Genomic DNA, 114,725 nt, shown 5'->3' on the forward strand with positions numbered 1-114,725 from the left:
ACCGGCCTCGCCGCCACCCCGGCGGCGGCCGCGCCGGCCCGCAACGTCTTCGTCGACTGCCAGGCCCCCGACGGCGGCTCGGGCGGGGACGCCGCCTCCGCGATCAACAACCTGGCCGCGATCAACGCGATGGAGCTCGGCCCCAAGACCACGATCAAATTCAGGGCCGGAACCGTATGCGTGGGCCGCCTGGAGCCGAAGGGCTCGGGAAGCGCCGCCCACCCGATCCTGTTCACCTCTTACGGCGAGGGCCCCAAGCCGATCATCCAGGGCGACGGCGGGGAGTGGGCCGTCCACCTGGTCGACAACAGCCACGTCACCATCGAGAAGCTGCACGTCACCAACCCCGCGCCCGTCACCGCCAAGCGGACCGGCATCCAGTACAACTCGACGACCCCCGAGCCCAAGGCCGGGCTCGTCCTGCGCGACCTGGAGATCTCCGACGTCGCGGGCTGGGGAAACAAGACGGGCGCCAACTCCGGCTGGTTCGCCTACTCCGCGGGCATCAGCGTCCAGGCGCTGCCCGAGGGTCAGGTCGGCTACCTCGACGGCATCACCGTCACCGGCAACTACATCCACGACACCGGTGGCGGCGGCATCAAGATCAGTCGCAAGGGCACGGACTACCACAAGAACGTCTACCTCGCCCGCAACACCATCCGCGCGGTCGGCGGCGACGGCATCGTCGTGCACGCCTCGGACCGGCCGCTGATCGAGCACAACCTGTTCGACGAGGGCGGCGCCGGCAAGTACCCCTACGTCGACGGCAACTTCGCCGGCATGTGGCCGATCAACTCGGTCGACCCCGTCTTCCAGTACAACGAGGTCACCAGGCAGCGCCCGACGATCTTCGACTCCACGGCTTGGGACTGCGACGGCGGCATCAAGGGCTCCTGCGTCTACCAGTACAACTACTCCCACGACAACGCGGGCGGGTTCTACCTGGGCTGCCAGAGCTGCACCGAGTTCCCCAACTACCGGGCGACCGCCATCCTGCGTTTCAACATCGCCCAGGACGACTGCAGGATCGCGGGCAACGCGGCGGGGGACAACGCCAGCCCGCTGTGGATCTACAACAACACCTTCTTCTGCGCCTCGCAGAAGGTGGACTGGGCGGTGCCGACCGGCAACTCCAGGATCGCCAACAACATCATCCACGCCCCCTCCGGCACCCTGCCGACGGCCGCGGGCATCACTTACGACGCCAACGTCTACCACGGAGGCGTGAGCGCGCCCGCCTCCGACGCCAGGGCGATCACCGCCGACCCGGGGCTCGCCGCTCCCGGCACCGCCACCGGCTACGGCGACGTGGACGGCTACAAGCTGCTCGCGGGCTCGCCCGCCCTCGGCTCGGGCTCCCTCGTCGAGGGAGTGGGCGGGCGCGACTACTTCGGCAACCCGATCGAGGGCGCCGTCTCGCGCGGCGCCTACAACGGTGCAGGCGTGCCGCCCGTGGTCCACGAGTCGATCGAGAGGGCCTACAACAACGTCGCCGTCAGCTCCGACCTCAACCCCAACACCGGCGGCTTCTCCACCAGCGGGCGCAGCTACTCGGGGCAGGGCCTGGAGAAGGCGGGGCTGGTCCCCGGCAGGACGGTCACCGTCCTCGGCGCGGACTTCGTCTGGCACCCCCGCCCGTACGGCTGGACCGACAACGTGAAGGCGGCGGGGCAGACGATCGCGCTCCACGGCCAGGGCGCCAGGCTCGTGCTCCTCGGGGCCGGGGCGTTCAAGGTGCGCGAGGGCGTCTTCAAGGTCGCCTACACCGACGGGACGGTGGAGGAGAAGACGGTGAGATTCGGCGACCAGTGGGACGCGACCGCGCCTGAGGGAGGCGTCGTCGTGGCCCGCGCGAGCTACCACAACAGGACCCAGACCAGCTACAAGAACCCGGCGACGGGACAGACCACCGAGTCGGGGGTGTCGGTGTTCGGCTACGCCGTGCCGCTCGACCCGGCCAGGACCGTCGCCACCGTGACGTTGCCCGCGGGCAGCCCGCTGGCCGACGCGGGCTTCCACGTCTTCGACATGAAGATCGCGAGCTGACGCCATGAGGAGCACCACGACAAGGGCCGCGCTCGTCCTGGCGGTCGCCGGTGTCGCCGCCCTGGTCGTGGTGCTCACCCGCGCCTGGTCCGCGGACGCCGCTCCGCCAGGCCCGCCCGCCTTCGCCGGGGTGTCCACTCCGCCGGGCCTGCCCGCCTCCGCCGGCGTTTCCGAGGTGCTCGGGATCCGGCCCGCGGACAGGGTCACGCTCGTCGAGGGCGAGCCGGTGGTGGGGGCCGAGGTGCTGAGGGCGGCCGACACCGTTCGCGCCGAGGTGATCTCCGAGTTCACGCGGCACGGCCTGGCGCTCGGCCCCGGCTTCTGGGAACGGCCGCACGAGGGGGTCACGCCGCGTCGGGCGCTCAGGGAGAGGGCGGTGCGCGCCGCCGTGCTCGACAAGGTCAGGCGGGTATGGGCACGAGAGGCGGGCCTGCTCGGCGACGTCAGCGAGGAGGGCTTCCAACGCGAGCTGGCCGCCGAGAACCGGCGGCGCGCCCAGGCCGCTCGCGAGGGACGGCCGCTGCCCGGCGTGCCCTCCTACGACCAGTACACCTACGCGGGCGTGCGCGCGGCCGAGCTCGACTCCGCGCTCAGCAAGATCCACGCCGCCGGGCTCGACCTGTCGGACCGGCGGCTGCGCGAGCAGTACGGGCGGATGGCGGGCAAGGACGCGCCGCCGTTCGAGCGGGCCCGCGAAAACGTCCGCCGCGCCGTGGTCGTTCAGGAGTATCTCAAGGCGCTGCGGGCCCGCGCTGGGTAGCCTGATTTACAGGTACATGGGGGACTGGGTCAGGGAACGGATCGTCGACACAGGACGGCTGCCGCTGTTCTGTTTCTTCGTCGCGCTCATCGTCACCTTCGTCGCCACCCGCATCAACGTCAGGCTGATCCGGGCCAAGATCGGCTGGTTCCGCAACATCAGCGTCGGCGAGATGCACATCCACCACGTCGTGTTCGGCGTGGTGCTCATGCTGATCGGCGGGGTCAGCGGGCTCGTCACCGCGGCCTCCGCGGTGGCGGCCGCGGTCTTCGGCATCGGCGCGGCGCTCGTGCTCGACGAGTTCGCACTCATCCTCCACCTGCACGACGTCTACTGGGAGGAGGAGGGGCGCGCCTCCGTCGACGCCGTCTTCGTCGCCATCGCGGTCACCGGGCTGCTGCTGATCGGGCTGCGCCCGCTGACCTGGGAATACGGCGGCGTCGCGCCCTGGTGGCTCCTGCTCGGCAACCTGGTGCTCGCGGTCATCACGCTGCTCAAGGGCAAGATCTGGACAGGGCTGGTGGGTCTGTTCGTGCCCCCGCTGCTGGTGGTCGGCGCGATACGGCTGGCCCGCCCCGCCTCGCCGTGGGCGCACTGGTTCTTCGCGGTCAAGTCGCCTCGCAAGATGGCCACGGCGATGCGCCGCGAGCAGCGCTGGCGCAGACCGGCGATCCAAGCCAAGATCGCGGTCCAGGAGTTCGTCTCGGGACGGCACGATCTTCCCTCGACCAGGAAGCGGCGTGGGCATAATTGAGGGCATGAGGTCCAGGTGAGACTTCCCGCCTTCCACGCGCGGCTGCTCGAGGCCACGCTGGACGCCCGCGAAGGCCACGGCCTGCTGCTGGCCGGCGGTCACGCGATGAACGCCCACGGGCTCACCGACCGGCCGAGCGACGACCTCGTACTGGTGACCGGCCACGGGGCCCCGGTGTCCGCGGTCGCCGAGGACCTGGCGGCCGAGCTGCGACGGCACGGTTTCTCCCTGACGGCCTTCGACGTGTCCGAGCGCGTGGCCCGGATGGTCGTGCGCGACGAGGTCAGTGGCGAGAGGTGCGCGGTCAGCCTGCTCAAGGAGGCGCTCAGGGACCGGCCGCTGACGCTGGAGCCGTACCGCCTGGTGGGGCAGGACGACGCCGTCGCGCTCAAGGTGCGGGCGCTGCACGGGCGGGGGCTGCCCAGGGACTTCATCGACGTCGCGGCGGCGGCCGAGCGCTACTCCTTCCGCGAGCTCGAACGCCTCGGCGCGGCGTACGAGGAGGACTGGCTGCTCGACGACCTGATCCAGCGGCTTGAGAGCGTCGACCTGCTGGCCGACGAGGCGTTCACCGCCTACGGCGTCGACGAGGAGCGGCTGCACGAGATCAGGCGGTTCGCCTACGCCTGGGCCGAGGAGATCAAGCTGCGCCGCGCCGACGACGGCGACGCCGAACACGACGTCCCTGACGTCCCCGAGGTCGACTGAGCCGAGCGTCAACTGTAGTTGACATACTGTGGTCGTCAATCTAAGTTGACGGGTGCGGAATCCATGCGCTCGCGCGTTGCACCCACCAGAGGCGCCAATCAGGGGAATGTGGGTGATTTCCCTGAGCGTGCGCCCAGGCGCGGCGACGCAGGATGTCAGTGGACTTGTCTGATCGGGACGGAGTGACGGTGAGCGGCGACAACCGCGAGACAGGGCAGGGCGCCGATGGGGAGAAGTCACCCGTCAGGCTCCTGCTGGCCTATATCAGGCCGCACAGGAAGATCTTATTCGCAGGCGGGTTGCTCGGCCTGGTGGGCTCGGCCGCGGGACTGGCGATGCCACTGCTGGCCAAGTACGTCGTCGACGCCTTCGGCGCGGAGCGGTCGATGGCGGGCCCGCTGGTCGCGCTGACGATCGCCGTCGTCGTCGGCGCGGTCGTCTCCGCCGGCGGCACGTACCTGATGGAGCGCACGGGCGAGGGCATCGTGCTGAGCGCCAGGCGCAGGCTCGTCGCCAGGATGCTGCGGCTGAAGGTCGCCGACGTCGACCGGCTCAAGCCCGGCGACCTGCTGTCCAGGGTCACCGGCGACACCACTCTGCTGCGTTCGGTGCTCACCAACGGCATCGTCGACTCGATCGGCGCGGTCTTCATGCTGGTCGGCGCGATCGTCATGATGGCGCTGATGGACGGCGTGCTCCTGCTGGTCACGCTGCTGGTCGTGGTCGTGATCGGCGGCATGACCGGGCTGATCATGCCGCGCATCCAGAAGGCGCAGCACCAGGCCCAGGAGGCCGTCGGCGAGATGGGCGCGGTGCTCGACAGGGCGCTGCAGGCCTATCGCACGGTCAAGGCGAGCGGCGCCGAGGAGCGTGAGGTCGAGGTCGTCGGCGCGGCGGCCGTGCAGGCGAGGGACCGAGGGCTGCAGGTCGCCGGATGGACCTCGCTGGCCGGGGTCTCGACGTGGATGGCGGTGCAGATCGCCTTCCTGTGCGTGCTGGCCGTGGGCGGCGCTCGGGTCGCCTCGGGCGCGCTGGAGGTCTCGGCGCTGATCGCCTTCCTGCTCTACCTGTTCTACCTCGTCGCTCCGATCGGCCAGCTGGTCGAGGGCGCGGTGCAGCTGCAGAACGGCCTGGCCGCGCTCAAGCGCATCCGCGAGATCGAGGACCTGCCGGGCGAGCCGGACGGCCAGGCCGTGGCGGTGGGGCAGGCCGGGGGCGACCCCGTGGGCCTGCGGTTCGAGGACGTGGTGTTCAGATACGGCGAGGATCGCGCTGCCGTCCACGACGGGGTGAGCTTCGAGGTGCCCCCGGGAGGGCTGACCGCGCTGGTCGGACCGTCGGGCGCGGGCAAGTCCACGGTGTTCGCGCTCATCGAGCGCTTCTACGAGCACCAGGAGGGCCTGATCACGGTAGGCGGCGTGGACATCCGCGACTGGCGGCTGGCCGACCTGCGGGCCGCGCTCGGCTACGTCGAGCAGGACGCGCCGGTGCTGGCGGGGACGCTGAGGGAGAACCTGCTGTTCGCCGCGCCCGAGGCCACCGAGGAGGACCTGCGGGGCGCGCTGACCCGCACCCGCCTCGACGATCTGGTGGCCAGGTTGCCCGAGGGGCTCGAGACGCCGGTGGGACACCGCGGCGTGCTGCTGTCCGGCGGCGAACGCCAGCGCGTGGCCATCGCGAGGGCGCTGCTGCGCAAGCCGCGGCTGCTGCTCCTGGACGAGGCCACCTCGCAGCTCGACGCGGTCAACGAGCTGCGGCTGCGCGAGGTGATCGCCGAGGTGGCGACGGAGACGACGGTGCTGGTGATCGCGCACCGGCTGTCCACCGTGACCAACGCCGACCGGATCGTGGTGATGGAGTCGGGCGGCGTGCGAGCCGTCGGCACGCATGCCGAGCTGGTCGGAAGCGACGACCTGTACCGCGAGCTCGCGGCCACCCAGTTCCTCGTTTCATGATCGTTGATCGTTAACGATCTGGACGGGTTCCGGACATCCGGAACCCGTCTCCTGTTATGGAGGGAAACCGACGGTCGGGTCGGGCCCCGTCACGGTGTCCGGCAGGGGCCGCTGCATCCTCGTCCAGGCCAACGTCTCCGACAAGAACGCCAACACTGGGCCAACTACACCAGCCCGGTCTTCCACTGCGGGTGATTTGCTACGTTCCTCCCCTTTGGGAGTGAAGCGATTGGCAAGGATCGGTATCGCGGGGTGCTGCTCGACGGGTCGGCCGTGACGCTCACCGGCAGCCCCGCGATGGCCGCGAAGGGCCCCTGAAGCTCCATGGCAAGGGTCGACGCATCGCCACCTCGGCCGTCATCCAGCCCGGCAGCGACGAGGCCGTCAGGGCGACGCCCGGCTTCCACCGCTGATTCGTGTGTACGGCTCGCGCGGACCGTACGGCTCCTGGAGACTCCCCTGTATCGCCTCCAGAAACCGTTGTTGTGGACGAACCGAATGCCCCCTCAGGCGAGATCAAGTCCAGCACTCCGCGCGGCGAAGTGTCATGCAGTTTCAGTCTCACCCGAATAACCCAGCTATACCGGGATATATCGGGTCGACAATTTAATTTTCAGGCTTTTGCAAGCGCCCGCGGGAAGACTGCCACCCATGGCGGGCGGCATATTGCGGATCATTTTCACCGGTGACGATCTCGCACGCGTGCGGATCGCCGCCAGGGCCGACCCGCTGTGGGAGCTGGTGGCCAGCCTCCACCGCTTCCAGGCGGGCGACGGCGGCGCGGCCATGACCGAATGGCGGCGCAGGGCGCGGGCCGGCCTGGCCGAGGCAGGGCTACTGCAGGACGTGCGCAGGCTGCTCGTGCCGCTCGCCCCTCGCGCGGCCTACTTTCCCGACTTCCTCACCCCGTTCGCGGCGCAACAGGGCCTCGAGGAGGGCATCCAAGCCATCATCGATACGCCGAGCGCCAGGGTGCGGCGCGAGCTCCACCTGCTCAAGACCGGGCACGGGCTGCCGTCGCACCTGGAGAGCCTCGCGAGCGACCGCGAGGCACTGCGCAGGGTGGCCACGGTCGCGGCCGGATACTTCCACACGGCGCTCGGCGAGCACTGGGGCGAGGTGGAAAGGGCCGTCGGCCAGGACCGCGGCACCAGGGTCAGGCACCTTGCCGAAGGCGGGGTCGAGGGCATGTTCAACCAGCTGTCGTCCTCGATTCGCTGGCGCGCCCCCGTGCTGGAGGTCGACTACCCGGCGGGCGACCGCGAGCTGCGCCTGCGCGGGCGGGGGCTGACGCTCATCCCCTCCTACTTCTGCAGGAACGCCCCCGTCACGCTGGCCGACCCCGGCCTGCCGCCCGTGCTCGTCTACCCCGTCCCGCGCACCGGCGTCAGCGAGCGGGGGACAGGAGGGGACGCGCTGGCCGAACTGCTGGGCAAGACGAGGGCGGAGGTACTGCGGTGCGTCGCGCTCGCGCCCGGCTGCAGCACCACCGAGCTGGCGCGTCGCGCGGGCGTGCCCGTCTCCAGCGCCAGCGAGCACGCCAGGGTCCTCCGACAGGCGGGACTGATCGCCAGTACCCGCCACGCGAACCTCATGCTGCACCAGACCACCGAGTCAGGCGACGCGCTGCTGCGCGGCACCCGCTGACATCCAGGGATTCTGAGCTCTGTCACTCTTGATCTCGGGAGGTCGTATGTCGCTGTGGAAGAAGATCGGCCTGGGCCTGGCGGCCGCCGTGGTGCTGTTCATCGTCGCCCTCGTGGTGGCGGTCCTCGTGCCGGGCGGGTGGAAGTTCTCCCTTGTCGTGCTGGGTGTGCCGGCGGTGGCGGGCTGGATCTGGTTCCAGGTGATCATGGAACACGACCCGTCGTCCCGCCGTGAGGAGATGCCGCCTCCCGGCTCCCGCTGGGACGAGCGCACCGAACGGTGGCAGCCGCCGCATCCCCCTTACCGGCGACCAGGCGAGGGCGGGGGTCGGTGAGGGGGGCAGGCGATGTACTCTTCGAGTGACATAGATGAATATGTTCATTCAGGAGGGAAGAGGCATGAGCCGTACCGTGCGCGCGCCGCGAGGCACCACGCTCACCGCCAAGGGCTGGCCGCAGGAGGCCGCGCTCCGGATGCTCCAGAACAACCTGGACCCGGAAGTCGCCGAGCACCCCGAGCAGCTGGTCGTCTACGGAGGTTCGGGCAAGGCCGCGCGCGACTGGCCCTCGTTCGACGCCCTGACCCGCACGCTCACCACCCTCGAGGGTGACGAGACGCTGCTGGTGCAGTCGGGCAGGCCCGTCGGCGTGTTCCGCACGCACGAGTGGGCGCCGCGCGTGCTCATCGCCAACTCCAACCTCGTCCCCGACTGGGCCAACTGGGAGGAGTTCCGCCGCCTCGAGGCCGCGGGCCTGACCATGTACGGCCAGATGACGGCCGGCTCCTGGATCTACATCGGCACGCAGGGCATCCTGCAGGGCACCTACGAGACGTTCGCCGCCGTGGCGGACAAGAAGTTCGGCGGCTCGCTGGCCGGCACCATCACGCTGACCGCGGGACTCGGCGGCATGGGCGGCGCCCAGCCGCTGGCCGTCACCATGAACGGCGGGGTTGCCATCTGCATCGACTGCGACCCGCGCAGCGTCACCCGCCGCATCGAGCACCGCTACCTCGACGTCGAGGCCGCCACGCTCGACGAGGCCCTGCGGCTGGCCTATGAGGCCCGCGACCAGCGCAGGCCGCTGTCCATCGGCGTCGTCGCCAACGCGGCGGAGGCCGTGCCCGAACTGCTGGCGCGCGGCGCCGAGATCGACATCGTGACCGACCAGACGTCGGCGCACGACCCGCTGATGTACCTGCCGCTCGGCGTCGCCTTCGACGACATGGCGGCCGAGCGCGACAAGGATCCTGCCGGGTTCACCGCCAAGGCGCGCGAGTCGATGGCCAGGCACGTCGAGGCCATGGTCGGGTTCAAGGACGCGGGCGCCGAGGTCTTCGACTACGGCAACTCCATCCGCGGCGAGGCGCAGCTGGCCGGCTACACCAGGGCCTTCGACTTCCCCGGCTTCGTGCCCGCCTACATCAGGCCGCTGTTCTGTGAGGGCAAGGGCCCGTTCCGCTGGGCGGCGCTCTCCGGCGACCCCGCCGACATCGCGGCGACCGACCGGGCGATCCTCGAGCTCTTCCCCGAGAACGAGGCGCTGGCCAGGTGGATCAGGATGGCGGGGGAGAAGGTCCACTTCCAGGGGCTGCCCGCCCGGATCTGCTGGCTCGGGTACGGCGAGCGGCACCTCGCGGGCGAGCGCTTCAACGACATGGTGGCCTCGGGCGAGCTCCAGGCGCCGATCGTCATCGGGCGCGACCACCTCGACTGCGGGTCCGTCGCGTCGCCGTACAGGGAGACGGAGGCGATGGCGGACGGGTCGGACGCGATCGCGGACTGGCCGCTGCTGAACGCCATGCTGAACACGGCGTCGGGCGCGGCGTGGGTGTCGATCCACCACGGCGGCGGGGTCGGCATCGGGCGCTCGATCCACGCGGGCCAGGTGACGGTCGCGGACGGGACCGCCCTGGCCGGGGAGAAGCTGAACAGGGTCCTCACGAACGACCCGGGGACGGGCGTCATGCGGCACGTGGACGCGGGCTACGACGAGGCGGCGGCGGTCGCCGACGAGCGCGGCGTCCGCATCCCGATGCGCGAGTCCTGACCTCCCTCCGGTCTCGCCCGGGCGCCGGAGCCCGGGCGAGACCGGCCCGGTCCGCGGCCCCTGGAAGAGCGGCCCCTGGAAGAGCGGACCCTGGAAGACGGGTGCCGCCGGCGGGGCGCGGCGGCTCCAGGCCGCCGACAGGGCCGGTTTCCCGATCTCCGAGAGGGGCCGGAGGGGAAGGGGTTCCTGGCGGGCGGGAAGGGGTTGGACCGGTCAGCGTGTTGGAGGTGGCGTGAGGGACGGACTTGAAGGGCTCCTGGACGGCAGGCGTCTGTCGCCGGTGCAGCGGCGGATCGCGCACTACCTGTCCGACCATCTGGACGAGGCGATCTTCCTGTCCAGCGTGGAGCTGGCGGAGCGGGCGGGCGTGAGCCAGCCCTCGGTGACCAGGTTCGCGATGGTACTGGGCTTCGGCGGCTATCCCGAGTTGAGGCAGGCGCTGCGGCCTCTCGTGCTCGGCGGCAGGCCGGAGGGCGGCAGCCTGCTCAAGGGCGCGATCGACGACGAGATCCGCAACCTCACCCTCATCCGCGAGCGCCTGGCGGGCCTGCCGCTGAAGGAGCTCGGCGAGTCGCTGGCCGCCACCGAGCCGCTGCCCGTGCTGGGACTGCGTGTCTCGTCCGGGCTCGCGACCACGTTCGCCTACTTCGCCAGGCGCGTCCACCCCGACGTCCGCCTGCTCGTCCACGGCGGCTCCGAGCTGGTCGACGGGTTGCACGCGGCGCGCAGGGCGGGCGCGGAATGGGTGGTGGCGGTGGTCCTGCCGAGGTATCCGGCGGAGGTCGTGCAGGCGCTGGAGTACGCGGGCAAGCTGGGCCTCAAGACCGCCGTGATCACCGACAGGCCCGGCTTCCCCGCCGACGTCGTGCTGGACGCGCCGGTGGGGGAGCGGCTGGTGTTCGACTCGCACGCGGCGCCGCTGGCTCTGGCCATGGCCCTGGTGGAGGCGATGGCGGACGCGGCGCCGCTGCGGACGCAGGCCAGGCTGGAGGAGTACGAGCGCATGACGGAGGAGACGGGGACCTTCCAGTCAGCCGGCGAGCCTGCGTAGGGAGCGGACGGACCAGGTGACGGTCAGCGCGGCGAGCGCGAGCATGACGCCGAACGCCAACGGGATGGACGCGTCGCCCAGCGAGCCGGCGAACAGTGCGCGACCGGCCTCGACGGGGTGGTAGAAGGGCGTGAACCAGGCGATCCTCTCCAGCCAGTCGGGTCCGAGCGCCATGGGCAGCAGCGCGCCCGACAGCAGCATCAGCGGCAGCGCGAAGAACTGCATGATCTGGCCCATCGCGTTCTCGTCGCGCAGGCCGAGTGCCAGGCCGTAGGCGACGCCGGAGGCGAACAGCCCGGTGACGCCGAGCAGAAGCAGCATGAGGATCAGGCCGAGGACGCCGATGCGCAGCCCCATCAGCAGCGCGATGAGGATCACCGCGAGCGACTGGATCATCAGCGCGACCACGTCGCGCAGCATCCTGCCGAGCACGATCGCGGGCCGCCACGTGGGACTGACCGCGATCCGCTCCAGCACGCCGCTGCGGATCTCGTAGATGGTGCCGTAGGCGACGCCCATCGAGCCGAACAGCGCGGTGATCACCAGCATGCCGGGGGCGAAGGAGGTCAGGGCCTTGCCGAGGTCGCCCTGGAAGGCCATGCCCGCGTAGAGCGGCGCGAACAGCAGCAGGTACATCACCGGCTGCATGATGCCGAACAGCGGCCAGATCGGGTTGCGCAGCGTGTTCCTGACCTCGTGGCCGAAGAACAGCGAGGTGTCGCGGATCATGCGGCGGCTCCGGTGTCGCGCAGGGACCGGCCGGTCTTGGCCAGGAAGACGTCGTCGAGCGTGGCCCGTTCGAGGGCGATGGAGCGCAGCGGGAGCCCTTCGGCCTCGAGCGTGCGCAGGAGCGGCGGCAGCGCGTGCTCGCCGTCGTCGACGTAGACGCGGAGCATGTCGTCGTCGACGCGGGTCTGCTTCGCCATCGGGCCGAGCACGGTCGCGGCCCGCTCCAGTTCGTCGAGCCTGAGCGTGACCACGTCGCCGGACACCGACCGTTTCAGCTCCGCCGGGGTGCCCTCGGCCACGACGACGCCGTGGTCGACGATCGCGAGCCGGTCGCAGAGCGCGTCGGCCTCCTCCAGGTAGTGCGTGGTCAGCAGGACGCTGGTGCCCTGCTCGCGCAGTTCCCTGATCCTGTCCCACAGGTTGGCGCGGTTCTGCGGGTCGAGGCCGGTGGTCGGCTCGTCGAGGAACAGCAGCGGCGGGGTGTGGACCAGGCCGAGGGCGATGGCGACGCGGCGCTTCTGACCTCCCGAGAGGGTACGGCCCGGCCGGTCGGCGATCTCGGAGAGGTCCATCTTCTTGAGGATGTCGTCGGCGGCCCGTGCTGGTTCGGGCACACCGTAGATCTTGGCCGCGAACACGACCTGCGCGCGGGGGGAGTTCTGCTCCTCCACCCCGCCCGCCTGGCTGACGTAGCCGAGCCTGCGCCTGATCTGGCCCGGCTCCTTGACCAGGTCGTACCCGGCGATCCTGGCGGTGCCCGCGTCAGGGGCGATGAGGGTGGCGAGCATTCTGATCGTGGTGGTCTTGCCGGCGCCGTTCGGGCCGAGCACGCCGTAGATCTCGCCGCTCTTGACGTCCAGGTCGACGCTCTTGACCGCCTCGACGGTCTGCGTGCCTTTCCTGCTCTTGGTGACGAAGGTCTTCTTTAAGCCTTGCGCACTGATGATCATCAGGGGAGGTCTCCTTCTTCGACCTTTTCGATGGCTTCCCGTACCCAGGTGAGCTGGGCGTTGAGCATGCCGATGTTCAGCCGCAGGTTCTCGTCGACGTGCCGGGGGGCGCCGAAGGCCTGCTTGCTGCCCAGCGCCCGGTTGAGCATGGCGATCGACCTGGTGAGCTCATCGGCTCTGGTCCGCAGCGCATCCTTGAGCATCGGCCTGTCGAGCCTGTCCATGAAGGTCATGGCCACCTGGAAGGGGTCGACGATCGGCCTGATCTCGTACCAGAGCGTCATGAGCAGGCGGTGGAACTCGAACCGGCCGTCGTCGGTGATCGCGTACACGGTCTTGCCGCCCTTGCCGCTCTCGACGACGTCGAGCAGTCCCTCGTCCGCCATCTTGCCGAGCCCGTGGTAGATCGAGCCGAAGGCGACGTTGGCCCACTGGTCGGTGCCCATCATCTCGAGGCGGCGCCGTACCTGGTAGCCGTTCATCGGCTCGTCCAGCAACGTGCCGAGGATCAGAACCCGCGTTGTCTGCACACTCAAATTTGAATACAAACTTGAGTATGGTGTCAACCATGAAGGAGATCGTGAGAGAGGACGACGGCGCCCTGCTCGGCTATGTCGGGCGGGTCGAGGGCGGCTGGCAGCCGATGACCGTCTTCGGCTACCCCCTGGGCCCGGCGGCCGGGCAGGACGCGGCCGAGGAACTCGTCAGGCGCGAAGGGCTCGACAGGCTCGCCGGCCGCTGGGAGTTCCGTTCCGGCGGCGAGTGGTACTCCTGCGTCCTGCAGGAGGCCGACCTCGCGCGGGTGCGCGTCAGGCCGACCGATCCCGGCTATCCGGGCCACGAGCACTCGCTCGAGCTGTCCAGGCCGGGGACGGGCGAGCTGCGGCCCCTAGGCTGGCGGCCATGAGAACCGCACTGATCACAGGGGCTTCGAGGGGTGTGGGCGAGGCGATCGCCAGGGCGTTGGCGCCCACCCACCGGCTGATCCTGGGCGGCCGCGACAGGGCCGCGCTGGACGAGGTGGCCGCCGGCCTGCCCGACGCCCGGGTATGGCCGGTGGAGCTCGCCGAGGTCACCGAGCGCGACGTTGAGGGCATCGACCGGCTCGACGTGCTCGTGCACAGCGCGGGCGTGGTCACGCTCGGGCGCGTCGAGGACACCCCCGCCGAGGTGTGGCGGCGGACGATGGACGTCAACGTGATCGCCGTCGCCGAGCTGACCAGGCTGCTGCTTCCCGCCCTGCGGGCGGCGGGCGGACACGTGGTGCTGATCAACTCGGGTGCCGGCCTGCGGGCGAACCCGGGATGGGTGTCGTACGCGGCCAGCAAGTTCGCGCTGCGCGCCTTCGCCGACGGTCTGCGCCTCGAAGAGCCCGCGCTGCGGGTCACGAGCGTCTATCCCGGGCGCGTCGCCACCGACATGCAGCGTGGCGTGCGGGCGCAGGAGGGCGGCGCGTTCGAGCCCGAGAAGTACCTGGAGCCCGAGACCGTGGCCAGGGCCGTGGTGGCGGCGATCGACGCGGGAGCCGACGCCCACCTGACCGAGCTCACCCTGCGCCCCAGCGAGGGCCCGGTCTCCTGACGCGCCGACCGCGGAGGGTCCGTGGATCCGCTCGGGAGCGAAGCCGGCTCAGGGAAGCCGGCGCGGCGGATCCGCGGATGACCCGGGGTGTCGGAGTGGGTGAATGGATTCATTCACTAGAGTGAAGGCATGCTGGATGAACTCTCGCGTATCGGACGGGATCCCGCGACCAACGGCTACGTGCGGGACGCGTGGTCGCCCGCTGACATGGAGTTGCGGGAGTGGTTCCGGCAGGAGGCCGCCAACCGCGGCCTCGGCCTGCACGACGACCGCAACGGCAACCTGTGGGCCTGGTGGGGTGATCCGGACCGCGAACCCGGCGTGGTCACGGGCAGCCACCTCGACTCCGTACGGCAGGGCGGCGCGTTCGACGGCCCCCTCGGGGTCGTGTCCGCCTTCCGCGCCCTCGACCTGCTGAGGGCCAGGGGCTTCACCCCGTCGAAACCGGTCGGCGTCGCCTGCTTCACCGACGAGGAGGGCGCCAGGTTCGGTGTGCCGTGCATGGGCTCGCGGCTGCTGACCGGCGTGCTCGACCCCGGGAGGGCCAGAGGCCTGATCGACGACGACGGCGCCTCCATGGCCGAGGTGCTGCGCGCGGCCGGCCGGACGCCGGAGGACCTGGGCAGGGACGACGAGACCAGGGCCAGGATCGGCGTGTTCGTCGAACTGCACGTGGAACAGGGACGCGGGCTCGCCGACCTCGACGAGCCCGTCGGGGTGGCGAGCGCGATCTGGCCCCACGGCAGGTGGCGGTTCGACTTCCACGGCGAGGCCAACCACGCCGGGACGACGCGACTCGAGGACAGGCACGACCCGATGCTCGACTACGCCCGCGCCGTCCTGCAGGCGCGCGAGGCGGCGGAGAAGCACGGGATCGTGGCGACGTTCGGCAAGGTACGGGTGTCGCCGAACAACGCCAACGCCGTCCCCGGGCTGGTCTCCGCGTGGCTGGACGCCAGGGGCGGCGCCGAACCGGCTGTCAGAGCCCTGGTGGAGGAACTGTCCGACGGCAGGAACGTGAGCGAGGAGTCGTGGACGCCCGTCGTCGACTTCGAGGTGCCGCTGCGCGACCGGCTGGCCGCCGCCGTCGGCTCCGCCCTCGCTGACGTGCGGTCGGCGGGGCGGCGTCCCGCCCCCGTGCTGCCGACAGGCGCGGGCCACGACGCGGGCATCCTCGCGGCGGCGGGAGTCCCCGCGGCGATGCTGTTCGTGCGCAACCCCACGGGCGTCTCCCACTCGCCGAAGGAGCACGCCGAGGCCGACGACTGCGCCCACGGGGTCACCGCCCTCGCGGGCGTGCTGGAGGAACTGGCGCGATGACCGTTTACTGGTGCGAACTCGCCCTGCTCCCCGAGGGCGTCGCCGACAGCGTGCTGATCGAGGTCGAAGGCGATCGGATCGTCTCGGTGGGCAGGGACGTCCGGCAGGGGGTCGTCCTCGAAGGGCTGACCATCCCCGGCATGGCCAACGCCCACTCCCACGCCTTCCACCGGGCGCTGCGGGGCGCCACCCAGACGGGCAAGGGCGACTTCTGGACGTGGCGCGAGCAGATGTACGAGGTGGCGGGCGCGCTCGACCCCGACTCCTACCTGAGGCTCGCCAGGGCGGCCTACGCCGAGATGGCCATGGCGGGGATCACCAGCGTGGGCGAGTTCCACTACCTGCACCACGGGCCGGACGGCGTGCCGTACGACGATCCGAACGAGATGGGGCACGCGCTGATCCAGGCCGCGCGAGAGGCGGGCCTGCGCATCGCGCTGCTGGACACCTGTTACCTGACCGGCGGGGTCGGCACCGCGCTCCAGGGGGCGCAGCGGCGCTTCGGCGACGGCACCAGCGACGCGTGGGCGGTCAGGGCCGAGGGCCTGGCGGCCGCCTACGAGGGGCGGCACGACGTCGAGATCGGCGCGGCCATCCACTCCGTCAGGGCCGTGCCGCCGGAGCAGATGCCGACGGTCGCCGAGTTCTCCCACAAGCACGCGGCCCCGCTGCACGCGCACGTCTCCGAGCAGCGCGCGGAGAACGCGGCCTGCGTCGAGCGTTACGCCGCCACGCCGGTCCAGGTGCTGCACGAGCACGGCGCGCTCGGCCCCCGCTCCACCGCCGTCCACGCCACCCACCTGGCCGAGGTCGACCTCGAACTGCTCGGCCACTCGGGCACCCACGTCTGCATGTGCCCGACGACCGAGCGCGACCTCGCCGACGGCATCGGTCCCGCCCGCGCGCTGTTCGACAGGGGTTCGCCGATCACGCTCGGCTCCGACAGCCACGCCGTCGTCGACCTGTTCGAGGAGGCCCGCGCGGTCGAGCTGAACGAGCGCCTCGCCAGCGAGCGGCGCGGCCACTGGCGCGCCTCCGAGCTGCTGACCGCCGCCACCTCCGCCGGTCACGCGTCGCTGGGCTTCCCCGACGCGGGAAGCCTCGTCCCCGGCGCGTGGGCCGACCTGGTCTCCGTGCGCCTCGACTCGGTCCGTACGGCGGGTGCGACACGCGAGAGCGCCGTGGAGACGATCGTGTTCGCGGCGACGGCCGCGGACGTGCACAGTGTGATCTCGGGCGGTCGGAGGATCGTCACCGACGGCCGGCACGAGCTGGGAGACGTCGGGCGGATGCTGAACGAGGCGATCGGAGCGATCAGGTGAGTACCCTCATCGACGGGATCGGCATGCTCTTCGACGGGCATGTCGAGCACCTCGACGCCGCGGTGGTCGTCGAGGGCGAGCGGATCGCCTGGGTGGGCCCCTCCAGCGAGGCGCCCGCGTGCGACGAGCGCCACGACGTCGGCAGGAGATGCGTCATCCCCGGCTTCGTCGACAGCCACGCGCACCTGGTCTTCGCCGGTGACCGCACGTTCGAGTTCAACGCCCGCATGTCGGGCCAGAGCTACACCGCGGGCGGCATCCGCACGACGGTCGAGGCGACCAGGTCGGCGGGCGAGGCGGAGCTGGCCACGCGGGCGGCGTCGCTGGTCGAGGAGATGACCGCCCAGGGCACGACCACCGTGGAGATCAAGAGCGGTTACGGGCTGACGGTCGAGGACGAGCGGCGCTCGCTGGAGATCGCCACCTCGCTGACCGACGAGACGACCTATCTGGGCGCGCACGTGGTGCCGGCCGGCGCCGACGCCGACGAGTACGTCAGGACCGTGACGGGTGAGATGCTGCGGGCCTGCGCGCCGTACGCCAAGTGGGTGGACGTCTTCTGCGAGCGGGGCGCGTTCGACGGCGACCAGACGCGCGAGATCCTCCAGGCGGGGATCAAGGCGGGGCTGCTGCCGCGCGTGCACGCCAACCAGCTCACCGAGGGTCCCGGCGTGCGGATCGCGGTCGAGCTAGACGCGGCCTCCGCCGATCACTGCACGCACCTGACGGACGCCGACGTCGACGCGCTGGCCTCCTCCAACACGGTGGCCACGGTGCTGCCGGGAGCGGAGTTCTCCACGCGTTCGCCCTATCCCGACGCGCGCCGGCTCATCGACGCGGGCGTCACCGTGGCGATCGCCACCGACTGCAACCCCGGGTCGTCGTTCACCTCGTCGATGCCGTTCTGCGTGGCGCTGGCCGTACGGGAGATGGGGATGACGCCGATGGAGGCGGTCAGGGCCGCGACCTACGGAGGGGCGAGGGCGCTGCGCCGCGACGACATCGGGCTGGTGCGCGCGGGCGCGCGGGCCGATCTCGTCGTCCTGGACGCGCCGTCGTTCGTGCACCTGGCCTACCGGCCGGGAGTGCCCCTCGTGCGGCAGGTGTGGCGGGCGGGGGAGCGGGTGCGTTAGGCCTGCGATTCATCCTGTGGTTGGAGCCGCCGTACCTGGCTCGACCTGCGGCGGGGACGGCGGATCGGCGCCGGCCCCGCCGCTTTTCGCTGGGCGGGCCAGGCGTTTCTCATCCCTGAGGAGGAGCTGCAGAACCGTCCTCTGGTCGTAGTTCTTTTGGGAATCTTTGCTTCGGGTCGGACGTTGCCGGGATATAGAACGCAGCTGCGGGAACGAGGTGCCTGGGGATGGCAAGGCCTACGGGGAATCGCACGCAGGAGGTCGCCGATCGCGACCTGCTCGGGACCTATCTGGCGGAGATAGGCAGGGTCCCGCTGCTCACCGCCGAGGAGGAGGTCGAGCTCGCCAAGCGGATCGAGGCGGGGCTGTTCGCCGAGCAGCTGCTCGACAGCGGGGGCTCGGAGCCGCGGATCGGGGACGCGGCCGACGAGGAGCTCGAGCGACTGGCGATCTCGGGACAGCGTGCGAAGGACGAGTTCATCCAGGCCAACCTGCGACTGGTGGTCGCGGTGGCTCGGAAGTACTCGGGGCGGGGGATGCCGCTGATCGACCTGGTCCAGGAGGGGAACCTGGGCCTGGTGCGGGCGGTGGAGAAGTTCGACTACCGGCGGGGGTACAAGTTCTCGACCTACGCCACCTGGTGGATCAGGCAGTCCGTGGGGCGCGCCATCCACGAGCAGGCCCGCCCTGTGCGGCTGCCCACCCACGCGGGTGAGCAGATGACGAGGCTGATGCGGGTACGGCGCGACATGCTGGCGGAGTTCGACGCCGAGCCGACCGACGACGACCTCGCGAAGGTGCTCGACCTGCCGATCGAGCGGGTGCGCGAGCTGCGCCGCTGGGCCTCCGACCCGGTCTCGCTGCAGCTCGGCGTGGGCGACGAGGACGAGACCGAGCTGGGCGACATGATCGCCGACGAGACGTGGGCGGACCCGGAGCAGCAGGCGATCGACATCCTGGAGCGCGAGCGCCTGGACGAGTGGCTGACCGGGCTCGAGGGCCACACCAGCGAGATGCTGCGCTGGCGCTACGGCCTGCTCGACGGCCGCGAGCACACGCTGACCGAGGTCGGCGAGCGCTACGGCATCGGGCGCGACCGCGCCCGCCGGATCGAGCGCGACGCGCTGGCCAGGCTCCGCAAGATGGCCACCGCCGCCGCCTGAGACCGCCTTCCACCGGCCCGCGCCTTCACGGGGCCGCAGGCTCGGCAGACCCCGGCCGCCGACCGCCCGCACGGTTCGAACCGCGGGCGCGTGGCCGGGGTCTTTCGCGTTCGAGCGCCGCCGGCTCCCGGCGCCGCGCGGCTAGCCCGTGAGGGGACGGCCCGCGTAGCGCAGTCCCGTGGCCTGGATCAGGCCGGCGTCGATCGCGTCCCGCTCCTCGCCGCCCCCGCGGTCGGTGAAGAAGTACGGCCCGCGTTCCATCGCCACGGGCTCGAACCAGCGGCCCAGAGCCGCCTCCTGGTCGGCTCCCGTGTGCAGGCCTTCACCGGAGGCCCAGCCGCCGACATAGGCCGCCCACGACAGCCCTGAGGCCTGCCAGCGGTCCCTGTGCGACCTCAGCCAACCGTGTTCGTTCTCGTTCTCGGGCGAGGGCGCCCGCAGCCGCTCGAAACACCAGCGCGCGGTCGCCTCGTCGAACAGCTCCCGCGCCCACTCGACGACGACGAACGCGCCGCCGGGCCGCAGCGCGCCCGCGACCCTGCCGAACACCTCGTCCAGGTCCTCGACGTGGTGCAGCGAGGCGCAGGCGACGACGGCGTCCACCTGCCGGGCAGGCTCGTACTGCTCGAACAGCGTCCGGTGGTACGGCGGGCCCTCGGGCGCCTCGGGATCGACGCCCGCCGCGCCGTACCCGAGGGACAGCAGGCGGGGCACGAAACCGCCGGAAGGGCCGCAGCCGATCTCCACCACGTGGGCGGGCGCGGGCGGCAGGTGGTCACGGACGAAGGACCAGTGGTAGTCGTTCACACCTGCGAGCATCGGGCGGGCACGCCATGAGGACAACTGCGGGTCGGACAGACCGGCCATGCATGGGGCGCATGTCAGGTCAGCGGCGTCAGGTACTTGTCCAGGTCGTCGAGGATCTTCCCGGCCGCCGTGACGCCGATGCCGAGCATCCACACCTCGTCGTCCACGTTGTGCGCGTTGCCGGACGTGACCGCGCCGAGGTTCTTCCAGAGCGGGCCGCCGGTCACCTCGGCCTGGCTCTTGGCCGCGGCGTCGCCGTACGCGCTGTAGAAGAGGGCGTCGCCGTCGGCCTTCGCGATGTTCTCCTGGCTCAGCTTGCCGAACCGCTTGTCGTCCTGGTCGGCGAGCAGCTGCGCCTCGGGACGCTGGACGCCCGCGTCGCCGAGCACGATGCCGCTGAAGGACTCGGGGCCGTACATCCTGATCTCGGTGGGCATGAAGCGCACGAGGCTCACCTTCAGCTTGGTGAACTTCGCGCCGACCTGCTTGGCGCGCTCCTCGTAGGCCGACATCAGCTTCTCCGCCTCGGCCTTCCTGCCCAGCGCGTCGGCGTCGAGGAGGAAGTTGTCCTTCCAGGTGATGCCGACCTTCTCGGTGTACACCGTGGGAGCGATCCTGCTGAGCTTGTCGTAGAAGGCGGCCTGGCGGAACTTGGTGCCGAGGATGAGGTCGGGCTTGAGCGCCGTGATCGCCTCCAGGTTCGGCTGCTGGAGGGTGCCGACGGACTTGGTGGCCGCCAGGGCGGAGCCCAGGTAGGCGGGCCACTTCTGGCTCTCGCCCGCCTGTGCGGCGCCGACGGGGGTGAGGCCGAGCGACACCATGGTGTCGAGCTTGTCGGTGTCGAGGACGACGACCCGCTTGGGCGCCTCGGGGACCTTCGTCTCGCCCATCGCGTGCTTGATCGTCCGGGTCGGTCCTGTGGCCGCCCCTTCGGGGGTGGAGGCGCCGCACGCGGTGAGCGCGAGGGCGGACAGCAGGGCGGCGGCCGTGAGCCCGGCCAGACGGAACGTCATCACTGGTTTCCTTGATCGCTTAGGTAAGGCAACCCTAAGTGTAGTACTGGCCCGTCCGAAACACTCGCGAAACACCAGAGTGCGGAGTTTCACGCATGCGAAACATGTGAGGTAAAGCCACGAAACGGCAGAAGAAGACGCTGTGGCCACACGTCAGTGCGCTGCTGGGGGCATCCACTGCGACACGTACAGGCCGAAAGTGAAGGAGGGTCGCGTCGATGATCGATAGCGGCACTACCGCCTGGATGCTGGTATGCACCGCCCTGGTGCTGCTGATGACTCCGGGCCTCGCGTTCTTCTATGGGGGTATGACCAGGGCGAAGAGCGTCCTCAACATGATGATGATGTCGTTCGTCAGCATCATCGTGGTGACGGTCGCCTGGGTCCTCTACGGGTACTCGCTGGCGTTCGACGCCTCGGGCAGCGACACGCTGAACTTCGTCGTCGGCGGCCTCGACAACCTCGGCCTGAGCGGTGTCTTCAACGCCGTCTACGAGGGCCTGATCGTCCAGGGCGGCCAGGTCACGGCGGAGGCGGCCGCGGCCGACAACTTCCCGATGATGGTCTTCTCCGCCTTCCAGCTCACCTTCGCGATCATTACGGTCGCCCTGATCAGCGGCGCCATCGCCGACCGCGCCAAGTTCGGCGCCTGGGTCGTCTTCTCCCTGGTGTGGGCGACGGTCGTGTACTTCCCCGTGGCCCACTGGGTCTGGGGCGGCGGCTGGCTCGGCCAGCTCGGCATCGAGGACTTCGCCGGCGGCACCGTGGTCCACATCAACGCGGGAGCCGCGGCCCTCGCGCTCGCCCTCGTGCTCGGCAAGCGCCACGGCTGGGGCAAGGAGCCGATGCGCCCGCACAACCTGACGCTGGTCCTGCTCGGCACCGGCCTGCTGTGGTTCGGCTGGTTCGGCTTCAACGCCGGCTCCGAGCTCGCCCCCGACCAGACCGCGGGGCTGGCCTTCATGAACACCCAGATCGCCACCGCCGTCGCGGCGGGCGCCTGGCTCGTGGTGGAGAAGCTGCGCGACGGCCACGCCACCACCCTCGGCGTGGCGTCAGGCGCGGTCGCCGGTCTGGTCGCGATCACCCCCGCGTGCGGCTTCGTCGACCCGTGGGCGGCCATCGTCATCGGCCTGCTCGCCGGTGTGGCCTGCGCCTACGCGGTCGGCCTGAAGTACCGCCTCGGCTTCGACGACTCCCTCGACGTGGTCGGCGTGCACCTGGTCGGCGGCGTCATCGGCGCCGTCTCCCTGGGCTTCCTCGCCGCCTACCCCTTCCTCCCGCAGCAGAACGAGGGCCTGCTCTACGGCGGCCCGATCAGCCAGCTCGGACTCCAGATCCTCGGCCCGATCGCGGTCGGCGGCTACTCGTTCGCGGTGTCGTGGGTCGCGGCCAAGGTGATCGACAAGACAATGGGCTTCAGGATCGACGCCGACAAGGAGCTCGCGGGCGTCGACATCACCACGCACGCCGAGACCGGCTACGACCTGGGAACCGTGCACGCCTCGGGCGTGTCCGCGTCCTCGGCGCTCGCCACGACCCCGAAGAAGGTGGACGCATGAGGCTCATCACCGCCGTCATCAAGCCGTTCAAGCTGGACGACGTGAAGGCCGCGCTGGAGCAGTTCGGCATCAAGGGCATGACGGTCAGTGAGGCCAGCGGCTACGGCCGCCAGCGCGGGCACACCGAGGTGTACCGCGGCGCCGAGTACCAGGTCGACCTCGTGCCCAAGGTGCGCCTCGAGGTGCTCGCGGAGGAGGACGACGCCGAGGAGGTCATCGACGTCATCGTCAAGGCCGCCCAGACGGGCAAGATCGGCGACGGCAAGGTGTGGTCCGTCCCCGTCGACACCGTGATCCGGGTGCGCACCGGAGAGCGCGGTCCCGAAGCGCTGTGATGGGACGCAGGCCGGAGGCCCGGGCAGAACCCGGCCGGAGGACGCGGTGAGAGCGGACGCCCGATCGTTCGCCGCGGCCCGCAAGGAGCGGGCCGCGGACACCGACCGCTGGCTGAAGGACCTGCTGCGGACGGCGAACCCCGGCCGCGACGGCGTCGCGCTCGTCGCCGTCGGCTCCCTCGGCAGGGGAGAGCTGGCCCCCGGCAGCGATCTCGACCTGGTCATGCTGCACGAGGGCGGCGAGGACGTCGCCAGGCTCGCCGACCGGATCTGGTACCCGATCTGGGACTCCGGTGTCGGCCTCGACCATTCGGTCCGCACGGTGGACGAGGCCGTGAAGGTCGCCCGCGAGGACCTGAAGGTCGTGCTCGGCCTCATCCAGGCCAGGCACGTCGCGGGCGACCCCGAACTGACCAGGAGGGCGAGAGAGTCCGTGCTCGCCGAATGGCGGGCCGACTCCCGCCGCAGGCTCGCGGAGCTGCGAGAGGCGGCCGACAAGCGGGCCGAGACCAGCGGGGAGGTGGCCTTCCTCCTCGAACCCGATCTCAAGGACGGCCGCGGAGGGCTGCGCGACGTCCAGGCGATGCAGGCCGTGGCCGCCGCCTGGGTGGCCTCCGCTCCAGGCCCGCGCGTCCGCGAGGCGTACGAGCTCATCCTCGACGTACGGCACGCGCTCCACGTCGTCACCGCCCGCGGCGCCGACCGGCTGGTCCTGCAGGAGCAGGACGCGGTGGCGGGCACGCTGGGCCTGCTCGACGCCGAGGCGCTCATGCGCAGGCTCGCCGAGGCGGGCAGGACGGTCTCCCACGCCTTCGACACCACCTGGCGCACCGTCGACCGGCTGCTGTCGGGGCCCGTCCCCCGCGGTCGCAGGCCGCTCGCCGACGGCGTGGTCGAGCACGCCGGCGAGGTGGTGCTCGCCCGCGGCGTCACCCCGCGCACCGACCCCGTGCTGGTGCTGCGCGCCGCCGCCGCGGCCGCCGAGTCGGGGTTGCCGCTGGCGCCCGCCACCGTCTCGGTGCTGGCCGGTCAGTCGGCGCCGATGCCGGTGCCGTGGCCCGACGAGGCGCGCGACGCGCTCGTGGCGCTGCTCGGCGCCGGGCGCGCCGCCGTCCCCGTCTGGGAGGAGCTCGACCAGGCGGGCATCCTGGTGAAGCTGCTGCCCGACTGGGAGCGCGTACGGCACCGCCCCCAGCGCAACCCCATCCACCGCTTCACCGTCGACCGTCACCTCATCGAGGCCGCGGCCAACGCCGCCGCCTACACCCGCGAGGTCGCCCGCCCCGACCTGCTGCTGATCGGGGCCCTCCTGCATGACATCGGCAAGGGCTGGCCCGGCGACCACTCGGTCACCGGAGTGGTGGTCGTGCGCGACATCGGCGCGCGTCTCGGGCTGCCGCCGCAGGACGTCGAGATCCTCGCCACCGTCGTCCGCCACCACCTGCTGCTGCCGGAGACCGCGACCAGGCGGGACCTCGACGACCCCGTGACGATCGAGAAGGTCGCCGGCGCGGTCGGCTCGCGCGAGGTGCTGGACCTGCTCGCCGCGCTGGCCCGCGCCGACGGCAACGCCACGGGACCGGCCGCCTGGAACGCGTGGAAGGCCTCGCTCGTCGACGATCTCGTGCGCAGGGTGCGCAGCGCGCTCTCGGGTTCGCCGCTGCCTCCCGCCCCCGCCCTCTCGCCCTCCCAGGCGACACTCGCCAGGCACGGCGGCGGCGCGATCAGGGTGAATGGGACAAACGTCACAGTCGTCGCTCCGGATCGCCCCGGGCTGCTCTGGCGGGCGGCCGGTGTCATGGCCGCGCACAGGCTGGTCGTCCGCTCGGCTTCGGCCGCTTCCGCGAGCTCCACGGCCGTGATCGAATTCTCCGTCATCCCCGAGTACGGCACGCCGCCCGACCCCGCGACTCTCGAGGCTGACCTGCGCCTTGTCCTGGCCGGACGGCTGGACATCGAGCAGCGGCTGGCACGCCGTACGCGATCGGTGCGACCCGCCAGGGTGCCGGTCGCCCCGCCCCGTGTCACCTTGATCGACGACGCCTCCACGACGGCGACTGTCGTGGAGGTCAGAGCCCATGACCGTCCGGGCCTCCTATGGCGTATCGGCAGAGCTTTCGGGGAATGCGGGCTTGACGTGAAAGCCGCTCGCGTGGAGACTCTCGGCGCGGAGGCGGTTGACGTCTTCTACGTAGTGGACCGCGCCGGACGCCCCCTCAGCGACGACGCGCAGCGGACCCAAGTCCGCGATCACGTGCTCGCTGCACTCCGATAAACATCGCAACGGTCTGCGGTCACATTTGTAACGATTGTGTCCGTTTTGCCTGGTACGCGAGTTGTGGCGGATACGTTGTGGGGCGAATTACGGTCTTTATGATTCCTGTTGCGGAACAGGGTGTTGAGGGGTAACGACGGCTGTGACGACGGTGACATCCGGCGGCGGACGCACCGCCAGGCGGGACCGCGGGAAGCGGTCGATGCCACGAATCGGACTGCGCAACTGGCGCGTGAGATCTCGACTCACCGCCCTGATCCTGGTGCCCACCATCGCGGGTGTCGTGCTGGGCGGGGCGAGGGTCGTGTCCTCCGTGGACAGCATCGGGGTCTACGACCGCACGGTCGTCGTGGCCCAGCAGGCCACCGATATCCGCGACCTGGTCCAGGCGCTCGGCATGGAGCGTGACACTGGCGGCTGGTTCTACGCGACCAGGCAGCGCAAGCAGCTCAAGCAGCCCTACGAGGAGAGCAAGGACGTCGTCGACAAGCAGGTCAAGGCCGTCCTGGCCGACCTGGGCGCGATGGACGCCTCCTACGGCCCCCGAGTCGAGCAGGCCGCCAAGCTCGCCGCCGCCCAGCTGAGGTCGCTGTCGGCGATCAGGGCCCAGCAGCGCGCCAGGCCCGACTCCGGCGCCTACCGCTACCTCGTCGAGCAGCTCGTCCGCGTCCACGAGGAGCTGAGCCTCCTCAACAGCGACCCGCAGATCCTCGGTGACTTCCGCGCGCTGACCGTGCTGGTGAAGGCCAAGGAGGAGGTCTCCAAGCAGCGGATCATGCTGCTGGAGTCCTACTACGGCTCCTCCAAGGTCGACGCGCAGCGGGTGACCGACTTCATCGCCGCGGGCTCCCAGCAGTGGCAGCTGGTCAACAGCTTCGCCGCCGACGCAGGCGCCACCAGGGCCACCGCCCTCGCGACGGGACTGCGCAACGACAGCGACGTGGTCCGCGCCGAGCTGACCAAGGCCCGCGCCATCCGCCTGACCAACGACGGCCCCGCCTTCCAGGCCAGGGCGCTGCTCGTCGACCCCACCCAGTGGTTCGAGGACAACGCCAAGGCCATCGCGGTCATGCAGAAGATCGAGAGCAACCCCGACCCGAAGAACCCGGGGCTCGCCCAGGCCGTGACCAGCCGCGCCGAGGAGCTCAGGAGCGCCGAGCTGCGCACCGCCCTCCTCATCGGCGGCGGCATCCTGCTCGTGCTCCTGCTGGTGCTGCTGTTCACCGTCCTCATCGCCCGCTCGATGGTCACCCCGCTGCGCCGCCTGCGCAGCGAGGCGCTCGACATCGCCGGATCCAGGCTGCCGGACGTCGTGCGCAACCTGCGCGTCTCCGGCAACCCCACCGTCCCCGAGATCGAGCCGATCGACGTCGAGGGCAAGGACGAGATCGGTGAAGTGGCGCAGGCCTTCGACGAGGTCCACCGCCAGGCTGTACGGCTCGCGGCCGAGGAGTCCGAGCTGCGCAGCAACATCAGCGCGATGTTCGTCAACCTCTCCCGCCGCACGCAGACGCTGGTGGAGCGGCAGATCTCGCTGATCGACGGTCTGGAGAAGGGCGAGCAGGACGGCAGCCGTCTCGCCGACCTGTTCAGCCTCGACCACCTGGCCACCCGCATGCGCCGCAACTCCGAGAACCTCCTGGTCCTCGCCGGCCACGAGCCGACCCGCAGGCGCAGCCAGCCGGCCAAGCTCGTCGACGTCGTCCGCGCCGCCCTGTCCGAGGTCGAGGACTACGAGCGCGTCCAGGTCAAGGTGCACCGCGCGACCGCGGTCGTCGGCAGCGCCGCCAACGACCTGGTCCACCTGGTGGCCGAGCTGGTCGAGAACGCCATCCAGTTCTCGCCCAAGAACAGCCAGGTCATCGTCTCCAGCAGCATCATCGAAGGCGGAGGCGCGCTCCTGTCGGTGAGCGACATGGGCATCTCCATGAACGAGGCCGAGCTCGCCGAGGCCAACAGGCGTCTGGCCGAGCCGCCCGTCGTGGACGTGTCGGTCTCCCGCCGCATGGGCCTGTTCGTGGTCGGCCGCCTGGCCCTGCGCCACGGCATCCGGGTGCAGCTGCGCAAGGGCGAGGGCTCCGGCCTCATCGCGATGGTGCTGCTGCCGCCGACGCTGCTGCCCGACGCCAACCAGCCGCCGCCCCCGCAGCGGCCCGCCTTCGGCGGCAGCGCCTCCACCGCGCCGGCCTCTCCCTCGCCAGCCTTCGGCGCGCCCGCGCAGAACGGGGCGTTCGCCGCCTTCGAGTCCTTCGACTCCAACGGGTACGGGCAGGCCTCCCGCCAGGGCTTCGGCGCCTTCACCGCCGACACGGGCGGCGACAGCGGCGGCTTCTTCCGCCAGCAGCCGCCCTCGCAGCAGCAGGGCGGCCGGCACCCGTCGTTCCCGAGCATCGACCTGAGCGCGATGCCGAACCTCGACCAGACGGCCCAGCACCCCGGCGGCTCGCACCCGTCCTTCCCCAGCGTGGACCCGAACGGGCAGCACCCGTCCTTCCCGAGCACGGACGCGAACGGCCGGCACCCGTCCTTCCCCAGCGTCGACAGCGGGCTGCCGCGCCGCGCCCCCAGGCCCGACAACGGCAACACGGGCGCGTTCCCGACGCCGCCGCCCCCGGCGCAGGCGCCGTCCTACCCGTCGGCCGAGCAGTTCGCGCCGTGGGAGGAGCACACCGCCTCCATGCCCGCGGTCGACAGCTCGCCGCTGGAGCCCGAGCAGGAGGAGTTCCTGCCGATCTTCGCGTCGGTGGAGTCCGCCTGGTTCAGGCGTCCCGAGGAGGCCGCGCCACCGCCCGCCTCCTCCGCCGGTCCAGCCGGGCCCGCAGCGGGGCCGTCCACCGGGCCCGCGGCCTCGCCGAGGCGTGAGCCCAAGTACCACATGCCAGAGGCGCAGCAGCCCGCACAGGCCGTACCCTCTGATGGTGACCTGTGGCGGACCCCCGCCGACGCAGGGTGGCGGGCAGCGGCCGCGGCCAGTGACCCCAGCCTCGGCGGCATCACCGCCGCCGGTCTCCCCAAGCGCACCCCCAAGGCGAACCTGGTCCCCGGTACGGCGGGCCAGGCGCCCCAGCAGATGACCCCGATGCCGCCGGTCTCGGCGGATCGGATCAGAAACCGGATGTCCAGCTTCCAGCAGGGCGTCCGCAGGGGACGCGCGGAACTGAACGACGAGTCCGCCCCTAACGGGTTGGATAAGGAGGACTAGGCGTGAGCGAGCGTCGCGAGCGAACCAGTGGACACACCACGTTCGTCACGCTTCCGACGAAGGAGGAAGCGTGACGACCTTGAGCCACGAGGCCCACAGGTTCGACTGGCTGATCACTGACTTCGTCAGGAACACCCCCGGAGTGGCCCACGCTGTCGTCGTGTCGGCCGACGGCCTCTGCCTGGCCAGCTCCGAGGGCTTCCCGCCGGACAGGGCCGACCAGTTGGCAGCCGTGTCCGCGGGCCTGCTCAGCCTCACCGTGGGCGCCTCGCGCGTCTTCGAAGGCGGACCTGTGACCCAGACGGTCGTGGAGATGCAGCGGGGCCTGCTCCTGGTGATGGCCATCAGCGACGGCTCCGTCCTGACCGTCCTGGCCTCGCCGGACTGCGACATGGGTCTGGTGGCCTACCAGATGACCCTGCTGGTGGATCGCGCCGGCCAGGCGCTGACCCCGGCTCTCCGCGCGGAACTCCAGGCTGCCAGGACCCGGTGATGTGATGGTGTACGGGAGCGACGGGACAGGGGACGACGAACCCCTGTTCCGTCCGTACGCAGTCACCGGCGGCAGGTCGGAACCCCGCTACCACATGGCAATGGAGACGCTGATCTCCTCGATGTCTATCCCGGATGACGAGATGGCCCTGCTCACCCCCGAGCAGGAGGCCATCATGACGCTGTGCAGGTCGTTCCGGTCCGTCGCCGAGATCTCCGCCTTGCTGCGGGTCCCGCTCGGCGTGGCCAGGGTCGTCGTCGCCGACATGGCCGACGAAGGTCTCGTGCGCCTGCACCAGCCGCGTCTCGACCAGGGACAGCCAGACATGAACATGCTCGAAAGGGTGCTCAGTGGACTTCGCAGGCTCTAGCGGCGGCGGGCTCACCTCGACGAAGATCGTCGTCGCGGGCGGGTTCGGCGTCGGCAAGACGACGTTCGTGGGTGCGGTGTCCGAGATCCTCCCGCTGACCACGGAAGCGGTCATGACCGATGCCTCGGCGGGCATCGACGACCTCGGCCTGACCCCGAACAAGCAGACCACGACCGTGGCCATGGACTTCGGCAGGCTCTCGCTGGACAGGGACCTCATCCTGTACCTGTTCGGCACGCCGGGTCAGCACCGGTTCTGGTTCATGTGGGACGACCTGGTGCGTGGCGCGATCGGCGCGGTCGTGCTGCTCGACACCCGCAGGCTGGCCGACTCCTTCCCCGCGATCGACTACTTCGAAGAGGCCAAGCTGCCTTTCGTGGTGGGCATCAACGGATGGGAGGGCCAGTTCCCGCACTCGGAGAACGAGGTGCGGGAGGCGCTGGCGCTCGCGCCGCACATCCCGATCGTGCGGACCGACGCCCGCAACAGGGACTCGGTCAAGGCGACGCTGATCTCCCTGGTGGAGCACGTCGTCAGGGTGCGCGCCGCCTACGGCGCGCCCGCGTAACGCCGCAACGGAAGGCCGCCGGTTCGCGCCGGCGGCCTTCCGCGTTCCTGTCTCCTTTCTGCCTCCGCTTCCGTCTCCGCGCGCGTTCTGCCTCCACTTCCGTCTCCGCGCGCGTTCTGCCTCCGCTTCCGTCTCCGCGCGCCGTGCGCGTCCGCACGGTCGTCTCCGTACGGCAAGCCCCGCTCCAGCCCACCCTGGGCGCGGGGCGGGCGTCCGTCCAGGGAGACGGTCATCGGGCGCGCGGGGCCGGCCGCCGTTACGCGACCCCTCCCGGCGCCCCCCACGGCACGGAGGTGAGCCTGTTGAGCACGGGAACCAGCTGCTCCTCCTCGTAGTCGAAGTGCGCCTCCAGCGCGGCCGCCAGCCGCTCGATCGCGTCACCGACATCGCCACCCCGCTCGGCCGTGCCACTGACCGCGCTGCCTCGCTCGGCTGTGTCATTGACGTCGCTGCCTCGCTCGGCTGTGTCATTGACGTCGCTGCCTCGCTCGGCTGTGTCATTGACGTCGCTGCCTCGCTCGGCTGTGTCATTGACGTCGCTGCCTCGCTCGGCTGTGTCATTGACGTCGCTGTCCCGCTCGGCCGTGCCACTGACATAGCCGTCCCGCTCGGCCGCGTCTCCCACGTCGTCCCGGTCGAGGAGCGCCCGCAGCTCCCCGGTCAGCCTCGCGACCACCACGTGCTCCCTCCTCAGCCGGTCGAGCGCCTGGGCGAGCTCGGGGTGCGTCTCCTCCAGATAGGGGAAGGCGACGCCGTCCTCGGCGCCGTGATGGAAGTGCAGCGCCTCGCAGAAGGTCAGGCAATGCGCGCGCAACTCCTCACCCAGCCCGCGTCCCCCGCCCGCGCCCTTCCGCACCTTCGCCAGCTCCGCACGCAACCATCCGTGCACCCGCACCTGTTCGTCCCCGAACGCCCGCACCCGCTCCCCAACCGCCCCGGTCATCTCGATCCCGCTCTCCTCGGTCTGGGTCTTCTCGGTCCAGGTCTCCCCAGCCCCGGTCTTCTCGGTCCCGGTCTCCTCGGTCCCGGTCTCCTCGGTCCCGGTCTCCTCGGTCCCGGTCTCCTCGGTCCCGGTCTCCTCGGTCCCGGTCTCCTCGGTCCCGGTCTCCTCGGTCCCGGTCTCCTCGGTCCCGGTCTCCCCGGTCCCGGTCTTCCCGGGTTCCGTGGAGCGGTGGAGTGCGACGACCGGGATGACTCGCGACGTGCCCGCCTGGTAGGCGGCGAACGCGGGGTCGAGGGAGGCCTGCCGCTCGTACATCCGGTCCCGTTCCCCGCCCGTCAACGGCACCGCCCGCGCGCCGAACCGCTCCGCCCCGAGCTCCACCACGACCTCCGGGTTGGCCACGAGGTTGTGGTACCAGGCGGGGTGCCTGTCCTGCCCCGCGTTGGAGCCGAACACCAGGATCCGCTCGCCGTCCCGCAGGTAGACGGCGGGGTTGGTCTTCGCGACGCCGCTCCTGGCGCCCACCGTGGTCAGCAGCACCAGCGGAGCGCCCTCGAACATGCCCCCGACCCGGCCCTCGTTCGCCCTGAACTCCTGGATGATCTGCTCATTGAAGTCCTCGGCCATTCGATATCCTTAGGTCATCAAGCTGATTTGCTTTGCAAGCAAAGCTAATTTCAAGTGCAAGGTATTTGGGGGCGTGGTCCGATGTCAACAGACGGCCTGAGCGTCGACGACGGCATCCGCACGTTGCTGCTGCTGATGCCGCGGATGGTCGGCAGGGTGAAGCGGATCAGGATCCCGGACGAGCTGCAGTCGCTGTCGCTGGCTCCGCGTCACCTGTCATTGCTGGCCTATCTGCTGTTCGACGGGCCGACGACGGTGAACGAGTTGGCCACGCGGCTGGAGGTGGCGCCCGCGACCGTGAGCCTGATGGTGGGCGACCTCAGCAGGAAGGGCGTGCTGGAGCGCCGGGAGGACGACGCCGACCGCCGCCGCACGATCGTCAGCATCGCGGGAGCGCACCAGGCCTCGATCGAGGAGTGGCTGGGGCAGGGGGCGGGGGCATGGCGGAAGGCGTTGGAGCCGCTCACGCCCGAGCAGCGCAGGATGTTCGTGGACACCCTCCTGACCTACGAACGCGAGGTCGGCGCCTGACCCGGTGCCGGGGCCCGGGAGGACCTCGGCGACTGTGGAGATGCGAGACCGCCCCAGCAGTCCGCGCGTGAGCCGGCGGATGAGGGAGACCACCCCGGCGGTCGACAGACGTGTCGGCGGAGCTGCCGGGTGTCCGATGGTCGTCGGGCGGCCGGCGGACGGCGGAGGCGCGGGGGTCCGGTGGTCGTCGGGCGGCCGGTGGAGGTGTGGGGACGCCCGATGGTCGTCGGGCGGTCGTGGAGGCGCGATGGCGGGCCGGCGGTCACCAGGTGGACAGGTCGGTCGACGGGCGGGGCTGTGGAGGCGCTAAGGCGGCGCGCGGTGGTCTAGCCGGAGGTCAGGAGCGCGTGTCCATCAGGAGGGAGATGCCGTCGAGCAGGCGTTGGAGGCCGAACTCGAAGGTGTGCTCGGGGCTGTGCGCGGAGCCGTACACCTCGGCGGCGGCCTCGCCGACGCGGGAGGCGACGGGGAAGCGGCTCACGTCGGCGATCCTGTGCAGGAACGGCGCGTGCGCCGCCCACCACTGCTCGTCGGTCATCCCCGTGTGCTTCTCCGCCTCCAGTGCCTCCACCGCGCCCCGGGCCGCGCCGTGCACGAACCCGGTGACGAGCGTGATGACCGAGTCCATCTCGACGTCGGTGAGGCCGATGCCGTCGATGGCGCGCAGCTCGTACTCGTACTTGGCCGTGGTGTTGGGGCCGAGCACGGGGCGGCTGGTCGCGACCTGGAGCAGCCAGGGGTGACGCAGGTAGAGCGCCCAGTTCTCCCTGGCGATCTGCTCCAGGCGGGCGCGCCAGCCGCCGGGCAGGTCGGCGGGCCGGGCGGTCTCGCCGTAGACGGTGTCGAGCATGACGTCGAGCAGTTCGGGCTTGCCGGGCACGTAGGTGTAGAGCGACATGGTGCCGACGCCGAGTCGTTCGGCGACCCTGCGCATGGACAGCGCCGACAGCCCTTCGGCGTCGGCGACCTCGATGGCGGCGCGGACGATGCGGTCGACACTCAGCTCGGGCTTGCCCTTGCGGCTCGGGCGTTCGCTGGTGCGCCACAGCAGCGCGAGGCTGCGGGCGGGGTCGCCCTTGCCGGTGTACTCGACGGTCACATTACGTACGGTACACCGTACGGACTCCGCTGCCGAGCAGGGCCACCCATGTCAGGCCGATGACGAGCGTGAGCCGCTGGAGCAGGCCCGCGATGCCCGAGAGGCCGTCCGCGCCGGAGAATCCCGCCCCTGTGATCAGGAAGCCGGCGATGAAGAGGACGCCAGTGGCGATCGAGTACGCCGCCCAGCCCGGCCTGCCCCAGCCGGCGAAGCGCCTGCCGTACACGAAGCAGGCGGCGGGCAGCCCCGCGAAGACGAGCAGCGAGAACAGGTCGTGCAGGGTGCCCGCGGTGGTGGAGGTCGCGGGCGCCCCCTGCGGGTAGCCGTTCACCGGGTCGGTGACGAAGAGCCCCGCCCCGACCAGGCCGACGGCGAAGGCGGTCATGAGCGCGAAGCCCCAGCGGGAGGTGCCGCGCAGGCTGATCGCGAAGGCCAGCATGAGCAGGCCTGTCAGGAGGAAGTTCGCGGTCTGGGTCCAGCCCTGGGCACCGATGGCGAGCGAGCTGACGGGATGCCTGAGCGGATCGTAGCCGTCGCCGCGCGTGGCGCCCTCGACGAGGAAGGCGAGCACGAACAGCACCGCGCCGGCCACGCCGCACGCCCGCATCACTCTCATCGCCGGTCCCTTCACCGAGCGTGCTCCACGAACCTGCCGAGCCCATCGTCCCCTGCCGGCCCGTCGCCCGCCTTGCCGGGCCGTCCGTCGCCCCACTCCGCAGGCGGGGGCGGACCCGCGTCCGGCGTGCCGGGCCCCTGCCACCTCCCGGCGGGTCCCCGCCGCAGGTCATGGCAGGGCCCGCCGCGTCATCGGGGCAACCAGTCCTTCCATACGATCTTGTTCGCGTCGACCCACTTCTTGGCGGCCTGCTCGGCGGACATGCCGCCGTCGGTCATGTCGCTGGCGACCGCGTTCTGGTGGTCGTTCGTCCACGAGAAGTTGCGGACGAGCTCGTAGGCCCTGCCACCGGTGTCGGCGAACTTCTTGCTGACGATCTTGTCCAGCAGGTAGGGCGGGTAGTCGCACGTCACCTTCGCCGCCACGGCGTCGCAACCGATCGCGTAGGAGGGGAGGTTGATCTTGGCCATCTTGACCTGCGTGAACAGCCACTGGGGCTGATAGAAGTACATCAGCAGCGGCCGCCTGTTCCTGGTGGCCGACTTCATGGCCTTGATCAGCGCGTCCTCGCTGCCCGCGTAGACGACCTTGTACTTCAGCTTCAGGTTGCGGACCAGGTCCTCGTCGGCGGTGACGAAGGTGGGGTCGCCGTCGAGCACCTGCCCGAGCTCACCGGACTTGTCGGTCTTGAAGAGATCGGCGTACTTGTTCAGGTTGCGCCAGTTGGTGATGTCGGGGTACTCCTCGACCATCCACTGCGGCACGTACCAGCCGATGACGCCCTTGTTGCCGTTCAGTCCCGCCGAGACGGCGACCTTCTTGTCCTGGATGAACTCTTTCTTTTCCTTGTCCCTGCCCCAGTTCTCGACGATGACGTCGACGTCACCGCTCTCGAAGCCCTTCCACGACTCCTCCTCCGACAGCTTCTTGGTCTCGACCTTGTAGCCGAGCTCGTGCTCCAGGAGGTAGGCGAGCACCGCGGCGCTCGCCTCGTAGCCGACCCAGGGGTTGACGGCCAGCCGTACGGTGCCGGTGGCCTTGGGGGCCTGGGGTTCTTCGGTGGTGCAGCCGGTGAGGATCAGGCCGAGGGTGAGAGCCGCGGCCAGCAGTTTGGTTCTCATGTGCGGTCTCCGGCGTGTGCCCCCGCCAGCGACGGGGGCACACGATCGTTTACTTCGGGAGCCAGGCCTGCCACTTGGCCTGGTTGGCGTCGACCCACTTCTTGGCGGCGGCCTCGGCGGACATCCCGTTGTTCTGGATGTCGTTGGCGACCGCGTTCTGGTCCTCGTTGGTCCAGTTGAAGCTCTTGACCAGCTCGTAGGCCTTGCCGCCGGTGTCGGCGAACTTCTTGCTGACGATCTTGTCGAGGTCGAGCTCGGAGTAGTCGCAGGCGACCTTCTTCGGGTCGGCGTCGCAGCCCGCGGTGTACGCCGGCAGGCTCACCCTGGCCAGCTTGACCTTGTCGAAGAGCCAGTGCGGGGTCCAGAAGTAGAACAGCAGCGCCTTCTGCTGCTCCTGGGCCTGCACCGCCGACTCCAGCAGCGCCGCCTCGCTGCCGCCCGTCACGACCTTGAAGTCCAGCTTCAGGTTCTTGACCAGCGCCTCGTCGTTGGTGACGTAGGAGGGGTCGCCGTCGAGGAGCTGGCCCTTGCCGCCGGACTCGGAGGTCTTGAACAGGTCGGCGTACTTGTTGAGGTTCTTGTAGTCGGTGATGTCGGGGTACTTGTCGGCCATCCACTGCGGGACGTACCAGCCGATGACGCCCTTGTTGCCGGTCGAGCCCGCGGCGACGGCGACCTTCTTCTCGTCGATGTACTTCTTCTTGAGGTCGTCGTGGCCCCAGTTCTCGACGATGACGTCCACCTCGCCGGTCTCGAAGCCGGCCCAGGCGACCTCCTCCTTGAGCTCCTTCTTCTCCACCGTGTAGCCGAGCTCGTTCTGCAGCAGGTGCGCGATGACGGCCGCGCTGGCCTCGTACCCGACCCAGGGGTTGATGGCCAGCTTGACTGTTCCTGCGGCCGAGGCGCTCGCCGAGCCGCTGGGCTGAGCGGCGGCCGTCGACGTGGTGCCGCCGTCGACCCTGGCGCCGCCGCCGCACCCTGCGACGGCCAGGCCGAGGGCGACGACCCCGGCCATGAGGCGAATCTTCATCCGGTGATCATCCTCTTATGTGGGGGGAAGAGCGCCTGTCGGCGCCCTGCGTGATGCGGTCGAGCATGATTCCCAGCAGCACCGTGGCGACTCCCGCCACGAAACCCATGCCGAAGTCGGAGTGCTGGGAGAAACCTGTGACGACGTCGTAGCCGAGGCCGCCCGCGCCGACCATGCCGCCGACGACGACCATGGCGAGCGTCATCACGATGCCCTGGTTGGCGGCCAGCAGGATGGCCCCTCGGGCCATCGGCAGCTGCACCTTCCACAGCAGTTGCCGCCGCGTGGAGCCGGCCGACAGCGCCGCCTCGACGGAGGTGGGGGAGACGCCTCGGATGCCGTCCTCGACCAGACGCACGACGGGCGGCACCGCGTAGATCACCGAGGCGAAGATCGCGGTGAACCTGGTCGGTCCGAACAGCGCGAGCGCCGGCAGCAGGTAGACCACGGACGGCATCGTCTGGGCGGCGTCCAGCAGCGGGCGCTGCACGGCCGAGTAGGCGCGGGAGCGGGCGGCGGCCACGCCGAGGACGAGGCCGAGCAGCAGGGCGGCGGCGGCCGCGACCAGGACGGTGGTGAGCGTGGCCATGCTGTGCTCCCACAGCCCGAGCAACGCCAGTGCGAGCAGGCAGGTCAGCGCGACGAGCGCGGGCCTGAGCCCGCTGGACCACCAGGCCAGCGTCAGTACGGCGGCGGCCACCAGCCACCACGGGGTGGAGGTCAGCACGTCCTGCAGCGGGTTCAGCAGGACCGTGGAGGTGACGTTCTTGATCGCCTCGGTGACGTCGTACCAGCTGAACTTGGCCCACTCCACCGCGTCGTTGACGGGCCCGCCGATGGGCAGCACCCACTCCTCGGGAAAGGCGGAGGGCAGGACGAAGGACAGCGCCACGCCGCCCACGGCGAGGGCGGCCGCGACCACGTACCTGACCGGCCCGGTGACCGTCTGGCGGGCGGCCGCCATCGTGGCCCTGTCGAGCACGATCGCCATGACCACGATCGCGACGCCGGCAGGCAGCATGAAGCCGACGTTGGCCCGCGACAGGCCGCGGATGATGTCGGAGCCGAGCCCCGGCGCCGAGATCAGGGCGGCGATCACGACCATCGACAGCGCCATCATGATCGTCTGGTTGATCGCCAGCGCGACGGTCTCGCGGGCCATCGGCAGCTGCACCTTGCGCAGCGTCTGCCAGCGGGTCGCGCCGATCGAGTCGGAGGCCTCGATCGCGGTGCGGGAGACCTGCTCGATGCCCAGCGCGGTGATCTTGATGGCTACCGGCATCGCGTAGATGAGGGTGGCGACGGTCGCGGAGGAGGGGCCGATGCCGAAGAAGAGCACCATCGGCGTCAGGTAGGCGAACGTCGGCATGATCTGCATGACGTCGAGCACGGGCGAGACGATCCTGCGCAGCCGTGCCGACCGGCCGGCCCAGACGCCGAGCGGCAGCCCGATCAGCAGGGCGACCAGGACGGAGGCGAGGACGAGCGCGAGTGTGCGGACACCGGCCTCCCAGACGCCGAGCACGCCGAAGGAGGCGAAGCCCGCCACGCCGAGCAGCGCGATCCGCCAGCCGCCCGCCAGCCAGCCGAGGCCGCCGATCACGCCGATGAGCCCTGGCCAGCCCAGCGCGAACAGCGCGGTCTCCAGGAAGGTGTAGAGCTGGCCCAGGTAGATGCGGACGTAGTTGATGAAGTAGAGGAACAGCGGGTTGTCGTTCCTGTTGGCGTCGACCCAGTCGCGCGCGTCGTTGACGGCGAGGAACGTTGCCGCCTCGTCGTCGTGCGGGAGCGTGGCGGTGCCGTTCAGCGTGAGGTAGCCGGCCACGAGCGCTGCGACGACGGCCGCTGGGACGATCCAGCGGGGCGGGCGGCGGATCCCCGTCGCGCCCGCGACCGCGACGGCGCCGCTCACGAGCGCGCCTGCGAGACGGGCCCGGCGTCCTCGCCCTGGTCCGCGCGCGGGAGAGCGGTCTCCTCGGGCGACGTCGCAGGCTCGGGAACGCGGATCCTCCCCTCCGGTACGGCAGGCGCGTGCGCCATGGCCGACAGGATGTCCACGCGGTCGACCACGCCCACCAGCTCGTCGCCGTCCATCACCCTGATGGGCCTGGCAGAGCCCGTCACCGCGGGGATGGCGTCCCTGATGACCGTGTCGGCGGGCAGGACGGGCCCGTCGAGGTGCTCGTCGGACTCCGGCGTCCTGCAGATCCAGCGCAGCGACAGCACGTGGCTGCGCGGCACCTCGCGCACGAAGTCGGCCACGTAGTCGTCGGCGGGCGCGCCCACGACCTCCTCCGGCGTTCCGAGCTGGACGATCGACCCGGCCCGCATGATCGCGATGCGCTGACCCAGCTTGAGCGCCTCCGACAGGTCATGGGTGATGAAGACCATCGTCTTGCCCACCTCGCGGTGCAGCCTGATGACCTCGGCCTGCATGTCGCGGCGGATCAGCGGGTCGAGCGCGCTGAAGGGCTCGTCGAACAGCATCACCTGAGGGTCGACGGCCAGCGCCCTGGCCAGCCCGACGCGCTGCTGCATGCCGCCCGACAGCTGGTCGGGGTAGGAGTCGGCGTGACCGTCGAGGCCGACCAGGGAGAGGATCTCCCGCGCGCGCTCGTGCCTGCGCTGCCGGGGCGAGCCCTGGATCTCCAGCCCGTAGGCGACGTTGTCGATGACGCGACGGTGCGGCAGCAGGCCGAAGTGCTGGAACACCATGCTCACGTGGTGGCGGCGCAGTTCGCGCAGGTCCGCGGGTGAGGCGGCGCCCACGTCCCGGCCGCCGACGGCGATCCTTCCCGCGGTCGGCTCGATGAGGCGGGTCAGGCAGCGCACCAGGGTGGATTTGCCGCTTCCCGACAGGCCCATGACCACGAACATCTCGCCGGGTCTGACGTCGAACGTGACGTCCCTGACGGCAATGGTGCAGCCGGTCTTCTCACGGAGTCGGGCCGGGTCGAGATCTTTGTCAGGGCCTTTCATCACGCGGTCCGCCCGTGGGCCGAAGACCTTCCACAGCCCACTGACCTCGATGGCCGCACTGTCCTGCCCGGCTGCCACTTTCTGCCTCCAGAAGCTTGCCGGCCCCGCGGTTGGCCCGGTCCGAGTTGTCGAGGGTAGGCGCGACGGGGCTCAACATAGGGCCTAAATATCGCAAATCACAACGTCGTGACCATCCAGAGACTCGGGTGTTACGGAGTGGATCTACAGCTGGAACGGGCCAACCACCCACAAGCGGACAGACTCTGATATATGGTGATTTTCTAAGACTCAAGATCCTTTAAAGGCCGACCGAAATCGGGGGCTCCAGGTTATCTGCGGTTGTGTCACTCTGGACAAGATTTGTCGCGTTATGTTCGTTTGGTCGTTCTCATAGTGATGTGCTGGAATAACCCCCACTTGCTGGATTTTCCCAGGAGTCTCATAGAGGCTCTCCCCCCAACTGAGGTTGCGTTCGGTGAGTAGAAGAACCAGTGCCAAAGCCGCCGATCACGGCGGATGGCGGCTGCGCAACTGGCGGGTGCGCGCGCGATTAGTCGCGCTCATCCTCGTCCCGACCGCCGCGGCCGTCCTTCTCGGCGGCTTCCAGGTCGTCGCCTCCACCAGCGCGGCCGCCGACTACGCCCGCGCCAACCAACTGGCCAAGCTCGCCGAGAACGTCGGCGGACTCACCCACGAACTCGGCGCCGAACGCGCCCGCACCGCCTGGTACATCGTCCTCGGCCGTCCCGAGCGCGGCCTCGCCGACGTCCGCGCCCAGATGGGCAGGGTCGACGCGGAGGCGCAGAAGGTACGGCAGAGCGCCGCCGCTCTCGGCTCCGACGTCACGGGCCGCACGGGCGACGAGGTCGCCACCGTACTGACCCGCCTGGAAGACCTCGCCGCGCTGCGCGACCAGGCTTTCGACTCCGACCTCCTGCCCGGCGCCGCTCTCGACGCCTACACCACCGTCATCTCCGACCTGCTCGCGCTCAACGACGAGCTCGGCAAGAACGGCGAGGACGAGGATCTGACGCGCCAGTCGGTGACGCTGGACGCGCTCGCCCGCGCCAAGGAGAGCGTCTCCCTGCAGCAGGCCCTGCTCACCGTCGTCCTGGTGGTGGGCAGGTTCGAGCAGGACCAGCTCAAGACCCTTCTCGGCGAGCGGTCCCGCGAGGCCAGCGAGCGCAAGGCCTTCGCCGCCGAGGCCACCGCCGCCGAACGCCGGCTGTTCGACGAGAAGGTCAACGGCCGCGAGGCGGACAGGGCACGCTTCCTGCTCGAACTGGTCCTCAACAGAGCCGACACGGGAGCCCCTCTCAAGGGGCTCGACCTCAGCAAGCGCGACGACGCGCGCGAGTGGTTCGAGGCCTCCACCGTCATCGTCGACTCCATGCGCTCGGTGGAGGAGCGGCACGCGGCGGCGATCGTGCTGCGCAGCAGCGAACTGGCCGCGGCCGAGACGCAGCGCGCCTACCTGGTGGCCGGCGCCGTCGCGGCCCTGCTGCTGGCCGTGCTCCTCATCACGACCGGTGTGGCGCGCTCGCTCGTCCGCCCGCTGCGCAGGCTGCGCAGCGAGGCGCTCGACATCGCGGGAGAGCGGCTTCCAGGCTTCGTCCAGCGGCTGCGCGAGTCGCGTGACGGCGGCGTCACCGCGGAGGTCGCGCCCATCGGGGTGTTCTCGCGGGACGAGGTCGGTGAGGTGGCGCGCGCCTTCGACGAGGTCCACCGCGAGGCCGTACGGCTGGCGGGCGACGAGGCCAAGCTGCGCGCCAACGTCAACGCCATGTTCGTCAACCTCTCCCGGCGCAGCCAGACCCTCGTCGAGCGCCAGCTCACGCTGATCGAGCGCCTCGAGCGCGGCGAGCGGGACGACACCCGCCTCGGCGACCTGTTCAGGCTCGACCACCTGGCCACCCGCATGCGCCGCAACAGCGAGAACCTCCTGGTCCTCGCCGGCCAGGACGCCGCACGCAAGTGGACCCAGCCCGTCGAGCTGATGGACATCGTGCGCGCCGCCCTCGGCGAGGTCGAGAGCTACGACAGGGTGGTCATGCAGGCGGCCTCCGAGGTCGCCATCGCGGGCCAGGCCGTCAGCGACACCGTCCACCTGCTCGCCGAGCTGGTGGAGAACGCGGTGTCCTTCTCCTCCAGCGACACCAAGGTGACGATCTCGAGCAGCCGCATCGACGGCGGCGGCGTCATGGTCGCGGTGACCGACCACGGCATCGGGATGACCCAGGAGGAGCTCGCCCAGGCCAACTGGCGGCTGGCCAACCCGCCGGTCGTGGACGTGTCGGTGTCGCGGCGGATGGGCCTGTTCGTGGTCGGCCGCCTGGCGCTCAGGCACAACATCCGCGTGCAGCTGCGCAGGCAGGACATCGGCGGCCTCACGGCGATGGTGCTCATCCCCGAGGCCCTGCTGACCGCCATCCCCGGCCAGCCGCCCGGGCACGGCCCCGCCTCCCAGCACGGCATGCCGCCCCTGCACACCATGCCGCCCGAGCCGCAGCAGCCGATGGTCCCGCCCCCGTCGATGGTGCCCCCGCAGGCGGGGCCGATGTCGTACGAGAGTCCCCCGCTCGACGACCTGAGGCCGTCGCCCATGGGCGCGCCGGTGCTCGACTCGCCGCCTGTCGACTGGTTCGGCACCAACGATGCGCCCTCGGCGGACCTGTCCGACTTCACCTCCAACGGGCTTCCCAAGCGAGGAGGACGTCCCTCGGACGGCGGCCGGCCGCCGGGCTTCCGTGAGATGCCCGGCCTGGGCGGCTCTCAGGGCCCCGACTCGTACGGCACGCTCGACCGGCGCCCGCACGACTCCTTCGACGTGCCGGGCAGGCACGAGTACCCCGACGCGACCAGGCCGCTGCCCCGGGTGGAGACCTCCTCGCTCGACACCGGCGACGAGGAGTACCTGCCGATCTTCGCGGCGGTGGAGTCGAGCTGGTTCAAGCGCCCGGCGAACATCGCCGACGCCACCGACGCCCCCTCGCTCGACACGGGATCCGCGCAGGGCAGGCCCTCCGCGGAACACCCCACGGAGCCGCCGCCCGCCGGAGCCGACCGCCACACCGGTCAGCAGGCCGGCCAGCAGGCCGGTCAGCAGGCCGGCCAGCAGGCCGCGGCGTCTCAGGACCCCTGGTCGTCGCCCGCCGACGCGGGCTGGCAGGCGGCCCGCGCGGCCAACGACCCCAGCCTCGGCGGCATCACCACCTCGGGCCTGCCCAAGCGCAAGCCCAGGGCGAACCTGGTGCCCGGCACCGCCGCCGCCCCGCAGGCCCAGGCCCCCGCGCCGCCGATGCCACCCGTCTCTCCCGACCGGATCAGGAGCAGGCTGGCCAGCTACCAGCAGGGTGTGCGGAAGGGCCGCGCCGAGCTCGGGAACGCCGGCGAGGAAGGGGAGCAGCGGTGAAGGAGCTGAGCCAGGCCGCCAGGGATGTCAACTGGCTGGTCAGCGGCTTCGTCGAGGAGGTGCCCGGCGTCGCGCACGCCGTGGTCGTCTCCTCGGACGGGTTGCCCATGGCGTTCTCGAGGGGTTTCCCCAAGGACCGCGCCGACCAGCTCGCCGCCGTGGCCGCCGGGCTGATCAGCCTGGTCCAGGGCGCATCGAGGGTCTTCGAAGGCGGCGGAGTCACTCAGACCGTCGTCGAAATGCAGCGCGGGCTGTTGCTGGTGATGTCCATCAGCGACGGGTCCTGCCTCGCCGTGCTGGCCGCGCCGGAATGCGACATGGGACTGGTCGCCTACCAGATGACGGTTCTGGTGGAAAGGGCCGGCCAGGTGCTCACGCCTGCCGTACGGGCGGAACTGTCATCCGCGCGCCCTTGGTGATGGGAGACGATCGTGGCTTCGTGGAATGACGGCCCTTCTTACGGGCCTCCGCCGGACTACGGCAGGGGGTACGGCCAACCGGCCTCGGGCTACGACCCTGCCCCCAGCCCTCCCGAGGAGGAGCGCAGCTCGCTGGTGCGGATGTACTCGCTCACCGGCGGGCGCACCGCGCCGCGCACCAACCTGGCCATGGAGGCGCTGGTCTCCTCGGCCACCTCGGCGCAACTCGGCATGAACCACACCCGTGAATACCGCGCGATCAGCGAGCTGTGCCGGCAGATCAGGTCGGTCGCCGAGGTGTCGGCGCTGCTGGCCATGCCACTGGGCGTGGCCAGGGTGCTGATCGCGGACATGGAGGCGGAGGGTCTGGTGCGGATCTACCAGCCGCAACTGGATGCGGGCATGCCGAACAGGAACCTGCTGGAAAGGGTGCTAAGTGGACTTCGCAGGCTCTAGCGGCCTGACCTCGACGAAGATCGTCGTGGCGGGCGGGTTCGGTGTGGGGAAGACGACGTTCGTGGGTGCGGTGTCGGAGATCCTGCCGCTCACCACCGAGGCTGTCATGACCAACGCCTCGGCGGGCGTCGACGACCTCAGCCTCACCCCTGACAAGACCACCACGACCGTGGCCATGGACTTCGGCCGGGTGTCGCTGGACAGGGACCTGATCCTTTACCTGTTCGGCACGCCGGGTCAGCACCGGTTCTGGTTCATGTGGGACGACCTGGTCCGCGGCGCCATCGGCGCGGTCGTGCTCGTCGACACCCGCAGGCTGGCCGACTCCTTCCCCGCGATCGACTACTTCGAAGAGGCCAAGCTGCCCTTCGTGATCGGGCTCAACGGCTGGAACGGGCACTTCCCGCACGTGGAGAACCAGGTGAGGGACGCGCTGACGCTGGCACCGCACGTGCCGATCGTGCGGACGGACGCGCGCTCCCGGGACGCGGTCAAGACCACGCTCATCACGCTGGTGGAGCACGCTCTGACCGTCCGCTCCGCCTACGGCCCCACCTACTGACCCCGCGGCGACGGCTCGACTCCGCTCCTGGATCTCCAGGAGAGGTTCCGTCGGGAGCGCGGCGCCGGCGACCGGCGCCGCGCCGTCAGGCTCAGGCCCCCGGATCAGGCGGCGCGCCACCAGTGGGCGGCGACGAGCTCGGCGACGAGTGTCTCGGTCAGCAGGGCGACGTCGGGATCGTCGTCGTGCCGGTACCTGATCGAGGCGCGCTCGCCCTCCACGTGCCCGCCCACCGTGAGGACGGTGGAGCCGCGCTGCCGTACCCAGTCCATGGCCTGCTCGTCGTAGCGCGAGCCGGGGAACAGCAGGGCGCGGTAGTCGAGGGTCTTGGTGAGGTAGACGTCCACGTGCGACCAGTCGCCGCTCTCGCACGCGTCGGCGGGCCTGCGCGGGCCCTCTCGGACCATCAGCGCGGACTGCTCGGCCGACGACATCCGCTCGGCCGGCGCGATCGCGTAGACCCCGTGCGCCCCGTCGAGCAGCTCCAGCGCGGTGGCGAGCCAGTCGTCCCTCCGGTCCAGCAGGTCGGAGGTGGCCGCGGCGGCCCGCCGTACCAGCTCGGGGATGTCGCGGGCCGCCCCGGTGAGCCGCGACTCCAGCGCCAGCAGCAGCACCAGCGTGTGCTGGAAGGTACGGCAGGCCACGCCGCCCCGCTCCTCGCCTGCCAGCATCGGGATGACCTGGTCGGCCCCCTCTGTGATCTTCGAGCCTTCGACGTTGGTGAGGGCGACGACGGGGGAGGGGCCTCCGGCGTAGCGGGCCAGGGCGTCGAGGGTCTCCCTGCTGCCTCCCGTCGCCGAGATCGGCACGACGAGCGTCTCGGGCCCCGCGGGGAAGGTGGCGGCGGCCGAGCCGTACTCGGCGTAGGCGTCGAATCCCCTGGCGCGCAGGCGGAGCGCGGCGACGCCTGCCGCGTAGCGGGAGCTGCCCATGCCGAGGAACACCACGCGTCTGAGCCCCTCGGGCAGGGTCAGCGGCTCCTTCTCCAGCCACGCGGCCAGGTCGGCGAGGGCGGAGGGCTTGGCCTCCAGGTCGGCGTGGAACAGCTCGGGGTTCACGGGTTCTCCTCGGTGAAGCGGGTGCGCAGGACGCCCATGGGGGCGTAGCGCCAGCGGGGCAGGTGGCGTGCGGAGTAGATCAGTTCGCGGCACTCCTGCTCGATCTCGAACGGGCCGAGCAGGCGGTCGTCCAGCAGGTCGGGCCTGCCCGCCTCCGCGAGGCGCGCGCGGTAGGCGGCCAGGAGGCCGGCTCGCGCGGTGGCGGCCCACGCGGCGGCCGCGGACGGGGCGGTGCCGCGCCGCTTGACGGCCACCTGGGCGACGTGTTCCAGGCTGGTGGTGAGCTGGGCGACGTCGCGGGCGGCGGGCTGGTACGGGTCGGCCTCGGTGACGGTCGGATTGCCGTCGAAGTCGATCACCGCGTACCCGTCGCGCCACTGAAGGATCTGGCCCACGTGGAAGTCACCGTGGATGCGGATCCGTGAGGTCGTGACGATGCCGGAGAGGGGCGCGAGCTCGGCCCGCAGCGCGGGCTCGTGGGCGCGCAGCCAGGCGCCGTCCTCGCCGTCGGTGAGTGTGAGCGCCTCCTCCAGCGCCCCGGCCGCCCGCTCCATCGCGGACCGCTCACGCGAAGGGGGGAGCGCGGACTCCGTGGCGGGGAAGGTCGCGAGGGCCAGGTGCAGGTCGGCGGCCAGGTCGCCGAGCGTGGCCGCGAAGCCGGTACGGCCCGCCTCCGCCTCGTCCACGCACCACTCCCACCCGTCCCTCGCCTCTGGCAGGTAGCCGGTCACCAGGGCGAGCAGCGTCTCGGCTCCCGAGGGGGCGACCCTGGTGAGCGCCGCGTAGGGCGGGGCCGTGTGCGCGAAGCCCGTCTCCGTCAGGTGCGCGAACGCGGCCAGCGTCGGGTGGGGCAGCGGCGCGGGCTCGGCCAGCCACTTCACCACGATCCGCTCGCCGATCACGACCGAGTGGTTGGTCTGGTCGACGTCGATGCCGCGCTCCTGCCACGGCGAGGCGGGCGTGGGCCCTTCGGCGGGGCCGTAGGGCGCGGGCATGGGCAGGTAGCGGCGGAGCGCGAACGGCTCGGGCACCGGCTCCGACAGCGCCGCCAGGAAGGCCGCCGTCAGTCCTTCACCGGCCCTCGGCGCACCGATCCGGGCCAGGGCGGAACTGGTCACGGCGCCGTCCCGATCGGTAACGTGATTCTTACCGAGAGCCAACAGACGCCGCCAAATTGAATCGCGATTCAACACGTTCATCAAACTTCCTGGTGACAATGTCCGGAAAAGTCTTGCTCATGTTGATGTTGGCTGCAACACTCCTGCTTTGGTCTGCAGTGCCCGGTTGGTCGCGAGACCCCTCGTACATCTGAATCCAGAAGGAGTAGCGGCCGTGTCCCGTATCCGGTACACCCGTCGTTTTCCGGCCGTCGTCGCGGCGGCCGGACTCACGCTCGCCGTAGCGGCGTGTGGCGGCGAGTCGTCGACCAACAACGCCAACCCGGCACCGAGCGCCGCCGCGCAGCTGAACGCGAAGGCGGATCTTTCCAAGCAGAGCCTCACGGTGACCGTCTGGCCCGGGTACACGCCCAAGGAGCTGCCGGAGAAGGCCAAGGCCAAGCTCGGCGTCGCCGACGTGAAGATCGTCGAGCACGACACCAATGAGACCGCGATGACGAAGCTGACCAGCCAGGGCGGCGAGGGCATCGACGTCGCCTTCGTCTCCGGCCAGTACGCGCAGGCGCTGGCCGCCGCGGGCCTGCTGGAGCCGATCCACGCCGAGCTGATCCCGAACCTCAGCAACCTCTACCCCGAGGCCACGCAGCTGTCCTACGACAAGGGCAACAAGATCTCCGTCCCCTACACCTGGGGCACGACGGGCATCTGCTACCGGAGCGACCTGGTCAAGGCCGAGCCGACCAGCTGGAAGGACATCCTGACCCCGCCGGCCTGGGCCGAGAAGAAGGTCACGATGATGACCACCGAGCGCTGGCTGGCGCTGCCCGCGCTCAAGTCGCTCGGCTACTCGGTCAACACCGACAAGGACGAGGAGATCGCCAAGGCGAAGGAGCTCCTCGTCGCGGCCAAGCCGCACCTGCTGGGCTACGACGACGTCACCTTCGGCGAGAAGCTGAAGACCGGCGAGGCGATCATGGTCGAGGCGTGGGACGGCTGGTGCCCCACCACGGACGAGAAGAAGAACATCAAGTTCGCGGTCCCGAAGGAGGGCAGCGACCTCTGGGTGGACACCATGGTGATCATGAAGTCCTCCAAGAACAAGGAGGCCGCGCACGCCCTGATCAACTACATCCTCGACCCCGAGATCCACCGCTGGGCGGCCGAGAACATCAACTACAAGGTCCCGAACAAGGCCGCCATGGACAAGGTCCAGGTGGCCGAGGGGTCCCTGCTCGGCACCTCCCCCGCCGAGCTGCTGCAGGGCGAGTCGATCATCGACCTGGGTGAGGCGTCCACCAAGTACACCCGCCTGTCGACCGAGGTTGCGGCCAAGTAAGCCGTGAGAGCCAAGTAAGCCGTGAAATCAGTTGGCAAGGCCCGGCCGGTGTCCCCTGCGTGGGGGCGCCGGCTGGGCGCGTTCGTCTTCCTGGGCCCCGGCGTCGTCTACCTGGCGGTGCTGCTCCTGGTCCCTCTCGCGCTGATCCTCAGCTACACCGTCTTCAGACGCGGCCGCTTCGGCGGGATCGTCTACGAGTTCACGACGGAGAACTTCAGCAGGCTGCTCGACCCCCTTTACCTCGACGTCGTCCTGGTGTCGGTCAAGCTGGCCACGCTGACCACCGTGTTCGCGCTCCTGCTCGGCTACCCCACGGCGTACCTGATCGCCAGGCTGCCGCGGACGTGGAAGACGATCGCGCTGGTCGCGATCGTCCTGCCGTTCTGGACGAACTTCATCATCAGGGTCTACGCCTGGACGATCCTGCTGAGCGGGCCGGGCCTGATCAACTCGACGCTCGGCACGCAGTTCGAGCTGCTCTACAACCAGGGCGCGATGGTCACGGGACTGCTCTACTCCTACCTGCCGCTGATGGTGCTGCCGCTGTACGCGGCCATCGAGAAGCTCGACCCGCAGCTGCGTGAGGCCTCGGCGAATCTGGGCGCCTCGGCCTTCACCACCTTCAGGCGCGTGACGCTCCCGCTGACGCTGCCGGGGGTGGCCACCGGCTGCCTGTTCGTCTTCGTGCCGAGCTTCGGCAACTTCGTCGTCCCCGAGATCCTCGGCGGCGGACGGTCGGCCACGGTCGGCACGCTGATCCGCACGGAGTTCCTGAAGTCGCGTGACTGGCCGTTCGGCTCCACGCTGGCGCTGGCCGTGATCCTGGTCCTGATCGTGCTTCTGGTGATCCAGTCGTGGGTGAACCGCCGTGGGTAGGCCGCGTTTCCTCTACGTGCCGTTCTGGCTGACCTACGTCTTCCTCTACGCGCCGATCCTGGTGCTCGTGGTGATGTCCTTCAACGCGGGCCGCTCGCCGTACGTCTACGAGGGCTTCAGCTTCAAGTGGTACGGCGTGCTCGCCGAGGACGACAAGATCATGAAGGGCCTGGTCAACACGCTGATCGTGGCGGCGGGCTCGACCGCGCTCGCCACCGTGCTGGGCACGCTGCTGGCGGTGGGCCTGGCCAGGCACACCAGGTCCAAGCTGCTCGACGCGCTCGGGCTGATGCCCGCGATCCTGCCCGACCTGGTGCTGGCCATCGGTCTGCTGGTCTTCTACGACCTGGTGAAGTTCAGCCTCGGCCTCCACTCGGTGATCCTGTCGCACGCGCTGTTCGGAATGGCCTTCGTGGCCGCGGTCGTGCGTACCAGGCTCACCCACGCCGACTCCTCGCTGGAGGAGGCCTCGCGCGACCTCGGGGCGGGACCCGTCACCACCTTCGTCAGGGTGACGCTGCCGCAGCTGGCGCCCGGCATCGTGGCGGGCGCGCTGCTCGCCTTCACCCTGTCGATCGACGAGTTCGTCATCGCGTTCTTCACGGCGGCGCCGACCGAGCCGACGCTGCCGATCGTCATCTACTCAATGGTCAGGTTCGGGGTGACCCCGGAGATCAACGCGCTCGCGTCGATCCTGCTGCTGGTGAGCTTCACCGTGGTGATCGCCGCCCAGCGCATGACGAAGATCGGGGAGATTCGTGCTCAAGATTGACGGCGTCACCCGCAGGTTCGGGGACGTCACCGCTCTCGACGACGTCTCGCTGGAGATCGAGCAGGGCGAGTTCTTCGCCCTGCTCGGCCCCTCGGGATGCGGCAAGACGACGCTGCTGCGCATCCTGGCCGGCTTCGAGACGCCCGACGCGGGCACGGTCACCCTTGACGGCGACGACCTGCTGTCGATGCAGCCCAACCGGCGGCCGATCAACCTGATGTTCCAGTCCTACGCGCTGTTCCCGCACATGACCGTGGCCAAGAACATCGCCTACGGCCTGGAGCAGGAGAAGCTCGGCAAGGCCGAGATCAGGCAGCGGGTCGGCGAGGTGCTGGAGACCATCGGCCTGGCCGAGATGGCGGGCCGCAAGCCCGGCCAGCTGTCCGGCGGCCAGCGCCAGCGCGTGGCCCTGGCCAGGGCGATCGTCAAACGTCCTCGGCTGCTGCTGTTGGACGAGCCGCTGTCGGCGCTGGACAAGAAGGTCCGCGCGGGCATGCAGCTGGAGCTCAAGCGGCTGCAGCACGAGGTGGGCATCACCTTCGTCGTGGTCACCCACGACCAGGAGGAGGCGATGTCGCTCGCCGACCGCATCGCGGTCTTCGAGTCCGGGCAGGTGCGCCAGGTGGACGAACCCGTCGAGCTGTACGAGCGGCCGCGCACACCGTTCGTCGCCGATTTCGTCGGGGCCAACAACATCTTCGAGGGTACGGCGGTGCCCGAGGGTCTCGACGTGCCCGGCCTCGGAGTCCTGCCGGGGGAGGGGGCCGAGCTCGCGGGCGTCAAGGCGCTGCTGGCCGTACGCCCGGAGAACGTGCGGCTGGCCGACAAGGGTCTGCTCGGCACCGTGCTGGACGTGAGCTTCTACGGCGGCATCTCGCACATCGCGGTCGCCGTGGAGGGAAGGGCCAAGCCGGTCCTCGTGGCCCAGCAGGGCGCCGCGAAGGTCGAGGTGGGCGCCCGGGTCAGGCTCGGCTGGGACGCCCACGACGCGGTGCTGATCCAGGAAGGCTGAGTCAGTGGGCAGCCAGGTCGCAGCCGGTGGCCGTTCGGGCGTAGCTGAGGATCAGCTCGACGGCCTCCTCGGGGCCGATGAGGGGGTGCCTGGCGGTGATGCGATAGCCGTAGGCGTCCTCGAGGGCCACCAGGTTGCGCGCGATCGTCAGGGAGTCGGAGGTCGGGGCGAACACGCCGAGTGCCGTCCCCGTGTCCAGGACGGCCTGGTACATCGACACCTGGCGGTCGTACAGGGTGGTCAGCAGCAGGCCGTAGATCCTGTTGCGGCCGGCGGCCCCGCCCAGCTCGTTCAGCAGCCGCACGTCCGGGTCGAGCGGCCCGGTGGGCAGCCCCGAGCGGATCGTGATGACCAGCTTGCGCGCGGGATCGCTGACGGCCGAGATCTGCCGCATGCGGTGCTCGTAGAAGCGCTCCACGCTGGCGTGGTGCGCCTCGACCAGCAGCTCGCTGAGGTCGGGGTAGTGGTAGAGCACCGCGCCCGAGGTCAGTCCGGCCTCCTCGGCCACGTGGGCCAGCTGCACCCCGTCGATGCCGTGGCGGACGATGGCCCGCCGCGCCGCCTCGATGAGGTCGATCCGCCGGTCCGAGCGACTCTTGCGCGCGGTCACCAGCACCCCCGTTCCTGTGGCGTCATTAAGGTCATTCGGGCACATACTGCCTTGAAGTTGACCATCCCGCTAGACAAGTATTTGAATCGAAATTCAACTGAGCGTTCCCTCCGGAGTTGATCATGTCTCTCACCATTCTGTTCATGCCCGAGAGCGCGTACGGGCCCACGAACAACAGCATCGGCATCGGCGACATCCTGCGCCGTAGGGGCCACCGGGTGGTCTTCGCCGCCGAGGCGTCGTGGAAGGGCAAGCTCGAGGCGCTCGGCTTCGAGGAGGACCTGGTCGACCTGGCGCCCCCCGCCGAGGAGGCCGAGGAGCAGGACCCGGGCCAGTTCTGGAAGGACTTCATCCGCGACACCGCGCCCGAGTACCGCAAGAGCACGAGGGAACAGCTCGAGACCGTCACCAAGCCCATCTGGGACGCCCTGATCGACGGCGTGAAGTACTGCGAGCCCCAGCTCAAGGCGATCATCGAGCGGGTCAGGCCCGACATCATCGTCGAGGACAACGTCATCACCTTCCCCGCGCTGCTGACCGCGGGCAAGAAGTTCGTCAGGATCGTCTCCTGCAACCCGCTCGAGGTCCGCGGCGAGGCGGTCGCGCCGGTCTTCTCCGGTCTGCCCGCCGACGACGGCTCCGAGTGGGGCGCCTTCCGCGCCGAGTACGACCGCACCCACCGCGAGATCTGGACCGCCTTCAACGAGTGGTGCGTCGAGCAGGGCACCCGGCCGCTGCCCGACCTCGACTTCATCCATGAGGGCGACCTGAACCTCTACGTCTACCCCGAGCTGCTCGACTACACCGACGCCCGCCCGCTGGGCCCGAGCTGGCACCGCCTCGACTCCTCGGTCCGCGAGACCGACGAGGACTTCGCGCTGCCCTTCGAGCGCAACGGCGGCGCGCTGGTCTACTTCTCGCTCGGCTCGCTCGGCTCGGCCGACGTGGAGCTCATGCAGCGCGTCATCGACGTGCTCGCCACCACGCCGCACCAGTTCATCGTCTCCAAGGGCCCGCTGCACGAGGAGATCAAGCTCGCCGACAACATGTGGGGCGCGGAGTTCCTGCCGCAGACCAAGATCATCCCGCAGGTGGACCTGGTCATCACCCACGGCGGCAACAACACCACCACCGAGGCCCTGCACTTCGGCAAGCCGATGATCCTGCTGCCGCTGTTCTGGGACCAGTACGACAACGCCCAGCGCGTGGACGAGCTCGGCTACGGCGTGCGCCTGTCCACCTACACCTTCAGCGACGACGAGCTCAAGGGCGCCCTCGACCGCCTGCTCGGCGACGCCGAGCTGCGCGCCAGGCTGACCGCCGAGGGCGAGAAGATCCGCGGTCGCGACGGCCTGCGCAAGGCCGCCGACCTAATCGAGCAGCTCGGCAAGTAGGCCGCGTCCGAACAGCACGACCCCGAGGGAGCACCCCAGCGCGTTCCCTCGGGCCCGGTCCCCGGCCGTCACGGCAGGCGACCGACCCGATCGTTTCCGAGGGAAGACACGATGCGTCAACTGATCAACCCGGCCACCGGCCGGCCGTTCGCCGAGGTGCCCGACACGCCCGTCGCGGAGGTGGCGCACGCCGTACGGCGGGCGAGGAAGGCCTTCGACGAGTGGTCGCAGGCCACCCCCGCCCACCGCGCCCGCGTGCTGCTACGCCTTGCCGACCTGGTGGAGGCCGACGCGGAGGAGCTGACCAGGCTCGAGGTGGAGGAGACGGGCAAGCCCGCGGCCGTCTTCAGGGACGGCGAGCTGCCGTTCGCCGCCGACAACCTGCGCTTCTTCGCCGGTGCCGCGCGCTCGCTCGACGGCAGCGGGGCGGGGGTGCTCAGCGCCGGCTACACCTCGGTGCTGCTGCGCCGCCCGGTCGGGGTGGTGGGCTCGATCGCGCCGTGGAACTTCCCCTTCGTCATGGCGGTGTGGAAGCTCGGTCCGGCGCTGGCCGCGGGCAACGCGGTGGTCATCAAGCCCGCGCCGCACACGCCGCGCACGACGATCCGGCTGGCCGAGCTGATCGCCAAGGCGGGTGCGCCGGAGAACCTGGTGCAGGTCGTGACCGGCGACGCCGAGGTCGGCGAGGCCCTGGTGACCGACCCCGGCGTGGACATGGTGAGCGTCACCGGTTCCACCGAGACCGGCCGCGCGGTCATGACGGGCGCGGCGCGCACGCTCAAGCGCGTGCACCTGGAGCTCGGCGGCAAGGCGCCCGCCCTGGTCTTCGAGGACGCCGACCTGGCGGAGACCGCGCGTGGCGTGGCCATGGGCGCCACGTACAACACCGGCCAGGACTGCACCGCGGCCACGAGGGTCTACGTCGCCCGCCAGGCCTACGGGGACGCGGTGGAGGCCATTCGCGCTACGCTTGCCGAGATCCAGGTCGGCGATCCGTGGAGCCCCACGACGGACATCGGTCCGCTGATCTCGGCCGCGCACCGCGACAGGGTGCACGGCTTCGTCTCCCGCGCGGCCGCCGACTCGGGAGGCGAGGTGATCTTCGGCGGTGCACCGATCGACGCGCCCGGCTTCTTCTACCCGCCCACCCTCATCGCGGGGCCCCGGCAGGACAGCGAGGTCGTGCAGGGCGAACTTTTCGGTCCCGTCCTCGTGGTGCTGCCCTTCGACGACGAGGACGAGGCTGTCAGGCTGGCCAACGACACCCGCTACGGGCTGGCCTCCTCGGTCTGGTCGCGCGACGTGGCCAGGGCCATGCGCGTCTCGCATCGGCTGGATGTCGGGGTGACGTGGGTGAATGATCATCTGCCGATCGCCAGTGAGGCTCCGCACGGCGGCGTCAAGGGCAGCGGGTTCGGCAAGGACATGAGCCAGGAGGCGGTGCAGGAGTACTCGGTGACCCGTCACCTGATGATCAAGCACGCGGCTCCGGCGGAGCGGGACTCGTTCCGGCCAGCCTAAACAGCATGTGGCGTTATGGGCGAAAAGGCCGGATTTGTGGGTGTTTAGCGAACTTTGTCTCGTTCGCTGATCTGGTCAGGTTGTGTTCCAATTACGATCGCTCCTGCAATCCCATGCGCCACATGCGTGTCAGAGATTTTCGAGCACGCATGGCGAGAGGTAGCGACACTCAGTGAGGACGGAAAACCCCCGGCACGCCGCCCCGGGGGAGGACACAGGAAAGAAGCCCGGGTCGGGCAGTCGTTTCCAGCTGGGCAACTGGCGGGTGCGATCGCGCCTCATCCTGCTCATCCTGATTCCCACGGTCGTGGGCGTCCTCCTCGCGGGCATCCAGCTTGCCAACTCCATCGGAACCGCAGCCGAATACCGCCGCCTGACCCAGGTGGCCGAACTCGTGCAGCGGCTCGGCTCGCTCTCCCACGAGCTGGGCAAGGAACGCACGCTCACCGCCTGGTACATCGCCGACAACCGTCGTGCGGGCCGGCTGTCCCAGCTGCGCAACCAGCGTGACGTCGTAGACGCCGGCAAGAAGAAGGTGCTCGAGAGCGCCAGGGCGATCGACGAGGCCCACCCCCTCCGCGTGCGCCACGAGGTCGACGAGGCGGTCCGCTGGCTCGACGGCCTCGACGGCCTGCGCGAGTCGATCCTCGGCGACAGCGTTCCCGCCCGAGCGGCGATCCGAACCTTCACTTCCATGATCGACGTCATGGAGGGCCTGCAGGGCGAGCTGGTGGCCGCGGGCAACAACGAAGGCCTGCTCGGCGACGCCACCGCGCTCGGCGCGCTGGAGCGCGCCAAGGAGGAGGTCTCGCGCCAGCAGGTCATCCTCGTCGTCGCGCAGATCGAGCGCCGCCTCGACTACGACGACCTGTCGGACTTCCTCGGCTCATGGAACGCCCAGCAGGCCGAGCTCACCGTCTTCGAGGCCGAGTCCCAGGCAGACGACCTGGCGTTCTTCCGCAAGACGGTCAGAGGCCAGGAGATCGACCGCGGCGACGCCATGCGCCAGCGCGCGCTGGCCCAGATGCGCGAGTACAAGGAGATCCGCGACCTCGACATCACCTCGCGGCGCGACCTCAAGCTCTGGTACGACAGCACCGAGCAGACGGTCGACGCCATGCGCAAGGTCGAGGACCAGCTGGCCACCTCGATCGTGGCGCAGACCAGGATGCTGGCCGACGCCGAGCAGCGCAACGCCATCGTCTCGGGCGCCGTCATCCTCGTCCTGCTGCTGCTCGTCCTGCTGATCACCACCCGGGTCGCCGGCTCGCTCGTACGGCCCCTGCGCAAGCTGCGCGCCGAGGCGCTGGAGGTGGCCGGCAGCACGCTGCCCGACACGGTCCGCATCCTGCGCGAGTCCGGCGACGGCGCGGCCATCCCTGAGGTTCCCTCCATCGGGGTGCTCACCCGAGACGAGATCGGTGAAGTGGCGCGGGCCTTCGACGAGGTCCACCGCGAGGCCGTACGGCTGGCCGGTGAGGAGTCCAAGCTCCGCGCCAACGTCAACGCCATGTTCGTCAACCTCTCCCGCCGCAGCCAGACGCTCGTCGAACGCCAGCTCTCGCTCATCGAGGGTCTGGAGAACGGCGAGGAGAACGAGCAGCGGCTGTCCGACCTGTTCAGGCTCGACCACCTGGCCACCCGCATGCGCCGCAACAGCGAGAACCTGCTGGTCCTCGCCGGCCAGGAGGCCGCGCGCAAGTGGACCCAGCCGGTCGAGCTCGTCGACATCGCCCGCGCGTCGCTGTCGGAGGTCGAGGGCTACGAGAGGGTCAACATCCAGGTGCCGACCGGCACACTGGTGGCCGGTCCCGCCGTCACCGACGTCGTCCACCTGCTCGCCGAGCTGATCGAGAACTCCATCTCCTTCTCCCCGCGCGAGACCAAGGTCAGCGTCTCCAGCAACCGCGCCGAGGGCGGCGTGATGATCGCGGTCGTCGACCTCGGCATCGGCATGACCCCTGACGAGGTCGCCCAGGCCAACTGGCGCCTGGCCAACCCGCCCGTCGTCGACGTGTCGGTCTCGCGCCGCATGGGCCTGTTCGTGGTCGGCCGCCTGGCCCTGCGCCACGGCATCAAGGTGCAGCTGCGCTCGCAGCCGACGGGCGGTGTCACGGCACTCGTCGTGCTGCCCGACACCCTGCTGGTGTCCGCGTCGGCTCCCACCCAGGCGGGCTTCCCTTACCAGCAGACCCCAGGCTCCTTCAGCCCGTTCGACTCGCCCGTCATGGCGGCCCCTGTCGCCCAGTTCGGCATGGACAGCCCCGACGTTCGCGGGTTCGACGAGCCGATGCACACGCCGTGGCCCGGCACGCTGCCGCCGCCCGGCAACACGGCCTGGCCGTCGATGGGCGAGGACCATGCCTTCGGCGCGGCCGACACGGGGACATCGAGCAACGGGTTCTCCGGCGGCGCCTTCGCCGACGGCGGGACGCGCGACACGGGCTTCCCCGACAGCGGATTCGCCGACAGCGGCTTCCCCGACAGCGGCACGCGTGACGGCGGTCTCGCCGACGGCGGGTTGAACAGCGGCTTCCGGGACAGCTCCTTCCAGGACGGCGCCTTCCAGGACAGTAGGTTCCAGGACGGTTTCCAGGACAGTGGCTTCCAGGACAGTGGCTTCCAGGACAGTGGCTTCCAGGACGGCTTTCAGGACGGCTTCCAGGACGGCGGGCTCCGCGACGGCGGATTCGCCGACGCCGGCTGGCCGCCTGCCGCGCCCGCCACGTCCGAGCCCGCCTTCGACCCGTTCTCCAGGAGCCTGCCCGAGCCCGAGCCGCGGCCGATGGACGCCTTCGGCCGCACGCCAGAGCCGGAGGCCCACCCCACCTTCGACCACGTCTCGCGCGAGTCCGCCGGCGCCTTCGGCACCCTGGGCAACGAGTCCCACAGCTCGTTCATGGGGCTGCCCGAGTCCGACATGACCGGCCCGCTGCCCGTCGTCCGTTCATCGCCGATGGACGAGGACGGCGAGGAGTTCCTGCCGATCTTCTCCTCGGTCGGTTCCGACTGGTTCCGCAGGCCCGACCCCGAGCAGCTGAAGGCCGCGAAGGAGAGCCTGGAGGAGGAGCCGAGAGAGGCAGCGGACAGCGCGTCCGCCCAGTACAACGGCCGTTCCTCGCGGCTCGCCGACGAGCAGCCGCCCCCGCAGGACAGCCGCCCGCAGGACAGCCGCCCGCAGGGGCTGCCGCAGCGCAGGCCTGGCGAGAGCGTGACGCCGTCGTGGTCCTCGCCCGCCGACAGCGGTTTCCAGGCCGCGCGCGCCGCCGCGCAGCCCGCCCAGGGCGGCACGACCTCCTCGGGCCTGCCGCGAAGGGTCCCCAAGGCCAACCTGGTTCCCGGTACGGCGATCGCGCCCGAGAGCGCGGCTCCCGAACCGCCCGCGCCGATCTCGCCCGACCGGGTGCGCAGTCGCCTGTCCAGCTTCCAGCAGGGAGTTCGGCAGGGCCGTGAATTCACTCGCGACACCCGCGAGAACAAGGAGGACAGATGAGAGAGCTGAGTCAGGGCGCCCGCGGCGTCAACTGGCTGATCACCGACTTCGTGAACAACGTGCCGGGTGTCGCGCACACCGTGGTCGTGTCGTCCGACGGTCTGCCACTTGCCTACTCTGAGGGTTTCCCCAAGGACAGGGCCGACCAGCTCGCAGCGGTCGCCTCCGGTGTGATCAGCCTCACCCAGGGTGCGGCCAGGGTTTTCGAAGGCGGCATGGTCACCCAGACGGTGATCGAGATGCAGCGCGGCCTGTTGATGATCATGTCGATCAGCGACGGGTCGTGTCTTGCGGTCCTCGCCGCGGCCGACTGCGACATGGGTCTGGTGGCGTACCAGATGACGCTGCTGGTGGAGCGGGCGGGACAGGTTCTCACGCCTGCCGTACGCGCCGAGCTGCAGGCGGCGCGCCCCCGCTAGCGGGGGCGTGAGATGGGGGACAGGAGAAGGCTGTGACAGATCAGGGTTGGGCTGGTGATAACAATCAGGGGCGTCAAGGAGCCCCACGCCCGCAGGGGTCGAGCTCGCTGGTCAGGCCGTATGCCGTGACCGGAGGGCGCACGGCGCCCAGGGTGAAGTTCGCGATGGAGGCGTTGGTCTCCTCCGCCACATCCGAACATCGCGATCTTTCTCTCCTCAGTCCGGAGTATCAAGCGATCATCCAGTTGTGCCGGTCGGTCAGGTCGGTCGCCGAAATCTCCGCCCTCTTACGAGTTCCGCTCGGCATCACCCGGGTGCTGATCGCGGACATGGCGTCCGAGGGCCTGATTCGCGTCCACCAGCCTCAGCTGGAAGCGGGTAAGCCGGATCTCAACCTGCTCGAAAGGGTGCTAAGTGGACTTCGCAGGCTCTAGCGGCCTGACCTCGACGAAGATCGTCGTGGCGGGCGGGTTCGGTGTGGGCAAGACGACGTTCGTGGGTGCGGTGTCGGAGATCCTGCCGCTCACCACGGAGGCGGTCATGACCGACGCCTCGGCGCACATCGACGACGTGTCGCTCACGCCGAACAAGACGACCACCACGGTGGCCATGGACTTCGGTCGCGTGTCCCTCGACCGCGACCTGATCCTGTACCTGTTCGGCACGCCGGGTCAGCACCGGTTCTGGTTCATGTGGGACGACCTGGTCCGCGGCGCCATCGGCGCCGTCGTACTCGTCGACACCCGCAGGCTGGCCGACTCCTTCCCCGCGATCGACTACTTCGAAGAGGCCAAGCTGCCCTTCGTCGTCGGGATCAACGGGTGGGACGGCCACTACCTCCACGCGGAGGAGGAGATCAGGGAGGCGCTGACGCTCTCCCCGCACATCCCGCTGGTCCGTCTCGACGCCAGGTCGCGCGACTCGGTGAAGAGCACGCTGATCACCCTGGTGGAGCACGCGCTCACCAGCCACGTGGGTCCTCGCGGCTGATCGCCGCGAGGGCCCGCGGCCCGATGGTGGAGATCCACCGGGCTTGCGGCTATTGTCGGCTCTGATCATGGTGGTGAACCCCCTCACTGGAGAGCCCGACCGCCCGCTGTCGCCGATGCCGCCCGAAGAGCTGGCCGCGACGGCGGGCGAGCTGCGCTCGCGGTCGGCGACCTGGCGCGCGGCCGACAGGGGCGAGGCGCTGTCCGCCTTCGGCGCGGCCATCGCGGGTGACGAGCACCTGCTGGCCGCGCTGGTCGCCGACACCGGCCGCCACGCGGAGTCGGAGCTGGAACGGCGCGCCGTGGCCGCCGTCATCGACCGGTGGGTACGGCAGGCGCCCGCGCTCCTGGCCGACCGGCCCGACGAGCCCGCCGCGATCCCGGGGATCGTGGTAGGCGGGCAGGCGGTGCCGTACGAGTTGGTCGGCGCCATCAGCCCGTGGAACTTCCCTCTCCTGCTCGGCCTGATCGACGCGGTCCCCGCGCTCGCCGCGGGATGCGCGGTGCTGGTGAAGCCCAGCGAGCTGACGCCCAGGTTCATCGAACCCCTCATGCGGCTGGTGCCGCCCGAGCTCCCCCTACGCGTGGTCGAAGGCGACGCCAGGACGGGGGAGACTCTGGTGGGGCTCGTCGACGCGCTGGTGTTCACCGGCGGTGTCGCCACGGGCAGGAAGGTCGCGCAGGCCGCCGCCAGGGCCTTCATCCCCGCCTTCCTCGAGCTGGGCGGCAAGGACCCCGCGATCGTGCTGGCCGGCGCCGACCTCGACAGGGCCGCCACGGCGATCCTGCGCGGCGGCACGGCGAACGCCGGCCAGGCCTGCCAGTCCATCGAACGCGTCTACGTCGCCCGCGAGATCTTCGACGACTTCCTCGGCCTGCTGGTGGCCAAGGCGGAGGCGACATCGCTCACCTGCGAGGGAGGGCCCGTGGGTCCGCTGGTCAGGACCGGGGTGATTCCCGCCCAGCTGGCCGAGGCGGCCGCGCGCGGAGCCGTCGTGCACACCGGCGGGCAGATCGAGCGGCACGGCGGCGGCCACTGGATGCGGCCGACCGTGCTGTCCGGCGTCGACCACTCCATGCGGGTCATGACCGAGGAGACCTTCGGTCCCGTCCTGCCCGTGATGGACTTCGACGGCGTCGACGAGGCGGTCGCGCTGGCCAACGACTCCGACTACGGCCTGTCGGCGGCGGTGTTCGCGGCCACCGAGGAGGAGGCCAGGCAGGTGGCCTCCCGCCTGCGGGTGGGCGCGGTCAGCGTCAACGACGCCGCGCTGACCGCCTTCGTCCACGAAGGCGAGAAGCACTCGTTCAACCTGTCGGGGCTCGGCGGTTCCCGCATGGGCCCTGCCGCCGTCAACCGCTTCGTCAGGCGCAGGGCCCACCTGGTGAACCGGTCACCCCGATCCGTCTGGAGCGTGTAGCGATGGGACTTCGCGCGGAGATGCCGCTGCTGGCCAGGCACGAGGGCGAGTGGGAGGGGACCTACCGCCACCTCGACAGCATGGGCCAGGTGGTGGACCTGCACCGCTCCCGCCTGACCTGCTCGATCGTCGACGACAGCGTCTACCACCAGGTCAACGAGTACACCTGGGAGGATGGCAGGAGCGAGCGTCACGAGTTCCCCGGCACCTACCTCGGCGACGGGCGCTGCGCCTTCGACACCGAGCGGATCAGGGGCGAGTTCTGGGAGGTCGACGCCTCCACCATCTACCTCACCTGGGCCTTCAAGGCCGAGGACGAGGACCTGCGGCTGTTCGAGCTGATCGTCCTGAGCGAGGACGGCACGACCCGCAGCAGGGTGTGGCAGTGGATCCAGGCCGGGCAGTGCGTGCGCCGCACGCTGATCGACGAGAAGCGCGTCGGGTGACCGCCTACCGGGCGCTCGCCCTCCAGGTCAGGACCCAGGCGGTCAACGGCTCGGCAGAGCCGCGCGCGCTCATCGCCTCCGCGATCGGCAGGATCGCCGCCCAGACCGCCGCGGCCAAGGCATGGGTCGGTCCCGACCTGCGTCTCGTGGTGCTGCCCGAGTACGTGCTCACCGGCTTCCCCTTCGGCGAGAGCGTCGCCGAGTGGCGGACCAGGGCGGCCCTGGCCCCCGAAGGCTCCGAATACCGGGCGCTGGGCGAGATCTCCCGGAGCAACGACCTCTTCCTGTGCGTCAACGCCTACGAGAGCGACCCGCACTTCCCCGAGCTGTTCTTCCAGGCCACGGTCATCCTCGACCCTGCGGGCGAGTGCGTCCTGCGCTACCGGCGGCTGCACTCGATGTTCTCCCCGACCCCCTACGACGTGTGGGAACGCTACCTCGACGTCTACGGCCTGGACGCCGTGCTGCCCGTCGCCCGCACCGAGCTCGGCAACCTCGCCGTGATCGCCTCGGAGGAGATCCTCCACCCCGAGCCGGCGAGGGCTCTGGCGCTGCGCGGCGCGGAGGTGTTCTGCAACCCCACCGCCGAGGCCTCCTCGCCCGCCCTCACCCCGAAGGCGATCGCCCGGCGGGCCAGGGCCATCGAGAACCTCGCCTACGTCGTCTCCGCCAACAGCGGAGGGCTGGACGGGCTGCCCATCCCCGGCGACTCCACCGGCGGCGGCTCCGAGCTCATCGACTTCGAGGGCCGCCCGCTGGCCCAGGCGGGACACGGGGAGTCGCTGGTGGCCGCGGCCGAGCTCGACCTGGCGGCGCTGCGCCGCTTCCGCCGCCGCCCAGGTATGGGAAACCTGCTGGCCAGGGTGAAGCCCGCGCTCTGGGCCGAGGAGTACGGCCGGCACGACGTCGAGCGCCCCGACGAACTCGCCTCGGGGCCGCCCACCAGGCAGTGGTTCCTGGAACGGCAGCGGGCGGCGATCAGGCGGCTGTACGGCCCCGATGCCACCTGAGCGCCCGGCGCTCCACCGCGAGGAACACTCCATTCAGCACCACGCCGAGGATGCCGAGCAGCACGATGCCCGCCCACATCGCGGGGATGTCGAAGCTGCCCTCGGCCTCGCGCATGCGGTGCCCGATCCCCTCGCTGCTCGCGTACAGCTCGGAGATCACCATCATGATCAGGGCGAGCGCGACGCTCAGCCTCAGGCCCGCGAAGATCTTGGGCCCGGCCGCGGCCAGCACGACCGGCCAGCGTCGCAGGTGGAAGACCTGGGCCGTGTCGAGATACTGCCTGTCGACGTAGCGGGCTCCGTCCATGGCGTTGATGAGCACCGGCCACAGCACGCCGTACACGATCGCGGCCAGCTGGATCGGCGTGCCGACCCTGAAGAAGACCAGGAACACAGGCAGCAGCGCGGCGGGCGGCACCGACCTGCCGAAATGGACGAGCGGCTCCACCAGCGCCGACAGCAGTCTCGAGCGGCCCAGCGCGACCCCGAGCGCCACGCCGGCCGCGGCGGCCACCGCCCATCCCGCGGCCAGCCTGCCCAGGCTCGGCAGCAGGTCGCCCGCGGCCTCCTCGGTCAGGAACAACCGGGTCGGCGGCCCGGCGAACCACATCTCGTGCATCCTGGCCAGGATCGTGGAAGGAGGAGGGAAGTAGACCGCGCCGATCGAGCGGGTGGCCACCTCCCACGCGATCGCCGCGACGGGCAGCAGCCAGTACCAGGCGAGTCGCCTGATCACGCGCCCTCACCCGCCCTCGCCCTGTGCCAGCCGAACAGCCGGCGCTCCGCCGCCGTGAACAGCGCGTTGGCGCCCAGCCCTATCGCGCCGGCCCAGACGGTGGCCGCCAGCATCCTGTCGACCCTGTTGGCGCTGCCCGCCTGCACCAGGAAGGTGCCGATGCCGCCCGCACCGCCCGCGATCAGCTCGACGCTGACCGCCACGATCAGCGTGACGGACACAGCGATGCGCACGCCCGTCGCGATGAACGGCGCGGTGCTCGGCAGGGAGACGCGCCACAGGATCGCCAGGGGTCCGAAGCCGAAGCCGCGCATCGTGTCCTTGGCGACGGGGTCGACGTCGGCCAGGCCGTACATCGTGTTGATCAGCAGTGGCCAGGAGCAGGTGTAGACGACCAGGGCCGTCTTGGCGTCCTGGCTGTCGGTCCAGACGAACATCGCCAGCGGGATCAGCGACAGCGAGGGGATCGGGCGCAGGAACTCCACCAGCGGACGCACCGAGCGCTCCACCGCCGGCACCGTGCCGAGCAGCAGCCCCGCGGGCACCGCCGTGACGATCGCGATCAGCAGGCCTGTCGCGCAGGCGGCGAGCGTCACGCCGACGTCGGCGAGGAAGACGCCGTCGACCACCAGGCCCGCCGCCGTCACGAGCACGGCGGACACCGGCGGAAGCACCTCGATCAGTCCGGTGCGCCCGGCGACCTCCAGCAGGAGCAGGAAGCCGAGCACGCCCGCGACGCCCAGCGCCTTGGTCATCCGATCCTGGCGGGGATCAGCGTGGTGACGTCGGGCTTGGCCTTCAGGTAGCCGTAGCCGTGCAGCAGGTCGGCCAGCTTCTGGAACTCGCCCTTGTCGACGTCGGCGGAGAACTGGCCGAGCTTCATCGCCGCGGCCGTCTCCGCGGGGATCTGCGTGTAGGTCGGGATGACGGCGTTGATCGCCTCCCGGTCCGTGCTGGCGATCTGCTGCGCCTTGGCCAGCGCGCGGTGGAAGGCCGCGGCCGTCTTCGGGTTCTTGGCCAGCCAGTCCTCCGACACGCCCCACGCGTCGAGCGGCAGTCCGTCGGTCGGCCCCGAGGTGGTGTCGATGATCTCGACGGCGCCGTCCTTCTTGGCGGCGCTCAGGAAGGGTTCGACCAGCCACGCGGCGTCGATCTTCTTGGTCGACAGCGCCGTGAGCTGGTCGGCGAACGGCACCGCGACGAACTTCACGTCCTCGGGCTTGAGACCCGCCTGCTGCAGGTGCGCGTTGGTGACGGTCTGGCCGAGCGCCCTGAGCACGTTGACGCCCACCGTCTTGCCCTTGAGGTCGGCCGCGCTCTTGACGGGGGAGTCCTTGGGGACCACGACGCTGGCGATGCCCGGCGCCGCCGTCTGAACGTGCTGGAACAGCTTCAGCTTGGCCGCGCCCGAGTCGTTGATGGCCAGCAGCGAGACGTAGCTGGTCAGGAAGGCGTCCATGCTGCCGTTGAGGATCTTCGGCATGACGGCCTGCGGGGCCTGGATGATCTCGGTCTTGACCGTGAGCCCCTCCGCCTTGAAGAAGCCGTTCTTCTCGGCGATGAACAGCGGTGCCGACGAGGGCACGGGGACCACGCCGACGGTCAGCGTCGTCTTCTCCTGCGCCGTGGCGCCGTCACCGCCGCCCCCACCGCAGGCGGCCAGGGCCGACACCAGGACGATCGCCAGTGCTGCTCGCTTCACGCGTGGGTCCTTTCGACGCCGCGCACGAGGCGTCCTACCTCGGCGCGCAGGTGGACGAAGTCGGGATGCTCACGGGTGGAGATCTGGTCGCGCGGGGAGGGGAGCTCCACCTTCAGATCGCCGACGACGTGGGCGGGCGCCTTCGACAGCACCACGACCCTGTCGCCGACGTAGACGCTCTCGTCGATGTCGTGGGTGATGAGCACGATGGTCATCTGATGGTGCCCGCGCACCTGCAGGACCAGGTCCTCCAGGTCCTCCCTGGTCTGCGCGTCGACCGAGCCGAACGGCTCGTCCATCAGCATCAGCGTGGGCCGGTAGGCCAGCGCCCTGGCGATCGCCACCCGCTGCTGCATGCCGCCGGACAGCTGGAAGGGGTACTTCTTGCCCGCGCCCTCGAGGCCGACGGACTCCAGCGCCTCCTGCGCGGCGGCCCTGCGCTGCCGCTTGTCCATGTCCTTGCGGCGCAGGGGCAGCGCCACGTTCTCGGCGACGGACATCCAGGGGAAAAGGGAGCGGCTGTAGTCCTGGAAGACGACGGCCAGGTTGTCGGGGGTCTGCCTGACCAGCTCGCCCGCGATGCGCACCTCGCCGCCCGTGGGCTGGATGAGCCCGGCGATGGAGCGCAGGAGGGTGGACTTGCCCGCGCCCGAAGGGCCCACGACGCACAGCAGCTCGCCCTCGGAGACGCTCAGATTCAGCCCCTCGATGGCATGGTGGGCGCTGGGACCGCTGCCGTAGACGTGGGAGAGGTTCGATATCTCAAGCACGCTGAATCCTCAGGCCGCTGGGGGGTTGGAGTTGTGATCCGGACTCTATCGGAGCATGTGATCGAACGGCCATCGCCTTGACACCTTCCTGTCAGACGGGCACGGCTTCCACGAGGCTCGCCCCGGCGGACAGGTCGAACACCTCGCTCAACCTGAACCCGGTCTTCTCCAGCAGGACGGCGTACTCCTGGCGAGTCCGCTCGGTTCCGCCGTCGAACAGGGCGAGCATCCGCATGTCCATGTCCTTGCCGACGTGCGGCTCGTCCTCGTCGGGGAGGACCATCTCGAGGATGAGCAGGCGCCCGTCCTCCCTGATCGCCTCCCTGACCCTGCGCAGGATGCGCTCGGCGTCGTTGTCGTCCCAGTTGTGCAGGATGCTGGCCAGCAGGTAGGCGTCAGCCCCCTCGGGGACGCCCTCGAAGAAGTCCCCCGCCAGCACCTCGCACCGGTCCGTCAGCCCGTGCGCGCCCAGCGCCTCCGCCGCGCCGGGAACCACGTGCGCCAGGTCGACCAGGACGCCGCGGACCCCAGGGTGGGCGTGCAGCACCGCCGCCAGGATGTGGCCCTTGCCTCCCGCCACGTCCACGAGCGTGTCGACGGCGGAGAAGTCGTACCGCTCGGCCACCTGCCGGGCGAACGGCATGGCTCGGGAGGTCATGTAGTCGTCGAAGACGGCGCCCACCTCGGGGTGCCGCCCGAGGCGCTCGTAGAGCGGGCCGTACCGCTCGACGAACGCCGAGCGGCCCTGGCGCACGGTCGAGGGCAGGTTGCCGAGGGCGTACCAGAAACCCTCCTCGGCGATCATCCGTACGGCGGGCAACGTGGAGTCGGGAGCGTCGGAGCGCAGGGAGGAGCCCTCCTCGGTCAGCTCGTACCGGTCGGGCTCGACCGACCGCACGATCCCCATGCCGGCCAGCTCGCGAAGGACCCGGCGCAGCGAAGGGGCGTGCGCGCCGCACCTCAGAGCGAGCTCCTCGGCGTTCAACGGTCCTTCGGCCAGGTGGTCGGCGCATCCCAGCTCCGCCATCGTCGCCAGGGCGGCGAACCTGGAGATGCCCGAGATGGCGTTCCAAATGGGGCCGGCCGGGTGTGACACGATTTCCTCCAACGCGTGATCTAGTGAGTGCGCCTGGCGTGGTGGTGCCAGACCAGTAGTCGTCGTTCGGCCACGGTGAACAGCCCGTTCACCAGGTAGCCCAAGAGGCCGAGAAGCGCGATGGCGCCCCAGACCGCAGGGGTGTCGAAGCCGCGCTGCGCCTGCAGGAGCTGGTATCCGATGCCGTCCGCGCTGCCGAACAGCTCGGAGATGACCATCAGGATGAGCGCGAGCGACAGGCTCAGGCGCAGCCCCGCGAAGATCTTCGGCGCGGCCGCGGGAATGACGACGTTCCGCAGCTGCTGCGCCCTGGTCAGGCCGAAGACGATGGCGGTCTCGGTGTAGGTCCTGTCCACGGCCTTGGCGCCGTCGATGGAGTTGAGCAGCACGGGCCACACGACGCCGAAGACGATGGCCGCGATCTGCATGGCCAGGCCCGCGTGAAGGAGCACCAGGAGCAGCGGCAGGAGCAGCGGCGGCGGGATGACCCTGGCGAACTGGATGAGCGGTTCGACGTAGTCGGCGGCGGTGCGGGACCGGCCGAGGACGACCCCGATGATCACGCCGAGCACGGCGGCGAGGATCCAGCCGGTGAACATGCGGCCCAGGCTGGGCAGGATGTTCTCGATCGCGTCATCGGTCAGGAAGAGCCTGCTGACGGGGCCCGAGAACCACATCTCGTGCATTCTGAGCACGATGGTGGAGGGCGGGGGGAAGTCGGTGTCCTGGAGGATCCGCGTCGTCAGCTCCCAGAGCGCCACGACCAGCGGAACCAGCCATACACGCTTGAGAGCGTTCACGTCGTCGCTCCGGTTCTGGCCTGGTGCCAGTGGAAGAGCCGCCGCTCGGCGGCCACCAGCAGGAGGTTGGCCACCAGGCCGATGATCCCGGACCAGAACGTGGCGGCCATGATGAGGTCGGTACGGTTGCCGCTGCCCGCCTGGATGACGAACACGCCGATCCCGCCGGTGCCGCCCGCCAGGAGTTCGGAGCTGACCGCGAGGATGAGCGCGATGCCCGCGGCGATGCGCACGCCCGTGAGCATGAACGGCGCCGCGCTCGGCAGGCTCACCCTGCGCAGCACGTCGACGGGGCCGAAGCCGAAGCTGCGCAGCGACTCCTTGGCGAGGGGGTCGACGTCGTGCATGCCGTACAGGGTGTTGATCAGCACAGGCCACAGCGAGGCGTAGACGATGACGGACACCTTCATCAGCGAGTCCGTCGAGATCAGCAGGATCGCCAGCGGGATGATCGCCACGGAGGGGATCGGCCGCAGGAACTCCAGGAGCGGCCTGGTGGCCCGTTCCACGGACGGCAGGCTCCCCAGGAGCACGCCGAGCGGCACCGCGACCACGACCGACAGGAGCAGGCCCAGGGCCCAGTTGGTGAGGGTGGTCGCGACCCCGGACAGGAAGACGGGGTCGGCGAGCAGGCCCGCCGCCTCCCACAGGACCTGCGAGGGGGGCGGGAAGACCACGTCGTCGGTGAGCGCGAACCTGACGGTCAGCTCACCGACGAGGAGGAACCCCGCGACGCCTGCGGCGCCGCGGAGGATTCGCGCCCTGCTCATCCGGTGGCGCCGACCAGAATGGTCTTCACGTCCAGCGGGCTCTGGATGTACTTGTACTCGAGCATGAGGTCGGCGACCCGCTGCAGCCGCGTCTCGTTGAGCGAGGTCGGGAACGTCCCGAGGGTGATCACCGAGGCGGTCTTGGCGTCGATCTTGGTGTAGGTGGGCAGCACCGCCTCGACCTCCTTGCGGTCACTGGCCACCAGCTGCTGGGCCTTCGCGATGGCGCGCTGGAAGGCGGCCAGCGTCTTCGGGTACTTCTTCGTCCACTCCTCGGTCGCCATCCAGGCGGCGATCGGCAGGTCGGCGGTCTGGCCCGAGATGGTGTCGGCCAGCTTGCGGAACCCGGCCTGGCTCTGGGTGGCGGTGATGAACGGCTCGGTCATCCACGCCGCGTCGCCCTGGCCGGTGCTGAGGGCGTTGGCCATGTCGGGGAAGGGCTTCTCGATGAACTTGATGTCGTCCTTCGTGAGTCCCGCGACCTTCAGCGTGGCTTCCACGGTGAGGGTGCCGATGTTGTTGAGGGTGTTGACCAGAACGGTCTTGCCCTTGAGGTCGGCCACCGAGTTCAGCGGGGAGTCCTTGGGGACCATGAGGTTGAAGGTGTTCGGCGCGGCCTGGTAGACGTCACCGACGACCTTGATCTTCTCGCCCTTGCTTGCCGCGAGGAAGGTCGAGACGTAGTTGGTGTGCGAGATGTCGAGGGCGCCGTTCTTGATCTGCGGAAGCGCGGCGGCGCCGCCCTGGATGATCACCGGCTCGACGGTGAGTCCCTCTGCCTTGAAGAACCCCTTGGCGTTGGCGATGTAGAGCGCGGCCGGGTCGGGAATGGGAAGGGCGCCGACCTTGATCGTGGTCTTCTCCAGCCCCTTTCCCCCGGCGGGGGCGCTGGCCGTATCCGATCCACCGCAAGCGGCTAGGGAGAGCGCCGCCGCCAAGCCGAGAACGAGCGCGCGGGCGCGGACTATGCGAGTCATCGAGGAGCTCCTGCGAGGGGGGGAAGCGTGGATGTCCGTTATGACGGGCGTGAAGCGTACAGGAGCGCGATCTTTCCTGGAAGACGGGTGTCTCGTATAGGGGGTCATGCGCGAAAAGGAGGAATTACGACATGTCCCTAATGTGGTGATTGCTATACGTAACGGGATGTATGTCTGATTTATTGGCGGATGTGGCAGGGCGTCCTGTGGGCGGAGTGGCAATAAATGCGTAACCCATTGGAGCGTTCCAAAAGTTGCATTGCATTGGCGTGAGATAGAAGGTTGTGCTCCAATTGCCCCGATACTTGCCTGCAACCACTCGTCTCACCGGCGAATCGGTTCGCTCCGCACAAGCGCAGGCATCCGCGAGAGGTTACGACTTGTGAGGACAGCAACGACCGGCTCCGGTCGTGGCATCGCGCCGGAACCCCCGGGCCCCAAAGCGGCTCGCGAGCCGATGCCCGAGCCGGGCGAGGACGCCGGTAGCAAGATCGCCCTGCGCAACTGGCGGGTGCGCACGCGGCTCGTGGCGCTCATCGCCGTCCCGACCGTCGTGGCCGTTCTGCTCGGCGCGCTCCGCGTGACCACGTCGATCAGCAGCGCGGAGGAGTACGGACGCGTCGCCGACGGGGCGGAGCTGGTGGTCGCGCTCGGCGGGCTCGGTCACGAACTCGCCCTCGAACGGGACCTCTCGGCCAGGTTCGTCGCGGCCAACAGGGACGACGGCGACCTCCAGGGCCTCAAGACCCAGTACCAGGCGGTCGACGCCGCGGTCACCAAGGTCAAGGCCGCCGCGCGGACGGCAGAGGAGTCGATGTCGGAGCTGGGCCGCCGCGAGCTGGCGCAGGTCCGGATCCGGCTCGACCAGCTGCCCACCCTGCGGACGACGGTCACCGACACCCAGCTGCCCCCCGTGCCGGTCATGGAGAAGTACTCCGAGACCATCGCCGAGATGCTGCAGCTCTACGACGAGACCGTCCAGGGTGTCTCCGACGACGAGCTCATCGTCACCAACGCGGCCCTCGGCGCCGTCGCGAGGGTCAAGGACGAGGTCTCGAAAGAGCGGGCACTGCTGACGATCGCCCTCGTGCGGGGCCGCTTCGACGGCACCGAGTTCGACGCCTTCCTGGCCGCCCGATCCGGCAGGGACAGCGAGCGAAACGCCTTCCGCGCCGCGGCCACGCCCGCGCAGCGGCAGTTCTTCGACGACACGGTGACCGGCCAGGAGGTCGGCCGCGCCGAGCTGTACGTCGCCAGGGCCGTCTACCTGCACAACCAGCGGACGTCGCTGCGCGCGCTGGACACCTCCACGACCCAGGACGCCCAGCGCTGGTTCGACGCGATCTCCAAGACCGCGGACCGGCTCTACGCGGTGGAGAAAGCGCTGTCCGGCTCCATCACGATCAAGAGCACCGAGCTGAAGGCCGCCGAGCAGCAGGTCGCCGTCATCAACATCGCGCTCGTCCTCGTGCTCCTCATCATCGTCCTGGTCATCACCGCGATCATGGCGCGGTCGCTGGTCCGCCCGCTCCGCCGGCTGCGCGGTGACGCGCTGGAGGTCGCGGGCAGGACGCTGCCGGGCATCGTGCAGCGGCTACGCGAGGAAGGACACGGCACGGAGACCGTGGAGGTCCCGCCGATCGGCGTCTCCTCCCAGGACGAGATCGGTGAAGTGGCGCGGGCCTTCGACGAGGTCCACCGCGAGGCCGTACGGCTGGCCGGTGAGGAGTCCAAGCTCCGCGCCAACGTCAACGCCATGTTCGTCAACCTCTCCCGCCGCAGTCAGACGCTGGTCGAACGGCAGATCACCCTCATCGACGGCCTGGAACAGGGCGAGCAGGACGAGCAGCGGCTCGCGAACCTGTTCAAGCTGGACCACCTGGCCACCCGTATGCGCCGCAACTCCGAGAACCTCCTGGTCCTCGCCGGGCAGGACCCGCCGCGACGGTGGAGCCAGCCGGTGCAGCTCGTCGACGTCGCCCGTGCCTCCCTTTCCGAGGTCGAGAACTACGACAGGGTGAACCTCCAGGTGCCGGGCGGCGCGGCCGTCGCGGGCCAGGCCGTCAACGACGTCATCCACCTGCTGGCCGAGCTGGTCGAGAACGCGCTTGCCTTCTCCCCCCGCGAGACCCACGTCGTGGTCTCGGGCAACAGGATCGACGGCGGCGGCATGATGGTGTCGATCACCGACTCCGGCATCGGCATGACCCAGGAGGAGCTCGTCCAGGCCAACGCGCGCCTGGCCGAGGCGCCGACCGTGGACGTGTCGGTGTCGCGGCGCATGGGTCTGTTCGTGGTCGCGAGGCTGGCCCACCGGCACGGCGTCAGGGTGCAGCTGCGCCCGCACGGCGGCGGCGGCCTGACCGCGATGGTGCTGCTGCCCGAGTCGCTGCTGGGCGGCGCCACGCCCGCCATGGCGGGCACGGGAGCCAGAGGCGTGGAGACGCACTCGCCCGCGGGCTGGCCCGCCGACACCCAGCGACCCGCCCCCTTCACGGCCGACACCGGCCCCGCCTGGGCCTCCGAGCCAGGGCCGGGCACCGGCGGGCCCAGTGGCTGGAGCTCCGACCCTGGGTCCGTGCCGAGCTGGGGCGGCGCCGACACGGGCGGCGGCATGGGTTCGTGGCCGTCCTCGGCCCAGTGGCCCTCCTCCGACGGCGGCGCGCCGCAGTGGCCCTCCTCCGACGGAGCCGCCCCCCAATGGCCCTCCTCCGACGGAGCCGGGGCCCAGTGGCCGTCCGAGAGCGGCGCGTGGGCCTCGGGCCCCCGCGTGGCGGGCGGCACCTTCGACAGCGGCGAGGCCGACGTATGGGCGCCCAGCAAGGGGGCGTGGCCCGAGTCCACGCCCGCCGAGCAGCCCTCCACCTGGTCGTTCCAGGACAGGGCGAGCGCCTCGCCGGGCACGGGACGGTACGACTTCCCCGAGGTCGAGTCGAACCCGACGGGACCCATCCCCGCGGTGAAGGGCGCCAAGGGCGACGAGTTCCTGCCGATCTTCGCCTCCGTCGAGTCGGCCTGGTTCGACAAGGGCGAGGAGTGGGGCGCGGCCAAGGCCGACGCGGGCTGGTCGGCGGCGGAAGCCGTACGCGAGCCCGTCAAGGACGGGTCCACGGCCGCCGGGCTGCCCAAGCGGGTGCCCAAGGCCAACCTCGTCCCCGGCTCCGCCGACACCTCGGCGCCCAAGGGAGTCGCGCCCATGCCGGCGATCTCGCCGGAACGGGTGCGCAACAGGTTCTCGAGCTTCCAACAGGGGTTCAGGGCCGCACGTGACGACATCAGCGAAGGCCGCTACACGGGCGGCCCGAGGACCGTTGATAGCAGGGAGGAGGACGAGTGAACGACCTGAGTCACGCGGCACGCGGGGTCGACTGGTTGATCACCGACTTCGTCAGTGGCGTTCCCGGAGTCGCCCACGCGGTGGTGGTCTCTTCGGACGGCCTGCCGCTGGCGGCCTCTTCTGGATTCCCGGCCGACCGAGCCGACCAGTTGGCCGCCATCGCCTCAGGGCTTATCAGCCTGACGCAGGGAGCCGCACGGGTCTTCGAGGGAGGGCCCGTCACCCAGACGATCGTCGAGATGCAGCGCGGGCTGATGCTGATCATGGCGATCAGCGACGGCTCGTGCCTGGCGGTGCTGGCAGCGCCCGACTGCGACATGGGGCTGGTGGCGTACCAAATGACGCTGATGGTGGAGCGGGCCGGTCAGGTGCTCACGCCTGCCGTACGCGCCGAGCTCCGCGCGACCCAGACCAGGTGATGTAAGTGACGGACCCCAGATGGAATCCCGGCGGCGGCTGGCAGCCCCCGCAGCCCGTCCATGCCGAGCCGGCCTCACCGGTCCGTCCATACGCAGTGACGGGCGGGCGTACGGCGCCGCGGGTGAAGTTCGCGATGGAGGCGCTGGTCTCCTCCGCCACGGTGGAGCCGCGTGATCTCTCGCACATGCCGGAGTACGCGGCCATCAGCCAGCTCTGCCGCAGCGTGCGGTCGGTGGCGGAGATCTCGGCGCTGCTGCGGATCCCGCTCGGCGTGGTCAGGGTGCTGATCGCGGACATGGCGACGGAGGGACTCGTGCGGGTGCACCAGCCACAGCTCGACGCTGGAAAGCCCGACATCAACCTGCTCGAAAGGGTGCTCAGTGGACTTCGCAGGCTCTAGCCGCGGGCTGACCTCGACGAAGATCGTCGTGGCCGGCGGCTTCGGCGTGGGGAAGACGACGTTCGTGGGTGCGGTGTCGGAGATCCTGCCGCTCACCACCGAGGCTGTCATGACCAACGCCTCGGCGGGCGTGGACGACGTCTCGCTCACCCCGAACAAGACCACCACGACCGTGGCCATGGACTTCGGCCGGGTGTCGCTGGACAGGGACCTGATCCTGTACCTGTTCGGCACGCCGGGTCAGCACCGGTTCTGGTTCATGTGGGACGACCTGGTCCGCGGCGCCATCGGCGCCGTCGTGCTCGTCGACACCCGCAGGCTGGCCGACTCCTTCCCCGCGATCGACTACTTCGAGGAGGCCAAGCTGCCCTTCGTCGTCGGCCTGAACGGCTGGGACGGGCAGCAGCTCCACTCGGAGGACGAGGTGCGCGACGCGCTCACGCTGTCGCCGCACATCCCGATCGTCAGGCTGGACGCCCGCGCCCGCGACTCGGTGAAGAGCGCGCTGATCACCCTGGTCGAGCACGCGTTGACCATCCGCATGGCCGTCCCCGGTCTCCAATAGCGGTTAGGCTGAGTCGCAAGACCACGCATATTCGCTTCGAGGACTGGCCTACCACGTGTTCGAGACGCTTTCCGACCGGCTGACATCGGTCTTCTCCTCCCTCCGATCCAAGGGTCGGCTGTCCGACGCCGACATCGACGCCACAGCGCGCGAGATTCGCATCGCGCTGCTCGAGGCCGACGTCGCGCTGCCTGTGGTCAAGGCGTTCGTCGCCCAGGTCAAGGAGCGGGCTCGCGGCGCCGAGGTCTCCCAGGCGCTCAACCCCGCCCAGCAGGTCGTCAAGATCGTCAATGACGAGCTGATCGCGATCCTGGGCGGGGAGACCCGCAGGCTCCGCTACGCCAAGACGCCGCCGACGGTCATCATGCTGGCCGGTCTGCAGGGCGCGGGCAAGACGACGTTGGCGGGCAAGCTGGCCAAGTGGCTGCGCGACCAGGGCCACGCGCCCATGCTCGTCGCCGCCGACCTGCAGCGACCCAACGCGGTCACCCAGCTGCAGGTCGTGGGCGAGCGGGCGCAGGTCGCCGTCTTCGCCCCCGAGCCTGGCAACGGCGTGGGCGACCCCGTCGGCGTGGCCAGGCAGTCGATCGACTTCGCCAGGCAGCGCCAGCACGACATCGTCATCATCGACACGGCCGGCCGCCTGGGCATCGACCAGGAGCTGATGCGGCAGGCCGCCGACATCCGCGACGCGGTCTCGCCTGACGAGGTCCTGTTCGTCGTCGACGCCATGATCGGCCAGGACGCGGTCACGACCGCGCAGGCCTTCATGGAGGGCGTCGGCTTCGACGGCGTCGTGCTCACCAAGCTCGACGGCGACGCCAGGGGCGGCGCCGCCCTGTCGGTACGCCACATCACCGGCAGACCCATCATGTTCGCCTCGACGGGTGAGAAGCTCGAGGACTTCGACGCCTTCCACCCCGACAGGATGGCCTCGCGCATCCTCGACATGGGCGACATCCTCACCCTGATCGAGCAGGCACAGAAGACCTTCGACGAGGAGCAGGCCGCCAAGATGGCGGGCAAGCTCACCTCGGGCGAGAACTTCACCCTCGAGGACTTCCTCGAGCAGATGCAGATGGTCCAGAAGATGGGCCCCATCAAGAACCTGCTCGGCATGATGCCCGGCATGGGGCAGATGCGCGACCAGATCAACTCCATCGACGACCGCGACCTCGACCGCATCGCCGCCATCATCCGCTCGATGACGCCGGGCGAGCGGCACGACCCGAAGATCATCAACGGGTCGCGCAGGGCGCGCATCGCGGGTGGCGCCGGCGTGTCGGTGACGGCGGTGAACAACCTGGTCACCCGCTTCTTCGAGGCGCAGAAGATGATGAAGCGCATGGCGGGGGGCCTGGGCATCCCCGGCATGCCGGGCGGCAGGGGCAAGGCCGCCAAGGCGGCGCAGAAGAAGTCCAAGAAGGGGCGGCGCGTCAGCGGCGACCCGCGCAAGGCGGCGCTGGGCAAGGCCAACTCCGCCGAGGAGGAGGCGGCGCCCCGCATGGGCGGCGCCCTCGGCAACCTCGGCGGCCTGGGCGGCAAGCTCCCCAAGGGAATGGAGCTGCCGCCGGGCTTCGACCCCTCCAAGCTGAAGCTGCCAGGCCAGCAGTGATGTTCGACAAGCGGGCACGAGTGATCATCGCGGTCCTCGTGCTCGCCATCTTCGCCCTCACCGCGTTGCAGCAGTTGGGCGTCAGTTTCCGCTGAGGGCTGTGTCGGGTTCGCTCACCCCTTTGGATCTGGCACAATGGCATGTTGGAACACCGTGGCCAGGTGGGTGCCCTCTCACCTCCCGCCGGTCACGCCTGTCCCTCGAGCCGACACTCCGCCGTGCCCCACTCGGCGAGGCGAAGCTCACCCACGCTCTAATGCAGGAGAGACCACACCAGTGGCAGTCAAGATCAAGCTCAAGCGGCTCGGCATGATCCGCAACCCGCAGTACCGCATCGTCGTCGCCGACAGCCGTACCAAGCGGGACGGCAGGGCGATCGAGGAGATCGGCCTGTACCACCCGAAGGAGAACCCTTCGTTCATCAAGATCGACGCCGAGCGCGCCGCGTACTGGCTGGGTGTCGGCGCGCAGCCGACCGAGCCGGTCCTCAAGCTGCTCAAGCTCACCGGCGACTGGCAGAAGTTCAAGGGCGAGGCCGCCCCTGAGCCGCTGAAGGTCGCCGAGCCCAAGGCCGACCGTCACGCCATCTACGAGGCTGCGGCCAAGGAGGCGCTGTCCGGTGGCGACACCGGCACCGCCGCCACCACGCCGAGGAAGGCCAAGAAGAAGGAAGAGGCCGCGGAGCCCGCCGCTGAGGCTCCCGCTGAGACTCCGGCCGAGGCCTGACATGCTCGAGGAGGCCCTCGAGCACCTCGTGAAGGGCATCGTCGAGAATCCCGACGACGTCCGCGTCCGTGCCCGCCGCATCAGAAGCGGGCGCGTTCTCGAGGTCCGGGTCCACCCCGAGGACCTCGGCAAGGTCATCGGTCGCGGCGGCCGCACGGCCAAGGCGTTGCGCACTGTGATCAACGCCTTGTCCGACGGCAAGTACGTGCGGGTCGACCTGCTCGATCTGCACGAGGCCGTCCGCTAGCGAGGAGTGTCGTGCCCCCACCGGCCTGGCCGGTGGGGGCCGTTTTCGTGGAAGGTAGTGCAAAGGTGCAGCTAGTCGTCGGCAGGATCGGCCGCCCCCACGGGGTGCGCGGCGAGGTGACCGTCGAGGTCCGAACCGACGAGCCAGGCCTGCGCTTCGCCCCGGGATCGTCCCTGGCCACCGAGCCCGCCGCGCGCGGCCCGCTCTCGGTCGAGGGCCACCGCTGGCACAAGGGCATCCTGCTGGTGCGTTTCGAGGGAGTCTTCTCCCGCGAGGCGGCCGAGGACCTGCGCGACACGTTGCTGGTCATCGACTCGGCCGATGTGGCGCCGTCCGACGACCCCGACGAGTTCCACGACCACCAGCTCATCGGGCTGTCCGTCGTCACCGTCGGCGGCGAGCGGGTCGGCGAGGTCACCGACGTGCTCCACCACGGCCAGGACCTCCTGGTCGTACGGCGCGCCGACGCCGACGACGCCCTCATCCCGTTCGTCAAGGCACTCGTCCCCGAGGTCGACGTGCCAGGGGGAAGGCTCGTCGTCGACCCGCCGGAAGGCCTGCTGTCATGAGGCTCGACATCGTCTCGATCTTCCCCGAGTACTTCGCCCCGCTCGACGTCTCCCTCATCGGCAAGGCGCGCGAGCGCGGCACCCTCGACGTGCGGCTGCACCAGCTGCGCGACTGGGCGCACGACGTCCACAAGACCGTCGACGACACCCCCTACGGCGGCGGCCCCGGCATGGTCATGAAGCCGGAGGTCTGGGGCGAGGCGATCGACTCGATCATCGGTGACGGCACGCCCCGCATGGTGGTGCCCACGCCGAGCGGCCGCCCCTTCACCCAGGAGCTGGCCCAGGAGCTCGCCCACGAGCCGTGGCTGCTGTTCTGCTGCGGACGCTACGAGGGCATCGACTCCCGTGTCATGGCCGAGTACGGCACGCGCCTGCCCGTCGACGAGGTCAGCATCGGCGACTACGTCCTGGCGGGCGGCGAGGCGGCCGTCCTGGTCATGGTCGAGGCGATCGGCAGGCTGCTGCCAGGCGTGCTCGGCAACGCCCACTCGGCCGTCGACGACTCCTTCGCCCCCGGCGCGATGCAGAACCTGCTCGAAGGGCCCGTCTTCACCAAGCCGCCGGTCTGGAGAGGGCGCGAGGTGCCTGACGTGCTGCTTTCCGGACACCACGGAAAAGTGGCCAGATGGCGCAGGGACGAGGCGCTGCGCCGTACGATGAGGAACCGGCCCGATCTGGTCGAGGCGCTCGAGGCCTCGGCTCTCGACAAGCGGGACAAGGAGCTGCTGCTCTCGTTTCGCGCCGAGCCGGAAGATATGGCAGACTGAATCGCTGGTGTGCCCGTCGTAGGCCACCTGATTCATCCAACCAGCAGGCGTGTCCCCCTCGTCGCAGTGCCCAGGCGCTGCCGGGTGGACCTCCGCATGCTCGCTAAACGTTGAGGAAACGCTCTCATGCACACGAAGATCCAGGAGCTCGAGAAGGCCACCCTGCGCAGCGACGTCCCGGCCTTCCGCCCCGGTGACACGCTCGAGGTGCACGTCCGAGTCGTCGAAGGCAACCGCTCCCGCGTCCAGGTCTTCAAGGGCTTCGTGCTCCGCCGCCAGGGCAGTGGCGCCCGCGAGACCTTCACGGTCCGCAAGGTCAGCTACGGTGTCGGCGTCGAGCGCACCTTCCCGGTCCACAGCCCGGTCATCGAGAAGATCACGCTGGTCACCCGCGGTGACGTGCGTCGCGCCAAGCTCTACTACATGCGCGACCTGCGCGGCAAGGCCGCCCGCATCCGCGAGAAGCGCGAGGCCGTGCCCGCCGGCAAGTAGGTCCTCACCGAAGGGCCCCGTGACCACGCAGGTCACGGGGCCGTTCGGCTTTGCAGGGGCATTTCCTTTATGTGGAGCGACGCGGGGTCGCGTGTACCCTCCCTCGGGCAGGGCCTTCATCTAGGCTCGTCAGCGATGAAAAGCGAGAGCCGGAACAAGGTGGAGACAGCTGCACGGAGGAAAGGGTCGTTCTGGAAAGAACTACCCGTGCTCGTGGTCATGGCACTGGTGCTGGCTCTCGTCGTCAAGACCTTCGTGTTCCAGGCGTTCTACATCCCGTCGGAGTCGATGGAGAACACCCTCCTGACCAACGACAGGGTCCTGGTCAACAAGCTCGTCTACCGCACCCGCGACATCGAGCGCGGCGACATCGTCGTCTTCTCCGGCGCGGACTCCTGGGACGCGGGCGTCGCCCCCGAGATGCCCACCAACCCCGTCGCCGCCTTCTTCCGCTGGGCGGGCACCGCCTTCGGCGTCGTGCCCGGCGAGAAGGACTACATCAAGCGGGTCATCGGCGTCGGCGGCGATACCGTCACATGCTGCGACATCAAGGGACGCATCACGGTCAACGGCGTCGCGCTGGACGAATCGCCTTACCTCTATCCTGGCAACGTGCCCTCCCAGAGCTTCTTCACGACCAAGGTGCCCGAAGGGCGGCTCTGGGTGATGGGCGACCACCGTCAGGTCTCGCTCGACTCCCGCGAGCACACCTCCGCCCCCGGCGGCGGCTCGATCCCTGTCGACCAGGTCATCGGCCGCGCCTTCGTCATCATCTGGCCCCTGTCCAGGGCCACGACCCTGTCCATCCCCGAGACGTTCGCGCAGCCCGCCGGCGCTCTGGCAGGGGCGGCACCGGCACTGGCCGGGCTCGCAGGCGCCCTGCCGCTGTTCTGGCTGCGCCGACGCTGGCACACGAGGCGGTAGCCGTACCCCCATGGCAGTTGAAGAGAGCAAGAAGCGCAGAGGCGGGCTCAAGGAGACGTTGTTCCTGATCGCCCTGGGCGTCGGCGCGGCGCTGCTGCTGCAGGCGTTCGTCGTGCGGTCGTTCTACATCCCCTCCGAGTCGATGGAGAACACGCTCAGGATCGGCGACAGGGTGAGCGTCAACAAGCTCCACGGCGCCAGCGAACGCGGCGACATCGTGGTCTTCACGGGGTGGAACGGCGAGGACACCATCAAGCGGGTCATCGCCGTCGGCGGCGACAAGGTCGCCTGCTGCGACGCGAAGAAGCGCATCACCGTCAACGGGATTCCGCTCGACGAGAACTACCTCTTCCCCGACGACTTCCCCTCGGGCGAGGAGTTCTCCTACACGGTGCCCCAGGGCAAGCTCTGGCTCATGGGCGACCACCGCTCCGCCTCCGTCGACTCCAGGACCCACGTGCGCCAAGCCGGCGAGTGGATCTCCGAGGACCAGGTGATCGGCAGGGCGTGGGCCATCTACTGGCCCTTCTCCCACGCCACGATCCTCAGCCGGCCCGAGATCTTCGACAAGGTGCGGTGAGTCGCGGATGGGGCGTACGCTGCGTGTGTCATGTTTCGACCACGTCCTAGCGTTGTCCGGCGCGATTCCGGGCTCTACGCCTACGAGCGGGCGCTGGCGCGCAGGGGGCTGACCCCGATCGCCGGAGTCGACGAGGCGGGCAGGGGCGCCTGCGCGGGACCCCTCGTGGTGGCTGCCGTCGTGCTCAGGCGCGAGATCGAGGGGCTGGCCGACTCCAAGCTGCTGGCGCCCCCGATCAGGTCGGCGCTGTACGACAAGATCATGGCCACGGCCGAGGTCGGCGTCGTCGTGATCCCTCCCGCCGAGATCGACGCGCGCGGGCTGCACAAGTGCAACGTCACGGGAATGCGGCGGGCGGTGGCGCGGTTGCCGTTGGTTCCCGGATACATCCTCACCGACGGCTTCCCCGTCCCAGGGCTGCCCGCGCCGTCGCTGGCCGTGTGGAAGGGGGACCAGGTGGCGGCCTGCGTCGCGGCCGCGTCCATCGTGGCGAAGGTGACGCGGGACAGGATGATGACGGAGCTGTCCTCGGACTTTCCCGAGTACGGCTTCGCGGAGCACAAGGGGTATGTGACTCCGGCCCACCGGCGGGCGTTGCGCTCGTATGGGCCATGTTCACACCATCGCTTCTCCTTCGTGACGGTGTCACGGACCTTCGTGGGGGAGAATGGAGTGGGGGCAGGAGTTGCCTGATCAGGCTGGAGGACCGGGATGAGCGCAGAGGATCTCGAGAAGTACGAAACCGAGATGGAGCTGCAGCTTTACCGCGAATACCGTGATGTGGTCGGGCTGTTCACGTATGTCGTCGAGACCGAGCGGCGGTTCTATCTGACGAACTCGGTGGATCTCGACGTGCGGACGGCGGAGAACGGGGACGTGTTCTTCGACGTGAAGATGCAGGATGCTTGGGTTTGGGATATGTACCGGCCTGCACGGTTTGTTAAGAATGTACGGGTGGTGACGTTCAAGGACGTCAACGTCGAAGAACTGGCCAAGCCTGACCTGGAAATGCCCAAGGAGGGCTTCTCGGGCTGAATTCCGTGACGGGTCCGGTCAGGGGCTTCCATCAGCGCCTTACGGGCGTGGAGACCGGGCCGGCTCGGAGACTCCACCCGGTCTTCCAGACGCGGCCCGGACCGGGCCTGGCCGGAGCGCTTCCACTTCCGTCTTCCAGATGTGGCGCAGATCGGGGCCGGGCGGAGGGCTTCCACTCCCGTCTTCCAGATGTGGCGCAGATCGGGGCTGGCCGGAAGGTTTCCACTTCCGTCTTCCAGGGGTGGCCGCAGTCCCGGGCCGGGCGGAGGGCTTCCACCTCCGCCTTCCAGATGCGGGCAGATCGGGGCTGGCCGGAAGGCTTCCACCTCTGTCTGCCAGGGGCGGCGCAGACCGGGGCTGGGCGGAGGGCTTCCACCTCCGTCTGCCAGGGGCGGCGCAGACTCGCGCGGGGGCAGAGGGCTTCTACCCGCAATTTCCCGGCGTGGCATCATCTGCGCATCGCTCTTTCGACGGCATTCGCCGTGGTTCCCACCCGGCGAGGTGGACGGGCGTTCCCTGACCACGCCACGCTCGCCTTCGGGCCCACGCCCCCTCTGGCCGCCGACGAACAGCACCAGTCTGCCGACCCGGTCACCCGCGGGGCTCGTTGGCTCACACCCCTTCGGGCTCACACCCCCTGGCCGCTGACGAACCACACCCGTCTGCCGACTCGGTCACTCACGAGGCTCGTTGGCTCACACCCCTTCGGGCCCCACCTCCCTGCGGGCCGCCGCGCCCCTGCGCTCCGCGTCCATTTGGGGCCTGCGCCCGTCCGGGACCGCCGCTTGTCTTCCCCCGCGTCCTCTGTGCCTCGTGCCCTGTGCCCCGTGTCCGTCTGGGGCCTACGCCCGTCTGCCCGCGTCGCCCTGTGCCCGGCTCCCCTGCCTATGCCATGCGTCGCCCTGCGCCCCGCGTCTACCCGCGCCCCGCGTCCGTCTGGGGCCTACGCCCGTCTGCCCGCGTCGCCCTGTGCCCGGCTCCCCTGCCCATGCCATGCGTCGCCCTGTGCCTCGCGTCTGCTCCGCGTCCATCTCGGCCTGCGCCCATCCCGCGTCAGTGCAGCCAGCCGAGGCCCTTTGGCCAGTCCAGCCTGGCCGGAGTCGCTAGGCCCGCCCATGACGAGCCGTTCGGACGCCCGCCCGCCGAGTTGTCTCCTGACCGTTTCCCTTTGGCGGATGCTCCCCACGTCCGGCCCATACACGCCGAGCCACCTAGGTCCCCTGGTCACCTTCAGCGGGAAGCCCTGCCCCGCCCTGGGGACGCATGCTTGCCGCAGCCGCAGCCGCAGCCGCAGCCGCAGCCGCAGCCGCAGCCGCAGCCGCAGCCGCAGCCGGAGGTGTGAGGGCGACTCATCCGCGCCCCAGACGCACACCCGTTCCAAGGTCACAAGCCGGCCGTTCCCAAGGCCGCGAGCCGCTCCGGCCGTTCCCAAGGTCGCGAGCCGCTCCGGCGGTTCCCAAGGTCGCGAGCCGCTCCGGCGGTTCCCAAGGTCGCGAGCTGCCCCGGCGGTTCCCAAGGTCGCGAGCCGTCCCTCGCACCTCCATCATCAAGACTCCGCGGACCGCCCCACCTACCCGGCCATTCGGTTGTCCACAGGCGCTCAGCCCCACACCCCCGCCGTCCACAGAATCCGATTCACCCCCCTCCACCCCACCCCCGCTCCGGAACAGTCAGCCCCGGAGGTGGTCCCATGTCACCCAAAGACGAGCTGGGCAAACACGGCGAGCAGGTCGCCGTCGACTACCTGCGTGCCGAGGGCATGCAGATCCTCGATCGAAACTGGCGCTGCCGCCACGGCGAGATCGACGTCATCGCGGAAGACGGCACGAACCTCGTCGTCATAGAGGTCAAAACCAGATCAGGCCGCACCCACGGCACCGCACTCGAAGCCGTCCGCCCCGCCAAGCTGGCCCGTCTGCGCATGCTCGCCGCCAAGTGGCTGGCCGCCCAACCCCGCCGCTTCGACTTCGTGCGCGTCGACGTCATCGCCTTGGAGCGGATCGGCGACGACTTCGCGATCCGCCACGTCCGGGGGGCGATCTAGATGGCAGTGGCACGCACGCGCAGCGTCACCCTCATCGGCGTGACAGGCCGAAGCGTCGAGGTCGAGGCCGACGTCGGCAGCGGCCTGGCAGGCATCCACCTCATCGGCCTGCCCGACACCGCGCTCAGCGAAGCCCGCGACCGCGTCCGCTCGGCGATGGTCAACAGCCACTACCCCTGGCCCGACGCCCGCATCACGGTGAGCCTCTTCCCCGCCAGCCTGCCCAAGCGTGGCAGCCAGTTCGACCTAGCGAATGTCAAGCTGTGGCATACTTAAATTATGTCGGATCCCAACGTGCGCGAATATGTGCTCTACCTGCGCAAATCCAAAGGGCGAGCCGGTATAACTCGCCAAAGACGGGCCTGCCAAGTCCACTTAGACAGAGTCGGCGGCCGTATCGTCGCCGAGTTCATCGACACCGACCGGACCGCGTTCGTCAAGGTAGGCGCCGACGCCGCCCGCCGCGACGACTACAAGGCGATGATCGACGAGTTGCACCATGACAAGAGGTCGCTGCCACTAGGAGTGCTCGCCTGGCACGCTGACCGACTCCACCGCAACCCGGGCGAGGCCGAGTCCTTCATTGCGGAGTGCGCAAAGGGGCAGCACCCTGTGGAGACGGCGCGATCCGGCTCCTACGACCTGTCGACGCCTACCGGGCGCAAGCGGTTCCGTAACGACGTGGTCGACGCAGCGTACGAGGTTGACCACGCCATCGAACGAATCGAGGCTATGAAGGTGGAATCCGCCATGGAAGGTAGATGGCTGGGTGGTCGCCGCCCGTTCGGGTTCGAGCCTGACGGGGTGACGGTACGCCAGGTCGAAGCGGCTGAGTTGGACGCCAGGGGAGACGATCTCCTCTCGGGCGTCAGCACGTTCGCCATCACGCGTGACTGGAACGCCCGCGGCGTCGCCACCAGCACGGGCGGGCAGTGGACTCCCAAGAGCGTTCGTACGGTCTTCCTGCGCCCCCGTAACGCGGGCCTGATGGAGCACCGCGGCGAGATCGTTGGACAGGCTGAGTGGCCGGCCATCATCGAGGAGCCGAAGTGGCGGGCCATCGTCGCTCTCCTCAACGACCCTTCCCGTCGCACCACGCCAGGGCCGCAGCGTCGCTGGCAAGGATCCGGTCTGTATGAATGCGGTGTGTGTGTCGAGGCCGAGGCTGAGAAGACCACGGTCATAGTCGGCACAGCCGGACTAAGTACAGGCGGCAAGCGGAAGACGGTGCCCTCCTACCGGTGCGCGGCGGGCCGTAACCACGTCGCCCGCAATCCCGAGCACCTCGACCGGTACGTGAGCATGCTGGCTGTTGAATGGCTGTCCAGGCCTGGCGCGGTCGAGGCGTTCGAGAGTAGGGGAGACGACACCTCGGCGCGCGCCCGCGTCCTCGAGCGTGAGGCGCTACGACTGCGCGACCAGGAAGCGGCCGAGATGTTCGCCGAAGGTCTGATGACTAAGGCGCAGCTGGTCACGGCAAACCAGACGACGGCTCGCCGCCGGGAAGAACTCGACCAGGCCGACGCCGCTGCAGCTCGCGTCACGGCCCTGAGTCCCTTCCGGGCGGGCAACGCTCAAGCTGTCTGGGACGAACTCGACCTCGACCGCAGGCGAGCTGTCATCTCGCAGATCATGCGGGTCATCATTCTGCCGTCCAGCCTCGGACGCCCTGCGGGGTGGACTCCCGAGTACGGCAAGCAATGGGGCTACTTCAACCCAGACGCCGTTTGCATCGAGTGGAAGGTGCCGGCCTAGGTCTTATCTGAGGGGAGAGCGATCAGCCCGCGGAGCTTGGCCTCGCGAGTCCAGCGGTGGATCGTGGTCGGCTTGACGTCGTTCGCCTCCGCCAGCTCCTGCGCCGGCCGTTGGCTGATCGAGGCCAGTGCGAGGAATAGCTCGCCCACGCGCCGGTAGAACTCGTCAGGCTTTCGGTAGCCCTCCGGTATCTCCACCTTCAGATCCAACGTGGGAGGCTTCTGCGGCTCAGGCCGGATGGTGTACGCCATCAGCTGACCAGGCAGGTCGTCAGCAACCACGTGCGCAGGCGACACAAGCCTGTCGAGTTCGGCACGGTGGCAGGGTTGATTGATCGCCGCCTCGATGCGCTCCCATGGGATCACGCGAAGAATCCCGCTCGTTGCCGCACCCTCAGACCTGGCAACCACGCGCGTCTCCCGGATCTCCAACGCGCGGCCTGTCTTCTGTGGACCGATCCTGACGAACACCATGGCGTTGTCCGGGACCTGCGGAGCGAAGAAGGATGCCCAGCCAGAGAACTCCCGCGGCTCGAAGCTCAGCAGCTCCGTACCGTCCGCACTCAGCGGGATGACGTACGGCGGCGGCTCCAAGTCTCTGATGTTGGTCACATGTGCAGAGTAACGGGCTAGTCCCGTAGTTGAAACACCCGCAGCAACATAGATAGCCGCTGCGTTGACTTAGGATCTCGGCTGGCCGTAATCTTCAGCTATGACTTTGCAAGCCACAGCTGTAACACCGGATCGGCCTTTAGCTGATCGTGTCCGCGCTGCGCAGCTCCCGTCGCCGCAGGTTCGCCGTCGCATCCGGCGCGACTCCCGTGCCACTCTCCGAGACTTCGCCGACGAGCTCGGCGTCAGTGCGATGACCGTCCTCCGCTGGGAGCAGGGAAAGGCCGAGCCGCGCATGGACCACGCCATCGCCTACAGGCAGCTCCTCGACCAGATGAGGGAGGCGGCCAAGTGATCGACATGCAGGCATACGTGAAGGCGGTCGTCGATCAGGCGCCGCCCCCGAGCCCGGAGCAGCTCGCGCGCCTGCGGCTGATTCTCTGCGGCTCTACGACCAGCGTGGAGAATGCCGATGCCGCCGCCTAACAACACGAAAGCCGCTCCGGGCAGGGAGCGGCTTTCGAACAAGGTGACCCGCAGGGGCACCAACAACGCCAACCACACCGTACAGGGTGGCTCTCTCAATTTCGAGAGGAACCGTGTTCCGTCCGCGTTCGCGAGTCTCTTCCCGCCCGACGGCGCCGGCCGCAAGCAGTGGTGGGTGGCATACCGGTGCCCGCACTGCGAAGCAAGCCACCTTGGCCGCTCCCGCGAGCGCATCCAGGACGGGCTGCGTCGTTCCCGCTGTGGTCGGCGTATCTGGCTCGTGATCTCCCGGACATACCGGGCCCGACGGGAGATGAACGTTTGATGCAGGCTGTCCAGCGGGTCATGGCCGCATTGAACGAGCGCGGTCTGGCCGTGCGCGACAGGCGCGGCTACCTCATGGCGCAGTGTCCCGCCCACGACGATCAGACCCCATCTCTCAGCATCCGCCCGGTTGCGGGCAAGGTGCTGCTCAAGTGCTTCCCCGGATGCGAGACGCGCGATGTCGCCGCCGCGCTCGACCTGCCCATGTCCGCCCTGTTCGACGAGGAGAAGGACAAGGGCAGGATGGCCGCCCCCGTGACCATCGCCGAGTACGAATACGTTGATGAGCACGGCGGACTGCTGTTCGTGGTCGAGCGGAAGTTCCCGAAAGGCTTCAAGCAGAAGCACCGCGACGATCGCGGCAAGTGGGTCCGTAACCTTCAGGGCGTTCGCCGCGTCCTGTATCGGCTGCCTGCCGTCGTGGAGGCCGCGGCAAACGCGGAGACGGTCTACGTCGTCGAGGGAGAAAAAGACGTCGCCGCCTGCGAGCGGAGAGGCCTGGTCGCGACTTGTAACCCCGGCGGCACCGGCATGGGCTGGCACTCCTCGTACGGAGACTTCCTCAAGGGCGCGCACGTCGTCATCGTGGCCGACCGAGACGACAAGGGACGCGAGCACGCCGAGAGGGTCGCCGCCGACCTGGACGGCAAGGCCCGTTCCGTCCGCCTGGTCGAGCCCGCCATCGGCAAGGACATCTCCGACCACTTCGCCGCCGGCAAGTCCGTGGACGACTTACGGCCCATAGGCAGCGAGCCCGAGAGCGAAGGCGAAGAGGAGCTTCCTCGCCGCCAGCTGGTACTCACAGCCGCCTCTTCGATCCGGGTTCGACCTGTGCGGTGGCTGTGGGACACCACCCCAGACGGGCAACCTCCCACCTCGCACGGGCGGATCCCAATGAACTCGCTGTCCATCGCGGCGGGCGGGCCTGGCCTCGGCAAGTCCCAGTTCGGCGTGTGGATGACTGCGCGCATCACCAACGGCGCGCTGCCCGGCGAACTGTTCGGCAAGCCGCGGTGCGTCATCTACGCCGCCACCGAAGACTCCTGGGCGTACACCATCGCACCCCGGCTCATCGCGGCCGGGGCAGACCTCGACAAAGTGTTCCGGGTCGACGTTGAGGACGACGGCAAGCCCCACGCCCGCCTCACGCTGCCGAGCGACACCAGCATGCTCGGGCAGGTCGCCGAGGAATACAGCGTCTCACTGCTGGTGGCGGACCCGCTGCTGTCCCTGATCGATAAGTCCATCAACGACTACCGCGCCGCTGAGGTACGCCAGGCGCTGGAGCCGCTCGTGGCCGCTGCCGACAAGCACCACTTCACCATTCTGGGTCTGGCTCACTTCACCAAGTCGGGCGTGGCCGACCCGCTGGCCCGAGTCGCCGGGTCAGGCGCATTCGGCCAGCTCATCCGATCCTTGGTCGTCTTCGCCCGCGAGGAGAACGAAGACGGAGACGACACCTACGTCCTGTCGTGCGAGAAGAACAACCTCGGGCGACTCGGGCTGCCCTCGTTCGAGTACATGATCCAACCCTTCACCGTCGACACCGAGGATGGCCCCTCGTACGTGTCGCGCTTCGTGCTAGGCCCTGAGACCGCCACGACGGTCCGACAGGTGATGCGCGACGAGGTCATGCCCGACCTCGACCGAGAGGAGACGAGCGAGACGGTCAAGTGGCTTAGGGGCTACCTGGCCGATCTGGGCGGAACGGACTTCCTGGACGACCTCAAGAAGACGGCGCGTAAGCGTGGCATCAGCGAGTCCGCGTTGAAGCGCGCTCGGCGCAAGCTTGGAATCAAGTCACAGCAGCAAGGTTTCGGGGCAGATAAGCGCGCGCTATGGATCCTTCCCGGGACCATCGCGGACGAGTCATGATCGACACCCTCCCCATGCACGGTGAACCGTATGACCCAATTGGCATCTTTGGGTCTGACCTGCGGTTTCTCGCGAACCTCTTGGTGGCCCGATTGGCCCGATTGGTGACCCGATTGACGGCCCCCAATCGGGCCGCTCGCCGCCCAATGAGTCCAATCGGGTCACCAATCGGGCCACGGCAAAACGCCAGGTCAGACCCAACATGGCCAATAAGTTCACTTCTTCGTAATTAGAGGGCAAGCGCGATCACGAAGTTGCCCCCTCAGCGCGCACTTCAGGCCAGAAGACGATTCGACAGGAGAGCACATGACCAAGACCCCCAAGCCACGCTTCGTCATGCACTGGGACCGAGGAGGGGAGTCACTACTGATGACACCCCTCCTGTCGCGGGTTGCAGGCTGAACCCCGCGGGCCGTCAGGTCCCAGCAGGACTCAACGCTCAAGGGTGGGAGCTATCTCCCGCCCTTGAGGGCAGGTCATCAACCGACCTAGCCCAGGGACACGGCTCAGTCCGGACCCCTGGCGTTCGCCCAGCTCGGACCGCCCTAACTACGGTTACGGCAGAGCGACCTGTGCAAACGCGCCCCACGCTGTCGTGTACCCCCGACCTGCACGGGTCTAAGGCCCGAGCAGACCTGCGTCACGACCAGCGTGACGCAGGTCTTCACTACGGCATCCGCCACAGCGACCACCACCGCGCAGATCGCGAACATTGTGACCGCCACCCCGGCGGTCACAACACAGGTCCCGAAAGGACCTCAGTCCCAGTTGACGCATAGGCGGTTGACGCAGCTTCCGAGCGAACGCCCAACACCAGGGGAACACCGCCGAAACTCCGCTTCCACATCGCTTACCTCAACGAAGGAGCCCCGCATGCCGCAGGACATGAAACTGCCTGACGGAAGCTACGGAACTCCGGACCCCGACCAGCCACACATCATGACCCTCTGGTGGGTCCACAAGCGCAAGATGAAGACCTGGCCGCCCAAGCACAGGTGGGCGCCCTTCCCGCCCAAGGCGCCGGCCGAACTGGACGGGCACGCACGCCGAGAGTGGCGAGACGCCTGGTACGACTCCACCTACTGGCCGTGGAAGCAAGCCGTCATCGACGCCATCGCCGCCGGCCTCGACACGGCCCGCGCCAACTTCGCCGAGCACGTTGCGCCTGAGGACCGGCCGGTAATTCCCGCCGCCGGGAAAAAGCCCAAAACGGACAAAGTGCGAAACGAGGAGATCAAGGCCGCGTTCCTGTACGACGTGCGCGGCCTGTCGCTCGAGGACGTCATGGGTTCTCTGAATCTGCCCCAGACAACGGCCTGGCGCCGTATCGAGTCCGGTCGTCTGCTGCTCGCCCAGGTGCAAGACGCCATCGACCGCGTCAAGGCCATCGAGTCGCGCTCGCCGTGGCTGATCGCCGCCGACCTCATGGACGCCCAGAGTGGGGAGCTTCCACGTGCTAACCCATAAGACGTGCCAACGGCTCAAGCCCGCGATGGGGGGAACGAATCGTTACCCCATGCGGGGAAGTGATGACGGTTACTCGCCGGTAACGGTACAGAACCTCAGTTCTGTTGTGTCTAGGAATCGCGTTTCCGCAGGTCAGGAATCCCTAACGACTGGTGCGGGTATTCACCTGCATGAAGAATTGGACATTCATGTCGTAAATGGGGCGCGTATGCATGGCTATTCAGCCGTCATGCAGTCGCTCACCACGGCAACTGTGGGGCTTAGCCCAACGGTTGGTGGCGGCCGATGATCAACGACGACCGCACACACCAACTCGCACTCGCCCTGCTGCGCCTCACCGAGCTCAACGACCACGACGGCGTCCAGGCCCTCACCGCGTCGCTCACAGCCGAAGAACTCCGGGCAGTACTCACAGTCCAGACGCGCAACCTCGCCACCGCGTTCAAGCCCTGGTCCATCCTCTTAGGTCTCGGAGTGCACGCCGTAGAGCACGACCGCACGTTCGCAGAGACACGCCTCGACTACCTCGGTCAGCGGATCCTGCGCATGGCCGGCGCCGAACCGTACAAGGAAGACCCGTGACGTACGTAGACGGCGCCGTGGTCGACGGATTCGCCGCCTACTGCCTGGACCGCATCCTCGCCCGCCACCTGCCCGCCCTGCTCGCCCACTCCAACCTCAGCCCCACACAGCGCGCCCAATTGGAGAGTGTCAAAGCTGACATCCGCAAAGCTTCTCGCCGCTGGGAAGCTTCCATCACTTCCGCAGACGTTTCCGCGGAAACGACCAGCCCGGAAATCACGCCATCGTCGGAATGGGTCAACACCGAGCAAGCAGCAACCCTGCTCGGCATGACACCCCGCCGAGCGCGTCAACTCGCCGCCGGCGGACTCGGAGTCAAGGTCCGCGGCACATGGCTGCTGGACCGGGCGGCGGTCATCGAATACCGCCAAGGAAGGCGGACAGGTGAAGGCGGACGATCTGACGGGCGCAGCCCAGGATCTGTATCAGCGGTGGCGTGACGTCGGCTACAGCGAGCGGCAGGCCCTCGAGGAAGTGGAACGCTCAGGCGTCCTGTTCGAACAGCAACTCGCCGGCGTCTTCGAGGCCATCGGCATGAACGAGTCGACTGCCCGCCTCGCCGCTCAGGGCAGGGACGGCGCCGTGTCCGGTCAGCCGTTCGACGAGGCGGTACAGGCCTACCAGCGGATGGGCCTGTCACCAGAAGCTGCCAGGACCGCGGCGATCGGCCGGCACAGCGACGAGCAGCAGGCGCGCAAGCTGTACGCCGAATCCGCCAGGAGGCCGGCGCCCGCATCCAACGTGGTGCCTCTCACCGAACGGACGGGCCCCGGCTCGCTACGAGCCATCGCCTACCCGCAGGTGTACGGCCAGGATTGGAAGGGCGGCGCGTGATGGGCATCCTCAACAGGAGCACCCCGGTAGAGCGGGCACTCGCCGACCTGGACAAGGCGCGCGAGACAGTCGCCCGCTGGCAGACCGAACAGAGCACCAAGGCGGCAGAGCTCGCCGACCTCGAGGCGCGTATCGGGGACGAAGTCCTCGCCGACGAGACCGCCGTACAGAGGCTCACCGGCGACGTGACCCGGCTGCGCGCTGAGATCGACGTCGCGGCCCGTACAGCCGACGCCGCATCCTCCCGGGTAGTCGACGCCGGACGGGCGGTCCTGAGGGCGTACGCGGCCGAACTGAAGGGCGAAGCGGACGAGCTGCGCGCCCAGGCGGAGCGGCGGCAGGCCAAGACTGACAAGCTCCTCGCCGAACTCAGCGAATGGGAAGGCGGCGCCCGCTACGTGCCGTACGTCCCGTCGCCGGCCGAAGTCGAAGGCGCGGGCATGGCGGGCATCCGCTACCGCACCCCGAAAACCCACCGTCTCAAGAGCGAGGCTGACGGCTTCGCTCACCGATCGGCCCTGTTCGAGCAGCACGCCGCAGGCACGCCCGACCAGGTCGCCCAGTGGGTCGCCAGCGTGACCCAGCTCGTCGGCCGACCGGCCGACATGACCGACAAGACTTCCGCGCCCGTCACCGTGACGGTCGCGGGCTGAACCAGGGGTGTGTGCGAGGCGCGGCGTCAAAGTCACCGCAGCCGTCCCACGCGGTGTCCTCAGACAGCGGCGCGCGGATCCAAGGCCAGCGAGGCTCACCTTCGAGCCGGAGACCCGACCTGCGCCGCGCCTCGCCACATCCCCGACTCGGAGGAGTCATGAACGAACAGCAGACCTTCGCCGCTACCCCTGTGTGGGCGCGGCTCTTCCACGCGCTCGACCAGCTCGACGACCACGGCATGGGCGCCCTTCACGGCATGGCCAAGCACTGGAGGGCCACCCTCCCGGGCGAGGTGGTCGCCCTGGTCGACACGCTCGACGCCATCCGAGACCTTGCCGTCGCTCTTACCGCTGACCGCAAGGGCATGACGGTCGAGGAGATCGAGGCCGTCATCGCCGGCGCGCTGGCCGAAGGCGGGCACAATGGCTGACCGGACCGTGAGTGTCCGGCTCAAGCTGGGCATCCATGATTTCCAGACGAATGTGCGGGCGGCCTCGCGTGACCTTCGCAGTCTGAATCGCGAATTCTCACGGTCATCCAGCTTCGCGGAGGAGTTCCGCCGGCAGCTGGAGAACGCGGTCAAGCGCCTCCCCAAGCTTGAGATCGACGCGGATTCGTCCGCAGCCGAGATCAAATTGGCGCAGGTACGCGCCGAGCTCGAGAGCCTGTCGCGGAAGGAGATCGGCCTCGATGTCGACGCTGGTGACGCCATCCTGGAGACGCGGCGCCTTCAGGATGAGCTCCTCGGCCTCGACAGGGACGTGTCGGTCGAGGTCCATGCCTCCATTCAGGACGCGATGCGGGACCTCTCGAAGGTCGACGCGGAAATGGACCGCCTCCGCAACCAGCGGCTCGGCATCAACGTAAACGTGGACACGTCCTCGGCGCTGGACAGCTTCGGCAAGCTGACCATGGCGAGCGGCGAGCTTGGCGGTGCGCTGTCGCGGGCTCTGTCTGTGGTCGGCAGCACGGCTCCGACTCAGGTTGGTCTCGCGGCGGCGGCTATCCAGGCGCTGCCGGTGGTGGCGAGCGCGGCGGCGGCGGGAATCGTGGCGTCGCTCGGCGCCAGCCTGGCCACCGTGGGTATCACCGCCGCGGCGCAGTCCAAGATCGTCAAGGCGCGTTGGACGCAGCTGGGTGTCGATCTGAAGCGTGAACTCGCCGACACTGCAAAACCACTCGAAGGATCTCTTCTACGAGCTGCGGACGTCGCTCAGGTCACGTTCGAGCGGTTGCAGCCCAGCTTGCGGCGCATCTTCAGCGGGTTGGTGCCGGATGTCGATGCGTTCGTGCGGGCCGCGGGTGACGCGCTGGCCACCCTGGGCCCGAGCCTGGAACGGCTCGGCGGCTCTTTCGGAACCATGCTGCGCGAGCTCGGCAACCGGATGCCCGAGATCGTGGGCCACTTGTCGGCCGCGTTCGACAAGTTCTCCGACATCGTGGCGGAGGATCCACAGATGCTGGCCGATCTCATCGAAGACGCCACGAAACTCCTCAGCATGGGCGCCGACATCCTGTCGTGGGCCGGCCAGATCCGGGATGCGCTGACCTTCCCGATCGACGCTTCGAACGCGTCGAACTCACTGTTCAGGGGCGTGTTCGGCACGACTCCGGAGGAGCTGCAGGCAGACATGGCGGCCGTGCCTGACACGCTGGCGGGCGTGCAGGGCGCTGTCACGAACGCGATCTCCACCGTTCAAGGCCTGGCGACGGGTGCCGGGTCGACAGGCGACGCGCTGACGGGTCTCGGCACGGCGGCGAGCACGGCAGCCGGCGGCGTGGACACGCTGCGGTCCAAGCTCGGCGAACTCATCGGCATCACCACGAACGCGCTGTCGTCCGAGATCAGCTACCAGCGGGCGCTCGACAACGCCACGGCCGCGGCGAAGGAAAACGGGCGCGCCACCAGCTCCAACTCTGAGGCCGGCCGGAAGAACCGCGAGACGTTGATCGGGCTGGCGGAGTCGGCCAACTCCTACAGGCAGGCCTTGGTCGATCAGGGCACGCCGATGGCTGAGGTGGAGGCGAAGCTCGGCACGCAGCGTTCCGCGTTCGTGAAGGTCGCCGAGTCCATGGGCTTCAGCAAGAAGGAAGCCAACAACCTTGCCACGGCCCTCGGGCTCATCCCGAACAACGTTAAAACCGACATCAAGAACCAGGGCGGCAAGGAAGCGCTCGCCCTGATCAAGGAGCTTGAGAGGAAGCTCAACGCGCTCGATGGCAAGACCGTCACCACCGCGGTTAACCAGGTGATCCGATACAGCCGCCAGGACATCATCGACAAGAACCGCGAGCGCGGCGCCATCGACTACTACGAGCTCGGCGGGATCCGCGCGTTCGCTTCTGGCGGCATGACGACGGGGCCGCGGCCGGGCCCGCACATCGCCACCAGGCCAACCGTCCTGTACGGCGAGGGCAAGGGCCCCGAGGCGTTCATTCCGTACGATCCCGCGTTCCGCAAGCGCGCCATCAGCCTCCTGGGCCAGGTCGCCGACGACTTCGGCCTGCAGCTGTTCAACCGCGAGGCTGAGGAGCAGGCCATCGCGCTGCGGGGCGGCCTGCGTGAGGCCAACTACGGCATCTCGACCAGCCTGGAATCCGCCAGCGCGATGCTTGATCAGACGCTCGGGTCGGCGGGCTCGCTGACCGGGTCGATCGTCCGCGTGGGCGACATCGGCGTGGACATGACCGCGGGCTGGGTCGAGGGGTCGGCCGCGTTGGGCGAGTCCGTGACGGGCATGGGTGCCGCGGTGACGGGCGCCGGCAGCAAGGTGTCGACGTCTCTGGGCGCGCTCGGCAAGTCCGTCGACGACCTTGCCGCGGTCATCGGTAAGGCTGCCTCGTCGACGTCGGCCGCCCGCGAGTCGGCCGTACGGGGCACGATCCCGCGCGCAGGCAGTAAGGCGACCAATGCGAGCTTGGAGAGGTCTACGCGCAAGCTTCCGCCTGCGGTGCAGACCGGCGACAAGTACGGGCCGTCCGACGAGGAGATCAGGCGCCGTCTGGCTGCTCGGCAGGTGCCGGGAGGGTCGCTGCACGAGGCTGCGTTCGCGTCGGGCGGGTTCATCGCCGGACCCACGTGGTCGCTCATGGGTGAGGACGGGCCCGAGGTCGTGATCCCGCTCAGTTCTCGTCACCGCGGCGAGGCGCTCCACCTGCTGGAGAAGACGTCGAGGGCGTTGGGTGTCGGGCATTCGCTCGAGCGGGGCAGCATCCCGCGCCAGGGCAGCGCCTCGGCGGTCCGGTCGTCGAGGCCGCTCGGCGCGGCTGTTCCGGGCGGGTCGCTGCGTGACGCGTACGGGGCGGACAGCGTTCAGGGCGTCTCCCTGCCGCCGAACTCGGCGAGGGTGTCCCGTCCGCAGCAGATGCGTTTCAGCGGCTACGTGATGAGTCCTGGGGCTGCGGGCCAGGGGTTCGAGATGTCGTCGGCTGTCGGCGGTTCGGGTGGCGGTGGCGCGGCGGTCGTCATCCAGGAGCAGCATGTGCACCAGAACGCGGACGCGGACCTGGTGAATGCGTCGATCGCCGCGCGCTGGGGTGGCCGCGGCTGAGCCCGCGTAGAGCTCGAGCTGGCGGCAGCGGTTACGGGGTGGCGCTGCCGTCAGCTCGTTCCACATTGGAATCGTTGACGCGTCACGTAACCCCTTCTGGGGTGACGTTGCGTGAGCGGATTAATGTCCCGCAGCCCCTTCTGAGAATTGTCCCCAGCCCCTCCCCCGGGGGGCCTATATGCAGACTCCTGACACGATTCCTGGGACATTCCACCCGTCGCCGCCAACTGTCACTCTGGGTGACGAAATCCCAGGGGCTGGGATCGTCGGGCATGTTGTCGCAAATGTTGTCTTGAACCCCTCGCATAAGGCCTCCGGGGGAGGGGCAATGCGACAACCTTCGAGAGGGGCAATGCGACAACATCCCGCTTACTCTTCGCGTTCACTGCGGGGTGACGAGGTGCACGAAGATCGCTCCCGTGTACTTGTGGGTGTCTCTACGCGCGTAGACGCGCGAGAACGGGTCTCCGTGGACCTCTCGTGCACCTTCTCGGGAGGGGTTGTGGATCAGCTGTGCACCTTCCGTGCACCTCCGGGGGAGGGGAAGTTGATCTCCGTGGACCCCGCTTGCGCGCGGCCGGCTAGCCCCGTTGTTTGTTTGACGGCGCTGTTTGGCGCGTTGTTTGACGCCGCGGCTCCTTAAGGGGGCGAACCGGGGGAGCGGCGAAATGTCCGTTTAACAACGCGGCGTGATCGTCAAACAACGCGACCAAACAAAGAGCCCGCGGCGCCCTCACCCCTCCGTGAGGACACCGCGGGCCAGCCCATCGGGCTTGGAACACGGGGCCGACCGTCCCTCCAAGGACTCACCGGCCGGCCCCGTGGTCTATTGGGAGAAGGTCCGCAGCCGGCGGCTACCTTCGCCTATGCAGGTGGGGCACAGGGTGCCGTCAATGGGGGCAGAGCCTGGCCACGGGATCGATTCACCGGCGATCTCATGGACCCAGGCGCGGACGCCACACCGGGACGTGATGTAGGTGCTGGGGGCCGCGTCGGGCTCCCCACGGTGCATGGCCCAGGCGCTCACGCCTGGCTGCATGATCTCGGCCAGCACTCCCAAGTCCTGAAAGAGCATGCACGTACAGTACGTCCAACTCGTACAGCCCGTACAGCCCATGCAATACGGACCGTCTGCGCAGGTCAGAACGGTCGTCCGTAACGTTGAACACGTGACAATCGACCAGCTCGACGAGCGACCGTTGTGGGTGCAACTAGCTGCGATCCTGCGCGAACGCATCCTGGCCGGCGAGTTCGAGCCGCGGCAGACGTTGCCGAGTGAGAGCCACCTGCAGCAGGAGCACGGCATCAGCCGCGGCAGTGTCAGGCGGGCGATCCGGGCGCTGGCCGACGAGGGCTACGTGGTGGTCCGGCAGGGCCGGGGGAGCTTCGTGGCGCCTCGGGAGGCGTGGCCTGAGGTCTGAGTTGGAGCGGCGCCAACTCAGGTCTCCAGAACGCTTTCCGTCGTGTTCCACAAATGTGGAAACGATCTTCTTCCCCAATTGGAGAACCGCTCTACCTCGCGTGGATTCCGCGCGAGGTTGTCCACCCGCTCGTCAACCTTCCCGTCCACCCGTTCGGGGCGTACTGGACGGTGGACGAGAGCGGCTCAAATGGGTGAAGAATCTTCACCGTTTCCGCAGCCAGCACGCCCGCTCCGGGGTGGACGGGACCGGCCTGTATGACGACGAAAGTGGTCGCGGATCCGGTCGCCATCTAGTCGCCCATCGCGACCACCACCGCGACCACATCCGCGACCAGAATCACCGGCCCGACCTGCGGTCTTACCTGACCTATGTGACCTCCTCCGTGACCAAGATCGTGACCCCGTTGGTGACCACATTCGCAGTCAACAACGGGGTCACATCTGGTCGCGACCAGGACGCGTCAGGACGGGCTATCCGGGGCGTCCGGGAACCACGCGAGGATCGTCCTGGCCGCCCTCCGAGCGGCCTCGAGCGACAGGCCGAAGTCGACCAGGGAATCGCTGTCCTCGTCGAGCCAGACGGTCGTCGACTCGCCTGGCGCCCACGTGATCGTCACGCCGTTGACCGTGTCGGACATGCACACCCGTTCGCTGTGCTGGGTGCACCAGGGCTGGTGTGTCACGCCGCCTCCCGGACCGGAAACTCCCGCAGATCTGCGGGAGTTTCCCCGCTCCTCATCGCTTCCCCATCCGGGAAAGTGATGGCCAGCAGGACGAGCACCAGGCCGCGCGGGAGCAGGCTCGCCTTCGCCTGATTGCACGCGCAACAAGACAGGACGAGGTTCCAGGACTCCGCCACCGGAAGGAAGCACGCCGGGGCGAAGTGGTCGAACGTGAGCCGTGTCGGGTCCTCCACGGGCTCGAGGCAGTAGAAGCACCGGGAGCCGTCCCGCTCGGCGAGCAGCTGCCGCATCGCCCGCCGCGCTTCTGCGTGTCTGCCATCGGCAGACACGATCCGGCAGCGGGACGACGACGACCGTGTGCGGCGGCTCACAAGCCCGCCCTCCAACCGAACGTGTCCGCGATGCCCTCCCATACGCCGTCCCATCGGGCGGCCTCCTCCGGCAGCGCGAGAGGCGCGTAAGCGAAGCGCTCTTCGTGCTCGCCGTGCAGCACCTCGATGAACAGCTGGCCCGTCTCGGCGTGCCGCACGATGGAGATCGAGAACGTGGTCTCGTCGTCGAACCGGGCGTTCAGACAGTCCAGGTGCTCGAAGTCGGAGGGGGTCACCGGGACACCTCCCTGCCGTGCTCGATGGCCCGCGCGAACTTGTCCTCGTCGTAGCCGGACAGCCACGCCAGCGCGTTCCGCAGCTCCTCCCATGACAGGGAGTCGAGCAGGGCCGCGACGTCCTGGTCGGTCATCGGTTCACCCCCAGGTCGGCCGCCGCCGAACGGAACGCCTCAGACACTTCGACGACGTCGCTGACGTGGCACGCCTCGAGGAACTCCGCCCTGTCGCGGGCTTCCTGCGGTGACAGGTCCTCGACCAGCCACACACCTTCGACCTGGTACTGCATCCGCACCCAAGCCTTGTCCGGCTCGGTGCCCTCCTGCTCGACCAGGTGGCGGGTCAGCCGCAGCCCGGTCAGCTCGACGACGTCGCCGCGGTGGTGACCCGGGCTGGAGTCGAGGTCCTGGTGATCGACACGGCACCAGTCGAACCGGCACGGCTGGTTGGACAGGAAGCTCGTCCCCTCGAACATCATCGTCCCGAGCTGGATCACGCCGCGCAGGTCGAGGCCGGCGAACGTCGAGCCGATCACTCCCGCGTCGGCCGGCGACAGCCGCACCGCGTAGTGGACGTGCTCGGGGTCCACGCTCTTGGAGTGGTCGGTGATGAGGAGCTGGACGAAGTCCCTGCCTCCGTCGCGGAGGATGTTAACTTCGACCTCGGTGGGGTGGCCGGCGATGGCGCTGACCTCGTCGATGTTGCGGCGGCACGGGCTTCCCGGGCGGTTGTGCAGCTCGTGGCACCAGGGCGCGCACGTCGGCAGCATGGGGAACTTCACGCCTGCACCTCGCTCTGGCCGTAGCAGTGGCCGCAGGCCGTGTCCTGGCAGCGGCCCTGCTCGTCGAACGGGGTGACCACGGGCCGCCACGTCTGGCCGCGCGCCTCGGCGACCAGGCGCAGGATGTCGAGCGCGACCTTCTCCGCCTCGGCGAGCGTCGCCTTGAACGTCGTCGCCCCGTCATCGGCGCTGATCGTGACGCGCGGGTCCCGCTCCCTGTAGGCCAGGTCCAAGCTGACCGTCAGCTCGGGCGGCATGAACATGTCCGGGTGGCCGGCGGCCTCGTACGCCATGGTGACGAGCGGCGTGATCGCGGAGTAGCTGAAGTGCACGCGGTCGTCCGGGTGCGTGGAGTTGGCGTGGTTCTCGCCGCCGACACACCATGCCGGGCATGGGTCCTCGACCAGCCATGCGGCGGGCCTCTTCTTAGCCGCCTCGTTCCGGTAGGCCTTCTGCTCTGCCTGCCAGGTTGCGACGAACGCCCGTTCGGCTCTCTCGCCGTGTTCGATGGCGCGCAACTTCACGCTGTCCGGCAGCACGTACTCGAGCTGGGGGTTGGGCCTAGGCTTAGCCACGGGTCTCCTCCTGTGTAGGGCTGGTGGGGATCAAGGGCGGGTCAGGTGTGTCAGCACCTGGCTCGCCCGTCTTGCGTTAGGGAGAGAAGGGGTGCCCCGGTCTCCCGGGGCCAGGGCCCTACCGGCGGGGGTCGGTCACCCCGTTGTTGGAGATCGCGAACTCGACCGCGTCGGCGGTGAGCTCCTCGGCGTCCCACAGGTCCGCCGCCAGGTCGTCCATGCCGTCCTGCCTGGCCGCTGCCCACAGCTTCTCGATCAGGTCCTGGAGGGTGTCGATGTCCTTGGCCTGGGCGATCTGGGCGGTGAGGCTCTCGCGGGTGGCGGTGGCGGTCATTTCGTTCTCCCTGGGCTCGTTTAAGTAAGCCCTATCCTGCCCTTCGCCCTCGCCATCGCCATCGCGATCCTGGGTGCGGCGGGTGCCGTACCGGCTGATCGCGTCGCCGAGCCGTTCTTCCTCGGCGAGCTGGGCCTCGACGGCAGGCTCAGAGCCGTACGAGGAGTCCTCCCATCGGTGCTCGGCGCGGTCCGCAGCGGCGGCACCACGGTCGTCGTCCCTGCGGCGAACGCCGCCGAGGCAGCCCTCGTCCCGGATGTCACCGTGGTCCCCATCACCGACCTGCGCCAGCTCGTGGAGTGGTTGCGCCGAGGCGACGCCCCACCCCGCTACACCCCACCCGAGGACGAACCCCCCACCGACGGAACGGCCTCAGCGTTCCCCACGCCTGCCGGACCTCCGCTCAGGAACACCAGACCGGCCGGCGACCAGAGCGACGCCCCCGCCGCCGAACCAGGCCACAACGGCACAATGACCGGCCATTTGACGGGCGCCGACCTGTCGATCGGCAGCACCACCACCCCCTTCAGGTACGCCACAGGCAGCGCATCGGGCGGGCCCCTCGCCGCCCCAGACCACGGCATGGACCTGTCCGATGTCGTGGGACAGCCTCTCGGCCGCCGCGCCCTCGAAGTGGCCGCGGCCGGTGGCCACAACCTGTGGATGGTCGGCCCGCCAGGCACCGGCAAGACGCTCCTCGCCGAGCGCCTGCCCACCCTCCTGCCCGACCTCGAGATCGACCACGCTCTGGAAGTCACCGCGATCCACTCGATCGCCGGCGTCCTGCCTCCCGACAGCCCGATGATCAACCGCCCGCCGTTCGTGAACCCGCACCACACCGCCAGCATCGCCTCCGTCGTCGGCGGCGGCAGCAATGTGGTCCGCCCCGGGGCCGTCTCCCTGGCCCACCGAGGCACTCTGTTTCTCGACGAGGCTCCCGAGTTCCCCAGGCACGTCCTCGATTCGCTACGCCAGCCGCTGGAGGCGGGCAGGGTGACGGTGTCCCGCTCGGTCGGTACGGTCACCTTCCCCGCGAAGTTCATGCTGGTATTGGCCGCCAACCCGTGCCCATGCGCCCAACCGGCCGGTTCAGGCGAATCCTGCCGATGCTCGCCTGCCGTACGGCGCCGCTACCTCGGCAGGCTGTCGGGTCCCCTGCTCGACCGCATCGACATGAAGGTCACAGTCGCCCGCTCCAGCCGACGCGAGCTCATGGCCGACCGCCAGTTCGTCGAGACCAGCAAGATCGTCGCCGAACGCGTCAAGCTCGCCCGGGAACGCGCCACCAAACGCCTGTCCACAACCCCCTGGCGAACGAACGCCGAAATCCCCGCAGCGGTCCTCCACGCCGACTACCGTCCGTCCGACGAGGCCATGCGCCCCATGACCGCCTGCCTCGACTCCGGCTCGCTCAGCGCCCGCGGGCTCGACCGCGTCGTACGCGTCGCCTGGACCATCGCCGACCTCGCCGGCAAAGACCGCCCAGGCCCGGAAGAGACGTCCGCCGCCCTCGCGATGTGGCTGGGCGTCGGCTGACACCCGCCTGGAGCGGAAACCGCGCCCCAACCAGACACCGCCTGACCGCCTGACGCCTCGCCTCCCCAGCCCAAGGACCATCTGGCCCCGCGAGGACTTCACAGGAGTCGGGCCCCCGAACTCCCGGGCGGGAACGACCCACCTCACCGTGCCGACAGCCGCGCTCACCGGCCTCACAGCACTACCAGCACGCCACCTCCAACCCATGACAGGAGCAGACAACATGAACAGCCCCACGCCATCGACCCCGGATGGCCTGGAGCCATCACCCCCCGTCAACCAGCCAGGCAAGGAGGCGACAACACCGAAGACCTCCCCACCATCCATGGCCTCACCACCATCAAGCCCACGCATCCTCACGGAAGCGCATCCCACGCCCTCCAGCCCACCATCGAGCCTCACGCCACCCGGTCTCACGCCACCCGGTCTCACGCCATCCAGCCCTGCGCCACCCGGTCTCACGCCATCCAGCCCTGCGCCATCCAGCCCTGCGCCATCCAGCCCTGCGCCATCCAGCCCTGCGCCATCGAGTACCGCTGCATTCAGCCCCGCGTCATCGAACCCTGGGTCATCGAGCTCCACGCCGTCGAGCTCCACGCCCTCGAGCACTGAGCCACCCTCGGGCCCCTCACCGACCCCATCAACGTCACCGACCGCAGCGATCCCGCCGGTGTCACCGACACCGCCGCCACCAGCCCTGACATCAGTGTCGGCATCACCACAGTCGGCGCCACCGGCTCCGCCGTCACCAGCCCTGGCATCACCAGCTTTGGCGTCACCACAGTCGGCGTCACCGGCCCCGCCGTCACCACGCTTCGACTCGTCGAGTTGCCCACCTGCTTCCCGCCGACCAGGCACCCACTTCATCTCGTCGATCCCGCCGTCCTACGAGAGCGGCGAGCTCCCAAGCTCGGCGTCCCATGCCACAGACCAAGGCGTTCCCTCACCTCTGGCCGAACACAGGCCGGTCGGACTCACCCCCACCCACGACCAGCTCCACTCACTGCCACCCGCACCCGCTACGAGCCACCCCTCGCTGGTACTGCGTCCGCGAGATGCCGAGGCGACGCCTGCCGTACCCACGACACCACCGCCCGCCGATCATCCATCCCCAACCCCGCACCGCCCTGATGACGAGCCAGAAGACGCGTCGCTGCCAGCCACCGCCTACCCGACGTCGAACCCTCGGCACACGTACCCGCAGCTCACGGCCATGGATGGTGACCGCCAAGAGCGCCTCGCGAGGGCCGCGCTCATGCGTGCAGCCGACGTCGGCGACCCCATGATGGGCCGGCTCGTACGCTGGCAGGGCCCCACCGCGGCCGCCGAAGCGATCCGCAGGGGCTCGCTACCTGAGGAGTTCGTCGCCAGGGAGAACATCCCAGAGCACGGCCCGAGCCGTGTCGCCGAGCTGCATCGCCGGTTCCAGGCCTGGCGGGCGCGCCTCGAGATCGCCGACCCCGCTGCCGACCTCGAGACCGGGCATCGTGCGGGAGCACGCCTGGTCATCCCGGGTTCGGCAGAGTGGCCCACCCAGCTCGACGGCCTCGGCCACAGCAGGCCACTGGCCCTGTGGGTGCATGGGTCAGCCGACCTGCGCTTCTCCTGTCTACGTTCCGTGGGCGTGGTCGGTGCGCGGGCCGCCACCGCGTACGGCGTGCATATCGCGGCCGAGTTCGGCGTCGCGCTGAGCGAGGCCGGATGGACCGTCGTCTCGGGCGGCGCCTACGGAATCGACGGCGCGGCCCATCGAGGAGCCCTCGTCGGCGACGCCCCGACCATCGCCGTCCTCGCCTGCGGTACCGACATCTGCTATCCGAGCGGCCACCACGAACTGTTCGCGGCGATCCGCGAACATGGCGCGGTGGTGAGCGAATGCCCTCCTGGTGTGCACCCGACACGGGCGCGCTTCCTCATCCGCAACCGCCTGATCGCGGCTCTGTCCAGGGGGACACTCGTCGTCGAGGCGGCGGTGCGCAGCGGTGCGCTCAACACGGCAGGACACGCCGTCTCCCTCGGGAGGCATCTGGCCGCGGTGCCAGGCCCGATCACCTCCGAGATGTCCATGGGTTGCCACAAGCTGATCCGCGACCGCAGCGCCGTCTGCGTCACCACACCCGGAGAACTGATCGAGCTGGTCGGGCTGATCGGCGACGACATGGCTGTGCCCGCACGCGGGCCCGTGGTGCCACGCGACTCGCTGAACGAGGCCACCCGCAGCGTCCTCGACGCCGTCCCCCTTCGTGGTGGTGCGGGACCCGCTTCCATCGCGGTGTCCGCCGGGGTCGACCTGACCACGGCGCTGAGTTGCCTGGGCGGCCTGGCGGCAGCCGGGTACGTGGAGCGCGTCCCCAAGGGCTGGAGACTCCGCAAGGACCAGCCGCAATGATCGTTCCCGAGGGGGCCGGAAGGTCGTCGGTGTGCGAGCCGACCAGGTGGCGTCCTACGGCCGTCATGCGCGGGGTGCTTGTCGATCACGATGACGCTGAGTCGATGGTGACGCCCTACCGCTGCTGAACGCAGATGCCAGAGACGCGGAAGCGGGGCAAGCAGGGCGATCGCATCCTGCTCACAGCGCCGTCTTGGAGTAGGTGACGTGGACAGCGCAAGTCCGCGGATGGGCTGCGGCCTGGAGAGCAGGGCGATTGCATCCTGCTCACAGCGCGTCTCGGAGTCGGTGATGTGGACAGCGCAAAGTTCTGCCGATGGGCGGCCTGGAGAGCAGCGCGATCGCCGCTTGCTCGTTGTGCTTCTCGGAGGCGGCGACGGAGGGCAGCCCGGGTGTCGGAGATGAGGGAGCGCCGGAGGTGGGGGAGCGCCGGAGGTGGGGGAGCGCCGGAGGCGGGGGAGCATGGCAAGCGCGACTGCAGCCTGCCGCAGGGCCTCCGGAGTCGGTTGCGCGGACGGCGCGTGCGCCGGACATGGGGATGCCGGGCGAACAGCGCGATCGAAGCCTCCTCGAAGGAGCCGTCGGAGTCGGTGACCTGGACGTGATGGCCTCACGCTCCGGTCGTGCAGCCCGGCGAGCCCGTCGCGGCCTCGGACCCTTCGGACGATGTCCGGTGATGGATGGCTGAAAGTCCGAGCGCTGGTTATCCGTCGACTGGCCGGTGAAGGGAGATGATGGGTGGCAGTCGGGCGACCCGGAGGGTGGGCCCGGGCGCCACAGAGTCCACGTGAAGGAGGGCGGCGTGACGGACCCGGACGAGGCGCTGGCGGAGTTCGAGAAGCATCTGCGGTTCGAGCGGGACCTGTCGCCTCACACCGTGCGCGCCTACCTGTCCGACGTCACCGCCCTGCTCGCTCACCTGGACGAGGGGCTGGCCGGACTGGATACGGCGGCGTTGCGTGAGTGGCTGGCCGAGCAGCACGCCGCAGGGTTGTCGCGGGCGACTCTGGCGCGGCGTACGGCATGCATGCGGACCTTCACCGCCTTCGTTCATCGGCGGGGGTGGCTGCCCGAGGACCCAGGTCTGCTTCTGGGCAGCGCGAAGGCGGCGCGCCCGCTGCCTGCCGTACTCGATCAGCAGCAGGCGCAGGCGGTGCTCGACGCGCCGCAGGCGAGCGAACCCAAGGAGTTGCGGGACCAGGCGGTCATGGAGCTGCTCTACGCGACCGGCGTCAGGGTGAGCGAGTTGTGCGCGCTGGACGTTGACGACGTCGACAGGGACCGCAACGTGATCCGCGTGTTGGGCAAGGGCCGGAAGGAAAGGTCGGTGCCGTTCGGGTTGCCCGCGCTGCGGGCGGTCGATCGATGGTGTGTGCACGGGCGGCCACGCTGGATCAAGGAGGGGACCGGGCCTGCGCTGTTCCTCGGCGTGAGGGGTGGGCGGCTGGACGCGGGGACAGTACGGCGGATCGTGCACGCGCGGCTGGGAAACGTCGAAGGGGTGCCGGACATGGGGCCGCACGGCTTGCGGCATACCGCGGCGACGCACCTGCTGGAGGGTGGGGCTGATCTGCGCAGTGTTCAGGAGATGCTGGGGCATGCATCGTTGAACACAACCCAGATCTACACGCATGTGTCGATCGAGCGGCTGCGGGCGGCCTACCGGCAGGCTCATCCTCGCGCGTGACGCGCCTGGCCTACTGGCAGGCTCATCTCCGCGCCTGACGCCTGGCTTACCGGCAGGCTCATCCTCGCGCCTGAGCCTGGCCCACCGGGGCAGCGGCCAGGGCCGAGTGGACTGGTCTTCTGGGGAAGATTCGCCTGGACCTGCGGCGGGTCACCTGACGGGGCGCGTGGTGGCCTGGGGAGTCCGCTGAAGAGGTGGCATGGCCCGGGGATGTGGCCCGTTGGGCGATGGCTTGGTGGTCGGCGTGGTTGGAGTCATGGGGGAGGCAGGATCGCTCGCGGCTCTTGGGGTGGGGGCATCGCTGGTGTCTCCGGCCAGTGGGGGAGGAGACGGATGGGCCCCCAGCCGAGCAGGAGCAGCGGGTCCAGGTAGCGGAAGCCGCGGCGGAGGCCCCAGTGAAGGCAGGACGCGATGCAGTGCCATGAGGTGGATTCGAGTACGCCGAGTTCGTCGCCCATGGAGATCGTCTGGCCGCGTCGCACTACGGCACGCACAGGCAGGTAGGTCGTTCGGAGGCCGCCCGGATGCTGGATGCTGACCACGCCGCGGCCTGCCAGGGGGCCTGCGTAGGTGACGGTGCCGGGGCCTGCGGCGAAGACCGTTGAGCCAGGGAGGGCGGCGAGGTCGATGCCGCGGTGACCGGCGCGCCACGGCTCAGGCGGAGGGTTGAAGCGGCGGATGATCACGGGCTGTCCGTCGAGGGGCCAACGCCAGGCGGGTGGGTCGGGGGTTTCGGGCGCGGGTGACGCGAGCGAAGCAGTGTGGGGGAGCGGGCGGCTCGAGGACTGGGCGATGGTGGGCATCGGCGCCAGAGGGGTGGACGCAGGTGGGAGTGCGGGAGACAAGGCGGTGGCCACCAGCGAGACCGGCACGGATGGTACAGAGGCCGTGCGGGCCAGGGCTGGTGCTTGGGTGGTGGTCGTGGGTGGAGGGGCCGGGAGGGAGGTGGGCGCAGGGTTCGGGGTCGGGTTTTGGGCGTTGGACGTGGGCGGAGGCGCTGGGAGGGAGGTGGTGGACGTGGGCGTAGGAGCTGGGGGCAAGACGGCGGCCACGGGTGAAGGGAGCGGGGGCAAGGCGGTGGCCGCGGGTGAAGGCGGCACGAGCAAAACGATGAGCGTCAGGGTCGCCATGAGGACGTTGCGGTGCCGCGATGGTGGACGTGGTGCTTGGCGTTCGGCGGGGTCGGTGGCCGTGTGCGGCGGGAGGAGAAGCACGCGGGCAACTGTCGTCGGCGGGACGGGTCGCACGGGGTGGTGAACACGGTTCTGTGGACGAAGCGGAAGTCTCAGCGGTTGGGCTGTGGAAAGGCAGTGCGGGCCAGGGCTGGTGCTTGGGTGGTGGTCGTGGGTGGAGGGGCCGGGAGGGAGGTGGACGCAGGGTCCGGGATTGGCCTTTGGGTGGGGCGTGGAAGGAAGCCGTGGCAGCGGGCGTTGGCTGGAAGCCTCAGCCGAGGGCGTGGAGGGGGAGCCTCAGTAGTGGGCTGTGGAGGGGGAGCCTCAGCGGTGCGCTGTGAACGGGGAGCCTCGGTGGTGGGCGGTGGAAGGGAGCCTCGGTGGTGGGCTGAGGGAGGTCGACGATGGCGCAGGAGGTGATCCGGTGATCGAGGCGTTTGCCGAGGGGATGGTTCGGGACCTGGGGCTGCAGGCGGGTGTGGAGCTGCCTCGGGTGCGGGTCACCGATGACGGCTCGCGGCTGCCGTCGCCGTACCCGGTCGAGGTGGCCGCCGCCGTGTCCGTGGGAGCGGCGACGGCCGCGGCGGCGGCCATGCGGGGTCTGGACGCCGAGATCGATGTCCGGGAGGCGCTGGCCGCGTTCCTGGACGAGCGGCTCTTCACGATCGACGGGAAGTCGAAGAATCTGTGGTCGCCGTTCTCGGGTGACTACCGTACGGCGGACGGCTGGGTCAGGCTGCACTGCAACTTCGATCATCACCGCGATGCCGTGTTCGAGGCGCTCGGCACGGAGGAGATCGGCGCGGCGTGCGCGAGCCGTACCTCTTTGGAGATCGAAAGGGCTGTGACGGAGGCCGGAGGGTGCGCGGCGGCGTTGAAGACGCCGGAGGAGTGGCGGCGCGATCCCCGGTCGCGGGCGGTCGCGGGGCTGCCGCTGGTGCGGATGAGGAGAGTGGGGGAGGGGCCGGCTCGACGGAGGGAGACGCCGAGGGTCCTCGACCTCACCAGGGTGATCGCGGGGCCTGTGGCGACCAGGACGCTGGCGGCCTACGGGGCGGATGTGCTCAAGGTGGGCATGCCGGGGCTGCCCGAGGTGGACGGTCTGGTGATCAGTACGGCGTTCGGCAAGCGGTCGTGCCATCTCGACCCGGGCGATGGGGCGTTCGCACGGCTGGTCGAGCAGGCCGATGTGGTGGTGAGGGCGGTCAGGCCCGGGGCGCTCGGCGTCGTCGACGAGGTGGCGAGGAGGAGCCCTGGCTTGATCGTCGTGGACATCACCGCGTATGGACCTGCCGGAGGGCGGGGGTTCGACAGCCTGGTGCAGATGGCGACGGGCCTCGCGTGGGGTGATCCGCCGAGACCGCTGCCCGCGCAGGTGCTCGACCACGCGACCGGGTATCTGGCCGCGTTCGGGGCGATGGCGGCGCTGCTCCGGCGACAGGAGGAGGGCGGGTCGTGGCGGGTGGAGCTGAGCCTGGCCAGGACCGCCCAGTGGCTCGCCGAGCTGAGCCAGACCGGGACGACGAGGCCGGAGGTGGAGCGGGGTGAGGCTGGGGCGGTGCCGGTGAGCGGCGGGGGCTCAGGACAGGCCGGGAGGGCGAGGCAGGGAGGCGAGCGGGGCGAGGCCGGGACGGCCGGTGAGCTGGAGCCGACCGCGAAGGCGCGGTTGGGGGATGAGCGCCGGGTCGGGACGGTGCCGCCGATCGGGGAGCCCGCGCAGGTCGCGGAGGAGCCGAAGCCGAGCGGGGAGAGCGCGAAGGGGGTCGATGTCTCGGGCCTCATGGGGGAGATGGACAGCGCCTTCGGCAGGCTCGGGTACGTGTTGCCGCCCGGACGGGTCGGAGGGCGGCGGCCCGGTTGGAGGACGGCGCCGCCGCGCCAGGGCGAGCACGCCCCCGAGTGGCTCACGTACCCGTCCTGATCTTGGTCAGTGAGAGCTCCCTCATCGCCGCGCTCAGCGCGGGATCGGGTGCAGGTGCGGGTGCGGGCCTGACACGGCGTGGGCGCATCGGGGAGGTCCAGATCCACAGGCCCGCGAGGGCGATCCCGCAGGCGCAGATGAGGATGACCGCCCGCAGGCCGACCACCTCGGCGAGCAGGCCGCCCGTGAGGCTGCCGAGGGCGAGCACCCCCTGGATGGCGAAGGTCATGGTGGCGTTGACGCGTCCCATCATCTCGGCGGGCGCCTCGCGCATGCAGACGACGTTCATGCAGGTGGCGAAGGAGGTGACGAGCGCCCCGATGAGCAGCCCCGACGCGGCCATGATGGGGACCTTGACCCAGAGCGGGCCGCTGACCAGTCCGACCACCAGCATGTCGACGGGGAAGAGCAGGATCGTGTAGGCCATGAGCCTGTCCTCGCCGAAGCGCTTGGCGAGCCTGGTGGCCGCCCACGCGCCGATCAGTCCGCCGACGCCGGAGATCGCGGTGAGCGCGCCGATCATGCCCTGCGGGATCCCCAGGACGTGGAGCATGTAGAGGATGGCGATGGCGATGTAGGCCATGGCGAAGAAGTTCAGCGTGATGCCCGCGCCGAGGATGGCGCGCAGCACGGGGTTTGTGACGCTGACGCGCAGCCCCTCGAGGACATCCCGCCACATGCCGCGTGACGCGCTCGGCTCGTGGTGCTCGGGGGTGCGGATGGAGCGCAGCATCAGCGCGGAGGCCAGGAACGACGCCCCTTCCACCAGTACGGCCAGCGGCGCGGTGAGCGCCTGGACCAGCAACCCTGCGAGGCCAGGGCCGGCGATGGAGGCGACCGAGTAGGAGGCGTGGAAGCCGGCCATCGCCTCGGTCCGCTTCTCGGCGGGAACGACCACGGCCAGATGGGGGAAGTTGGCCGCCTTGAACACCACGCCCGCCGTACCGATGACGAGGGCGACGGCGATCAGCAGCGGCATGGTCAGCGCGCCGGCGAACCAGGCGATGGGCACCGTGAACGCCGCGCAGGCGGCGACCAGCTCGCAGGCGATCATCAGCGGGCGGTGCCGCCTGAGCCGGTCGGCGAGCGCTCCGGCGTGCAGGCCGAACAGCAGCACGGGCACGGAGGCCATCGCGGTCAGAACGCCCATCTGCGCCGGCGTGGCGGCGAGAAGCGTGACCGCGGTGAGGGGGACGGCCAGCCTGGAGACCTCCGAGCCGGTGATGGAGATCGTCCTGGCCGACCACAGCAGACGGTAGTCGCGCTGCCTGCGGAGCGGAAGGGAGTCCTGAAGGGTTTGCTTCACAACTGTGAAAGTAATCCTTCAGATTTGTGAAGGCAACCCTTCAGGTATGTTCGTCACGTGATGCAGGAGGAACGGCGCCCGCCGCTGAGCGACCCCAAGGCGATGCGCGCGCTCGCGCATCCGGCCCGCCTGTCGATGCTCAACGAACTGATCATGCGCAGGACGGCGACCGCGACCACGCTCGCCGAGGTCGTCGGCGTCTCACCGAGCGCGGCCAGCTACCACCTGCGCATGCTGGAGAAGTACGGCTTCGTCCAGGACGCCCCGGCCAGTGGCGACGCCAGGGAGCGGATGTGGGCCATCGCACCGGGCGGCATCACCTTCGGCTACGAGAACGACGACGGGCACGGCATCCGCGAGGCCAAGCGGCTGCTCGTCGACTCGATCTGGGCGGACAAGGACAGCGAGGCCAGGCGGGCGCTGGAGGCGGCGCCCAGCGAGTCGGAGGAGTGGCGCGACGCGATGTCCTTCGGCCGCGCGCACCTGATGATCACCGCGGCGGAGCTGAAGGAACTACGCGAGCGGATCGAGGAGCTCGTGCGCCCCTACTCCACCTCGAGCAGGACCGACGCGCCGGAGGCCGCCCGGTATGCGGAGATGCACCTGTCGCTCTTCCCCAGGGCCGCCCGATCCACGCCGGGTCTGCCGACGGAGGACCACGACGCCGCGAGTGTGGCGGCGGAGGATCACGCCGCACCGGGGGCTCGGCCGGAGGACCGCGACGCGCCTGGTGCGCCGGCGGGTGATCGCGGCGCGCCCGGTGCGCCGGCGGCGGATCGCGACGCGACTGGCGGGTGATCGCGGCGCGCCTGGTGCACCGGCGGGTGATCGCGGCGCGTCCGGTGCGCCGGCGGCTGATCGCGGCGCGCCCGACGTTTCCCGCGGGAGGCCACGGCGCCCGACATGCCGTGGGGGCCATGGTGCGCCCCACGTGCCGGCGGGGCCGCGATGCGTGTTTCCCGCGGGAGGCCGCGGCGCCCGACATGCCATGAGGGCCGCGGTGCGCCCATGTGCCGCCGGGGGTCGCGGTGCGCCCCATGTGCCGGCGGGGGCCGCGATGCGCTGGGCGTGCGGGCAAAGGAGCGCGGCGTGTCGGGCGCGACCGGTGTGTCGGTGGAGGATCGTGATGCCCCGGGCGCGTCGGCGGAGGATCGCCCTGTGACGGGCCCGCAGGCGGAGAATCGCGAGGCGGGTTGACGTGCGCCGTCAGCCGGAGCGGTCAGGCCGGGCCTCCCTGCAAGGTATGCTTTTCGGTGGCCTGTCAGCGACAGGCCGACTTCGCATGCCCCGTCGCGAACCGTTCCTTCGGTCCGGGCGAGAGTCCGGCAGGAGCGGGTGCGGGGCATCAGGGCGGCAGGCCGTACGGCTGCCGCGCACAACCGAGAAACTGGAGGACCAGCACATGGCCCCCGTCGTCACCATGCGACAGCTCCTCGAGAGCGGCGTTCACTTCGGCCACCAGACCCGCAGGTGGAACCCGAAGATGAAGCGCTTCATCTTCACCGAGCGCAACGGCATCTACATCATCGACCTGCAGAAGTCGCTGTCGTTCATCGACCGCGCTTACGACTTCGTCAAGGAGACGGTCGCCCACGGCGGCACGATCCTGTTCATCGGCACGAAGAAGCAGGCTCAGGAGGCCATCGCCGAGCAGGCCGGCCGCGTCGGCATGCCGTATGTCAACCAGCGCTGGCTGGGTGGCATGCTCACCAACTTCTCCACCGTGCACAAGAGGCTCCAGCGTCTGAAGGAGCTCGAGGAGCTCGACTTCGACAACGTGGCCGCCTCGGGGCTCACCAAGAAGGAGCTCCTCATGCGCCGCCGCGAGAAGGAGAAGCTCGAGCGCACGCTCGGCGGCATCCGCGACATGGGCCGCGTGCCCAGCGCGGTGTGGATCGTCGACACCAAGAAGGAGCACATCGCGATCTCCGAGGCCAAGAAGCTCGGCATCCCGGTCGTCGCGATCCTCGACACCAACTGCGACCCTGACGAGGTCGACTACCCGATCCCCGGCAACGACGACGCCATCCGCGCCGTCGGCCTGCTGACCAGGGTCGTCGCCGACGGTGTCGCCGCCGGCCTCATGGCCCGCTCCGGCGCCGCCCGCGGCGACGAGAAGCCCGCCGCCGCCGAGCCGCTGGCCGAGTGGGAGCGCGAGCTCATCGAGCAGGGCGCCGGCGAGCAGAAGGTCGAGGAGGCCGCCGAGGTCGCTGAGGTCGCCGTCGAGGAGACCGCCGAGGTCGCCGCCGAGGCCGAGGTCGCGGCCGAGGCCGAGGCCGCTCCCGCCGAGGCGCAGGCCGGTGTCGAGGGCGAGACCGAGCAGGCCTAGGGGCTTGCGCTGGTACGGCTCGCGCCGGGCGCGCGAGCCGTACCTCACGCCGGTGGTCGCACCGGCACTGAGGCTTTCCGGGTCCACACCCGATCCACGACGACATCCCACGAGGAAAAGCACATGGCTTCCGTGAACATGGCCGACGTCAAGCGGCTTCGCGAGCTGACCGCCGCCGGCATGATGGACTGCAAGAAGGCGCTGGAGGAGTCCGAGGGCGACTTCGACCGCGCCGTCGAGATCCTGCGCCTCAAGGGCGCCAAGGACGTCGGCAAGCGCGAGGCTCGCACCGCCTCCAACGGCCTGGTCGCGCTCAAGCAGGACGGCGACTCCGCCGCCGCGCTGCTCGAGCTCAACTGCGAGACCGACTTCGTCGCCAAGGGTGAGCGCTTCCAGGAGCTGGCCGCCCAGGTCGTCGAGCACATCCTGGCCACCAAGCCCGGTGACGTCGACACCCTGCTCGCCTCCACCTTCGACGGCAAGTCCGTCAAGGAGCACCTCGACGAGGCCAACGCCGCGCTGGGCGAGAAGATCGAGATCCGCCGTTTCGCCGTGCTCGAGGGCGGCTACGTCGGCGCCTACATGCACAAGACCGACCCGCAGCTCCCGCCGGCCGTCGGTGTGCTCGTGCAGCTCGACAAGCCCAACGCCGAGGTCGCCAAGGACATCGCGCAGCACGCCGCCGCCATGGCGCCGAAGTACCTCAACGCCGAGGCCGTTCCCGCCGACGTCATCGAGAAGGAGCGCGCGCTCTTCGAGGAGATGACCCGCGAGGAGGGCAAGCCCGAGGCCGCGATCGCCAAGATCGTCGAGGGTCGCGTCAACGGCTGGTACAAGGACTTCACCCTGCTGCAGCAGGCCTTCGTGAAGGACAACAAGAAGTCGATCGCCAAGTACGCCGACGAGAACGGCGTCGAGGTCCTCGCCTTCGTCCGTTACAAGGTCGGCCAGGCTTAGTCTCGAGGTGGGAGGCGGGGTCGTCTCCCATCTCGACGACAGCTTTACTAGAACCACCACCCGAGGAGGCCGCCGCCGTGCAGGAGAATCAGGAGCCCGTCACGCCGGCGGCTTCGTCGTACAAGAGAGTCATGTTGAAGCTGTCCGGTGAGGCTTTCGCCGGCGGTGAGCCGATGGGCATCGACCCGGAGGTGGTCGGTCACGTGGCCGACTCGATCGCCGAGGCCGTCCGCGAGGGCGTGCAGGTGGCGGTCGTGGTCGGCGGCGGCAACATGTTCCGCGGCGCCGCCCTGTCCGCCGGCGGCCTCGACCGCGGCAGAGGCGACTACATGGGCATGCTGGGCACGGTCATCAACTGCCTGGCGCTCCAGGACTTCCTTGAGAAGCGCGGCATCGAGACCCGTGTCCAGACCGCGATCACCATGCAGCAGGTGGCCGAGCCGTTCCTGCCGCGCCGCGCCATCAGGCACCTCGAGAAGGGGCGCGTGGTCATCTTCGGCGCGGGGCTCGGCATCCCCTACTTCTCCACCGACACCTGCGCCGCCCAGCGCGCGCTGGAGGTCGGCGCGGAGGCGCTGCTCAAGGGCACTCAGGTGGACGGGGTCTACGACTCCGACCCGCGCAAGAACCCCGACGCGGTCCGTTTCGACCACCTCGACTACGCGGAGGTTCTCGTACGTGACCTCGCCGTCATGGACCAGACCGCGATCAGCCTGTGCAAGGAGAACGACCTGCCCATCGTGGTCTTCGACCTGATGGGCGAAGGCAACATCCTGCGCGCGGTGCGCGGTGAGAAGATCGGCACGCTGGTGAGTCCGGCAGGGAAATAGGGAGCGAGCCTGACGAAGCGCGCGAAGCGGTACCTGGCGCAGACTGATGGGACCGCGGAGCGAGCCAGGAAGGTGAGCGACCAATAGACAGGGAGCCGCTGTGATCGACGAAACCCTCCTCGAAGCCGAGGAAAAGATGGACAAGGCCGTTTCGGTCGCGAAGGAGGACTTCGCGGGCATCAGGACCGGCCGCGTCACCCCGTCGATGTTCAACAAGATCAACGCCGAGTACTACGGTTCGCCGACCCCGATCCAGCAGCTGGCCTCGTTCCATGTTCCCGAGGCCCGCATGGTCATCATCCAGCCCTACGACAAGGGCTCGATGGGGGCGATCGAGAAGGCGATTCGCGACTCCGACCTCGGTGTCAACCCCAGCAACGACGGCCAGGTGATCAGGGTGGCCTTCCCCGAGCTGTCGGAGGAGCGCCGCAAGGAGTACGTCAAGGTCGCGCGTAACAAGGGCGAGCACGCCAAGGTCTCCATCCGCAACATCCGCCGCTCCGCCAAGGAGACCCTTGACAAGATGATCAAGGATGGCGACGCCGGCGAGGACGAGGTCCGCCGCGCGGAGAAGGAGCTCGACGACCTGACCCAGAAGCACGTCGCCAAGATCGACGAGCTGCTCAAGCAGAAGGAAGCGGAGCTGCTCGAGGTCTGAGCGGTCGCATCCGCACGGCCCTCGCGTGATGCGGGGGCCGTGGCTGTATCAAGCGAAGCGTGCGCATCAGACGGCTCGGCGCGGTCTGACCGCCGAGTGGGAGAGTCAGTGGAAGAACGCACGCCGGGCAGCCGTACCGGCAGGAACCTGCCGGCCGCGATCGCGGTCGGCGCCGGTCTGGGCGCCCTGGTCCTCATCTCCCTGCTGACGATCAAGGAGATCTTCCTCCTGGTGGTCGCGGGGGCCGTGGGGGTGGGAGTGGCGGAGGTCGTCCATGCGCTGGGCACCCGCGGCATCAGGGTCCCGCTGATCCCCGTGCTCGTGGCGACTGCCGCGATGCAGGCGGGCGCGTACTGGGGCGGGGCCTCGTGGCTGCTCGGCATCTACGTCGTGTTCGTGTTCGCGCTGCTGCTGTGGCGCATGTTCGACGGCGAACAGGACGGCTACGTCCGTGACGCCACGGCGTCGGTGTTCGCGCTGGCCTACCCGCCGCTGCTGGCGGGGTTCGTGGCACTGCTGCTCGCCGAGCCGGGCGACGGCCACTACCGGGTGCTGATCTTCATCGCGGTCACGGTCAGCAGCGACATCGGCGGCTACTTCGCCGGGGTCCTGTTCGGCAGGCACAAGATGTCGATCATCAGCCCGAAGAAGACCTGGGAGGGCTTCGCCGGGTCGGTGATCGCCTGCACGGCCGTGGGCGCCTGGCTGGTGGCCTGGCTGATGGGCGGCCAGCTGTGGCAGGGCGCGCTGATCGGCGTGCTGGGAGCCGTCATGGCGACGCTGGGCGACCTGATCGAGTCGATGATCAAGCGGGATCTCGGCATCAAGGACATGGGGTCGGTGCTGCCGGGTCATGGCGGGCTGATGGACCGGCTCGACTCCCTGGTGGCGACGCTGATCCCGGTGTGGCTGCTGTTGTCGCTGTTCTTCTAGCCGCGTCACAGGGGCGGGGAGCGGTCAGGCATTGTTCCAGGCTTCCAGCCAGAGCCAGCGGACGGCCTCGCCGCCGAACCCGAACCCCGATAAGTCAGGCATGTGAGGGGCTTCGGCCAGCATGATCACCCCGTCGTACTGGGCGCCGAGCGGGAACGTCGACGGCTCGTGGTACCACTTGGCGGTGTGCCCGTGACCCAGCCACGTCACCGAGTGCCACGGGTACTGCGCCAGCCACACCAGCAGGAGCGCCGCCTCGCGCGGATCGCCGTGCGTGGCGACGGCCAGCTCGATCCTGGCGTAGGCGCGGGGCCTGTCGATCCACTGCTCGACCGTGGGCATGCGCTGGCAGCTCATGCCGACCGTCGACAGCACGGTGAAGTCCCTGCCCGCGTACGGCGGGCGCTCGGTGATCCCCACCGTCGGGAGGCGTTCGCCGCTGGCGTCCCAGTATCGCCCCGAAGGCCCGACCGTCCGGTCGAGATGCCCCATGACGAACTGCTGGAAGGACGCCCACGAGCCCTCGCTGTGGCGCCACTGCCAGTAGGCACGGGCATGGGTGAGGCGCGGCTGCAGCCCTTCGAGCGCCTCGGACAGCGCCCAGGCGAACGGCGTCTCGCCGACGGCGTCGCGCGCGTAGCCCGGCATGCCCCTGCTCATGTCCGCCCAGCCAGGAATGACCGCGAGAAGCTCGTCGTTCTCATAGAGGGCGACACCGTCGCCCTCCTCGAACCACAACGTGGTCAACTGGCCGAGCGCGTGCCGTCCCTCGGGATGGCGGGTGTTCGGCCGTGGCATGACAGGCGGCGCGCCCGCGTTCAGTCTCGC

At 69.6% G+C, this 114,725-nt stretch carries 111 protein-coding genes and 1 pseudogene (1 of these 112 running past the window's edge); 78 read left to right on the forward strand and 34 right to left on the reverse strand.

Going from position 1 to position 114,725, the window contains the following annotated elements; genetic code table 11:
* The 9 genes from AC3EO4_RS37365 to AC3EO4_RS37405 form a co-directional block, all read left to right on the forward strand.
* Window positions 1-2,046, forward strand: a 2,046-nt coding sequence (locus tag AC3EO4_RS37365) for a right-handed parallel beta-helix repeat-containing protein (protein ID WP_431900176.1), incomplete at its 5' end; no start/stop codon positions are given.
* Window positions 2,047-2,050: 4 nt separating this feature from the next.
* On the forward strand, window positions 2,051-2,806 hold the full coding sequence (locus AC3EO4_RS37370; RefSeq protein WP_431900178.1) for a hypothetical protein: 756 nt from the start codon (window positions 2,051-2,053) through the stop codon (window positions 2,804-2,806).
* Window positions 2,807-2,822: 16 nt separating this feature from the next.
* On the forward strand, window positions 2,823-3,560 hold the full coding sequence (locus AC3EO4_RS37375; protein WP_379575307.1) for a hypothetical protein: 738 nt from the start codon (window positions 2,823-2,825) through the stop codon (window positions 3,558-3,560).
* A gap of 15 nt (window positions 3,561-3,575) precedes the next feature.
* Complete coding sequence (locus tag AC3EO4_RS37380; RefSeq protein ID WP_379575308.1) at window positions 3,576-4,268, forward strand: nucleotidyl transferase AbiEii/AbiGii toxin family protein; 693 nt, start codon at window positions 3,576-3,578, stop codon at window positions 4,266-4,268.
* A 188-nt stretch (window positions 4,269-4,456) separates the two neighbouring features.
* On the forward strand, window positions 4,457-6,223 hold the full coding sequence (locus tag AC3EO4_RS37385) for an ABC transporter ATP-binding protein (protein ID WP_431900180.1): 1,767 nt from the start codon (window positions 4,457-4,459) through the stop codon (window positions 6,221-6,223).
* Between the two features lie 651 nt (window positions 6,224-6,874).
* Window positions 6,875-7,870 carry a winged helix-turn-helix domain-containing protein gene (locus AC3EO4_RS37390; RefSeq protein WP_379575310.1) on the forward strand — a complete coding sequence of 332 codons (996 nt, stop codon included), beginning with the start codon at window positions 6,875-6,877 and terminating at the stop codon, window positions 7,868-7,870.
* Window positions 7,871-7,916: 46 nt separating this feature from the next.
* The gene (locus AC3EO4_RS37395) at window positions 7,917-8,204 is read left to right on the forward strand and encodes a hypothetical protein (RefSeq protein ID WP_379575311.1); all 288 of its coding nucleotides are present in this window, start codon (window positions 7,917-7,919) and stop codon (window positions 8,202-8,204) included.
* Window positions 8,205-8,268: 64 nt separating this feature from the next.
* A complete protein-coding gene (gene hutU / locus AC3EO4_RS37400) occupies window positions 8,269-9,918 on the forward strand; it encodes a urocanate hydratase (protein WP_379575312.1) in 1,650 nt (549 codons plus the stop codon).
* Between the two features lie 232 nt (window positions 9,919-10,150).
* On the forward strand, window positions 10,151-10,969 hold the full coding sequence (locus AC3EO4_RS37405) for a MurR/RpiR family transcriptional regulator (RefSeq protein WP_379575313.1): 819 nt from the start codon (window positions 10,151-10,153) through the stop codon (window positions 10,967-10,969).
* On the opposite strand, the gene AC3EO4_RS37410 is transcribed toward AC3EO4_RS37405, so the two are convergent.
* The 3 genes from AC3EO4_RS37410 to AC3EO4_RS37420 are packed head-to-tail and all read right to left on the reverse strand — an operon-like array spanning window position 10,949 to window position 13,178.
* Window positions 10,949-11,698 carry an ABC transporter permease gene (locus tag AC3EO4_RS37410; RefSeq protein WP_379575314.1) on the reverse strand — a complete coding sequence of 250 codons (750 nt, stop codon included), beginning with the start codon at window positions 11,696-11,698 and terminating at the stop codon, window positions 10,949-10,951. The two genes, AC3EO4_RS37405 and AC3EO4_RS37410, sit on opposite strands and share 21 nt — an antisense overlap.
* A complete protein-coding gene (locus AC3EO4_RS37415; RefSeq protein WP_379575315.1) occupies window positions 11,695-12,648 on the reverse strand; it encodes an ATP-binding cassette domain-containing protein in 954 nt (317 codons plus the stop codon). The genes AC3EO4_RS37410 and AC3EO4_RS37415 overlap by 4 nt, the downstream gene beginning before the upstream one ends.
* Window positions 12,648-13,178: a PadR family transcriptional regulator gene (locus tag AC3EO4_RS37420; protein ID WP_379575316.1), complete on the reverse strand. Its 531-nt coding sequence runs from the start codon at window positions 13,176-13,178 to the stop codon at window positions 12,648-12,650. The genes AC3EO4_RS37415 and AC3EO4_RS37420 overlap by 1 nt, the downstream gene beginning before the upstream one ends.
* 38 nt (window positions 13,179-13,216) lie before the next feature.
* On the opposite strand from AC3EO4_RS37420, the gene AC3EO4_RS37425 reads away from it, so the two are divergent.
* From AC3EO4_RS37425 to AC3EO4_RS37450, 6 genes are all read left to right on the forward strand, one after another.
* Entirely contained in the window at window positions 13,217-13,555 is a 339-nt protein-coding gene (locus tag AC3EO4_RS37425) for a hypothetical protein (protein ID WP_431900183.1), read from the forward strand.
* Window positions 13,552-14,229: an SDR family oxidoreductase gene (locus AC3EO4_RS37430; RefSeq protein ID WP_379575318.1), complete on the forward strand. Its 678-nt coding sequence runs from the start codon at window positions 13,552-13,554 to the stop codon at window positions 14,227-14,229. The genes AC3EO4_RS37425 and AC3EO4_RS37430 overlap by 4 nt, the downstream gene beginning before the upstream one ends.
* 129 nt (window positions 14,230-14,358) lie before the next feature.
* Entirely contained in the window at window positions 14,359-15,549 is a 1,191-nt protein-coding gene (locus tag AC3EO4_RS37435; protein WP_431900185.1) for an allantoate amidohydrolase, read from the forward strand.
* On the forward strand, window positions 15,546-16,871 hold the full coding sequence (locus AC3EO4_RS37440) for a formimidoylglutamate deiminase (protein ID WP_431900186.1): 1,326 nt from the start codon (window positions 15,546-15,548) through the stop codon (window positions 16,869-16,871). Before AC3EO4_RS37435 ends, AC3EO4_RS37440 begins: the two co-directional genes overlap by 4 nt.
* Complete coding sequence (hutI, locus tag AC3EO4_RS37445; protein WP_431900187.1) at window positions 16,868-18,004, forward strand: imidazolonepropionase; 1,137 nt, start codon at window positions 16,868-16,870, stop codon at window positions 18,002-18,004. Before AC3EO4_RS37440 ends, hutI begins: the two co-directional genes overlap by 4 nt.
* A gap of 227 nt (window positions 18,005-18,231) precedes the next feature.
* Entirely contained in the window at window positions 18,232-19,167 is a 936-nt protein-coding gene (locus AC3EO4_RS37450; protein WP_379575322.1) for a sigma-70 family RNA polymerase sigma factor, read from the forward strand.
* Window positions 19,168-19,308: 141 nt separating this feature from the next.
* Here AC3EO4_RS37450 and AC3EO4_RS37455 read toward each other — a convergent pair whose 3' ends face one another.
* Both AC3EO4_RS37455 and AC3EO4_RS37460 read right to left on the reverse strand, forming a co-directional pair.
* Window positions 19,309-19,974, reverse strand: coding sequence for a class I SAM-dependent methyltransferase (locus tag AC3EO4_RS37455; RefSeq protein WP_431900188.1), 666 nt, complete (start codon window positions 19,972-19,974; stop codon window positions 19,309-19,311).
* A 74-nt stretch (window positions 19,975-20,048) separates the two neighbouring features.
* Complete coding sequence (locus AC3EO4_RS37460) at window positions 20,049-20,987, reverse strand: ABC transporter substrate-binding protein (RefSeq protein WP_379575324.1); 939 nt, start codon at window positions 20,985-20,987, stop codon at window positions 20,049-20,051.
* Window positions 20,988-21,205: 218 nt separating this feature from the next.
* Between AC3EO4_RS37460 and AC3EO4_RS37465 the strand changes: the two genes are divergently transcribed.
* From AC3EO4_RS37465 to AC3EO4_RS37495, 7 genes are all read left to right on the forward strand, one after another.
* A complete protein-coding gene (locus AC3EO4_RS37465) occupies window positions 21,206-22,549 on the forward strand; it encodes an ammonium transporter (protein WP_379575325.1) in 1,344 nt (447 codons plus the stop codon).
* Window positions 22,546-22,884, forward strand: a complete 339-nt coding sequence (locus AC3EO4_RS37470; RefSeq protein ID WP_183648817.1) for a P-II family nitrogen regulator — start codon at window positions 22,546-22,548, stop codon at window positions 22,882-22,884. The genes AC3EO4_RS37465 and AC3EO4_RS37470 overlap by 4 nt, the downstream gene beginning before the upstream one ends.
* Window positions 22,885-22,930: 46 nt before the next feature.
* Window positions 22,931-25,159: a [protein-PII] uridylyltransferase gene (locus AC3EO4_RS37475; protein WP_431900191.1), complete on the forward strand. Its 2,229-nt coding sequence runs from the start codon at window positions 22,931-22,933 to the stop codon at window positions 25,157-25,159.
* A gap of 202 nt (window positions 25,160-25,361) precedes the next feature.
* On the forward strand, window positions 25,362-28,361 hold the full coding sequence (locus tag AC3EO4_RS37480) for a nitrate- and nitrite sensing domain-containing protein (RefSeq protein ID WP_379575327.1): 3,000 nt from the start codon (window positions 25,362-25,364) through the stop codon (window positions 28,359-28,361).
* 70 nt (window positions 28,362-28,431) lie between these two features.
* Complete coding sequence (locus AC3EO4_RS37485; RefSeq protein ID WP_183648813.1) at window positions 28,432-28,854, forward strand: roadblock/LC7 domain-containing protein; 423 nt, start codon at window positions 28,432-28,434, stop codon at window positions 28,852-28,854.
* 7 nt (window positions 28,855-28,861) lie between these two features.
* Window positions 28,862-29,224, forward strand: a complete 363-nt coding sequence (locus AC3EO4_RS37490; protein WP_431900289.1) for a DUF742 domain-containing protein — start codon at window positions 28,862-28,864, stop codon at window positions 29,222-29,224.
* On the forward strand, window positions 29,205-29,792 hold the full coding sequence (locus AC3EO4_RS37495; protein WP_379575329.1) for a GTP-binding protein: 588 nt from the start codon (window positions 29,205-29,207) through the stop codon (window positions 29,790-29,792). Before AC3EO4_RS37490 ends, AC3EO4_RS37495 begins: the two co-directional genes overlap by 20 nt.
* Before the next feature lie 256 nt (window positions 29,793-30,048).
* On the opposite strand, the gene AC3EO4_RS37500 is transcribed toward AC3EO4_RS37495, so the two are convergent.
* Window positions 30,049-31,362, reverse strand: coding sequence for a nitroreductase/quinone reductase family protein (locus AC3EO4_RS37500; RefSeq protein WP_431900194.1), 1,314 nt, complete (start codon window positions 31,360-31,362; stop codon window positions 30,049-30,051).
* A gap of 81 nt (window positions 31,363-31,443) precedes the next feature.
* On the opposite strand from AC3EO4_RS37500, the gene AC3EO4_RS37505 reads away from it, so the two are divergent.
* Entirely contained in the window at window positions 31,444-31,893 is a 450-nt protein-coding gene (locus tag AC3EO4_RS37505; RefSeq protein ID WP_379575331.1) for a MarR family transcriptional regulator, read from the forward strand.
* Between the two features lie 337 nt (window positions 31,894-32,230).
* Here AC3EO4_RS37505 and AC3EO4_RS37510 read toward each other — a convergent pair whose 3' ends face one another.
* From AC3EO4_RS37510 to AC3EO4_RS37535, 6 genes are all read right to left on the reverse strand, one after another.
* Window positions 32,231-32,992, reverse strand: coding sequence for a TetR/AcrR family transcriptional regulator (locus AC3EO4_RS37510; protein WP_379575332.1), 762 nt, complete (start codon window positions 32,990-32,992; stop codon window positions 32,231-32,233).
* A 1-nt stretch (window position 32,993) separates the two neighbouring features.
* Entirely contained in the window at window positions 32,994-33,608 is a 615-nt protein-coding gene (locus AC3EO4_RS37515) for a DUF998 domain-containing protein (RefSeq protein ID WP_379575333.1), read from the reverse strand.
* A gap of 188 nt (window positions 33,609-33,796) precedes the next feature.
* Window positions 33,797-34,729 carry an ABC transporter substrate-binding protein gene (locus AC3EO4_RS37520; protein WP_431900196.1) on the reverse strand — a complete coding sequence of 311 codons (933 nt, stop codon included), beginning with the start codon at window positions 34,727-34,729 and terminating at the stop codon, window positions 33,797-33,799.
* 49 nt (window positions 34,730-34,778) lie between these two features.
* Window positions 34,779-35,759: an ABC transporter substrate-binding protein gene (locus tag AC3EO4_RS37525; protein ID WP_379575335.1), complete on the reverse strand. Its 981-nt coding sequence runs from the start codon at window positions 35,757-35,759 to the stop codon at window positions 34,779-34,781.
* Window positions 35,760-35,766: 7 nt separating this feature from the next.
* Window positions 35,767-37,671, reverse strand: a complete 1,905-nt coding sequence (locus AC3EO4_RS37530; RefSeq protein WP_431900197.1) for an ABC transporter permease — start codon at window positions 37,669-37,671, stop codon at window positions 35,767-35,769.
* Window positions 37,668-38,738: a quaternary amine ABC transporter ATP-binding protein gene (locus tag AC3EO4_RS37535; protein ID WP_431900292.1), complete on the reverse strand. Its 1,071-nt coding sequence runs from the start codon at window positions 38,736-38,738 to the stop codon at window positions 37,668-37,670. The genes AC3EO4_RS37530 and AC3EO4_RS37535 overlap by 4 nt, the downstream gene beginning before the upstream one ends.
* A gap of 475 nt (window positions 38,739-39,213) precedes the next feature.
* Between AC3EO4_RS37535 and AC3EO4_RS37540 the strand changes: the two genes are divergently transcribed.
* From AC3EO4_RS37540 to AC3EO4_RS37555, 4 genes are read left to right on the forward strand one after another with little or no spacing between them, the layout of a single operon-like run.
* A complete protein-coding gene (locus tag AC3EO4_RS37540; RefSeq protein ID WP_431900199.1) occupies window positions 39,214-42,150 on the forward strand; it encodes a sensor histidine kinase in 2,937 nt (978 codons plus the stop codon).
* On the forward strand, window positions 42,147-42,569 hold the full coding sequence (locus AC3EO4_RS37545) for a roadblock/LC7 domain-containing protein (protein WP_379575338.1): 423 nt from the start codon (window positions 42,147-42,149) through the stop codon (window positions 42,567-42,569). Before AC3EO4_RS37540 ends, AC3EO4_RS37545 begins: the two co-directional genes overlap by 4 nt.
* A gap of 12 nt (window positions 42,570-42,581) precedes the next feature.
* The gene (locus AC3EO4_RS37550; protein WP_379575340.1) at window positions 42,582-43,025 is read left to right on the forward strand and encodes a DUF742 domain-containing protein; all 444 of its coding nucleotides are present in this window, start codon (window positions 42,582-42,584) and stop codon (window positions 43,023-43,025) included.
* Window positions 43,006-43,587 carry a GTP-binding protein gene (locus tag AC3EO4_RS37555; RefSeq protein ID WP_379575341.1) on the forward strand — a complete coding sequence of 194 codons (582 nt, stop codon included), beginning with the start codon at window positions 43,006-43,008 and terminating at the stop codon, window positions 43,585-43,587. The genes AC3EO4_RS37550 and AC3EO4_RS37555 overlap by 20 nt, the downstream gene beginning before the upstream one ends.
* Before the next feature lie 104 nt (window positions 43,588-43,691).
* Here the strand turns inward: AC3EO4_RS37555 and AC3EO4_RS37560 are convergent, their stop codons facing one another.
* The gene (locus AC3EO4_RS37560) at window positions 43,692-44,645 is read right to left on the reverse strand and encodes an SIS domain-containing protein (protein ID WP_431900200.1); all 954 of its coding nucleotides are present in this window, start codon (window positions 44,643-44,645) and stop codon (window positions 43,692-43,694) included.
* A complete protein-coding gene (locus tag AC3EO4_RS37565) occupies window positions 44,642-45,763 on the reverse strand; it encodes a hypothetical protein (protein ID WP_431900201.1) in 1,122 nt (373 codons plus the stop codon). Before AC3EO4_RS37565 ends, AC3EO4_RS37560 begins: the two co-directional genes overlap by 4 nt.
* A 214-nt stretch (window positions 45,764-45,977) precedes the next feature.
* Here AC3EO4_RS37565 and AC3EO4_RS37570 point away from each other — a divergent pair, with 214 nt between their 5' ends.
* The 4 genes from AC3EO4_RS37570 to AC3EO4_RS37585 are packed head-to-tail and all read left to right on the forward strand — an operon-like array spanning window position 45,978 to window position 49,759.
* Window positions 45,978-47,099 (forward strand): polyamine ABC transporter substrate-binding protein, encoded by a 1,122-nt coding sequence (locus AC3EO4_RS37570; protein ID WP_379575344.1) that lies wholly within the window; start codon window positions 45,978-45,980, stop codon window positions 47,097-47,099.
* Window positions 47,100-47,147: 48 nt separating this feature from the next.
* The gene (locus AC3EO4_RS37575; protein ID WP_379575345.1) at window positions 47,148-47,975 is read left to right on the forward strand and encodes an ABC transporter permease; all 828 of its coding nucleotides are present in this window, start codon (window positions 47,148-47,150) and stop codon (window positions 47,973-47,975) included.
* Window positions 47,968-48,747 carry an ABC transporter permease gene (locus AC3EO4_RS37580; protein ID WP_379575346.1) on the forward strand — a complete coding sequence of 260 codons (780 nt, stop codon included), beginning with the start codon at window positions 47,968-47,970 and terminating at the stop codon, window positions 48,745-48,747. Before AC3EO4_RS37575 ends, AC3EO4_RS37580 begins: the two co-directional genes overlap by 8 nt.
* Complete coding sequence (locus tag AC3EO4_RS37585; protein WP_431900203.1) at window positions 48,734-49,759, forward strand: ABC transporter ATP-binding protein; 1,026 nt, start codon at window positions 48,734-48,736, stop codon at window positions 49,757-49,759. The genes AC3EO4_RS37580 and AC3EO4_RS37585 overlap by 14 nt, the downstream gene beginning before the upstream one ends.
* A 1-nt stretch (window position 49,760) precedes the next feature.
* Here AC3EO4_RS37585 and AC3EO4_RS37590 read toward each other — a convergent pair whose 3' ends face one another.
* On the reverse strand, window positions 49,761-50,375 hold the full coding sequence (locus tag AC3EO4_RS37590; RefSeq protein ID WP_379575348.1) for a TetR/AcrR family transcriptional regulator: 615 nt from the start codon (window positions 50,373-50,375) through the stop codon (window positions 49,761-49,763).
* Between the two features lie 116 nt (window positions 50,376-50,491).
* On the opposite strand from AC3EO4_RS37590, the gene AC3EO4_RS37595 reads away from it, so the two are divergent.
* From AC3EO4_RS37595 to AC3EO4_RS37635, 9 genes are all read left to right on the forward strand, one after another.
* Window positions 50,492-51,763 (forward strand): glycosyltransferase, encoded by a 1,272-nt coding sequence (locus AC3EO4_RS37595; protein ID WP_379575349.1) that lies wholly within the window; start codon window positions 50,492-50,494, stop codon window positions 51,761-51,763.
* 111 nt (window positions 51,764-51,874) lie between these two features.
* A complete protein-coding gene (locus tag AC3EO4_RS37600) occupies window positions 51,875-53,284 on the forward strand; it encodes an aminobutyraldehyde dehydrogenase (RefSeq protein ID WP_431900204.1) in 1,410 nt (469 codons plus the stop codon).
* A gap of 172 nt (window positions 53,285-53,456) precedes the next feature.
* Window positions 53,457-56,777: a sensor histidine kinase gene (locus tag AC3EO4_RS37605; RefSeq protein ID WP_431900206.1), complete on the forward strand. Its 3,321-nt coding sequence runs from the start codon at window positions 53,457-53,459 to the stop codon at window positions 56,775-56,777.
* The gene (locus tag AC3EO4_RS37610) at window positions 56,774-57,196 is read left to right on the forward strand and encodes a roadblock/LC7 domain-containing protein (RefSeq protein ID WP_354923062.1); all 423 of its coding nucleotides are present in this window, start codon (window positions 56,774-56,776) and stop codon (window positions 57,194-57,196) included. The genes AC3EO4_RS37605 and AC3EO4_RS37610 overlap by 4 nt, the downstream gene beginning before the upstream one ends.
* 107 nt (window positions 57,197-57,303) lie before the next feature.
* Window positions 57,304-57,630 carry a DUF742 domain-containing protein gene (locus AC3EO4_RS37615; RefSeq protein ID WP_358140927.1) on the forward strand — a complete coding sequence of 109 codons (327 nt, stop codon included), beginning with the start codon at window positions 57,304-57,306 and terminating at the stop codon, window positions 57,628-57,630.
* Between the two features lie 4 nt (window positions 57,631-57,634).
* Complete coding sequence (locus AC3EO4_RS37620) at window positions 57,635-58,186, forward strand: GTP-binding protein (protein WP_379575440.1); 552 nt, start codon at window positions 57,635-57,637, stop codon at window positions 58,184-58,186.
* Window positions 58,187-58,259: 73 nt separating this feature from the next.
* On the forward strand, window positions 58,260-59,606 hold the full coding sequence (locus AC3EO4_RS37625; RefSeq protein ID WP_431900207.1) for an aldehyde dehydrogenase family protein: 1,347 nt from the start codon (window positions 58,260-58,262) through the stop codon (window positions 59,604-59,606).
* A 2-nt stretch (window positions 59,607-59,608) separates the two neighbouring features.
* A complete protein-coding gene (locus AC3EO4_RS37630; RefSeq protein WP_379575353.1) occupies window positions 59,609-60,052 on the forward strand; it encodes a DUF3598 family protein in 444 nt (147 codons plus the stop codon).
* Window positions 60,049-61,062, forward strand: coding sequence for a nitrilase-related carbon-nitrogen hydrolase (locus AC3EO4_RS37635; protein ID WP_379575354.1), 1,014 nt, complete (start codon window positions 60,049-60,051; stop codon window positions 61,060-61,062). Before AC3EO4_RS37630 ends, AC3EO4_RS37635 begins: the two co-directional genes overlap by 4 nt.
* Here AC3EO4_RS37635 and AC3EO4_RS37640 read toward each other — a convergent pair.
* The 8 genes from AC3EO4_RS37640 to AC3EO4_RS37675 form a co-directional block, all read right to left on the reverse strand.
* Window positions 61,031-61,798: an ABC transporter permease gene (locus AC3EO4_RS37640; protein ID WP_379575355.1), complete on the reverse strand. Its 768-nt coding sequence runs from the start codon at window positions 61,796-61,798 to the stop codon at window positions 61,031-61,033. The genes AC3EO4_RS37635 and AC3EO4_RS37640 overlap by 32 nt on opposite strands.
* Window positions 61,795-62,553: an ABC transporter permease gene (locus AC3EO4_RS37645; RefSeq protein WP_379575356.1), complete on the reverse strand. Its 759-nt coding sequence runs from the start codon at window positions 62,551-62,553 to the stop codon at window positions 61,795-61,797. Before AC3EO4_RS37645 ends, AC3EO4_RS37640 begins: the two co-directional genes overlap by 4 nt.
* The gene (locus AC3EO4_RS37650; RefSeq protein WP_379575357.1) at window positions 62,550-63,500 is read right to left on the reverse strand and encodes an ABC transporter substrate-binding protein; all 951 of its coding nucleotides are present in this window, start codon (window positions 63,498-63,500) and stop codon (window positions 62,550-62,552) included. The genes AC3EO4_RS37645 and AC3EO4_RS37650 overlap by 4 nt, the downstream gene beginning before the upstream one ends.
* Window positions 63,497-64,270 carry an ABC transporter ATP-binding protein gene (locus AC3EO4_RS37655; RefSeq protein WP_379575358.1) on the reverse strand — a complete coding sequence of 258 codons (774 nt, stop codon included), beginning with the start codon at window positions 64,268-64,270 and terminating at the stop codon, window positions 63,497-63,499. Before AC3EO4_RS37655 ends, AC3EO4_RS37650 begins: the two co-directional genes overlap by 4 nt.
* Window positions 64,271-64,361: 91 nt before the next feature.
* Window positions 64,362-65,366, reverse strand: a complete 1,005-nt coding sequence (locus AC3EO4_RS37660) for a methyltransferase (RefSeq protein WP_379575359.1) — start codon at window positions 65,364-65,366, stop codon at window positions 64,362-64,364.
* Between the two features lie 20 nt (window positions 65,367-65,386).
* Complete coding sequence (locus AC3EO4_RS37665) at window positions 65,387-66,166, reverse strand: ABC transporter permease (protein ID WP_379575360.1); 780 nt, start codon at window positions 66,164-66,166, stop codon at window positions 65,387-65,389.
* Window positions 66,163-66,936, reverse strand: coding sequence for an ABC transporter permease (locus AC3EO4_RS37670; RefSeq protein WP_379575361.1), 774 nt, complete (start codon window positions 66,934-66,936; stop codon window positions 66,163-66,165). Before AC3EO4_RS37670 ends, AC3EO4_RS37665 begins: the two co-directional genes overlap by 4 nt.
* On the reverse strand, window positions 66,933-67,913 hold the full coding sequence (locus tag AC3EO4_RS37675; protein WP_379575362.1) for an ABC transporter substrate-binding protein: 981 nt from the start codon (window positions 67,911-67,913) through the stop codon (window positions 66,933-66,935). Before AC3EO4_RS37675 ends, AC3EO4_RS37670 begins: the two co-directional genes overlap by 4 nt.
* Before the next feature lie 382 nt (window positions 67,914-68,295).
* Here AC3EO4_RS37675 and AC3EO4_RS37680 point away from each other — a divergent pair, with 382 nt between their 5' ends.
* The 17 genes and pseudogenes from AC3EO4_RS37680 to AC3EO4_RS37760 all read left to right on the forward strand — a co-directional run bounded on the left by AC3EO4_RS37680 (window position 68,296) and on the right by AC3EO4_RS37760 (window position 83,392).
* Entirely contained in the window at window positions 68,296-71,250 is a 2,955-nt protein-coding gene (locus tag AC3EO4_RS37680) for a sensor histidine kinase (protein ID WP_431900210.1), read from the forward strand.
* Window positions 71,247-71,669 (forward strand): roadblock/LC7 domain-containing protein, encoded by a 423-nt coding sequence (locus tag AC3EO4_RS37685; RefSeq protein ID WP_358140687.1) that lies wholly within the window; start codon window positions 71,247-71,249, stop codon window positions 71,667-71,669. Before AC3EO4_RS37680 ends, AC3EO4_RS37685 begins: the two co-directional genes overlap by 4 nt.
* 5 nt (window positions 71,670-71,674) lie before the next feature.
* Entirely contained in the window at window positions 71,675-72,070 is a 396-nt protein-coding gene (locus AC3EO4_RS37690) for a DUF742 domain-containing protein (protein WP_379575364.1), read from the forward strand.
* Window positions 72,071-72,077: 7 nt separating this feature from the next.
* On the forward strand, window positions 72,078-72,635 hold the full coding sequence (locus AC3EO4_RS37695; RefSeq protein ID WP_379575442.1) for a GTP-binding protein: 558 nt from the start codon (window positions 72,078-72,080) through the stop codon (window positions 72,633-72,635).
* A 55-nt stretch (window positions 72,636-72,690) separates the two neighbouring features.
* A complete protein-coding gene (gene ffh, locus AC3EO4_RS37700) occupies window positions 72,691-74,250 on the forward strand; it encodes a signal recognition particle protein (RefSeq protein ID WP_379575365.1) in 1,560 nt (519 codons plus the stop codon).
* Between the two features lie 276 nt (window positions 74,251-74,526).
* Window positions 74,527-74,976, forward strand: coding sequence for a 30S ribosomal protein S16 (rpsP, locus tag AC3EO4_RS37705; protein ID WP_379575366.1), 450 nt, complete (start codon window positions 74,527-74,529; stop codon window positions 74,974-74,976).
* A 1-nt stretch (window position 74,977) separates the two neighbouring features.
* Window positions 74,978-75,223, forward strand: coding sequence for an RNA-binding protein (locus AC3EO4_RS37710; RefSeq protein ID WP_192780433.1), 246 nt, complete (start codon window positions 74,978-74,980; stop codon window positions 75,221-75,223).
* Between the two features lie 65 nt (window positions 75,224-75,288).
* The gene (gene rimM / locus AC3EO4_RS37715) at window positions 75,289-75,792 is read left to right on the forward strand and encodes a ribosome maturation factor RimM (RefSeq protein ID WP_379575367.1); all 504 of its coding nucleotides are present in this window, start codon (window positions 75,289-75,291) and stop codon (window positions 75,790-75,792) included.
* Window positions 75,789-76,562 (forward strand): tRNA (guanosine(37)-N1)-methyltransferase TrmD, encoded by a 774-nt coding sequence (trmD, locus tag AC3EO4_RS37720; protein ID WP_431900212.1) that lies wholly within the window; start codon window positions 75,789-75,791, stop codon window positions 76,560-76,562. Before rimM ends, trmD begins: the two co-directional genes overlap by 4 nt.
* Window positions 76,563-76,688: 126 nt before the next feature.
* The gene (gene rplS / locus AC3EO4_RS37725; protein WP_379575369.1) at window positions 76,689-77,054 is read left to right on the forward strand and encodes a 50S ribosomal protein L19; all 366 of its coding nucleotides are present in this window, start codon (window positions 76,689-76,691) and stop codon (window positions 77,052-77,054) included.
* Window positions 77,055-77,261: 207 nt separating this feature from the next.
* A complete protein-coding gene (lepB, locus tag AC3EO4_RS37730; RefSeq protein ID WP_431900213.1) occupies window positions 77,262-77,978 on the forward strand; it encodes a signal peptidase I in 717 nt (238 codons plus the stop codon).
* A gap of 10 nt (window positions 77,979-77,988) precedes the next feature.
* Complete coding sequence (gene lepB, locus AC3EO4_RS37735; RefSeq protein WP_431900215.1) at window positions 77,989-78,558, forward strand: signal peptidase I; 570 nt, start codon at window positions 77,989-77,991, stop codon at window positions 78,556-78,558.
* Between the two features lie 30 nt (window positions 78,559-78,588).
* Window positions 78,589-79,251, forward strand: a complete 663-nt coding sequence (locus AC3EO4_RS37740) for a ribonuclease HII (protein WP_379575374.1) — start codon at window positions 78,589-78,591, stop codon at window positions 79,249-79,251.
* 18 nt (window positions 79,252-79,269) lie between these two features.
* Window positions 79,270-79,593: a DUF2469 domain-containing protein gene (locus tag AC3EO4_RS37745; RefSeq protein ID WP_067184127.1), complete on the forward strand. Its 324-nt coding sequence runs from the start codon at window positions 79,270-79,272 to the stop codon at window positions 79,591-79,593.
* A gap of 1,690 nt (window positions 79,594-81,283) precedes the next feature.
* Window positions 81,284-81,637, forward strand: a complete 354-nt coding sequence (locus tag AC3EO4_RS37750) for a YraN family protein (protein WP_379575375.1) — start codon at window positions 81,284-81,286, stop codon at window positions 81,635-81,637.
* Window positions 81,638-81,889 (forward strand): annotated as a pseudogene (locus tag AC3EO4_RS37755) (magnesium chelatase domain-containing protein); the annotation flags it as partial.
* 27 nt (window positions 81,890-81,916) lie between these two features.
* Window positions 81,917-83,392, forward strand: coding sequence for a recombinase family protein (locus tag AC3EO4_RS37760; RefSeq protein ID WP_431900217.1), 1,476 nt, complete (start codon window positions 81,917-81,919; stop codon window positions 83,390-83,392).
* Here AC3EO4_RS37760 and AC3EO4_RS37765 read toward each other — a convergent pair.
* On the reverse strand, window positions 83,389-84,003 hold the full coding sequence (locus AC3EO4_RS37765; protein WP_431900218.1) for a hypothetical protein: 615 nt from the start codon (window positions 84,001-84,003) through the stop codon (window positions 83,389-83,391). The two genes, AC3EO4_RS37760 and AC3EO4_RS37765, sit on opposite strands and share 4 nt — an antisense overlap.
* Window positions 84,004-84,103: 100 nt before the next feature.
* Here AC3EO4_RS37765 and AC3EO4_RS37770 point away from each other — a divergent pair, with 100 nt between their 5' ends.
* The 11 genes from AC3EO4_RS37770 to AC3EO4_RS37820 all read left to right on the forward strand — a co-directional run bounded on the left by AC3EO4_RS37770 (window position 84,104) and on the right by AC3EO4_RS37820 (window position 95,197).
* Window positions 84,104-84,358, forward strand: a complete 255-nt coding sequence (locus AC3EO4_RS37770) for a helix-turn-helix domain-containing protein (RefSeq protein ID WP_431900220.1) — start codon at window positions 84,104-84,106, stop codon at window positions 84,356-84,358.
* The gene (locus AC3EO4_RS37775) at window positions 84,355-84,489 is read left to right on the forward strand and encodes a hypothetical protein (protein WP_431900222.1); all 135 of its coding nucleotides are present in this window, start codon (window positions 84,355-84,357) and stop codon (window positions 84,487-84,489) included. The genes AC3EO4_RS37770 and AC3EO4_RS37775 overlap by 4 nt, the downstream gene beginning before the upstream one ends.
* A gap of 345 nt (window positions 84,490-84,834) precedes the next feature.
* Window positions 84,835-86,688: an AAA family ATPase gene (locus AC3EO4_RS37780; protein WP_431900223.1), complete on the forward strand. Its 1,854-nt coding sequence runs from the start codon at window positions 84,835-84,837 to the stop codon at window positions 86,686-86,688.
* Window positions 86,689-87,561: 873 nt separating this feature from the next.
* A complete protein-coding gene (locus AC3EO4_RS37785; RefSeq protein WP_431900224.1) occupies window positions 87,562-88,155 on the forward strand; it encodes a helix-turn-helix domain-containing protein in 594 nt (197 codons plus the stop codon).
* A gap of 285 nt (window positions 88,156-88,440) precedes the next feature.
* Window positions 88,441-88,737 carry a hypothetical protein gene (locus tag AC3EO4_RS37790; RefSeq protein WP_431900225.1) on the forward strand — a complete coding sequence of 99 codons (297 nt, stop codon included), beginning with the start codon at window positions 88,441-88,443 and terminating at the stop codon, window positions 88,735-88,737.
* Window positions 88,734-89,177: a helix-turn-helix domain-containing protein gene (locus AC3EO4_RS37795; RefSeq protein WP_431900227.1), complete on the forward strand. Its 444-nt coding sequence runs from the start codon at window positions 88,734-88,736 to the stop codon at window positions 89,175-89,177. Before AC3EO4_RS37790 ends, AC3EO4_RS37795 begins: the two co-directional genes overlap by 4 nt.
* Window positions 89,122-89,571: a hypothetical protein gene (locus tag AC3EO4_RS37800; protein ID WP_431900228.1), complete on the forward strand. Its 450-nt coding sequence runs from the start codon at window positions 89,122-89,124 to the stop codon at window positions 89,569-89,571. Before AC3EO4_RS37795 ends, AC3EO4_RS37800 begins: the two co-directional genes overlap by 56 nt.
* Complete coding sequence (locus AC3EO4_RS37805; protein ID WP_488186373.1) at window positions 89,571-90,224, forward strand: hypothetical protein; 654 nt, start codon at window positions 89,571-89,573, stop codon at window positions 90,222-90,224. Before AC3EO4_RS37800 ends, AC3EO4_RS37805 begins: the two co-directional genes overlap by 1 nt.
* 158 nt (window positions 90,225-90,382) lie before the next feature.
* Window positions 90,383-90,655, forward strand: a complete 273-nt coding sequence (locus AC3EO4_RS37810) for a hypothetical protein (RefSeq protein ID WP_431900232.1) — start codon at window positions 90,383-90,385, stop codon at window positions 90,653-90,655.
* On the forward strand, window positions 90,648-93,776 hold the full coding sequence (locus AC3EO4_RS37815) for a lysozyme family protein (RefSeq protein ID WP_431900233.1): 3,129 nt from the start codon (window positions 90,648-90,650) through the stop codon (window positions 93,774-93,776). Before AC3EO4_RS37810 ends, AC3EO4_RS37815 begins: the two co-directional genes overlap by 8 nt.
* Window positions 93,777-94,945: 1,169 nt before the next feature.
* Window positions 94,946-95,197: a GntR family transcriptional regulator gene (locus AC3EO4_RS37820; RefSeq protein WP_431900235.1), complete on the forward strand. Its 252-nt coding sequence runs from the start codon at window positions 94,946-94,948 to the stop codon at window positions 95,195-95,197.
* Between the two features lie 463 nt (window positions 95,198-95,660).
* On the opposite strand, the gene AC3EO4_RS37825 is transcribed toward AC3EO4_RS37820, so the two are convergent.
* The 7 genes from AC3EO4_RS37825 to AC3EO4_RS37855 form a co-directional block, all read right to left on the reverse strand.
* Window positions 95,661-95,882, reverse strand: a complete 222-nt coding sequence (locus AC3EO4_RS37825) for a hypothetical protein (RefSeq protein WP_431900237.1) — start codon at window positions 95,880-95,882, stop codon at window positions 95,661-95,663.
* On the reverse strand, window positions 95,879-96,172 hold the full coding sequence (locus AC3EO4_RS37830; RefSeq protein WP_431900238.1) for an HNH endonuclease: 294 nt from the start codon (window positions 96,170-96,172) through the stop codon (window positions 95,879-95,881). Before AC3EO4_RS37830 ends, AC3EO4_RS37825 begins: the two co-directional genes overlap by 4 nt.
* Window positions 96,173-96,249: 77 nt before the next feature.
* The gene (locus tag AC3EO4_RS37835) at window positions 96,250-96,489 is read right to left on the reverse strand and encodes a hypothetical protein (RefSeq protein WP_431900240.1); all 240 of its coding nucleotides are present in this window, start codon (window positions 96,487-96,489) and stop codon (window positions 96,250-96,252) included.
* Window positions 96,486-96,623: a hypothetical protein gene (locus AC3EO4_RS37840; RefSeq protein ID WP_431900241.1), complete on the reverse strand. Its 138-nt coding sequence runs from the start codon at window positions 96,621-96,623 to the stop codon at window positions 96,486-96,488. The genes AC3EO4_RS37835 and AC3EO4_RS37840 overlap by 4 nt, the downstream gene beginning before the upstream one ends.
* On the reverse strand, window positions 96,620-97,270 hold the full coding sequence (locus AC3EO4_RS37845; protein WP_431900242.1) for a hypothetical protein: 651 nt from the start codon (window positions 97,268-97,270) through the stop codon (window positions 96,620-96,622). Before AC3EO4_RS37845 ends, AC3EO4_RS37840 begins: the two co-directional genes overlap by 4 nt.
* On the reverse strand, window positions 97,267-97,845 hold the full coding sequence (locus tag AC3EO4_RS37850; protein WP_431900244.1) for a DUF6907 domain-containing protein: 579 nt from the start codon (window positions 97,843-97,845) through the stop codon (window positions 97,267-97,269). Before AC3EO4_RS37850 ends, AC3EO4_RS37845 begins: the two co-directional genes overlap by 4 nt.
* Window positions 97,846-97,963: 118 nt before the next feature.
* Entirely contained in the window at window positions 97,964-98,179 is a 216-nt protein-coding gene (locus AC3EO4_RS37855) for a hypothetical protein (RefSeq protein ID WP_431900245.1), read from the reverse strand.
* Between the two features lie 54 nt (window positions 98,180-98,233).
* On the opposite strand from AC3EO4_RS37855, the gene AC3EO4_RS37860 reads away from it, so the two are divergent.
* From AC3EO4_RS37860 to AC3EO4_RS37870, 3 genes are all read left to right on the forward strand, one after another.
* Window positions 98,234-99,715 (forward strand): YifB family Mg chelatase-like AAA ATPase, encoded by a 1,482-nt coding sequence (locus AC3EO4_RS37860; protein ID WP_431900293.1) that lies wholly within the window; start codon window positions 98,234-98,236, stop codon window positions 99,713-99,715.
* Window positions 99,716-100,970: 1,255 nt separating this feature from the next.
* On the forward strand, window positions 100,971-102,104 hold the full coding sequence (dprA, locus tag AC3EO4_RS37865) for a DNA-processing protein DprA (RefSeq protein WP_431900246.1): 1,134 nt from the start codon (window positions 100,971-100,973) through the stop codon (window positions 102,102-102,104).
* Between the two features lie 802 nt (window positions 102,105-102,906).
* On the forward strand, window positions 102,907-103,791 hold the full coding sequence (locus tag AC3EO4_RS37870; RefSeq protein WP_379575378.1) for a tyrosine recombinase XerC: 885 nt from the start codon (window positions 102,907-102,909) through the stop codon (window positions 103,789-103,791).
* Window positions 103,792-104,045: 254 nt separating this feature from the next.
* Here AC3EO4_RS37870 and AC3EO4_RS37875 read toward each other — a convergent pair whose 3' ends face one another.
* Window positions 104,046-104,477 carry a M23 family metallopeptidase gene (locus tag AC3EO4_RS37875; RefSeq protein WP_379575379.1) on the reverse strand — a complete coding sequence of 144 codons (432 nt, stop codon included), beginning with the start codon at window positions 104,475-104,477 and terminating at the stop codon, window positions 104,046-104,048.
* A gap of 910 nt (window positions 104,478-105,387) precedes the next feature.
* Between AC3EO4_RS37875 and AC3EO4_RS37880 the strand changes: the two genes are divergently transcribed.
* Complete coding sequence (locus tag AC3EO4_RS37880) at window positions 105,388-106,884, forward strand: CoA transferase (RefSeq protein WP_431900248.1); 1,497 nt, start codon at window positions 105,388-105,390, stop codon at window positions 106,882-106,884.
* Here AC3EO4_RS37880 and AC3EO4_RS37885 read toward each other — a convergent pair.
* Window positions 106,868-108,190 (reverse strand): MFS transporter, encoded by a 1,323-nt coding sequence (locus AC3EO4_RS37885; protein WP_431900249.1) that lies wholly within the window; start codon window positions 108,188-108,190, stop codon window positions 106,868-106,870. The two genes, AC3EO4_RS37880 and AC3EO4_RS37885, sit on opposite strands and share 17 nt — an antisense overlap.
* Before the next feature lie 60 nt (window positions 108,191-108,250).
* Here AC3EO4_RS37885 and AC3EO4_RS37890 point away from each other — a divergent pair, with 60 nt between their 5' ends.
* The 6 genes from AC3EO4_RS37890 to AC3EO4_RS37915 all read left to right on the forward strand — a co-directional run bounded on the left by AC3EO4_RS37890 (window position 108,251) and on the right by AC3EO4_RS37915 (window position 113,897).
* The gene (locus AC3EO4_RS37890; RefSeq protein ID WP_431900295.1) at window positions 108,251-108,988 is read left to right on the forward strand and encodes an ArsR/SmtB family transcription factor; all 738 of its coding nucleotides are present in this window, start codon (window positions 108,251-108,253) and stop codon (window positions 108,986-108,988) included.
* 604 nt (window positions 108,989-109,592) lie between these two features.
* The gene (rpsB, locus tag AC3EO4_RS37895) at window positions 109,593-110,519 is read left to right on the forward strand and encodes a 30S ribosomal protein S2 (protein ID WP_431900251.1); all 927 of its coding nucleotides are present in this window, start codon (window positions 109,593-109,595) and stop codon (window positions 110,517-110,519) included.
* Between the two features lie 123 nt (window positions 110,520-110,642).
* A complete protein-coding gene (gene tsf, locus AC3EO4_RS37900) occupies window positions 110,643-111,476 on the forward strand; it encodes a translation elongation factor Ts (protein ID WP_379575383.1) in 834 nt (277 codons plus the stop codon).
* A gap of 131 nt (window positions 111,477-111,607) precedes the next feature.
* Window positions 111,608-112,306, forward strand: a complete 699-nt coding sequence (pyrH, locus tag AC3EO4_RS37905) for a UMP kinase (protein ID WP_358140623.1) — start codon at window positions 111,608-111,610, stop codon at window positions 112,304-112,306.
* 100 nt (window positions 112,307-112,406) lie between these two features.
* Window positions 112,407-112,964 (forward strand): ribosome recycling factor, encoded by a 558-nt coding sequence (gene frr / locus AC3EO4_RS37910; protein ID WP_379575384.1) that lies wholly within the window; start codon window positions 112,407-112,409, stop codon window positions 112,962-112,964.
* Window positions 112,965-113,072: 108 nt separating this feature from the next.
* Entirely contained in the window at window positions 113,073-113,897 is an 825-nt protein-coding gene (locus AC3EO4_RS37915; protein WP_379575385.1) for a phosphatidate cytidylyltransferase, read from the forward strand.
* Between the two features lie 24 nt (window positions 113,898-113,921).
* On the opposite strand, the gene AC3EO4_RS37920 is transcribed toward AC3EO4_RS37915, so the two are convergent.
* Window positions 113,922-114,725, reverse strand: partial view of a suppressor of fused domain protein gene (locus AC3EO4_RS37920; protein WP_379575386.1) — the 3' portion only. Its footprint extends 114 nt past the window's final position; 804 of the gene's 918 nt are visible here — the last part of the coding sequence; the start codon falls outside the window, past its right edge — the gene reads right to left on this strand; its stop codon occupies window positions 113,922-113,924.

It is taken from the genome of Nonomuraea sp. bgisy101, assembly GCF_057708945.1.

Bases quoted from the DNA above. Each gene is read 5' to 3' on its own strand.
- pyrH (WP_358140623.1), top strand. From the start codon at position 111,608: ATGTTGAAGCTGTCCGGTGAGGCTTTCGCCGGCGGTGAGCCGATGGGC.
- AC3EO4_RS37430 (WP_379575318.1), top strand. From the start codon at position 13,552: ATGAGAACCGCACTGATCACAGGGGCTTCGAGGGGTGTGGGCGAGGCG.
- dprA (WP_431900246.1), top strand. From the start codon at position 100,971: ATGCGTGCAGCCGACGTCGGCGACCCCATGATGGGCCGGCTCGTACGC.
- AC3EO4_RS37500 (WP_431900194.1), bottom strand. From the start codon at position 31,362: ATGGCCGAGGACTTCAATGAGCAGATCATCCAGGAGTTCAGGGCGAAC.
- AC3EO4_RS37745 (WP_067184127.1), top strand. From the start codon at position 79,270: ATGAGCGCAGAGGATCTCGAGAAGTACGAAACCGAGATGGAGCTGCAG.
- AC3EO4_RS37750 (WP_379575375.1), top strand. From the start codon at position 81,284: ATGTCACCCAAAGACGAGCTGGGCAAACACGGCGAGCAGGTCGCCGTC.
- AC3EO4_RS37805 (WP_488186373.1), top strand. From the start codon at position 89,571: ATGGGCATCCTCAACAGGAGCACCCCGGTAGAGCGGGCACTCGCCGAC.
- AC3EO4_RS37855 (WP_431900245.1), bottom strand. From the start codon at position 98,179: ATGACCGCCACCGCCACCCGCGAGAGCCTCACCGCCCAGATCGCCCAG.
- AC3EO4_RS37465 (WP_379575325.1), top strand. From the start codon at position 21,206: ATGATCGATAGCGGCACTACCGCCTGGATGCTGGTATGCACCGCCCTG.
- AC3EO4_RS37390 (WP_379575310.1), top strand. From the start codon at position 6,875: ATGGCGGGCGGCATATTGCGGATCATTTTCACCGGTGACGATCTCGCA.
- rplS (WP_379575369.1), top strand. From the start codon at position 76,689: ATGCACACGAAGATCCAGGAGCTCGAGAAGGCCACCCTGCGCAGCGAC.
- AC3EO4_RS37645 (WP_379575356.1), bottom strand. From the start codon at position 62,553: ATGACCAAGGCGCTGGGCGTCGCGGGCGTGCTCGGCTTCCTGCTCCTG.
- rpsB (WP_431900251.1), top strand. From the start codon at position 109,593: ATGGCCCCCGTCGTCACCATGCGACAGCTCCTCGAGAGCGGCGTTCAC.
- hutU (WP_379575312.1), top strand. From the start codon at position 8,269: ATGAGCCGTACCGTGCGCGCGCCGCGAGGCACCACGCTCACCGCCAAG.
- tsf (WP_379575383.1), top strand. From the start codon at position 110,643: ATGGCTTCCGTGAACATGGCCGACGTCAAGCGGCTTCGCGAGCTGACC.
- AC3EO4_RS37770 (WP_431900220.1), top strand. From the start codon at position 84,104: ATGACTTTGCAAGCCACAGCTGTAACACCGGATCGGCCTTTAGCTGAT.
- AC3EO4_RS37790 (WP_431900225.1), top strand. From the start codon at position 88,441: ATGATCAACGACGACCGCACACACCAACTCGCACTCGCCCTGCTGCGC.
- AC3EO4_RS37415 (WP_379575315.1), bottom strand. From the start codon at position 12,648: ATGATCATCAGTGCGCAAGGCTTAAAGAAGACCTTCGTCACCAAGAGC.
- trmD (WP_431900212.1), top strand. From the start codon at position 75,789: ATGAGGCTCGACATCGTCTCGATCTTCCCCGAGTACTTCGCCCCGCTC.
- AC3EO4_RS37815 (WP_431900233.1), top strand. From the start codon at position 90,648: ATGGCTGACCGGACCGTGAGTGTCCGGCTCAAGCTGGGCATCCATGAT.
- AC3EO4_RS37630 (WP_379575353.1), top strand. From the start codon at position 59,609: ATGGGACTTCGCGCGGAGATGCCGCTGCTGGCCAGGCACGAGGGCGAG.
- AC3EO4_RS37710 (WP_192780433.1), top strand. From the start codon at position 74,978: ATGCTCGAGGAGGCCCTCGAGCACCTCGTGAAGGGCATCGTCGAGAAT.
- AC3EO4_RS37425 (WP_431900183.1), top strand. From the start codon at position 13,217: ATGAAGGAGATCGTGAGAGAGGACGACGGCGCCCTGCTCGGCTATGTC.
- AC3EO4_RS37670 (WP_379575361.1), bottom strand. From the start codon at position 66,936: ATGAGCAGGGCGCGAATCCTCCGCGGCGCCGCAGGCGTCGCGGGGTTC.
- AC3EO4_RS37740 (WP_379575374.1), top strand. From the start codon at position 78,589: ATGTTTCGACCACGTCCTAGCGTTGTCCGGCGCGATTCCGGGCTCTAC.
- AC3EO4_RS37480 (WP_379575327.1), top strand. From the start codon at position 25,362: ATGCCACGAATCGGACTGCGCAACTGGCGCGTGAGATCTCGACTCACC.
- AC3EO4_RS37890 (WP_431900295.1), top strand. From the start codon at position 108,251: ATGCAGGAGGAACGGCGCCCGCCGCTGAGCGACCCCAAGGCGATGCGC.
- AC3EO4_RS37600 (WP_431900204.1), top strand. From the start codon at position 51,875: ATGCGTCAACTGATCAACCCGGCCACCGGCCGGCCGTTCGCCGAGGTG.
- AC3EO4_RS37515 (WP_379575333.1), bottom strand. From the start codon at position 33,608: ATGAGAGTGATGCGGGCGTGCGGCGTGGCCGGCGCGGTGCTGTTCGTG.
- AC3EO4_RS37525 (WP_379575335.1), bottom strand. From the start codon at position 35,759: ATGAAGATTCGCCTCATGGCCGGGGTCGTCGCCCTCGGCCTGGCCGTC.
- AC3EO4_RS37610 (WP_354923062.1), top strand. From the start codon at position 56,774: ATGAGAGAGCTGAGTCAGGGCGCCCGCGGCGTCAACTGGCTGATCACC.
- AC3EO4_RS37760 (WP_431900217.1), top strand. From the start codon at position 81,917: ATGTCGGATCCCAACGTGCGCGAATATGTGCTCTACCTGCGCAAATCC.
- AC3EO4_RS37460 (WP_379575324.1), bottom strand. From the start codon at position 20,987: ATGACGTTCCGTCTGGCCGGGCTCACGGCCGCCGCCCTGCTGTCCGCC.
- AC3EO4_RS37675 (WP_379575362.1), bottom strand. From the start codon at position 67,913: ATGACTCGCATAGTCCGCGCCCGCGCGCTCGTTCTCGGCTTGGCGGCG.
- AC3EO4_RS37520 (WP_431900196.1), bottom strand. From the start codon at position 34,729: ATGAGAACCAAACTGCTGGCCGCGGCTCTCACCCTCGGCCTGATCCTC.
- AC3EO4_RS37810 (WP_431900232.1), top strand. From the start codon at position 90,383: ATGAACGAACAGCAGACCTTCGCCGCTACCCCTGTGTGGGCGCGGCTC.
- AC3EO4_RS37375 (WP_379575307.1), top strand. From the start codon at position 2,823: ATGGGGGACTGGGTCAGGGAACGGATCGTCGACACAGGACGGCTGCCG.
- AC3EO4_RS37395 (WP_379575311.1), top strand. From the start codon at position 7,917: ATGTCGCTGTGGAAGAAGATCGGCCTGGGCCTGGCGGCCGCCGTGGTG.
- AC3EO4_RS37840 (WP_431900241.1), bottom strand. From the start codon at position 96,623: ATGACCGACCAGGACGTCGCGGCCCTGCTCGACTCCCTGTCATGGGAG.
- AC3EO4_RS37435 (WP_431900185.1), top strand. From the start codon at position 14,359: ATGCTGGATGAACTCTCGCGTATCGGACGGGATCCCGCGACCAACGGC.
- lepB (WP_431900215.1), top strand. From the start codon at position 77,989: ATGGCAGTTGAAGAGAGCAAGAAGCGCAGAGGCGGGCTCAAGGAGACG.
- AC3EO4_RS37535 (WP_431900292.1), bottom strand. From the start codon at position 38,738: ATGAAAGGCCCTGACAAAGATCTCGACCCGGCCCGACTCCGTGAGAAG.
- AC3EO4_RS37595 (WP_379575349.1), top strand. From the start codon at position 50,492: ATGTCTCTCACCATTCTGTTCATGCCCGAGAGCGCGTACGGGCCCACG.
- AC3EO4_RS37440 (WP_431900186.1), top strand. From the start codon at position 15,546: ATGACCGTTTACTGGTGCGAACTCGCCCTGCTCCCCGAGGGCGTCGCC.
- AC3EO4_RS37505 (WP_379575331.1), top strand. From the start codon at position 31,444: ATGTCAACAGACGGCCTGAGCGTCGACGACGGCATCCGCACGTTGCTG.
- AC3EO4_RS37450 (WP_379575322.1), top strand. From the start codon at position 18,232: ATGGCAAGGCCTACGGGGAATCGCACGCAGGAGGTCGCCGATCGCGAC.
- AC3EO4_RS37470 (WP_183648817.1), top strand. From the start codon at position 22,546: ATGAGGCTCATCACCGCCGTCATCAAGCCGTTCAAGCTGGACGACGTG.
- AC3EO4_RS37830 (WP_431900238.1), bottom strand. From the start codon at position 96,172: ATGCGGCAGCTGCTCGCCGAGCGGGACGGCTCCCGGTGCTTCTACTGC.
- AC3EO4_RS37785 (WP_431900224.1), top strand. From the start codon at position 87,562: ATGCCGCAGGACATGAAACTGCCTGACGGAAGCTACGGAACTCCGGAC.
- AC3EO4_RS37410 (WP_379575314.1), bottom strand. From the start codon at position 11,698: ATGATCCGCGACACCTCGCTGTTCTTCGGCCACGAGGTCAGGAACACG.
- AC3EO4_RS37780 (WP_431900223.1), top strand. From the start codon at position 84,835: ATGGCCGCATTGAACGAGCGCGGTCTGGCCGTGCGCGACAGGCGCGGC.
- AC3EO4_RS37370 (WP_431900178.1), top strand. From the start codon at position 2,051: ATGAGGAGCACCACGACAAGGGCCGCGCTCGTCCTGGCGGTCGCCGGT.